Here is a 114,003-nt window from a genome sequence, read left to right as displayed (position 1 = left end):
CTCTATTAGAGAGGATTCTAGGTAAAGGTCTATACTTGAATCAAAGTAATAAATATACAGCGACATTATAGTGACTGCAAATATTACTTTAACTAGCATTTTATAAAAAGTAATATGAAACCTAAATATTGACTGCTTGATTAAGAAAAAATATAGAATTGCAGCATTAATTAGCGCTGAGATTGATGTAGCCGCTGCTAAGCCAATGTGATCAAAGTACTGAACTAATATTAAATTTAGAACTATGTTTGAAACCATTGCAACTACGCCAGCTTTAACAGGAGTTTTGGTGTCTCCTCTTGATAGAAAAATTGGCGCAAAGATTTTTATTGCAATGAACGCCATTAAGCCAGAGCCATATGCCTGAAGACTTAAAGATGTTTTTTTAGCAGATAAGGCATCAAATGCATCATATTGAAAAAGCGTAATTATTAGTTCTTCTGCAAGCAGAACTAAACCAGCACAAGCAGGAAGTCCTAATAAAATTGCATATAAAAGAGCATTATCAATTGTGTTTATAAAGTTTTTAGTGTCATTTTTTGCATGATAGTTACTCAGTTTTGCCAGTGCAACAGTAGCTAAAGCAATACCAATTAAAGCTAGAGGAAGCTCTAGTAACCTATCTGAATAATATAGCCATGAGACACTTCCAGCTATAAGGGTTGATGCAATCATTGTGTCAACTAATAAATTAATTTGAGATACTGATACGCCAAACAAGGCTGGAAGCATTCTCTTTCTAAGTATTGAAAGTGCCTTATGATGACCAAACTGTAATTTAGGTAGTCGTTTTATTTTTCTTAAAAATGGAATTTGAAAGCCAAGCTGTATAATTCCTCCAATGAGGACGCCCCAGGCTAGCGCCATAATTGGCGTGGACAAGTATTTAGATAAAAATACAGCGCTAAGGATTAATGAAACATTTAGTAATACTGGAGTAAACGCTGGAATTATAAAATTATCATAAGTATTAAGGATAGATCCAGATAAGGCAGTAAGAGATATTAAAAGCAAATAAGGAAAAGTAATTCGCAGCATATCAGAGGCTAAATTAAACTGAGTTGCATCAGCTTTAAAGTAGAACCCCCATGCAAATAAAAGTATTATTAATGGTGCTATTACTATTGCAATAAGGGTAATAATCATAAGTATGCTGAGTAATTTAGTAGCAATATGATTAATTACTAATTGAATCTCTTCATCAGATTGATTGGCTTTTGACTCTGCCAAAATTGGCAAAAAGGCTTGTGAAAAAGCTCCTTCGGCAAATAGACGCCTAAAAAAGTTAGGTATTCTAAAGGCTACTAAGAATGCATCAGTTAGTTCATTAGCTCCAAAGAGCCTTGCAATAATAAAATCTCGAACTAGCCCTAAGATTCTTGAAATAAAGGTCATTGCAGCGACAATGCTGCTGGACTTTATGAAAGACTTAGACATAACAGAAAATACTATCTATTCATCAACTGGGCCGCGCATGATGCCCACTCTTGAGTTTCGTATACATTCTACAAATTGCATAACTTCGTGACTATCAGACTCTGATGCTTCAAGCTCACTTAGTGCATGGTCAAGAAGTCTGCCTTGAGAATCACGATAAACGACCTTAAAGGCACGTTTTATAGATGAAATTGAGCTTGCACTAAAACCTCTTCTCTTCATTCCAACAGAGTTAATGCTTCTTATTTTTGGATGGATACCAGCTGCAACCATGTAGTCAGGGATATCTTTATTAATTTGACTACCCATTCCAGCGTAAGAATGCCTTCCAATGCCACAAAATTGTTTAACTAAAACAAAGCCACCAAGTATGGCCCAGTCTGAAATTCTAACATGACCAGCTAGTGAGGCGTTATTAGACATAATGATATGATCACCGAGCTGACAGTCATGTGCAATATGAACGTACGACATGAGCATATTATTTGAGCCAATTCTTGTTAAAGAGTTCTCTTTTTCAGTGCCTCTGTTAATTGTGCAAAACTCTCTAATCATATTATCATCTCCTATTACTAGGTTGCTTTCTTGCCCATCTTGATAAGTAATATCTTGAGGATCACCACCAATAGAAGCAAAAGAGTAAATATGATTATTTTTACCAATTTTTGTAGGGCCAGCAATTACAGCATGAGAATCTATTACTGTGCCAGCGCCTATTTCAACGTTAGCACCGATAACGGCGTAAGCTGAGATTATTGCGCTTTTATGAATTTTAGCGCTTTCATGAATAATGGCAGAAGGATCAATAGACATAATTATTATTCAGCCGATTTTTGAGTACATAAAATTTCAGCAGAAGTAACTAATTTACCCTCAACTGAGGCCTTGCAGCTGAATTTCCATATGCCGCGTTTAACAGTAATAATTTCAGCATAAATTTCTAGTTGATCACCGGGCTCAACTATCCTTTTAAAGCGAACTTTATCAACACCTACTAACATGTAAATTTGACCAGTTTGCGGCTTTCCAACCTCAGATTTAAAAGCTAATATTCCAGTTGCTTGTGCCAAAGCCTCAATTATTAGGACTCCAGGCATAATAGGCTGGTCGGGAAAGTGACCAGTAAAATGTGGCTCATTAAAAGTAACATTTTTTATAGCTGTAAGACTTTTTCCCACTTCAAGGTTAGTTACCCGATCAATAAGTAAGAAAGGGTAGCGGTGAGGTAGAAAATTTTTAACCTCATTAATATTCATTTTCATAGGGTTATTTAATATTTTTTAATTTAATTTTTAGTAGAGTAGCAATTTTATCAAGTTTTGTGAGCCATACTCCTGCCTTTTTCCACTCTGAATGAAGCATAAGAGGAACAAAGCCAGTATAAATTCCTGGTTTTGTAATATTTCTATTGACTGTGCTTGTCGCGTTAACTACAACATCATCAGTAATTGTTAGGTGATCAACAATGCCTACCATGCCGCCAATCATGCATCTTTTCCCAATAATGGTAGTTCCGGCAATGCCAGTTTTTGCTGCAATAGCAGTATCACTTCCAATAATTACGTTATGAGCTATGTGAACAAGATTGTCAATTTTTACTCCATTATGAACTTCTGTATTATCGATAGAGCCTCTGTCAATAGTTGTGTTAGCCCCAATAGAGACATCATCGCCAATAATCACATCTCCAAGATGGGCAATTGCATGCCACTGGTTGTTTTGATCTTTTGCATTTCCAAAGCCTTCAGAGCCGATAACTGCGCCAGATGAAATTACACATTTTTTACCAATTTCACATCCTTTGTGGATTGTTACGTTTGATTCAATTAGTGAATTCATACCAATAGTGACATCATCTTCGATTACACAATTTGCTCCAATAGAAGTATTTTCACCAATAGTTACATTTTTACCAATAATACAACCTGGAGCAAAATGAACTTTACTGTAGGAGTTTATTAATTGAGAGGCTGTTTGAAAATGGTTAATGTTTTGATGGTTCTTAAATTCATGCGTTAATAACGCATAAGCTAAAGAAACATTTTTAACTAATAAAGCATTAGTAGGGCAATGCTCAATAAGCTTTTTATCAACAATTACAGCGCCGGCATTAGAGTTAATTAGAGATTTTTTATATTTCTGACTTACTGCATGTGAAATTTGATCTGAAGTAGCATTGTTTAAAGTATTCATTCCTATAATTTCTTTAGAAGATTCCCCATAAACTTTAGCATCTATTAGTTTAGAAATTTCTTCAAGAGTAAGCATCATAATGAATTATTTTGAATTCTTTGAATCACTTTATTGGTAATATTAACTTCATCACTTACAAAGGCGGCATTTTCATAAAGAATTAGATCATAGCTTTCAGAAATCGCCAGGTCATTAATTGTGTTGTTGATTAGCAGTTCAATTTTTTGCAGTAATTCGATTTTTTTAGTATTCATCGTTTCTTGCCAATACTCTGTTTCTTTTTTAAAACTTTCTTCAAGTAAAGTTAGTTTAGATAATTCTATTTGAAGATTTTCTTTTTTTTCACTCTTATTTATAGCGTTAACTTTCTCTCTAAGAAGTTCAATGTGTTTTGATAAATCTAGTAATTCTTGTTTTTTTGGCTCAAACTCTTTAGATATTTGGTCTATACTTTGTTGATATTGAGGTAAGTTATTAACAATTTTCTGCGTATCAATATAGCCAATCTTAACTGTGTCAGTCCATGCAGAAAAAGACAGTAATACTAAACAAGATATAGCTAAAATCCTCATGAAGATTTTAGAAACCAGTCCCTATAGATAGCCCAAAGTCTTCAGTAATATCGCCAGTTTTTTTCAAAACGGGAGTTGATATAAATGCTCCAATTGATCCAATTGGGCTTAGATAAGCAAATCCAAATCCAGCTGACATTCTTATATCACCAAGTTTAATATTTGAGCTTTTTTCATAGATATTTCCAGTATCTATAAACACACTCATTCTCATTTTGTCATTATCTTCAAAGAAAAAAGCAGGCGTTATAATGTTTGCACTTCCAAGTATTGAAATTTCACCACCTTTTGCTTTTCCATTTGGATAAAGAGGACCAAGCGTTTTATTTCCAAAGCCTCTAATGGATCCTGCTCCCCCTCCAAAATGGCGCTTATAGAAAGGTAAATGTTTACCACTATAGCCCTTTGAAAGGTTCAAATTACCAGTAAGTTTTAAAGTTGCTGTGGTATTAATGGGAGCATAGCTCGTATGATCTGCACTTATGTTGAAGTATTTGTAGTCCCCAAGAGGAAGAGATACCCCAAGATTTAACGAGTTATTAACGCCTTCTGTTGGGTACATATAATTATTTAGTGTATTTTCACTCCAACTAACATTTGCCTTAAATTCATCATTACTTTTTGAAGCACATTGGCTTGACTCATAACCAACTCCTGCGAAAAGTGTACTGCATTTGATATCATTTTTTGAGTATTCTAGGTTGGCATTAATTCTAGTATCATCACTAAGAGGAAGGCCGTATCCAAAAGTAACACCAGTTGAATCAATCTCATAGGAGTTTGCCGCTACATCATCATTATCAATTTCACTTTTGAATGCGCCAATACTTACACTATGACCTTCATCATTAAAATTTGGATTCATAAAATAAAAACTAACCTTGTTAAATGATTTTGCAATCTTGAGGTCGGCATTAAGAGTATTTCCAGATCCAAATATATTTTTTTCTTGAATTCCAGCACCAAAAGAAACGCCATAATTATTACTATGACTCATTGAAAAGCTTACTGAACCAGTTTGAGTTTCTTCTACATTAAAGTTAATATCAATCTTATCACTCATGCCTTCAACTTCAGAAGTTGAAATCTGAACATCTGAAAAGTAGCCAAGTCGCCTTAAGTTAAGTAAAGATTTCTTAAGTATGCTTCTCGAATATAAGCTACCTTCTGAGATTCCAATTTCCCTTCTAATGACTTCATCTTGAGTACGATTATTTCCAGTAATAGTTATTCTATTTAGGTATGTTTTTTTGTTTAAAGAGATCTCAAAATTAATATCAACAGAGTCCAAAAAATCTGATGTGATAGGATTAATTTCTACAAAAGCGTAACCTTGGTCAGCATATAGGTCTGTAAGTGACTGAATATCAGTGATAATGAGGTTTCGGTTAAAGATATCACCTTTTGACATAGAAACAGTATTATTAAGTTTGCTTAAACTTATGTTGCCAAGCTCTCCTTCAAACGAAACATCTCCTAGCTTATACTGAATGCCCTCAGATACTTCAATATTAATAGAAAGTTTCTCTTTATTTTCGTTAAGATCAGACTGAACATCAAGAACCTTAAAATCTAAATAGCCCGTATCAAAATATGTTTGTATCATCATCTCAATTCCGTTTCTTAGTTTAGACTCGGTGTAATCATCTTTATTTGTAAAATAGTTTATTAGAACCATATCGGGCTCACCTATCTTAAATAATTTCAACAGTTCCTTTTCAGAAATCTTATCTGAGCCAGAGATAACAAATGAATCTATAGTAGCTTGATTTCCTTGAGATACGATAAGCTCAATTCCAGCTCTATTCTGGGTATCTATTTCAATATTTTGAATAATTTTTGAGTTGAAATATCCAGCTTGAGAGTATTTAGATTCAAGAAGTAATAAAAAATCTTCTAGCTTTTTTTCTGTAAAGATATTTCCTGTTGAAAGTTGGTTTTCAGCAATCTGTTCATTTAGTATTTCAGAAGTAAAGTGTATTTTTTCACCTCTAAGCCAGTTAGAAAAGGCTGATCTTGAGTCTAATTCAATTTCTAGATACTTTATTATTGGATTTTCTTTTAACGTAATGTCAAGTGATTTTTCATTTTTAACAATACTGATGTTTTCAAATAGCCCAGTTTTAAACAGAGATTCAATGATTTGATCACTGACATAAGGTGAAAAGTCTTGACCAGTCTCAAAAGGCATTAAGGACAATAAAATACTTTCAGAGGTATTATTAAGCCCAATAAAATTAATTTTATTAATTGGATTGGCGAAGGCTTGTGTTGTAAAAAATAATAAAAGGAGAGCTGATAACTGAATGAATTTATTTTTCATTTTTTTTACCTAAATTAATTAATTTTTTATTTATATTAATTAAAATAAAAAATATAAATAATCTTTAGAGCAATTTTAACAAAATTACCAATCATATTGTCAAAGTAAAGCTAAAAATTATATTGTTAGCATTTATAGGCTAAATTTGAACTTCATGGTAATTGTTGCTGTTATTTTTATTTTCAACTCGGTTGAGGTAATCCAGCCAAAATTCATCTTTTTTGCTTCCAAGGTTATACAAATTACTCCAAGAATATATTCCAGTAGTATGGCCATCACTGAAATGAATTGCTATTGCATAATTTCCCATAGGAACAAGTGTTTGAATAGAAACATCTTGCTTATCAAGCTGAAGAGTTTCTTGCCCAGGTCCGTGGCCCTGAACCTCTGCTGATGGAGAGTAAACTCTAAGATATTCACTTGTCATGGTGTAATCAGTTCCATCAAACCTTATAGTAAGAACCTTTTTATCCTTGCTAAGAGTTATATTTGTAGGTGTATTCATTATTATTATTAGTTTTTTAATTAACTATAGATTTTAGCATAGCAGTATCTAAATAAATCATGATACAAAAGGTTAAAATATGAATCATGATATATTTTACAAAAATGCATGGCCTGGGAAATGACTTCGCAATAATTGATAATATCGAAGGTGATATTAGTTTTTCAACTGAAGAAATTCGAAAATTATCTGATCGTCGTTTTGGGATTGGCTTTGACCAATTGCTTATGGTTGAGAGTTCTTCATCAAAAGATGCTGATTTTCGTTATGTAATATTTAATGCCGATGGTTCTGAAGTTAACCAATGTGGAAATGGTGCTAGGTGTTTTGCTCTTTATATTCAAAAGAAAAATTTATCTTATAAAAACCCACTTTCTGTAGAAACTAATAATGGCATTATGGTTTTAACAGTCAACAGTGATGACTCTGTTCGGGTTGAGATGGGTGAGCCAAATTTTCTTCCATCCATAATTCCTCTTGATGTCAATGAAGAGAGTTCTGAATATATGGTTGAGGGTTTTAAAGTTGGTTCTTTATCGATTGGAAATCCTCATGCCATTTTGATTTTGGATGACATATCTGATATAGATCCTACTGCATTAAAAATTCAATCTTCTAATGACTTTCCTGAAGGTGTCAATGTTGGGTTTATGAAGGTATTAAGTAAAGATGAGGTTCAGTTAAGAGTTGTTGAGAGGGGCGCTGGTGAAACACTTGCTTGCGGCTCAGGTGCTTGTGCAGCTGTGATTCATGGTATTAGGCTTGGCCTGCTTAATTCAAAGGTAAAAGTGCGCTTAAATGGAGGCAATGCAATGGTTGAGTATGGCGGACAAAAAGTTTACCTTACTGGTCCTGGAGAGTTTGTTTATGAAGGCTCAATTAACCTTAGAAGCGCGCCATCTTAGCTAATTTCTAGTGAATTTTGTGAAATATAATTGTGATTCTCTAAGTCATAAGCTGTAAGTCTATCACCCCATACGCAACCATGATCTAGAGGGTAAATATTTTTAGAGTCAACATCTTTAAGTGATGACCAGTGCCCAAAAAATATTTTTTCATCAGCCATTAGTCGGTTTGAATGCAAAAACCAGGCTTCAAAGTTTTTTGGATTTTGATCAACATTTAACTTATGCTCAAATTCAAGCTCACCATCTTCTTTGCAAAAACGCATTCTCATTAAGGCATTTATTGTGTAACGAGAGCCTTCTTCATTAGAAAGGTTACTAGTCCATTTGTTTGGATAGTTGCCATACATTTTGGATAAAAATTTACTGACATTTTTTGACTTAAGGTTCTTATGAACTACCTCTGCATTTTTGATTACATCCAACTTGCTCCATTGTGGTGGGATTCCTGCATGAACAAAGAGTGCATTATTATGCTCAATTACAAGTGGCCTGGTAAGGAGATAGTCAAGTAAAACAGTTTTATCATTAGCTGATAATATGTCTAAGAATGTATCATTTTTGTTAGGCTGGCGCTCAGTTAATGCACAAACCAGTAGATGAAAATCATGGTTACCAAGAACCATGTCCATGTTATCTTGATTTGATTGAATAAAGCGGAGCGTTTCAAGTGAGTTATTGCCTCGATTAACAACGTCACCCAGGAAGAACAATCGATCTCTATCAGTGTTGAAATTAATTTTATTTAATAGCCCTTTAAGGCTTTTAAAACAGCCCTGAACGTCACCAATGGCATAATCCATAAGTATTGCCTAATGAAGGGTGTAAGGTTCGCTTAATGTAAACTCTGGAATGACTGCATCAAACCTTTGTCCTTGATCACTAATCATCCCATAAGAACCTTTCATGGTTCCCGTTTCAGTGCTAATTACTGCACCAGAGCTGTACTTAAAGCTTTCACCAGGAGAAAGGTGGGGTTGTTGTCCAATTACGCCTTCTCCAATAACCTCCTCAGTCTCCCCAGATTCATCTTGTATTAGCCAGCGTCTTGTTCTTAGTTGAGCCCCAGTCTCTCCATTATTCGTAATGGTAATTGTGTAAGCATAAGCATATTGACTATTCACAAGATTTGATTGCTCTGGTAAGTAGGTTACTTCTACATTTACTTCAATTTTGTTTTTCATAGTCATTCATTAAGGTTACAAAGTTTTCAGTGCTAAGCATTTCAGCTCTTTGAGATAAGTCAATTTCAGTTTGCGATTGATTTAATACAGATTTTAAACAGTTTTTTAGTGTTTTTCTTCGCTGGGAGAAGGCAAGTTTTACTATTTCCTCTAAAGGTTTTGAGTTTTTAACTAGCGGCTGCTCTTTCGTTTTCAGATAAAGTATAGCAGATTCAATTTTTGGCTGAGGTTCGAAAGATTCTTTTGGAACAACAAACATTAACTCAACCTCATAAAAAGCTTGCATCATAACGCTAAGACGTCCATAAGTCTTATTTCCTGGAGGTGCAACTATTCTATCAACAACCTCTTTTTGAAGCATAAAAGTCATATCAACAATTTGATTTCTATAGCCAAGAAGATGAAATAATAAAGGGGAAGAGATATTATATGGAAGATTTCCAATTACCCTAATTTTATTAGGAATTTGGCTGAAATCAAATGTTAGTGCATCTGACTGATATATGATTAGTTTTTCTTGTCCCTCTAATTCAAGCATAGAAACTAAATCTCGATCAATTTCAATAACACTTAAATGATCTAAATATTCAAGTAAAGGAAAGGTAATCGCTCCTTTTCCCGGGCCAATTTCTACAATACTATCATCATTTTTTGGGGATATTGTTGAAATAATTTGGTTGATAATTTGATGATCAACTAAAAAGTTCTGTCCAAATCTTTTTCTAGGCTGGTGACGCATTGTTAGTTAAAGTTTTGAAGTAGGATAGGGCTGTATTAAAGCTACCTAGACTAATATTACCAGTGCCTGCTAAATCTAAAGCTGTGCCGTGATCAACAGAAGTGCGAATGAAGGGAAGGCCTAAGGTTATATTGGCTGCATTTTTAAAACCTTTTGCTTTCAATACAGGCAAACCTTGATCATGATACATTGCTAAAACAACATCAATATTTTTTAATGAGTCTGGCGTAAAGGCAGTATCTGCTGGAACTGGTCCAATAAGATTGATACCACTCTTCTTGAGTGAATTTAAAGCAGGAATGATTGTTATTAGCTCTTCATCCCCAAGATATCCATTTTCACCTGCATGTGGATTAAGACCGCACACAAGAATTGACGGATCTTTGACTCCTAGGTACTTAAAATCATTATGAATTATGGTAATGACTTTTATAAGAGATTCTTTTGTAATATTTTTAGATACGTCTTTTAAGGCAAGATGAGTAGTAGCAAGGGCAACTTTAAGTTGATCTGTTGCAAGAAGCATTACAGTTTTAGGGGTTTGAGTTAAATCAGCAAGATATTCAGTATGACCAATAAACTCAATTCCTGATTGATTAATGACAGCCTTATTGATAGGGCCAGTCAACATACCACCACAATTCTTATTAACACAATCATTAGTTGCAAGCCTAATCAAAGATAGTACGTAATCTGAATTATCAGGGTTTAACTTTCCTGGCTCAACTCTTGACTTTGTTTTTATAGGATAAATACTTAGCTCGTTTGCTTTTCTTGTCTTATGCTCCTTTAAGGAGATAGGTAAATTAAGAAGTTTTGCTCGATTGATTAATACATCAGGGTCGCCATAAACCAGGAGATCTTCATGCCTTTCTTGTTGGGCGTATATGAGGGCTATGTCAGGACCAATTCCAGAGGGCTCGCCAGAAGTAAATGCAATAGACATAATTAAGCTAGTTTAATTTAGCTGAAGTAAATACAGTAAGAGTTGCTACAGAGCCAGATAGAATCATTCCCCATAGAATATCTGCGACCACTAGTTTGAGACTAAAGATATTCATAGTTGCATAAACGGTAAGGTCATAAGTTCCATAAGTTACTAGCCCATAAAAAGCACCAATCATAAAAACATTTAAAAGTGTATTACTAAGATTGGGATTAATAACAAAGAAAATTAAGCCTAATAAGAAAATTATATAAAACATGATTGCAGGAGCAACTTTAAGCTCCATAAGAGATGCAACCTCTTGTTTGTACATTGGCGTTGCAATAAAATATATCCAGAACACATCAATGATGCAGAAAAATACTAGAGCTATAAAGAATGTTTTAATCATAATATTATTATACTTTTTATCAAATTAAATAGTTATAAAAATCAAACAATGAGTGCTTAAATTTACAAGTTTTTATGAAACAAGCTCACCTTTTGCTTGAAGGTCTGCGTGGTAAGAGGACCTAACCATAGGGCCGCTTGCAACTTGATTAAAGCCAAGGTCATCTGCTATTTTTTTATATTTTTGAAACTGTTCAGGCGTAATGTATTCCTCAACTGCAAGGTGGTGCTTGCTTGGCTGCAGATATTGACCTAACGTTAACATATCAACATCATGAGACCTGAGGTCCTTTAGAACGTCAATCACTTGCCTTTCAGTTTCACCTACACCAAGCATAAGGCCTGATTTTGTTTTAACAGAAGGGTGTTTTTCTTTAAAGCTTTTAAGGAGGTCTAATGACTGTTCATAGTCTGAGCCAGGACGGACTTTGGGATAAAGGCTGGGCACCGTTTCCAAGTTATGATTAAAAACATCAGGCGGACAGTCTTTGAAAATATCCAGAGCTTTTTCAACCCTTCCTCTAAAATCAGGCGTTAAAATTTCAATTTTTACTTGAGGAGTTTTACTTCTAATAGCATCTATACACTCTTTGAAGTGGCCAGCACCTCCATCCCTTAAGTCGTCTCGATCAACCGAGGTAATAACAACATACTTTAGTGACATTTTAGAAATAGTATCAGCTAAATGAAGCGGCTCATTTGTATCTAAAGTTTTTGGCCTTCCATGGGCAACATCGCAAAAAGGGCATCTTCTAGTACATATTTGACCCATAATCATAAATGTAGCGGTGCCATGGTTAAAGCATTCACTAAGGTTGGGGCATTGAGCCTCCTCGCAAACTGTAAATAACTCTTGACTCCTTAATGTTTTTTTAAGTTCATTAACTTTTTTAGAGCCCGAGTGCCTAATTCTTATCCAGCTTGGTTTTTTTAATGGCTTTCTCTCAGAATCAGGCTTAATCTTAAGCCTACTAATTTTAGATTCACCTTTGAGTGCTTTAATTTCAAGTTCTTGAGACATAGTTCTTTAAATAATTAGATAAGTTTAGCTTGATGTCATAAATATTGAGTGCATTATCCGTTAGATTGGACATTTGGGTAACATTTAAATCACTATAACCGCAAGGGTTAATTAGCTCATAAGGCGCGAGATCCATATCAATATTTAGGCTTAAGCCGTGATAAGTTCTACCTTGTTTAACTTTGAGGCCTAGTGCTGCAATTTTTGAGCCGTCAACATAAACTCCAGGAGCCCCTGAAACTTTATGAGCTTCAATGGAATAATCAGCCAATAGGTCTATTATCGATTGTTCAATAAGAGAGACCATTTTTTTAATTCCAATTCCTAGTCTCTTGATGTCAATTAGGCAGTAAATTATTAATTGACCTGGTCCATGATAGGTTATTTGACCGCCTCTATCAGACTGCACTACTGGTATCTCAGTTTCTTTGAGAAGATGCTCTGGCTTTCCAGACAATCCTTGAGTGAATACGCTGTAATGCTCTAGTAGCCATAATTCATCGGGAGTTTCGATATTCCTAGATTCGGTAAAAGATTTCATTTCATCCCATGTTTGGGTGTAATCTGTAAAACCTTTGTCGCGTATTTCTAACATCAGATTTTATAAAAGATAGGAAACTAAAGGGGAGGCTTGTAATTCATGATTGATTGCATCAAGTTGCTTTCTACTTGTTGCAATAATCCTCACAGTTATTGAAACATATTTACCCTTAGAACTTTTTTTGGTAGTAATTTGATTATCATGAAGCTGTCCGATATGGCTTTCAACTATAGCGCAAATAGTTTGCTTTAGGTCAGGCTGATTTAACCCAAAAATCTTAATAGGGTAGTCACAGGGGAATTTAAAAATATCATCATTATTTTTACTCACAAATGAAATTTTACCCATTAAAGTTACTCGTACTTAATTGTTAAGAATAAAATATAATTCTAATATTAAAAATAACAAGAGGCTTGAAATGATAGATGACTTAAATCCCAAAGAATTTCAAAATTATCTAAGTAATAATGAGACTGTTCTTATTGATGTTAGAGAAAAATGGGAGTTGGATTTGTGCAAAATTGAGGGAGCAATTCATTGTCCCATGAGTACTATTGCTGAGTCATTTTCTGATCTTAATCCTGATGACACTATTGCAGTTTATTGTCATCATGGAATGAGATCAATGCAGGTTGCAAACTTTCTGATTTCGAAAGACTTTCAATCTTTAGTTAATCTTCAAGGTGGAATTGATGCATGGTCCAGAGAAATTGACCCTTCAGTTGATAGATACTAGGGACTTATTCCAAGCTATTAGTAATTAACTATCTATAATTTATTTATTCCTTAATACAGCAAAAAATTATGAATCAAATTGAACAAATGTTTACCCTTCAAAAGCAATTAAATGATGAGACAAATGGTGAGATATGGTTAACTGGGGTCACTCGAGAGAATAGAGAAATTTCCTGGTATCGAGGGATTTATATGGAGGTAGCAGAGGCAATTGACTCTTTCAATTGGAAGCACTGGAAAAATATTGAGGACCAGCCAGACTGGGATAATATTAGAGTTGAGTTAGTTGATATTTGGCATTTTGTAATGTCCGAGTCTATACGTATTGGTGATCAAGAATACGCAAATAAATTTTTAATGCTTGAGCCTAAGGGCAGTTTTGATGTTGATATTTTGGTTGACTCTTTAGAGGAAATATTGAGCTTATCTGTCGCCTCAAGTATTCAGTTAGAGACTAACAATATCCGTAAGATCACCGACTTATTTTTTACAATAATTTCCCATTTAGATATTGATATTGAGAATTTATACAAGCGTTATGTTGTTAAAAATCAACTGAATACTTTTAGGCAGCAAAATGGCTATAAAGATGGCTCATATATAAAAAATTGGGATGGTGTCGAAGATAATGTTGTTGCATTTCAAATTATGGATTCAAATCCATCAATTACGCCGTCTGATCTTTATAAAAAGTTAGATTCAAAATATTCTTTAATCAAATCAATATGAAAACTAATTTATCTTCAGTGAGGCTTACTGAATTCAGTCATGGCGCTGGTTGTGGCTGTAAAATTTCACCTAAGCTTCTAAAAGAAATTATAGGTACAAATATTAGTAGTTTTGTAGATCCAGGCTTATTGGTAGGAAATGAGTCGAGTGATGATGCTGCAGTCTTTGACTTAGGTGATGGTAGAGCGCTTATTAGTACTACAGATTTTTTTATGCCAATTGTAGATGATCCTTTTGACTTTGGTATGATTGCTGGAAGCAATGCTTTGAGTGACGTCTATGCAATGGGTGGTAGGCCACTAATGGCAATAGCAATATTTGGCTGGCCCATTAATAAACTCTCTGCAGATATTGGCGCAAGGGTCATAGAAGGTGGTCGTGAAATCTGTAGCCGCGCAGGGATTACATTGGCAGGTGGTCATAGTATTGACTCCCCAGAACCAATATTTGGCCTCTCTGTTTCTGGAATTGTTGATATTGATAAGCTTAAAAAAAATACAAGTGCACAAGCTGGCGATACTATTTTTTTAACAAAACCTCTAGGAATTGGAGTTTTATCAACGGCGCAAAAAAAGAAAGTAGTAAACTCAGATGATCACATTATGGCTGTAAAGCAAATGTGCGCACTAAATGATATTGGCTCTAAAGTAGCTAAAATTTCAGGTGTTAATGCAGTGACTGATGTTACTGGTTTTGGTTTAGCAGGGCATTTGCTAGAGGTTTGTAGAGGTAGTAACGTTTCTGCAGAAATATATTTTGATAAATTACCATTATTACCAAATATTTTAAAATATATTGAGGGGGGATGCGTTCCAGGAGGCACTGAGAGAAATTTTGATAGTTATGGTGAATCTATTTGTAAACTCTCTGATTTGGAGAAATCAATTATTTGTGACCCACAAACCAGTGGAGGTCTATTGATTACTGTTTCAAAAGAGGCCATGTTAGAATTTAATAAGCTACTAACTTCTAACAATATGAATCTTAATCCAATAGGAAAAATTATTAAAACTAGTGATAATTCTGAATCTATTTTCTTAAGATGAGCAGCTTCGAAGAAATTAATAATTTTTCGCAAATTTTTAAAGACAATAAGCCCTTGCTCGATATCAGAGCCCCCATTGAGTTTGCGAATGGATCTTTTCCAGGCGCTTTAAATCTTCCTCTGATGACTAATGAAGAAAGACATCAAATTGGTATTTGCTATACAGATAAAGGCCAAGAGTCTGCAATTAAACTTGGACATGAGCTTGTTAATGGGTCATTAAAAGAGCAAAGAATAGGCAATTGGCTCGATTTTGCTAATAAACATCCAACTAGTGCACTTTTTTGTTTTAGAGGGGGATTGCGCTCAAAAATTGCTCAAGAGTGGATTTATGAACAATCAGGAATTTCATTTCCTCGAATAAAAGGAGGATATAAAGCGATCAGGTCATTTCTTACTGATGAGATGAGTCGAATTATAAATGAAAAGAAGCTCTTAGTTTTAGGAGGCCAAACAGGTTGTGGCAAAACATTGTTATTAAATGAGCTTAATAACAGTATAGATCTTGAAGGATTTGCGAATCATAGAGGCTCTGCTTTTGGTAATGACGTAACTCCGCAGCCCAGACAAATTGACTTTGAAAACCAGCTAACTGTAGAGTTAATTAAGAAGGAAATTTATAATATATTTTTAATAGAAGATGAGGGTAATAATATTGGCATGATACACATGCCAGACGCTATAAAAATTAAAGCACGCCAGTCTGATATTATTATCTTAAATGCTAGCCTTGAACAGAGATTAAGTATTAGTTTAAAATCTTATGTTATTGATATGGCTCAAAAATTTATAGCTTTACATGGTGATTTTGGTTTTGAGCTGTATTCAAATTATTGGCTAAATTCTCTCTCCAAAATTCAAAAAAGATTAGGTGGAGATAGATATAAAATTCTTTTGAAACAATTAAATTTAGCGCTAATCAATCATCAAAAAAATGAAGATTTAAATGACTATTTACCTCTTATTGAGTCGCTTTTAGTTGATTACTATGACCCAATGTATAACTATCAAATTGAACAGAAAAAACAAAGAATCATTTTTCGAGGCAATTATGAAGAAGTCACTAGTTATCTTAAAGAAAGTTAAGATTTAGAGGTAATTTTTATATCAGTTATTGGTCTTGATCGACATGCAAGGATTTCTCCTGGGGATAATGGAACAAGGCAGTCTTTATGAATGACATCACCTTTCACAAGTCTTAATATGCAGCTTCCACAGTGACCTTGTCTGCAATTAAAATTTATTAAAACGTTGTTAGTTTCAAGCTCAGTTAATATTGATTCATCACCATATACATAGAGTGACTCTGTTTTTCCATTTATATTATCAACATCAATTTTAAACATTTAATGGGCAACATTTAGAGCTTAAAATCATCAAAATCTTGATCTTCTGCATCAATTGTGTTATCAATAGCACTAACCAAATATGAGGTAATTTCAGTTTCTTGAGGAGCAACTTGAACATTGTCTGAATCTAACCAATGATTGAGCCATGGAAGGGGGTTCGTTGTTTGCTCAAAGATAGGCTGCATATTTAATGCTGCCATACGATTATTAGTAATATATTCAAGATATTGTTTAAGGATTTCGGCATTAAGACCAATCATTGAGCCATCACGAAATAAATATTCTGCCCACTCTTTTTCTTGATTTGCGCCATCTTTAAACATCTCAATGACTTCTGCTTCGCACTCAATAGCAATTGCCTGCATATCTGGATCATCTTTACCATCACGCATTAAATTTAACATATGCTGAGTTCCGGTAAGATGAAGCGCTTCATCGCGTGCAATTAGTTTAATAATTTTTGCATTACCCTCCATTACCTTTCTTTCTGCAAAAGCAAAAGAACACGCAAAACTTACATAAAAACGAATCGCTTCTAAAATATTAACTGACATAATAGTTAAATAAACTAGGCGTTTGAGTGAGTATAAGCTGATATTAATTGACTCACCATTAATTAGGTGCTCACCCTCACCATGAAGCAAGTAAGCTTGAGTGTGCTTAATTAACTTGTCATAGTACTTAGAGACACTGGTCGCTCTCTGGATAATTTCGTCTGTCTTCATTATTTCATCAAAAACAATACCAGGTTCATTCATAATTGCTCTAATAATATGAGTATAAGAGCGAGAATGAATCGTTTCAGAGAATGCCCAGGTTTCAATCCAATTCTCTAGCTCGGGCAGTGAAACAATTGGCAAGAAGGCTATATTAGGTGAGCGTCCTTGAACCGAATCTAGCAAGATTTGGTACTGAAGATTGGAAATAAAAATGTGTTTTTCATTGGGCAATAACTTACTAAAGTCAATTTTATCCTTTGAAACATCTATTTCTTCGGGACGCCAAAAGAAAGAAAGTTGTTTTTCAGTTAGTTTTTCAAATATTTCAAATTTTTGTTGATCAAATCGGGCGACATTAACAGAATCCCCAAAGAACATTGGCTCTTTTAAGGTGTCATTTATTTCTTGATTAAAAATACTATAAGACATAATTATATTTTAGAGTTTGCAAACACCATCTTCACAATCATCATCTCCCTGTTTAGTGTTATTTTGGTCATCACCAGAGCCGTCTCTAGTCGTATGATAATAAAGCGTTTTAATTCCATACTTATAAGCTTTAAGTAAGTCCATTAAAAATAACTTCATAGGAACTCTACTTCCTTCGAATTGAGAAGGGTCATAATGAGTATTTGTCGAGATTGATTGATCCACGAATTTTTGCATAATCGCGCATAACTGAAGATAACCTTCGTTATCCTTTATATCCCAAAGAAGCTCATATTTTTTATGAAGTTTTTCATATTCAGGAACAACTTGTTTTAATATTCCATCTTTTGATTGTTTTACTGATATAAAGCCTCTAGGAGGCTCAATTCCATTCGTTGAATTCGAGATTTGAGATGAACTTTCACAAGGCATTAATGCTGTTAAAGTTGAGTTTCTTAGGCCTTTAGATTTAATATTTTTTCTAAGTGTATCCCAATCTAACTCTAGCTTTGTGGAGCAAAATGCATCAATATCTTTTTTGTAACTATCAATGGGCATTATGCCTTTTGCGTATTGAGTTTCAGAAAAAAGAGGGCAGGGACTAAGTTCTTCTGCAAGCTTATTTGAAGCTTTTAAAGAGTAGTATTGAAGTGCTTCAAAGGTCTTATGAATTAAGTCATTTCCTGAACCATCTGAATATTTGGCATCATTTTTAGCCAAGTAATATGCTAAGTTTGTTACTCCAATACCAAGTGTACGTCGATTGTTACTAGCAATCTCAGCTGATTTGAGAGGATAGTCCTGATAATCTAGTAATGAATCTAAAGAGCGGACAATAATTTCAGTAATGTCTTCAAGTTCATCAAGGCTATCTAACGCGCCTAGATTAACTGCAGAAAGAGTACAAAGAGCAACCTCACCTTTTTCATCTTGGACTGAAAACAGTGGTTTCGTTGGAAGTGTGATCTCCATACAAAGATTCGATTGTCTGATTGGAGCATACTCTGGGTTAAAAGCACCATGAGTATTACAATGATCAACATTTTGAAGGTAAATGCGACCAGTATTTGCCCTTTCTTTCATGAACATTGCAAATAAGTCACGCGCTTTAATGGTCTCCTTTCGGATTGAGTCATCACTCTCGTATTTCTCATACAGTTTTTTAAATTTTTTCTGATCAGCAAAAAAAGAGTCATATAAACCAGGAACATCATTTGGTGAGAATAGTGTGATATCAGAGTCTTTTAAAAAGCGCTCATACATTAATCCATTAAATTGAACACCATAATCAAGATGCCTAATTCTGTTTTCATCGGTACCAGTGTTATTTTTAAGCACTAATAAGCTTTCAACTTCAAGGTGCCATAGTGGATAAAATAACGTTGCGGCACCACCTCTAACGCCACCTTGGGAACAGGATTTAACAGCAGTATGGAAGTGTTTAAAGAAAGGTATACATCCAGTATGAGTTGCCTCCCCACCTCTAATTGGGCTTCCAATAGCTCTAATTTTTCCAGCATTTATTCCAATTCCAGCACGCTGCGAAACGTACTTAACAATTGCACCAGATGCAGCACTAATTGAGTCTAAATCATCATCAGTTTCAATTAAAACGCAAGATGAAAATTGACGCGTTGGAGTTCTAACACCAGCCATAATCGGCGTAGGAAGGGAAATTTTAAAGTTAGATGAGGCATCATAAAAGCGCTTTACAATATCAATTCTTGCTTTACCTTTATACTCTTGGAATAAGCACATTCCAACGAGCATGTATAACATTTGCGGTGATTCATGAATATCACCAGTCACTCGATTTTGAACTAAATATTTACCTTCTAATTGCTTAACAGCAGCATAAGAAAACTTCATATCACGCCAGTGATCAATATAATTATTAAACTCTTCAAATTCAGATGCGTTATATTTATCGAGAATATCTTTATCGTATATGCCTAATTTAGTCAGTTTTGTTACATGATCAATTAGAGAGGGAGGCGTAAAAGATTTGTAAGCCTTTTTTCTCAAATGAAAAATTGCTAATCGGGCAGCTAAATATTGATAATCAGGAACATCAATAGAGATTAAGTCTGCTGCAGATTTAATAATTGTTTCATGGATATCTTCAGTGCGGATACCATCAAAAAAAGCTAATTGAGCATTAATTTCAACTTGTGAAACAGAAATATTATCAAGGTCTTGAGATGCCCAATGAACAACACGGTGGATTTTTTCAAGGTCAATTGACTCTTTTGAGCCATCTCTTTTAGTAACTAATATTTCTTGATCGACTGCATTGTCTTTTACAGCCTGTATTTCTTGACTCAAACCCTACTCCTAAAAGATGTACTACATTTAGTGCTTACGGAGATAAATATACACTAAATATAGAATATAAATAATATAGATATAAGATTATTAAATGGATTTAGGAAAAAAAAGGGTTAAGTAATTGAAAGAAATGGAGAAATTCCACTATAAAATAATAAAAAAAATAAATATTAGGATTTAAATCTTGATACAAAAATTCCAGAGATAATTAGAACTAACGCCAATAAATTACTTAAAAGAATATCTTCACCAAGTAGCAATGCTCCAAGGAAAAAAGCAACAACAGGGATTAAATAATTAATATTAGAAAGAAATGTTGCACCAGCAGAGTTGATAATAATAAAATAAACGAGAGCTGCAAGACCAGTGGGTAGAATTCCAAGAAGAATAAGACTGGCACCACTCAATAATGGAACACCAGAGAAATCAATAAAAAATACGCCTGGCCATATGAAAAATGAAAGTGTGCTAGCAATTAATAATACACATGCACTAGATATAATAGGGTCATAAGAGGGAAGCCGAGAAGCAATTATAGTATTAACTCCATAAGCACATGCAGCAGATAATACTAGTAAGATTCCAATCAACGTATTAGAGCCATCTCTAAGTGAAGGACTTAATATAAATAACACACCAGAAATCCCAATAATAAATCCAAATGCCTTATATCTATTTAGTTTATCGTTAGGTAGAAAGAAATGCGCAAGAACAAGTGTAACTAACGGCATAATAGCCATCAACAATCCAGCCATCCCCGAAGTAATTGTTACTTGTCCCTTAGCAATTAGAAGGTAAGGCAAAATATTACCAATTACAGCATAAACAATAAAATGAAGCCAAGGCGTAATAGATCTAGGAAATTTCTTTCCATAAAAGAAGGCAACTAACATCATAGTAATCGCACCAATAAATAATCTATAGCCAACGACTTGCTCAGGAGAAAAAAATAATAATGAGCGATCAATTAAAAGAAATGATGATCCCCACATTAGCACGAGTAATCCTAAAAGCGAATAATTTCTTTTGTTTAAAGACATATCGAAGAAAAAGGGACCAAGAAAAAATGTGAAAAAAAACCTGAAATAGCAGGGGGACTAAGACTGTTATTATCCACAGTAACTCTATTTAGGGTAATTGATGTTTAATATTAGTTATATATTAGTTATTTAACATAATATAAATTATACGAAGTTAAATGGAACTTAAGTTAGGAAAAATGACTAAATAATGGCAAATATTAAATTAAACATATAAAAATCAAAGAGTTATATAATGGACTCGAAATTTGCCTATATACCGCATATCTATCACTTATGCAGTAAGTTATCTAGAAAAACAGTGAAAGTCTAAAATATAGAAGATATGGGAGTAGGGGTTAAAAATATAGCAAATTAATTAACTAGGCTACTCAAAAGGTTAAAATCTATTATTCCTTTGTTCTTTTTTTAACAAACTTACCTGTAAGTCTGTATTTTTGACTAGGACTTTTAGGACTATCTGGAATTGTTAGCTCTAGGAAGTTTTGATCAAGAAGTGGATTAATGATTGCTGTTTTAAATTTTGATTTATTTGATCTCTTTAATATTTTCATCAAGTCTAATGCACTGCTTTCTATTTTACATTTTTTTAGAATTTGCAGATGGTCCCTACTTAGTCCCTTCTTAGTCCCTTTAGTCTCATTATTGCTTTCAGAGCTATATAAAAAAGATAATTGCTCAACCTCCTCACCAATTTTTTTACTTCTCTTTATGTCCTTAGTCCAGTCTACAGATTGTGTAATTTCTGGAGTCTCGGGCAATTGTTCTTTTTTTAGGAAACCAAACATTTATCAATTAGTAATTTATTTAATTAATAGTCTTCTTAGTCGAATTATATAACTAGAAGGTTACGTGTATGTTGCTTTATTCTTAATTAGGGCTCATTAAATCTGTTAACTGGCCTTTTAAATCCTAATATTAATGAGTTAGTATTTGATCTAAAAATAGCTGTAATCTATCAGATTCTGCATGGTTAAAAAAGTTCTCAGGATCGTTTTCTTCGACTATTTGACCATCATCCATAAAAATAATTCTATTTGCAACTTTGCGTGCAAAGCCCATTTCATGAGTCACACAGATCATAGTAATGCCCTCTTTAGCTAGTTCAACCATTACGTCTAAGACTTCAGAGATCATCTCAGGATCTAGAGCCGATGTTGGCTCATCAAATAGCATTATTTTTGGCGAAGTGCATAAGGATCTTGCAATAGCAACACGCTGTTGCTGTCCACCACTAAGTTGATTTGGATACTTTTCAGCTTGGTCCCTTATCCCTACTCTATCAAGTAATTTAAGCGCTTTATCTCTCGCTTCTTGCTTTGTTTCATTGTGGACCCATATTGGTGCAAGTGTTAGGTTATCTACGATTGTTAAGTGTGGGAATAGATTGAAGTGCTGAAATACCATTGCCACTTCACTTCTAATTTTTCTAATTTTTTGCGCATCATCAGTAAGCTCAGTTCCTGAGACCAGGATGCTTCCTTCTTGAAATTTTTCAAGAAAGTTCACACATCTTATTAGTGTTGACTTTCCACTGCCTGATGGGCCACATACTACTATTATTTCACCTTCTTTTACATTTAAATCAATATTTTTTAGTGCATGGAAGTCACCATACCACTTATTTAATTTTGATATTTCTATTATATTTGCTTTTTCAGTGTTCATCTTTATTGACCTTTTTAATTTGTATTTTCAGTATTGAAGCGTAGCTCTAGTTTTCTTGAATAGCGAGACATGGTATATAGTATAGCCCACATAACAATTGTAACGAAGACAAAGCCTTCAGTTTCCCTTCCAAGCCAATAAGGATCATTACTTGTTAGGTTAACCATTGCTAACATATCAAAAAGCCCTATTATAAGAACTAACGTCGTATCCTTAAATAGTGATATTGAAGATCCTACTATATTAGGAATAGAAATTTTTAGTGCTTGTGGCAAGATAATTAATACATTTTTTTGGAAGTAACTTAGTCCAATCGCATCAGCCGCTTCATACTGCCCTCTTGGGATTGCTTGCAGCCCACCTCTGACAACCTCTGCAAAATATGCAGCTTGGAATAGCGCAATGCCTATAAGTGCCCTTAAGAGCTTGTCAAAATAATTTCCTGATTCTAAGAATAGTGGGAGTACAAATGAGGCCATGAAGAGGATTGTGATTAAAGGAACTGCTCTTATAAACTCAATAAATAGCGTGGAAAATAACTTAATTACTTTAAGGTTTGACTGCCTTCCAAGTGCAAGTAGAACGCCTATTGGAAATGAAACAATAATACCAACTGATGCAATAATAAGAGTTAGCAAGAGTCCACCCCATTGGTCAGTTGAAACTGGCATCAGAATCCCAAAGCCACCTGCAATTAACACATAAGAAACTAGTGGGTATAGAATAATTAGTGATAACGTAACTCTATTCTTATGTTTATAGTGCTTTACCAATGGCACGATAACAAAAAGAAGCGCTGTTAATCCAAATACAATATTAGGCCTCCATGTCTCTGTGCGAGGATAGAAGCCATAGGTGTACATATATAGTTTTTCATAGATATAAGGCCAGCATGCACCTTCACGACCACAGTTCTGATTTGTTGCCATGGCTTCACTAAACTTGATATCAAAACCAAAAAGATTTACAGTGCCAAAGCTAAAGCTCGCATTAAATATCATCCAATCCAGTAAGGGAGGAATCATGATATATAGCAAATAGAGTGAGGCAAGTGTAAGGGCACTATTAATCCAAGATGAGAAAAGGTTAGTCCTAAGCCATAAAACTGCCCCAATTTGAGAAATTGGTGGCTTCCTGGTTGATTGTTGATCAAATACCGACATAATTATCTTCCTTGTATTTCCATTCTTTTATTGACATAATTAAGCAATAAAGAAATAAACAGTGAGATTACTAGATAAACCAACATCGCCATAGCTAAAATTTCAACTGCTTGACCAACCTGGTTTAGGACGGTGCCTCCAAATGTACTCATTAATTCTGGATAGCCAATTACTGTGGCTAATGAAGAGTTCTTTGTTAAATTTAGGTATTGATTGATGGTGGGTGGAATTGCCACTCTTAATGCTTGCGGCAAAACAATCAGCTTAAGAGACTGAACTGGCGATAAGCCTATTGCAGCAGCAGCTTCTTTTTGGCCTTTGTCAACTGCCTCGATTCCGGATCTTATTGCTTCAGCAATATAAGTTGCAGTGTAGACACTCAATGCAAAAGTTAATGCTAAAAATTCTGGAACAACAGCCATGCCTCCTTTCAGATTAAATTTCCCAAGAACTGCATAATCAAATTGAAGTGGTGAGCCAACTAAAAAATAAACCATTACTGGTAAGCCAACTATTAAACCAAGTGAATACATCCAGGTGCTGGTATGTATTCCTGTAAGCTCATGTTTCTTCTTAAAAAATTTCTTAATAAAATAAGCAGCAATGATTCCAATAATGAATGCTATGGCAACAAATATAAAACCATCCTCAGCAATTGGTTTTGGAAGGTATAAGCCTCGCTGGTTTAGGAAGGCAATATCAAAAAATGCCAAGCTTTGTTTAGGGTGAGGAAAAACATTAATAAATAGGTTGTACCAAAAAAGAATTTGTAGCAGAATGGGTATATTTCTAAAGAGCTCAATATAGCCCCCCGCAAGTTTTGCAATTAGATAGTTATTAGAAAGCCTTGCAATACCAATTAACAGCCCAATTAGTGTAGATAGAATTATGCCAATAAAGGCAACAACTAGGGTATTTACAAGTCCTACATAAAAAACAGTTAAATTTGAAGATTCTGGAGTGTAGTCAACTACAATATTGCCAAGGAAAGGCAAGATATCAAAGCCCGCCCTATTATTAAGAAAAGAAAATCCTGTTTGTATTCCCCTTGCTTCAATATTATCAAAGAGATTTCCTATTGCCGTATAAAAGAGTCCTACTACTAAAACAAATGTAATTACCTGGAAGAAAAAAGCTCTTACCTCATTGTTATAAAGTAAATCACGGAAGTTTGATTCTCTATGTTTAGATTTACCAAGGGAGTCGAGAATAAGTTTTTTCATATATAGCAATAAATATTAATTGAGAAATTTTACTAAAAAACGAGCTTTGAATTAAGAAAAAAAGTAAAAAAAAACCAGCCTGCTAAAGTATAGCAGGCTGGCTTAAGTTCTATCTAGATAATTGCTTATCTAAATGGAGGTGAGTAAAGGATACCACCTTGTGACCATAGTGCATTAACACCACGAGCAATACCAATTGGAGTATTTACACCAATGTTGCGCTCAAAGCTTTCAGAGTAGTTACCTACTTGCTTAATGATCTGGTAAGTCCAGTCTGAAGTCAAACCAACGTACTCATGAGTGCTTCCAGAACGACCCATTAAGCGCTCGCGCTCAGGGTTGTTAGAAACCATATCAACAGTAGCACTAGTAACACCAATCTCTTCAGCAGTGATCATAGCATTAAGAGACCATCTTACGATGTTAAACCACTGGTCGTCACCTTGACGAACAACAGGGCCTAAAGGCTCTTTAGAAATGATTTCTGGAAGTACAACGTGCTCAGAAGGATCGTTCGCACCAGCACGCATTGAATATAATCCAGATGCGTCAGTTGTTAGAACGTCACAACGACCAGCGTCATAGTTACTTAGAGTTTGAGCATTCGTGTCTGAAACAACAGAGTTGTAATCGATACCGTTTGCTTTACCCCAGTCAGCTAAGTTTAATTCAGTAGTTGTACCTGCTTGAATACAAATCGCAGCTCCACCTAATTCCATAGCACTAGAAACACCTAGAGAAGACTTAACCATAAAGCCTTGTCCATCATAGTAGTTAACACCGGCAAAGTTAAGACCTAGTGAAGCGTCACGAGTAATTGTCCAAGTAGTGTTTCTAGACAACATATCGATCTCACCAGACTGAAGCGCAGTGAATCTTTCTTTAGCAGTTAGTGGTACAAATTTAACTTTAGTTGCGTCGCCAAGCGTTGCAGCAGCAACAGCACGACAAACATCAACGTCAACACCTGTCCAAGTACCTGAAGAGTCAGCTGAAGAGAATCCCGCAAGACCTTTAGATACGCCACAAGAAACGTGGCCTTTAGCTTGAACGTCGCTTAATGTAGAAGCTTGTACACCAAGTGCACCAACAACTAACAACGAAGCAGCAGTCAATTTTAGTAATTGTTTCATATATATCTCCTTAATGAGTTTCAAAGTATAACAATCCATCACAATTGCGTGAGGATTAAAGAATTTTATCACTACTAAGCAACACAATGCTAGTTATTTTTAAAATCAATTTACGTCTCTAAGGCTAATGATATAGGGATATTTCAAAAATTTTTATTCAATAATATATAGAAATACTATTAAAAAATTAGTGAATTTAATTCAACTTTTATAGACCATCTTAAGGTTTATTCTTTAATGAAATTGATTCTGAGCCAATAATTGTAACGTTAAAGTAGTAATTTTATAATTTTTAATTTCTGTATATAAAACAGTAGCTTAAGTACTTTTTAGTTAATAAATACATTTGTTTTTAATACTTTTATTTATGAACTATAGTTATTTTATAACTGTAGTGGTATAAAATAACTAATATATACTTTAACTAACGAATCATAGTGAATAAAAAAACAACTGAATACCTTGCTCTAGTGCGTGAGAAAACTGGTTTTTCTGATTATAAAATTGCTAAGGAGTATGATATAAATCAATCTAACCTTAGTAAATATAGCTCTGGTAAGGCCGCTCTTAGTGAGACGCACGCCTGGTTATTTGCTAATATCCTTGAATTAGATCCATCTGAAGTGGTTGCAAATACCAAGTATGAACATGCAATAAATACTGGAAATAATTTGAAGGCCATATTTTGGCAGGAACAGCTTAATAAGATATTTTCTGAATCGGAGTCAATAAAAATCCAAATTGCTCAATTTAACCCTATTGTTGGAGATATTAAGGTTAACGCCTTAAGAATGTTAGATTTGATTAATGAGGCTCATGAAATTGGAGCGCATTTAATTGTTTTTCCAGAATTAGCAATTACTGGCTACCCCCCGGAAGATCTTTTATTTAGAGAGGGTTTTATTAATCAAGTTAACGAAGAAATTAATAGTTTATGCAATCTAGTGCCTTCAGCTATAACTATTCTATTTGGTGCGCCAAGCCAATCAAATGAGTCTCTTTTTAATAGTGCTTTTTGCATTCAAAACAATCGAGTAATTCATGTTTACAATAAGCAAGAATTACCAAACTATGGCGTTTTTGATGAAAAGCGCTACTTTGCTTCTGGTGAAGAGTCATTTATATTTGAATGTCAGCAAACTAAAGTTGGCGTTTTAATTTGTGAAGATCAATGGATTGACGGTCCAATTGATAGGCTATGTCAATCTAATGTTGATGTAGTGGTGTCTCTTAATGCATCACCCTTTCAATTAAATAAACAAAATGAGCGTATAGATATTTGCAAACGTTATGCGCTGAAGTTTGATCTTTCATTTATCTACGTGAACATGGTTGGAGGACAAGATGAAGTTGTTTTTGATGGTAACTCTTTTGTCATAAGTAATCTTGGAGAGCTTACTCTTCAGCTACCAGCATTTAAAGAGATGTCGTTACTTCATAATAGTACTAATTATTTGCCTTCAGTTTTAAGTGAGGAGGAGTCAATATATTCTGCACTTGTTTTAGCAACGAGGGATTATATTCATAAAAACTCCTTTGGAGGAGCTTTAATTGGCCTGTCTGGTGGTATTGATTCAGCTTTAACTCTTGCAGTTGCAGCTGACGCTATTGGTCCTGAGAATGTTCATGCAGTAATGATGCCCTACCAATTTACTTCTGATATGAGTCTTGAGGACTCTGAACTTCAGGCGCAAGCTCAGGGAGTGCAGTTCTCAAATATTGATATTCACTCGATGGTTGATTCTTTTAATTTTTCTCTTAATGATTTTTTTGAAAATACTTCTCCAGGCTCAACTGAAGAAAACATTCAATCTCGTGTTCGAGGCACGCTTCTAATGGCGCTTTCAAACAAATATCATAAAATTGTTCTTGCAACGGGCAATAAATCAGAGATGGCAGTTGGCTATGCGACCTTATATGGTGATATGTGCGGCGGCTTTGCTCCACTTAAAGATATTCCCAAAACAATGGTATATAAGCTTTCTAGATATAGGAATACAATTTCTCCAGTTATTCCTGAACGTGTTATAACAAGACCACCTTCTGCTGAGCTTGCGCCTAATCAAGTTGATCAAGATACACTGCCCTCTTATGATGTTTTAGACGACATTTTAAAGAGATTTGTTGAATTAAAGCATTCTGTAGCTCAAATTACTGAGCAAGGCCATAGTCTTGAGGTTGTTAATAAGGTTACTTCTATGATCCTTAGAAACGAATACAAGAGGCGTCAATCTGCTCCTGGGCCTAAGATAAGTGGCAATGCATTTGGTAAAGAAAGAAGATATCCAATGACATCAAAGTTTAAGCCTTAATTTTCTAATTCTCAAAAACCTTTAAAAGTCCTGCTGCCTTGTGTCTTGTTTCAGCTAATTCTTTTTCAGGTATTGAGTCATATACTATTCCAGCACCTGCCCTAAAACTTAAAGCATCTCCTTCGTGGATGAAGCTACGAATAAGGATGTTGAAATCCATCTTGCCGTTTTGGCTTATATACCCAACTGATCCCGTATAGGCCTCTCTTGGCATCTGCTCTAGTTCATTAATAATCTCCATGCAGCGCACCTTTGGACACCCTGTAATAGTTCCTCCTGGAAATAAAGCTCTAACAATGCCTTTAATGCCAACATTATCACGAAGTTTTCCTTTTATATTAGAGACAATATGATGAACAAATGGATAGGTCTCTAGAGTCATTATTTCGTTAACAAAAACGCTGCCATACTCACATACCCTTCCCATGTCATTTCTCTCTAAATCAAGAAGCATTACATGCTCTGCAATTTCTTTAGGGTGATTTATTAGGTTATCTTTTTGAGTTTTATCTAAATCACCCTTACCCCTGGGATGGGTTCCTGCAATAGGCCTTGTCTCAAGAGTTTTGTCATTAACACTAAAAAGCCTTTCTGGAGAAGAGGAAATTATGCTGAAATTTTCATATTGAATGAGAGCGGAAAAAGGCGCTGGATTAGCTTTTTTTAGGGCATTATAGATTACTGCTGAATCTATAGTTTCTATTAGTTGATATTGCCATTTTCTTGACAGGTTGACCTGAAAGACATCGCCTGCAACAATATAATCTAAGCTACTTTTAACGCCATCAATAAATTTATTTTCAACCTCTTCAGATTGGCTACCTTTGATTCTTTGTGTTGGAATCTTATCTAAGAGCTTAATATCAGATAATATTGAATTAATGCGGGATTGATTATTATCTTGATCAATAATGAAAGTTTTGTCTAGTTTGTGATCTACAATTATTGCTGTTGGCACATGAACTGCATAAGCTATTGGTAGTTTTGATTTATGTAATTTAGAAGTCAAAGTTGGCTCAATTTGACCTATCAGCTCATACGAAAGATAAACAAACCAACCACCAATAAAGGGGAGGTCAGAATCTAACATAGTTGATTTACTTTTATCTTGAAGTTTTTTTAAAAAATCAAAGTCAGAAAAGTTCTTAAGAACAATATTCTCACCAGGAAAGGCAAATAATATTGAGTATCTATTGTTTTCGTTGTGATTAACGCTTTCAAGTAAGAAAGGATAACGTTCTTTATTGAGATAACAAAAAGAAGTTAAATCAACTTTTTGTATTTCTAGTATTTCCACTAACTTATAGGTCTAAAAGTAATTGGTTTGCTTTGTTTATCAAAGAGTGGTCCGGATATTGCTTAATCATATCTAATAACAATAGCTTAGCTTCATTGACTTCATTTAGCTTAATTAAGACCCTTGTTAATTCAAACATAGAGTCAGCATATTTTTGGTGCCCTTTATTATTAGATTGATAATCTAATAATGAATCTTTGGCTTTTAAATATTTTTCACGTTCAAAATAAGCTCTTGCAAGCCACAACTTTGAATCTTTTATACTTGATGAATTAGGAGAGCTTTTTGCAAAACTTATGAATAGAGTAATTGCTTTCTCATAATTCCCAAGAAGAAATTCATTTTTCCCATCTGAATAAAGCTTTTCAGCGCTGTTAGACTGAATTTTTTTTGTTGATTTTTTTTCTTGTTTAGTATTAGAGAGATTTAATTCAATGATTTGACGAAGTTCTGCAATCTTGGCAGAGCTGATTCTTTGTTCTTCTTTAATCAGTTCAATCTCATCTTTTAATGAAAGGATTTCATTGTTTAGGGATTTAACTTCTTTGTTGATTTTTAAGATTGCAAGGTCTAAATCAAGGCCTTCGTTAGCATAAACCCCATGCTGAAATAACATAGGGTTTATGAAAAGTATAAATAGAAGAATATTCTTTTTCATCAAGTGACAAAAACTATTTACTTAAAAAAGATTTGAGAAAACTTTACCTCTAGTAGTAAGAGAATTCTACTCTTCGGTTCTCTTCCCACGCCATTTCATTGCTTCCAACTAGAATTGGAGACTCTTCACCATAGCTTACAACTAAAATTCTGTCATCAAGGTTGTAAAGGCTTAAGACCTCTTTTACACTTAAGGCACGATTTTCACCAAGTGCTAGGTTATATTCACGGGTTCCTCGCTCATCTGCATGACCTTCTAATCTCAGGCTTAGTGAAGGATTGTCTTGCATAAAGTTAGCATGCTCAATAATCTTTCTTGTAGATACTTCATCTATCTCAGTATCGTCATAATCAAAATAAAGAATAAAAGAGTCACTAGAATTTTTGAAATTTTCAATAATTGCTAACATTGCTGCTGCATCATCCATTAACGCCTGAATAAGCTCATCTCTATTAGCTAAATTTCCATCTGCATCAAGTACAATCAAGTCACTTAGACCCTTAGAATTGATCATTTCGATAAGTGCATCATCAGACAGTGATTCAAGTTCTGCGGTCTTTCCGTCAAGTAAGTCTCCACTTTCAACAATAGCATTTATGATTTGATCTCTATTTTGAAGATTACCATCTGCATCAAGAACTATAAGATCTCCCAATCCCTTCTCTTTAGCAATTGCAATTAATTCATCATTAGATAATTGCTCAAGTTCATCAATTGTAAATCCACCATCTTCATCCATAGCAACTAGGGTTGCATCACCTCCAAGATCTGCTTGCTCAGTTGCAGCATCACTTGGGTTAATTAAATCAAGAAACTTATCACCCAGTTCAGAAATACTATTAGCACCACAAGAACTTAAAAAGATAACACTTGATAAAAGAAGAATTTTTTTTGACATTTTTTTTCCTTAGTTTGAATAATTTGACCAAGTAGGTTCCCTTACTTCGCCGGTTTTTTGCATTAATTCAACAATTTGGTTGTTGTGTAGTGAAATTATAGACAAAATTCCCTTGTTGTCTCTATTAGTTGAAAAAATAATCATTCCGCCGTTTGGAGAAAAGTAAGGAGATTCATCTGATTTGTTTCGAGTCATTACAGTTAAATCTCTAGATTTGATATCTAATAGGGCGACCCTGTAGTCTTTATCAACTCTGTGAATGAGTGCCAAATCTTTGCCATCAGGTGAAAAAACTGGTTTTGCATTGTATCGACCTTCAAAAGTAGCTCGGGATATTTTGCCAGAGTTAAGGTCTTTTATATAAACTTGAACTTGCCCTGTTCTATTTGAAGTAAACGCAATGCTATTGCCATCTGGTGAAAAGCTAGCTTCTGTATCAATTGATATGTTTTTAGTTAGCCTCTTAAGGTTCTTTGATTTAAAGTTATATAAATATATATCTTTATTACCTTGTTTCGAGATTGTTAGCGCAATACTATCGCCGCTTGGATGGAATGTAGGTGAAGATGCAATTCCATCAAATTTTGGCAATTTAATTGGAATTGTTTTTAAAAAAGGAGTCATAACAAAAACTTCAGATCTATTATTTTTAAAAGAAACATAAGCAAGTTTTTGCTGATCTTTTGACCAGGCTGGAGATAAAATCGGATTTGATTGTCTTACAATTGTTTGAGGATTTTCTCCATCAGAATCGGATATTTGAAGCCTGTATGTTCGACCACCACTATTATTATCAGTCACAGTAACATATGATAGCCTAGTGTTAAAAGAGCCTTTTTGTCCAAGAAGGACATAATAAATTTTATCACTTAGGAAATGAGCCATTCTTCTAAAGCCAGAGTTACTAACAGTAATCTTTTTTTGATACAAGCTTTTTTCAGAAAAGACATCATAAATATAAATATATATGTTGTAAACCTTTGGGCTTATTTGCTCAACTTTTCCAAAAACAACAGCATCTTTTTTACGTTCTTTCCAAAAGTTAAAATCAATTTGATTTGTTACCAATGCGTCAGTACTTAAGGCACTAAATTGGCCTGATCTATTTAAATTATCTCTAATAATTTTAGCGATGTCTACATTTTCTTTTGAATCGCCAATTATTTCAAAAGGAGCGATAACTATAGGAAAAGCAGCTTCTTTAGATTTTAAAATATTTACTTCTAAAAGTGCATTAGCTGAAAATGATAATATTAGATTAAACAATAAAATAAATTTTAAATATTTCACTCTTTCTCCTCAATCCAATTCATTTGAATAGCTTCAAGAACCCTTTCACCACACTTACTTTGTCCTTCTTCAAAGTCCTCAAGATCCATAACAAGCTGACGTAAATCAACAAAATTAATAGTTTTAGGGTCAGTATCAGGAGAGGCTTCTTCCAGTGAAATAGCTATTTCGAGTGAGTCAGTCCAGCAAAGCATTATTTAATAGTATTAATAATTAATAAAGATGTAATTTTAATCAATTCAATTGTCCACTTTGTACATTTTAATAAATATTAAACTCTTTCAGCAGAGACAAGATGTGGGAGTTTGTTAAGTTGCTCTAATACGTCATTAAGTTGTATGATGTTTTTAATTATAACAACAATGTGAAATAGCCTTGTAGAGTGTTGGCTTTCTTGCTGTTCAATATTTTCAATATTAACACCTAAGTTTGCTATGGTGTTTGCAATAGCTGCCAAACGACCACTTCTGTTTTCAACTACAGCACTGATTGCAACTTCAAAGACTTCATCTTCATCCGAGTTCCATTCAATTTCCATCCATTGTGCATTTTTTTCTTTAATATGCTCTAGATTTGAACATATTGAGCGGTGCATAACAAGGCCTTTTTGTGTTGTTAAAACGCCTGTAACATCATCTCCAGGGATGGGGTAGCAACAATGAGCAAAGTTTATTGCCATTCCTTTTGTTTTATTTATAGAAATTGTATTAATTGTTTCGTTGTTAATATCCTGGAGGAGTTTATTAATAACTACAGCTACAAATATTTCAGACAATCCTACTTTTATATATAAGTCTTGAAAATCAAAACAATTGAGCTCCTTTAGGCATTTATCCCACTTATCTTTTGGTACATCATTAATTTTAATTTTTTGATAATTAAGCGCATCAGAAATCAAAAGTTTTCCAAGTTTTGCTAATTCAGTTTTTGAGTTATCTTTAAGATTTGCTTTTATTGCAGTTTTGGCTTTTGAAGTTACAACAAAATCTAGCCAGCTTGGCTTAGGCTTAACAAACCGACTAGTGATTATTTCCACTGTTTGACCAGATTTAAGCTTGGTTGAAAGTTCGGCTTCCATTCCATTAATAGTAGCTTTTTGAGATCTTTTTCCAATGTTAGTATGAACAGCGTATGCAAAATCAAGTACTGTTGCTCTAATAGGCAGCTGAATTATCTTGCCAGCTGGAGTAAACACAAATACCTCATCAAAAAATAAATCGGCTTTTGTATTCTCTAGGAAGTCAGCTGAAGTGTCAGTATTTTGCTGAATATCTAGTAAAGATCCAATCCAGTTTCGAGCTAATTTATCAGTTGGCTTGCCAGTGTTTTTATAGTGCCAGTGAGCGGCAATCCCATACTCAGATATGAATTCCATTTCTTGAGACCTGATTTGAACTTCAATGAACATTTTCCTAGGGCCAAGCACAACTGTATGAATTGACTGATACCCGTTTGGTTTTGGAGCGGAAATATAATCCTTAAATTTAAGCGGAATAGGTTTATAAAGACTATGTATATGGCCTAATGCCTGATAACAAGTATTTGTATTTTCAACAACAATTCTAAAGGCATGCATATCAAGAACCTCTGAGAATTTTCTTGATTTAAATTTCATTTTATTGTAAACACTAGATGGTTGTTTTTGACGCCCTTCTATAGTTGCATTTATGCCTTCAAACTTTAGCCTATTTTCAATTTCGGTTTTAATTAGATTTATTGTTTTCTTTTGATTTCCATACTGCTTACTGATCTTATTTTTAATTATTAAGTGCTTTCTTGGATGCAGTGTCTTAAAGCATAAATCATCAAGCTCTACCCTTATGCTATGGAGTCCAAGTCGCCTTGCAATTGGAGCGTGAAGTTCAAAAGTTTCTTTTGCTTTTTGTATTTTTTTTTCGTCACTCATTGAATCTAAAGTGCGCATATTATGAAGTCTGTCAGCTAATTTAATAACCATAACTCGCATATCTTTAGACATAGCCAATATTAGTTTTTGAAAGTTTTCAGCTTGTTTTTGTGAGCTTGAAGTGAATTCTAAGCTAGTCAGCTTTGATACTCCTTCAACAATATGAGCTACTTGCTCTCCAAATTGAGCCTGGACATCTTCTTTAGTTACTGAAGTATCTTCGATACAGTCATGGAGAATTGCGGCAACAACACAAAAATAATCAAGTTTTAGATCGGCAAGTATTAAAGCAACAGAAAGTGGGTGGTGAATATAAGGCTCACCTGACTTTCTAAATTGACCAGAATGTGCTTTATTAGCCATCTTATAAGCAAGCTTTACTAGCTCAATCTCCGAATGAGGTAAGTAACTATTTAAAACTAAGCACAAGTCATCAATTTTAGTATGCTTTTGAAAAAGAGTTGTTGCCATCAATATAGAAATAAAATAAGGTTAGTATAATTATAAGCAGGTTACTATTAACTAGAAGTTCTTTATGTAAACGTTTCCATTCAAAAACGCACATAAGTATAATTTACTGATTAAAAGTAAATATCAAGCTCATACAATGACTAAATCCTTAATTCTTATACTTACATCTTTCATTTTTTTGGCTGGATGTTCCCCTTTTGGGGGAGATAAAGAATCAAGGAGATTAGTCGCAAATGGCCTCACACCTAAGACTTTGTATGAGAAGGCGGAAGATATGGTTGATGCTGGCTCTTTAGATCAAGCTATTGATCAATATCAAATTATTCTTTCATCATATCCAGGCTCAAAATATGCTATTCAAGCTAGGCTTGATATTGCATTCAATCTATATAAGCGTAAAAAATACACAAGAGCTATAGTTGAATTAAATAAATTCATTGAAAAATATCCTGACCTCCCTTCTACCCCTTATGCTTACTACTTAAAAGGTGTTGTTGCAGAAGATAAATCTAGCTCAATTTTAGATAATTTTGTTACGGATAGTGCCCAGAGAGATGTTGACAGTATTCGTGAAGCTTATTCTTACTTTGTTGATTTAATTGATACCTTTCCTAACTCTAAATACGCAAATGATGCGGGTAAAAAGCTAGCTAAACTTATGAACACTCTTGCAAGGCATGAGCTTTATGTTGCCATATACTATACCAAAATTGGCTCACACATTGCTGCAATAAATCGCTCAAAATTTATTATTGAGAATTATCCAAATAGCTCTTCTATTCCTGATGGTCTTGATCTAATGGCATACAATTATGACCAAATAAATGCTACGAAGCTCGCAAGTGATATAAGAATAGTTTTATCTTCTAGTTATCCTAATTACTCTAAAAACTATTCAATTGATTAGCGTCAAAATATAATATCTTTAGTTATGAACTCAACTGAAAGGCTATTTGCTTTAAAAGTTTCGCTAATTATGTCCGTTCGAATGCTCGGTTTATTCATGCTTTTTCCTGTCATGAGTGTTTATGCAGGTGATTATGATAGTTCGACCCCTTTCTTGATTGGTATGGCAATTGGGATTTATGGTCTTACTCAAGCTCTACTTCAAATACCTTTTGGCTATCTTTCTGATCGATTTGGAAGAAAACCTATCCTGATTGTAGGGCTTTTAATTTTTTTGATAGGAAGTGTTGTTGCAGCAAATGCTTCTAATATTATATTTGTAGTTATTGGGAGGGCTTTACAAGGCGGCGGCGCAATATCAGCTGTCTTAATGGCGTTTTTAGCTGACTCTATATCTGAAGATAATCGAGCAAAGGCTAATGCCTTTGTTGGCTTTCAAATTGGTGTGGCATTCATGCTTTCATTAATTATTGGGCCAATGATAACCTCAAGGATTGGGCTTTCAGGGTTGTTTTGGGTTATAGGCCTACTCTCAATTATTGCTATGTTAATAGTATTGTCTCTTGAGCACTCCAAGCCAATCAATTATTATCGGCTATCTTTTGGCGCCTTTAGAGAAACTTTAAGTAGAGAGTTAATTGCTTTAGATTTTAGTGTATTTTCATTGCATTTGATTTTAGCAAGTGGTTTTATAGTAATGCCACTTCTTATTATGGAAAACCAAATAGTCAGCATGATTGATAACTGGCAGCTTTACCTTCCAGCAGTATTACTATCATTTATTGGAATGATTCCTCTTATAATTATTTCAGAGAAATTTAAAAAAACAAAGTACATATTGTTGCTTAGTATTTTTCTGCTAATTATTAGTCAAATTATTTTTTATATTTCAAACTTAAATTTCTCAGTTTTCCTCATTACTTTAACCATCTTCTTTGTCGCCTTTAATACTGTTGAAGCAATTTTACCTTCTTTATTATCTAAAACTGCGAGCGCCTCTAAGAGGGGTCTTGCTATGGGTATTTTTTCAACATCACAGTTTTTAGGGACGTTTATTGGCGGTGCAATTGGTGGTTTGATTTATGACATTTTCGATTTAAATAGTGTATTCTTATTCACCATATTTATAGCAATTATCTGGTGGTTTATGGTTCTTTTTTCACCACTTAAAACTAAAACTTAACAGGAGTAAATATTAGTATGGCCGGAATAAATAAAGTAATATTGGTTGGTAATCTAGGTGCAAAACCTGAAATTAAATACGCTTCAAATGGAAACGCAATAAGTAATTTATCAGTTGCAACTAGTGAGTCTTGGACTGATAAAAATACTGGCCAAAAACAAGAAAGAACTGAATGGCATCGTGTTAGTTTGTTTGGAAAAGTTGCTGAAATAGCTGGCCAGTATTTAGATAAAGGCTCTAAGGTTTATGTTGAGGGCAAATTGCAAACTAGAAAATGGCAAGATCAAAGTGGACAGGACCGCTATACGACTGAAGTTGTAATAAGTGGATTTAGTGGAACCTTACAGATGCTTGATCGCCGTGATGACTCCAACTCTCCAATGCAATCACAGCCTCAATCAACGCCGCAGCCTGCTCAAAATGCTCAACAAACACCAAGTATTACTCCGGTTGCTCAAGATGAATTTGAGGATGATATTCCTTTCTAGAGTCGTCCTAAGTTTTTTTAACTTAGTTTCTCAGAGTCTAGTTTTTCAAGGACTACAAAAGCGACTGCATTTTGACTTTCATCTGATATGCTTAGGTGCCCTTGCTTAATTCCTTTTTCTAATAAATATAGCCTTAGCTTTTCACTAGGTAAAAAATAAGGCTTTCCATTTTCATTGTTTCGAATAGTTAGATCTTGAAAGCTAACTACCCTTCCAATTCCTGTGCCTAAAGCCTTTGAAAAAGCCTCTTTTGCAGCAAAACGCTTTGCAAGAAAGGCAGCACTATCGGCTTTATTTGCAAATAAAGCCTGTTCATGTTCAGTTAATACTCTCTTCATAAAGCCATCACGATTTTTTAATATAATTGCCTGGATTCTTTCTATGTCAACTATGTCAGTTCCAATTCCATAAATCATATAGCTCTCGCTTCTAATAATAAAGCTTTCATTTCAGATGTTGCATTAGCAAGTCCAACAAATAGTGCTCTTGAAATAATTGAGTGGCCAATATTTAGCTCAACAATTGATTCAATTTTAGCTACAGCAGTAGTATTCAAAAGTGTTAAGCCATGCCCTGCATTAACTTGAATTCCAAGACTTAAAGCATATTCGCAAGCATCAGATATTCTTTTAAGCTCTAATTCAGACTCGACTTTAGAGGCTGCATCTGCATAGTGACCTGTATGAATCTCAATTATTGGTACGCCGCATTCAGCAGCGGCATCTATTTGTCTTTTGTCTGCATCAATGAAAAGGGATGTTTTAATATTATTTGAACTAAGTTGAGAGCAAACCTCTTTCATTCTAACTATTTGTGAAGCAACATCTAGACCACCTTCCGTTGTCAGCTCCTGTCTCTTTTCGGGAACGAGGCAGCAGTCTTCAGGCAAAACATTAGAGGCAATTTTGAGCATTTCATCAGTTGCTGCCATCTCTAAATTCATTTTAGTTTTTAACCTGGACTTTAACTCAATAACATCATTGTCTTGAATATGGCGCCTATCTTCTCTAAGATGAAGCGTAATGCTATCCGCGCCAGAATTTTCACAGATAAGCGCTGCATCAATCAAGCTGGGGTATTTTGTGCCTCTGGCCTGTCTTAATGTAGCTATATGGTCTATATTAACGCCAAGAAAAATACTCATAATTACGCCTAATTAACAAAAAATAACTCTTTACTTTTAAGTGGTTTATCACCTAAAAGAGGTTTTAATCTCTTTCGATTCAATTTTTTTAAAGTGTTCAACCCTTCTGAATTTGGAGTTACTTGATTAGGATTGACAATATTCAATAGAATTTCACCCAAAATTTTACCTTCAGTTTGTGCAATAAAACCCTGATCTTCAATAAAATCATATAGGCCATTGATTTTGATTGGGTTGCCCTCAATATCATCATTAAAGTCAAGCCCATAACCTAATTCTTGCAACAACTGATTTTCAAATATGCGAAGTGAGTATTCTTTTTCAGAGCTAGACTTTTGATCCATTTTTTTGATGAAATTCCAGTAAGCACTAAAAACCTCACTGTATTCATCCCCTTCAGGTAGAAGCCTAATAAGAAGCTCATTGACATAGATTGCTAATATCAGATCATCACCAAGTAGTCTTCGTGGTTCATCAGAAATTTCCCACTGGGAAAGGCTTTTTAGGTCACTCTTTCCCTTAAATGAAATACTTAAGCATTGAAACATTTGAAGTGATGTTTTGCTGCTTCTAGCACCTCTGGCTATTAAGCGCACTCTGCCATGGTTTTTAGTAAAGAAATCGAGTAATAGAGAGCTTCCTTGGTACATTCTTCTGTGAATCAAAAATGCTGGAGAATTCTCGATCCTAGTCATAACCTAGAGATGCTAAGGCTCTTTTATCATCTGACCAGCCTTGTCTAACCTTAACCCACAGCTCTAAGAATACTTTCGCCTCTAAAAAACCCTCAATTGTTATACGTGAATCTTGCCCAATTTTTTTCAACATTTCACCTTTATGACCTATTACAATACTTTTTTGAGAGGCCTTATCAACAAAGATGCGCGCAGCAATTCTATACATTTTGCCATCAAGCTCAAACTTCTCAATTTCTACTGTAATGTCATATGGAAGCTCATTCGATAAGTTTCTCATAAGTTTCTCACGAATGAACTCGGATACAACAAATTTTTGAGAGCGATCTGTTATGTAATCATCATCATAAATAGGATCTTGCTCAGGCAAATATTTAAGAATCAAGCTTCTAAGTTGCTTCGTGTGGGACCGGTCAAATGCAGACAAAGGAAAGACCTCATTAGCTTGAAACTTTTCACCGAGCATTTCAAGGTAAGGAAGTATCTTATCCACTGAGCTTGATTTATCAATCTTATTCACGCAGATTATAACGGGTATATCAACCTTACTTAGGTGCTCTAACACTCGAGCATCCTCTTTTGTCCATTTAAATATTTCAACAAGCCAAATTATCATATCCACATCAGCAAAGCTTGAACTAGCAGCTTTATTCATATATGAATTAATTGCTTTATTGTTTCCAATATGTATACCAGGAGTATCTACAAAAACAATCTGATAGTTTTCCTGAGTGTCAATAGCGTTAATTCGATGCCTAGTTGTTTGAGGACGGTGTGATGTGATTGAAAGCTTTTGCCCAATTAATTCATTAACTAGGGTTGATTTACCAACATTTGGTCGCCCTACTACTGCAATGAAGCCTGATTGAAAATTCATTTATTTAAGATACCTTTTAAAATTGATTCAGCACAGGCCTGTTCTGCTCTTTTAATACTTTTTGCACTCTCTTCAACGCCAAGACTATATTCCTTAATAGAGCAGTTGACGTAAAAAATAGCGTTATGATCTTTGCCTTCTGTTTTAGTAAGCTCGTAAACTGGCAAAGCGTAGCCTTTTTTTTGCAATAGCTCTTGAAGTTGAGTTTTAAAATCTTTCAATGAATCTTCTGGTCCCGATTCATTTAATAGGTCATTGTAAAGTTTTAAAATTATTCCACTAACTGTTGCGTAATCAGAATCTAGGAATACAGCCCCTAAAATAGCTTCAAATGCGTCCGCCTGGATAGATTCCCGTCGAAATCCGCCACTTTTTAGCTCTCCTTGACCCAATAACAAGCTTTCAGAAATATTGAGTGTTTTGGCAAGCTTAGCTAAAGTCTGGCCTCTAACAAGGCTAGATCGAAGCCTTGATAGCTGTCCTTCATCAATTAACGGAAAGCGTTGATAAATCTCAAGAGAGATTACGCACCCTAAGACGCTGTCACCCAGAAACTCCAATCTTTCATTATTTTTTTTACTAACACTTCGATGAGTTAAGGCTTGCTTAAGGAGATTAATGTCTTTAAATTGATAAGAAATATTTTTTTGTAATTTTTGCATATGCTAGATTGCAACTGGAGCTTTAATTGGATCATCATGTTCATATTCAGAGAGTTCAAAATCTTCATATTTATAGTCAAAAATACTTTCTGGCTTTCTATGAATTAAGATCTTTGGAAGTTTTTTTGGAGTTCGCTTTAGCTGAGTTTTTACCTGCTCAAAATGATTTGAATAAACGTGGCAGTCTCCACCACTCCATACAAAGTCTCCAACTTCAAGATCACACTGCTGAGCTACTATATGAGTAAGTAATGCATAAGAGGCAATGTTGAAAGGGACTCCTAGAAATATGTCAGCACTTCGTTGGTAAAGCTGACATGATAGCTTTCCATTCGCTACATAAAACTGAAACAACGCATGGCATGGGGCAAGCGCCATTTTGTCTAACTCTCCAACATTCCAACTTGAAACAATAATTCGCCTTGAGTCTGAAGAGTTTTTAATGAGATTAATTGCCTCTTTGATTTGATCAATTTCTTTACCTTTAGAGTTTTTCCATTTTCGCCATTGAGCGCCATATACTGGACCTAAGTCGCCATTTTCATCTGCCCATTCATTCCAAATATTGACTTTATTTTCTTTTAGATATTTGATATTTGTATCACCTTTTAAAAACCATAAAAGCTCATGAATGACTGAAGGAACATGCACTCTCTTAGTGGTAACAATTGGAAATCCATGATTTAAATTAAATCGCATTTGATGACCAAAAATACTTTTAGTTCCAGTACCAGTCCTGTCAGTTTTGTCAGCGCCAGTATCTCTTACAAGTCTTAAAAAATCTAGATATTGTTTCATGTGCTACCTTTTACATAATAGGATTTATAAAATATATACAGGCCAATGAGAATCATTGGGAGGCTCAACGCTTGGCCCATTGTTAGCCACTCAAAAGCTAAGTAACCAAGGTGCGAGTCAGGCACTCTTATAAATTCAATTATAAATCTAAAGGTGCCATAAAAAATCAAAAATAAAGCTGAAGTGGATCTAATAGGTGGATTTTTTTTGCTAAAAAACCATAATATGACAAACAAGACTACTCCCTCTAGCAATGCTTCATATAATTGAGTTGGATATCTTTGAGCCCAAACGCCGCTTTGGTCGGGCGCGTAAACCCCCCATGAGCTCTCTGTTATTTTCCCCCAAAGCTCTCCATTAATGTAGTTTCCTATCCTTCCAAAAGCAAGCCCTAGTGGGATAAGTGGCGCAATAAAATCGGTCGTTTGAAAAAAAGAAAACTTTGATTTTCTGTTAAATAAAATCATTGCAATCAGAACGCCTAAGAAGCCGCCATGAAAAGACATTCCACCATTTTGAAAATTAAAAAATGTTAACGGGTTTGCTATAAAAACCGAGAAGTTATAGAAAAGTAAATAACCAAAGCGCCCTCCCAATACAACACCTATAGCGCCATAAAAAATTAAATCATCAACATGCCGTACATTCCATTCAGAGTGTGATTTAACTCGAGATTTTGCAAGTAAATAGGCCACTAAAAATGCCAAAAGGTACATGACCCCATACCAGTAAATTTGCACAATTCCTAAGTCTAAAATTACTGGGTCAATTACAAGGTATTTCACAGATTAAATGAGTGCATAAAGGTAGCGTTTAAGTTAGTTTAATTTAAGAATTGTAAGCATATTTCATTATGTATTGAATTATAGGCAATGTTGCCGTTTTAGTGTATCAAACTGGGTAGTGATAAGCCAAATAACTAGTTAACAAAATTAATCAATCCTTGGTCTTTCTTTTGATAAAGCGGGTGCGCAGGCTGACCTGATTTATTTATGTTTAGACACATTGGTTTATTAATAATTTCTAACACCTCCTTATCTCTATTCAGGAAATAACCATCATTACCCCATGCTACAACTGTTAACTCGCTCTTTCGATAGTTTTTTAAAATATGTATATTGTTATCTTTCCCTATAGGTAACTTGACTTTTTTGAGTTCCATTGGATAAGTCGACATATAAGCAAACAAATTAACCATGATTAAGCCGCCATATCCCCAATCTTTAGCAAAATTAATACATCTTGTTAATGTAGGGTCGTCAATTGTTTCATCTGCAATAGAAGGGTTTAATCCAATGAACAAAACATAACCATCTGCTGAATTCCAAGACCTTGTTAGAGAGTATCGGTATTTTCGGCAGTTTGAGAATACTGCGCTTTTCTTTATAGTGCTCATTTATATAAGTTTATCTATAAAATAATTTTAATGTTCAAGAAGAGAGTTGAGCAAAGCTTTATTTTTTTAACTCAAGTTTATTTTTATGATTAATAATTTTCCAAGAATTAAACTTGGCCATTTTCCTACCCCTATAGAATCTTTACAAAATATTACTAAAGAGCTTGGCGGTCCTGAAATATTTATCAAAAGAGATGACTGCACGGGGCTAGCAACCGGAGGAAATAAAACAAGAAAACTTGAATTTATAATGCCTGATGCTGTAAAAAACAAGGCAGATCTTGTTGTCACTGTTGGTGCGATTCAGTCCAATCATGCAAGACAGACCGCTGCTGCATGCGCAATACTTGGAATTAAGTGTCTTATTGTATTGGAACAGAGACTTGCTAACGCTCCTGAGTCTTATATGAATTCAGGAAACATTTTCTTAAATAAAATTTTTGGTGCTGAGATGATTTTGTGCCCTATTAATAAAAATGTTGAAGAGTTTGCAGGTGAAATAATGGATGATAGAAAGAAGCAAGGTGTCAACCCTTACTTTATTCCAGTTGGCGGAAGCAATCACTTAGGGGAGCTTGGGTATATTGAATGTATGCGAGAGATTATTGAACAAGATAGTGAAAAGCTGTTTACTCATATTATTTTAGCAACTGGAAGTGGTGGTACTCACGCTGGCCTAATTGCTGGGAAGGCTCATTATCAAAGTGATATTGAAATTATAGGAATAAGTATTAAGGATAAAAAACTTGATCAAGAGGATAAGGTTTTTAGGTTAGCTAAAAACTCTTGTGACTTCATCCAGTGTAAATCTTTAGATCGCAAAAACGTTATAGTTGAAGATGGTTATGTTGGCGAGGGTTATGCCATCCCTACTGAAGGTATGAAAAAAGCTTTAAAACTAATGGCAAGAAAAGAGGCTATATTGCTTGACCCTGTATACTCTGGAAAAGCATTCGATGGTCTTATTGATTTAGTTAAAAAAGGGTACTTTAAAGATTCAGATAAAATTTTATTTATTCACACTGGTGGTTCAGCAGCGATTCCAGCCTATGAATGGGCATTTTAGAATAAACTACTTAGTCCCTTTTCTTTCCTTGTATAACCCTATCAAGTATTAGAGCACAAAATAAGATTGCAATTCCAGCCAGTATTCCTTGACCGACATTAGCATATTGTAGGGCCTCTAGAACATCTTGTCCTAAGCCTTTTGCGCCAATTAAAGATGCAACTACAACCATTGCTAAGCTCAACATTACGGTCTGATTTACACCAGCAAGAATAGTTGGCATTGCAAGAGGTAAGTCAACCTTAGTCAATAAATACCATTTAGAGCCGCCATAAGCAATTGCCGCCTCCCTTATAGTTTCAGGCACACCTTTTAATCCTAATACAGTGAGCCTTACCACAGGAGTTCCTCCAAAAATCATGGTAATAATAACTGCTGAAACTTTTCCAGTTCCAAAAAATGCGATAACTGGAATCATAAATACAAATGCAGGCATTGTCTGCATGAAATCCATAATTGGCCTAATAAAGGCATAAAACCTAGGTCTAGTGGCGCAATATATACCTAGTGGAATTCCAATAGATATGCTCAGAATCGCAGCAGTTCCTAACAATGCCAACGTTGTCATGGCCTTTATCCAAAAACCTAGAAAACCCATGTATGCTAAGAATGCTAGAGAATATACAGCCGCTCTTGGTCCAGCAGAGAGGCCAGTCATTAATACTATTGCACTAATAACTACAATCCAAGGAGTTGTTACAAAAAGCATCTCTAGGGCATCTAGGACTGACCTTATTCCAAAAGTAATCGCAGTAAAAAGAACGTCGCCTTTAATTACAGCATAATCAAAGGCCCTTTCTACCCCATCTATTGAGGCAAGCCTTATGTCAGGATGCGTTGGAAAATCTGCAAACAAGGCAACAAGATTCGGAAAACTATAGTGTATTGTTGAAAAAATAATGATTACCAAGACAAATGAAATACTTAATAGAAAGTTTTTAAATTCCATTCCCGGGCTTATTTGTTTGTTAGAGAGCCACTCAGAAAACTTTTTTTCTAAAATAGAGTTGGCCAGTACGCCTTGCAATACCCTTATTAAAATAAACAGAAAAATACCACTAATGGCAATTGCAACTCCAGACGCTTCAATGCTTTGAGCCTCCTGTAAATACCCTCCAATTGAGTCTTCAAGTGACTTAATTGTTCTTCTGAACATTTCAACTTTATCTGAATTGCTATCAATAGCAGCCTGGAGTTGCTTCTCTCGAAAATCAATTGTTGATTGAACTTTTGCAATTTTGCTATAGGCTTCGGCGCTAATATTGCCAAAAAACCCTCTGACAATTTGAACAATTGCAAATGTTTCGATCAGTAAAAATGCTAAAGACCAGTTCCATATGTTTCTGACCCCAAACCATGCGGAGCCAAATAAAAATGCAAATAGATTAAAGGATACAACAAATCTTGAGCTGTTATTAATACGGCCAAACTCATGAACATAGTATTCAGAATTAGTTTTTACGAAAACTGGAATTTGATCAGTGTTTGCGTAATCATCATTAGGTATTAGGTTGTCTTTAGTCATCCTGGCCCTCGACAATAGATACCAGTAAGTCTTTTTGAGATACCACGCCAACATCCTGGCCATTTTTGTTACTGATAACGATTGGCTTATCACTAGCAACAGAGCTCTCAATTAGACTGCTTAAATCGTCATTCTCTGTCATTCTTATGGCATCTTTTGGTATTGCACCATAATTTTTACTAAACTCATCAATTGGCTTCATTATCGATTTTGCTTTAACAACTTCAAGTCTTGAAATTCCTTTTACAAAGTCTGCAACATAGCCATCCTCTGGGTTCATAACTATCTCTTCTGGGGTGCCAATTTGAATAACTTTACCATCTCTCATGATAGCAATACGGTGACCAACTTTAACAGCTTCATCTAAATCATGAGTAATAAAGACGGTTGTTTTTTTTAATTTCTTAGATAATTTTATAAATTCTTTTTGAAGTTGCCTTCTAATCAAAGGGTCTAATGCGCTGAAAGGCTCATCCATCAATAGTATTTCAGGATCAGCAGCTAAAGCCCTTGCAAGACCGACTCTTTGCTGCATTCCACCAGACAGTTCATGAGCATATTTATTACCCCAGCCAGTTAACTCGACTGTATTCAGGATTTCATTTGCTTTCCCATACCTCTTATTTTTATTAACCCCTCTTATTTCTAGTGGCATAGCAATGTTGTCAATCACAGAGCGGTGCGGCATCAGTGCAAAGTTTTGAAAGACCATACCTATTTTTTTATTTCTAAAATCTTGTAATTCTTTTCTTTCTAGGGCCATCACGTCTTGGCCATCTATTAGTATTTTGCCTATTGTTGGCTCTAGAAGCCTATTAATATGTCTTACAAGGGTTGACTTTCCACTTCCAGATAGGCCCATTACGCAAAATATTTCACCAGGCTTAATGTCAAATGAAACATCTGAAACGCCAATTACTGAATTGTAATTTTCTAATGCGTCTTGCTTTGAAATATGATCTTCAGTGATTGCTTTTAATGCCTCTGGAGAGGTATTTCCAAATATCTTAGAGATATTTTGAATTTGAATAAAGCTTCCAGAGTTTTCTTGCGACATAGTATTTACATTAATTGAAAAAAAACCGGCGCATATAAAACGCCGGCTTTATAACGAACTTGTTAGATTATAAACCTAACCATCCATCAACAGTACCTTCGTTCTGAGACATCCAATCTCTTGCTACTTCTGCCGCATCTCTCTTATTAACAGAAATTTCATAGGCAAGCCATGATACGTCATCAGACGTTAACTGGAAGTTATTGAAAAATTCAACAATTGCTGGAGACTTGCCTTCAAGTGAAGTGCCCCAACCGATTTGAATATTTTTCATTGCATCTTTAGAGGCTACATATGACTTTTTATACCAATCAGCGTCACTCTTTGGTTGAATCATTTTGTACGCAGCAGGATCATGAGTAGGCTCAGTCAACATTACAACTGGCGCCATTCCCCATATAGCGTGTGGCTTATAGCAATAGAATGCATAGCCCTCGCCTTTTTTGATCGAATCTAAAACTCTTGCATTTTTTACAGCTTCAGCAGCTCTAATAGGCTCAATACCAAGATCTAGTAGTCCATAATCTCTTACTTTAACCTCATTTACGTTTGCAGAGGCCCAGCCATCAGCGCCAATCCAAAATTCACCTTTACCATTGCCATCACTATCCATTGCAGCAATAACCTCAGGCCTTCCAAGATCGAAGATAGACGTTATGCTCATCTCTTCAGCAAACGCTTGAGATACGCAGTAACCTTGATTTCCTTCATAACTCAAAGAGCTTAACTTAAGAGTTCCTTTTGGAACTAGTTCATTAGTGTAAGCCTGTTGGTTTGGTAGCCAGACATCAGGGTGAACTTCAATCTCACCTTTACTTCTGTCAATTGCTCCATAGATAGCAGTATTGTTTCCAGGAACTAGCTCAACTTCACCACCCATTTTGTCTGTGATTACCGCAGACAGTAGGTTTGCAATTGCAGTAGCTCCAGTCCAACCTGGATCGCCAATATTTACTTTTTCCGCATAAGTTGCCATAGACGCAGAAAGCGCAACAACGGCAGCAATAGCTGTTTTATTTACTAACTTCATGTATTTCTCCTTTTAATGAAATTTACTTTTTTCTCTATTACTAAAGTATTCGTACTAGAAAAAAATCGAGTATACATCAATTAATATATATGTTTCAAGTGTTAATTTAAGTTAAGAGTAAAATAAAGTTCTATATGAACTTTAAAAAATGGCTACCCTAAAGCTAGAATATGCCATACCTTTAAACTAGAAAATCCTTGATTGATTGATTGATTAGTGAAGGTTTTTCCATATGCGAGTTATGGGCACATCCTTCAATAATTTTGATAAGAGAATTTGAAATCCCCTTATTTAGAATTTCTTGCTGGTTCCAGTCATAGGAGCGATCATTTTTAGCCCATAGAATTAGAGTGGGTGATTTAATTTGATCAAGTTGCGCCCTTCCGTCCCAGCAATCCCATGCATCAAGGCTTGCAAGTGCAGCTTGGGTTGTCGCTTTTGAACCTTCATCCAAGCATAATTTATATCCATCTCCCTCAAGGTGGTCCATAAACCATGTCTTTGCAATATTTTTTCGAGTTTTTTCAAGGCCAAATTTAATAATTTTAGCTCTTGATTGACCAATAGTTTCAAACCTGCTTGGCAAGACTCCTATTGATCCGGTACCAAAACATATTAACTTATTAACGCGCTCTGGAAATAACGCAGCCATTTCTTGAACAATCATCCCTCCCATTGAATGACCAAGCAAATTAAAGGTATCAATTTTTAAATAATCTAAGAGCTCAAACACTTGAAGTGCATTCTCTCTAATAGTTGAAGGAGCGTTCATTTTAGAGCTCTCACCATAACCAGCAAGTGAAGGCATAATCAATTCAAAGTTATCCTTTAAATCTTCCTGAAATTTCCACATATCTTGGCCACCCAAATAGCCGTGGACAAGTACCAAAGGAAAGCCCTTCCCAATTCTTTTGTAGGATAAGTGTTTCATAGCAATAAATGATAAAGTATTAACTGCATTACAATTAAATTAGTGATGTAATATTTCCATCACCCACAACAAAGTCATATTTATCAAAATCTCTTTTATCAGCCCATTCCATTGCCTCATGTTCATTAAGACTAATAACGCCATCTTTTATTGAGCAAAGGAAGTAATGCAGAACAATATTTATCTCGCTGTCCTTATATCTTTCTTTTGCAATCTTTTCATAAACATTAATGTTTATATTTAATTCCTCGTATATCTCTCTAGTAAGAGCTTCTTGAAGTGTTTCATTTGCCTCAACTTTACCACCAGGAAATTCCCATTTAAGGCCCATATATTTATCTTTACCCCTTTGAGCAATCAAATAATGATTATCTTTCTTTATTATTGCAGCAACAACGTCTCCAGGCTTTATAGAATTATCTGCCATACTCCACCTTTAAAGCAGCCATACATATCAAGTTTACCCTCACTGCATAATTTAAATAATTCTTCTTTCGTATATTCGCTTTCTAAAGATTGAAGCTCTTGATAACTTGAGGGTAGGAAAGTGTTGATACAACTATACAAACCAAGATAGGTATTAGGTGCTTTTTTTAAAAGAATCTTTTTCACAAAAAGTTCTCTAAAATTTAAATATTATTGATTGATGCAATAGAATACCAATAAAAAGATTTTATGTAAGATTAAGGTTATTAGAATCTTTTTTACTTATAATTCAAGAATAATAAAAATTAAGGAGAAATATTATTAAAAAAATATTATTTATAATGTTGTTAGCTTTTTCTACTATAGCTTCTACTGAGGAGGGAAGGTACTCTATGCTGAAAGATGAACTAGGTGTTTATATTTTAGATGGTGAAACTGGCAAAGTTAAACATTGCAGAAGTGTCCCAATAGCTAATGCAAGTGCGACTGGTGGCGAGCTAGTTACAGCCTGTACACCTTGGAGTGGAGAATATATCCTAAAACAATAAAATAAAATTTATTAAATTATTTATGGACTATTTAATTTATAACACAGAGGTTAAGGATGGATATTTTTTTGACTGAGATTCAAATATTTGAACTTACTGGCTTTACTAAAACTCAATTAGATGAAATGATTAAAGTGGGTGATTTTCCAAAACCTGTAAAAACTGAAAGAAATAATATATGGCTCGAAAGAGATGTTTTGCAATGGGCTAATGCCCGAAATCTTCATATAAGTGGATAAGGAAACAGCGCTTCATTAATTAGTTCCAGCCTTGTTGCCAATATTTACTCTCTATTAAATCTTTCCAGTTAATGAGTTCTGTTCGATTAGATATTACTGCTTCTATTAAGCAATGAGTTACGTTATCGTTTTCATCAAACTCTAATTTTGTAATGATAAAGTGTCTCTCTTTATTGCATGGTGTAACTGCCGTCCATTTACTGTTAAGTAATTTTTTAGAAATTATTTTATTCATTAACTAGCAAATTTTGTAGTGAAAAGCACTACCGCCAAGAACATACTCATTAAAGGAAGGAGAAGTAGGATTTGAGTCGCAAATTGTAAAATAGTTGTTCTTACCGCTTGAGTTTCAAAAGATCTATAACTTAGAAACAAGATAAAAAAATAAAAGATAGACGGAATTAGGGCAGAAGATCTAAGTTCTTCATAGCCAGCATTAGTTTCAAGTCTGTTGAGAAGTATTCCTGCAAGGATATATGTGCCTACTATTCCGACCCAAAAAAGCTTTGTTGCTATAAATTTTATTGTGGGCTTTTCTATATTCTCTATTTTCATAAATAATCTTCTGAGTCCAGATAATTGCTTTAATGGTTTACACGATTCATCCAAATACTAACAGCTTTTATATTATATATTCAGAGTCAACAAGTTTCAGTTGATAATTTAATCCGGTGACTGAGGGCTTATTAACTCGTAGTCGTTATAAATAGCCTCCAATATTTAATTTACAAAGCTACTTATAATAGAAACCATTGCGTACATAAAGCTGAGCATAAATGCCATACATCCAGTTGTCCATAAGACTAGTTTAGTTTCCATAGATTGTCTCCATAAATTTAATAGTAATTTTCAAAACGAGGCTATTCTAATAACAAAATATAAAGATAAGATGAAGATTAGAAGTTGTTTAGATAAAGAGTTTGAAATAGAGGATTTTACGTGGAATGAGACTTATAAAAAGCTTTGAGAGATGATGTGCTCGAGGTGATTCAGAAACCGACATTCGGCTTCGAGTAATAATTTTTAAATCACCCTTTTAAAGTAAGCAGAAAAATTACTGGCTTAGTATAGCAAGGTAATCTTTGTTAACGATATCACTATTTCTAAAAAGAATAGAGCATTTATGTGACTTGTCTTTTCTTAATTCACAGCATTCTAAGGCGTTTTGAACTGCAAAAACCCTAGCAGCATTTGTTTGATACATGCAAAAACCACTAAAATCAGCACTTTTTATATCGTTTTCAGGGTAGGCAAATGCTATTACTCTGTTATAGTTGGCACGATAAAATTTTCCATACCAAACATGCCACGGAATAGCAAAGCCTCGGTCGTGATCTGGGGGTATTGGGGCATCATAGTTAATTAAACTAAATGTATTAAAGAGTGTTCTTAGACTATCCTTATCAACGGTCTTAGAGTAATCTGAAAGAGCGCTGGAAGAATAAAGTATATGTGTCAAAAAAAATAATAGGAACGCAATTTTTTTCATATGCCTAATCTGTTAATTGTGATTTAGATTATTATTATAAGTTAATTTAATTAAGGAATATGGTTTTTCAACATCGTGCGCTCGAGGTTATTCGAATTTCTAATAGTATTAGAAACTAGCCCTAACAAAAAAGCCCATTTTTGCATCACCATATTTGTGTGTAGTAAAAGCTGCCCCTAAAGCAATATTCTTTTCAATATGCTTTGAAGCCTCAACTTCAATTTGGTGATCAGTAGGCATATTTTTGCCTGTAACTCTATTATATTTGGCTGCCCACTCTATATCAAAATTAGAAATAGTTCTAACCCCCACGCTAAAATTAGTAAGTTTTTTTGACTTACTAATATTATTCCAAAGGGGATCTCCTTCATCAACGAAAAATTCTCTTACACTCTCTAATTTTGATGTGTTCTTGCCAAACGATAAAGAAGAAGTGAGCTGAGTATAGGTTAAAAGTATATTTCCAAAATTTTGCGGATGCAAGTCATAGTTTTTACCTAAACCGACTGAAAATTCACTCGATCTATATTTCCAATCTCTTATCCAACGATTTTGATGCCCAACACCATCAGTCCAATCACCTTTTTCACGCTCATAACTTCCAATTACTGAGAAGTTATTCCCAATGTCAATGGAGCCTTCTACATCAATTACACTTTCTGCATAGTTTTTATTAGTTGCGCTTGATATTGCATCTGAGTCATTATTCCCATTAACACCTGTCCAAGGTGACGCATTCTTAGCAATTTCACCACGTAACTCACTGTAAAGAGGGGAGAAGCCATTCATGCCATAGCCAAATTTAAGGTAATTATCATTAAACCCCTCAGATAGTGCATTTGAAGAAAACAAAAGGGATAGGGTTATTGGTAGAGAAGCTAAATATCTATTCATTATTAAATTTAAAGTTGTTAATGTAGTTTAATTATATGACAAAAAAAAATTTAGTAAACAGTAAAGAGAAATATATAAAGCAATATAATTTTTAATTGTCTAGTTTAATTAGTGTTTTAGGTGATTCGAAAACTCAAACTCCCCTCGATATAGCTATCTTGTAGCACTACTTCTCATAATTTTCATATATTTTTAATTTTAAAAAATATATGATTTTTATTAATAATTAAAAAGAATATATAAGAAGTTAAACTTAGTAATAAGAAAACTGAAAAGGCTGTTTTAAATCCTATTATTTCAGTATAGCCAAAACTTTTAACTAAATCAATTACAAGACCAATAAACCACTGCATTATAAAAGCCCCTAAAAAAATTAATAAATTAAATGATGTAAGTGCTTTGCCTGCTAAGTGACTTTGAAAAGATAAACCTACAGCTGGCTGAACTACAGATAAAAAGATTGAACTGAGGATGAATAATGTAATATAGAATGCACCTGCTTTTGATCCTAAAATTATAATAAATAACATAACCAAAAAACTAATTGGCAAGCCAACTGTTAATATTCTTAATGCACTAAAACCAAGATTTGTAATCCTAGGTAAAAAATAACCCCATAAAAAAAATGAAACAAGCATTGTAATATTTATCCAAAATAATCCTGTAGCACTTTCAAGTGGAGTATAGCCTGCAACTCTAATCATCCAGGGTCCTGCCCATAAAGTTTGGATCGCCATTAACCCTCCATAATTAAATAAACCCATCGGAATAACACTTATAAAGAATTTATTTTTCCACACATCTGCTAATGAGCCTGACTTTAGTGGGTTTTCCAAAGATTCATCCTTTTGATGATTCCACTTTGGAATAAAAGCTAATATTAAAATTATACTAATTAATATCAATGCTGCAGTTCCACCGAATATCCATCTCCAACCAAAAGTAGGTAACAAAAGTTGAACAGGTAGTGTTGACGATAGAAATCCTAACGAAGCTATCATTAACATCCAAGAATTTGCTCTTTGCTGTTGGTTTTCTGCAAACCAAATTCTATAACCGGTTAATGGCGCCATTAAACAAGCGCCAGCTCCAACCCCAATTAATATTCTGGAAACTAGCAAACCTGAAAAGCTTTGAGCAAGCGCAAAAGATACTGTTCCAATAAATGCAATTAATAGAAATGACGATACAATTTTTTTTGGTCCAAACTTATCTAACAAATATCCAAGGGGAATTTGTATAGATGCAAAACCTAAAAAATAACCTCCAGCAAGTAGCCCTAAATCTGCCGCCATTAAATCAAATTCTAGAGTTAAAACTGGGGAAAGAGTAGCTGTAATTGCTCTTAACATGCAAGATAAAAAATAGCCAAAAGCAAAAGCAAAAAAAACAGTAATAGCCTGTTTTCTTGGAAGAATATGATTATCCATTAAGATAATCAAAATCCATAAATAAAAATAAGAGTATTTTTTTCATAACAACAATTGTAATTTATTCTGAATCTAAATTCTACCCATCACTCGATTAATAGGGTTAATTTGGATTAGGGCAAAGTCCTAAAGACCTTATGATATAAGAGTGAGAGATGGTGCGCTCGAGGCGATTCGAACGCCCGACATTCGGCTTCGGAGGCCGACACTCTATCCAGCTGAGCTACGAGCGCAATTAGTAACTGATAATTTTAGTCGAGTCGTTACGTTTAGAAGTAAAAATTATATGAATTTGCAATGTTTTATTTAAAACTACATGGTTTCTTCATTTAAACTTTATAAAACACAAGTACAATTCTTTTTAAATTAATTTACTAACTCACTTTTAATACTAACTAAATTTATTATGATAAACGCAAAGGCTTTAATTAAATCAACTGTTCTTTCTGCTTTTCTCTTTTTTGGAGCTACAAGTGGACCTTTAGCCGAGGAAGAAGACTACTCCCCTCTTGACTCCCCATCTTTCTTTGAGGGTTTAAATACCTTTACTACTGTTTTCTCTCAAATCAAGCTAATGTATGTTGATGATATTGATGATGAAACTTTGTTTAATAATGCGATAAGAGGCTTAGTTGAGGGCCTGGATCCACACTCTAGTTTTCTTGAGCCACGTGGCCAGTCTGACTTAAGTGAAAGTACAAGGGGCGCGTTTGGTGGCCTTGGTATCGTTATTGGTACGAAGGGTGAGTATATAGAGGTTGTATCCCCAATTGATGACACACCTGCATACAGAGCAGGCCTCAAGGCTGGAGACATTATTTTACAAATTGGTGATCAAAACGTAAGCCAAATTAACCTTGCAGAAGGAGTTAAGCTAATGAGAGGCGCTCCAGGAACCACCATTAAACTAACAATTGGAAGGCCTGATATTGCTCCTTTTGTAGTTGAAATAACGCGTGAAATTATCACGATCACCTCGGCAAAAGGACTCTTACTGGATGAAGGTATTGGCTACCTAAGAATTGCTCAATTTCAAAGACCAACTGCTGCGCTAGTGAAAACTATTGTTGCAGATTTAGTAGAAAAGAATGAAGGTGAGCTTGATTCTTTAATTATTGATTTAAGGAATAATCCAGGTGGGCTTTTGGATTCTTCGATTGATATATCTAATCTGTTCATTGATGAGCCTGGTATTGTGGTTTATACCGAAGGCAGAACTTCATACTCTAATAGTTCATTCCCAACAAAGCCTGGTGATATTCTTAACGGTGCACCTATTGTTGTATTAATGAATAGAGGGTCTGCTTCTGCTTCTGAGATTGTTGCAGGCGCACTTCAGGACCATAAGAGAGCTTTGATTATGGGTGAAGAGTCTTTTGGTAAAGGTTCTGTCCAGTCCGTGCTTAATTTACAAGATGGCTTTGGATTAAAGCTTACAACTGCGAGATACTTTACGCCTTCGGGTAGGTCTATTCAGGGAAAAGGAATAACGCCTGATATTGAACTTGAAAACATCTCTCTTAAAAAAGATGAAGATGAAGATTCCATAGACCTTAGCCAGCAAGAAAAAGATCTTAAGAATTCTCTCTCTGCTGAAGAGGTTGAAGCTCCAGTTTCACCTTCTGATCTTTCTACTGAAGAAATCATTGAGTCACAAGATAATATCAGTGATTTAAGGGATGAAGAGTACGTTGACCTTCTAAAAGAAGACTACTTTGTTCACGAGGCAATGAATGTCTTAAAGGCGCTAAAAATATATAAGAAATAACCACTAATTGCCTTTCATAATAAAACTTATGGAGGGCTATTTTTTGAAGGTTTACTTGCTTGAAAAGTCCAGAATTTCTTTAAAGCTTAAATAATCTGTAGTATTTTTTCCATAGTAAGCTTTTTTTTTAATCAAAGCCACCAATTCGACTAAACTGCATTGTATTAAAATTCCAATCCCAATGCATCCATATTCCAATAGCCCTTCCAATTATATAATCTTCTGGAACAAAGCCCCAAAATCTAGAATCGCTACTATGAGACCTGTTATCGCCCATTACAAAGTAATGACCCTGAGGAATTGTAATTTCCACCAGTTCTTTTGAATGTCCCTTTGGGTTAAGAAGTATGTCATGACCAGCAGAGTCAAATACTTCGCGGATTAGCCTGTAGTTATTCATTGATTTTCCTGAATCCACACCAACATAAGGGCCTATTTTTTTAACTTCAACTGACTTTCCATTAACTATTAACTGATCTTTTTTATAAGAAATTACATCACCTGGAAGAGCAACAATACGCTTAATAAAGTCTACCCCAGAGTAACCAGGCGTTTTTTCATAATTTGGGTACCTAAATACAATTATATCTCCCCTATTAGGGCTTGAAAACTCCACAAGCTTTGTGTTTGTTATTGGCAGTCTAAGTCCATAATCAAACTTATTTACTATAATAAAATCACCCGTTAAAAGTGTCGGCATCATTGAGTTTGAGGGCACACGAAAAGGCTCAAATATAAAGCCTCTAAACACCAAAACCAGCAACAATACTGGAAACATCTCTATTGACCACTGAACAACTTTTGGTCTGTGACTATACTTTTCAGATTTTGAAAATTTTAGAAATACTAAAAAATAGAGAAAACTGCCAATTTTTGATGTTTTTTCAGAAGTCTCAGTATTGATTTGGTTATTTTTCTTAGATAGGAGAAGGTCTGTTAAAACTATAACAATTGCAAGCGCCATTGCCACGAAAAGCCAAGATAGTACGTCCCATGCAAAGAACGGTTCTGCATTATTAATAGTCATAGATTAGTGTATTTTTCAAAAAGCGTATTATAACAAGGTGTTGGATGACATACTTAAATTACTACTAAGCATTAAACCTAACTAGTTTCAGAAATATTCATGCCAATTGAGTTCGCTAACTCTACAAAGTTTGGGAATGACGTCTTGACGTTGTCAACCCCATCAATATTTATTTCAAAATTAGACCTAACAGATGCAACAGCAAATGACATGGAGATGCGGTGATCATGATGAGATTTGATTGGTGCTAATTGCTCTTTAAATTCGCCACCAACAATTTTAATGCCATCATCAAGAACTTCATTCTCAATACCTAATGATGAAAGCCCATCAGCCATTACTTGAATGCGATCAGATTCTTTAACTCTTAGCTCTTTGGCGCCCGTTAAGACAGTTTCTCCATTGGCGCAGCTTGCTGCAATAAATATAGCTGGGAACTCATCAATTGCCAAAGGGACTAAGCGTTCTGGTATGTTAATTCCTTTAAGTTTTGATGAACAAACTCTTATGTCTGCAATTAGCTCACCAGCCTCCAATCGCTCGTTGATAAGCTCAATATTGGCGCCCATTAACCGAAGAATATCAATCACTCCTGTTCTGGTTGGATTGACATTCACAGCCAATAAAGTAATGTCTGCCTCTTTTGCGATACTAGCTGCTACCATGAAAAAAGCAGAGGACGATATGTCACTAGGAACTTCAATGTTACAAGCCTTTAGGCTCCCTCCCCCAAGTATAGAGACTTCACCAGGTGATGTATTAACCTTGTAACCAAAGCCTCTAAGCATTCTTTCAGTATGGTCTCTTGATATACCATTTTCAATAACATGAGTTTCACCATCTGCATAAAGGCCTGCTAATAGTAGGCATGATTTAATCTGCGCTGAGGCAACGGGTAGTGTGTACTTTAGAGAGGATAATTTTTTACCACCTTTAATTGTCAGAGGGGGCTTTGAATCAGGACCGGAAATGTCTGCACCCATTCTAGATAGTGGCTCGATAACTCTAGCCATTGGCCTCTTAGAGAGCGATTCATCACCACAAAGCTCAGAATCAAAGTTTTGAGCGCTCAGAAGGCCAGACATTAAGCGAATAGACGTCCCAGAATTTCCTAAATTCAATGGTTTTTTAGGCTCTTTTAGTCCGTGCATTCCAACACCATTAATAATTACATTTGACCCTTGTCTATCAATTTGGACGCCCATTTCCTTAAAGGAGTTTAAAGTTGCCAGGCTGTCTTCTCCCTGAAGAAATCCCGACACCTTAGTTATTCCAGTTGCAATCGATCCAAGCATTATAGATCTGTGAGATATTGATTTATCACCAGGAACTTTAATAGAGCCTTTTAGTGGTCTACATTGTGAGGTTACAAAGCTTGCCATCGGTTAAATTACCCTACCCATGAATCACGGGTTTTTTTAGCACTAGTAAACAACAAATCTAATTCATCACTATTTTCATTTTCAATCGCATCAACAAGGGAGTTCAATGTTTTTTGGTAGCCCTTGATATGGCTAATAATTTGATCTTTGTTTTGAATACAAATATCTCTCCACATAACAGCATCACCCGAGGCTATCCTAGAGAAGTCTTTAAAACCACCTGCAGCGTATACTGATGCGCTTGGATTTTTACTAATTAGATAATTAACAAGAGAGAAAGCAAGCATATGCGGTAAATGTGAGGTCATTCCAAGCAGCTCATCGTGAGATTCAGGACTCATAAAATCAACATCTGCACCAGCACCCTCCCACATCTTCTGAATGAGACTTATTGAATCTGGGCTGCTAGCCTCAAGAGGCGTAATAATAACCTTTCTATTATTAAATAAATTGGCTTCACTTGCTTCAAAGCCACTTTTTTCCTTACCTGCAATTGGGTGTGCTGGAATAAAGTAATTTGAATAATCCCCTAACGTCTGGCTCACTATTAAGGCAATATTAGTTTTAGTACTACCAACATCAGAAATTACTATTTTACTAGTTAGAAAAGGTTTTATTTCACTTAGAATCTCTTTAAAAGAGCCTACAGGAGTAGCGATAATTACAATATCTGAATCATTTATCGCATCTTTTAAGTTGGTTGAAAATTGGTCAATAACGTTTGCTTTTTGAGCTTTTTCTAAGCGATTTAAGTCTCTCCCAAAGCCAAAGACTACTTTTGCTAAATTATTCTCTTTTATCGCTTTCGCTAAAGAGCCTCCAATTAAGCCCACTCCAATTATTGTAATTTTATTAATCATAAAACTTTTTTTAATGCACTAAGCAGGTGATCGTTTTCATTTGAGGTTCCAATTGAAATTCTTAAATACCCTTTCATTTCAACTGGGCGCACAATAACGCCTTCTTTAAGTAGGTCATTGTAGATATTCATGGCATTATTAAATTCAACAGCGATAAAGTTAGCATGAGACGGAATGTAGTTAAGTTTTAAAGAGTCAAATCCACTCGTTAGCTGTTCATAACCATTAGTGTTTATTTCTACTGAGTCATTTAAATGTTTATCATCTGAAAGCGCTGCAATAGCGGCAACCTGAGCAGTATAGTTAACATTAAACGGCTCTCTTACGCGATTTATGAAATCTGCAATTAAAGGGCTGCATACAGAGTAACCAACCCTAAGTCCAGCTAAGCCATAAGCCTTAGAAAAGGAGCGCGTAATGATTAAGTTATCAAATTCCTTAAGCCAGTCAATTGCAAGATCATCAACATTTAAGTACTCAAAATAGGCCTGATCTAATACCACTGGGACATTATTAGGGACCTTTTGTAAGAAGGCATAAAGCTCATCATCACTTAAAAGAGTGCCCGTAGGGTTATTCGGATTTGCAACGAAAATAAGTTTTGTATTCTCACTTATTAAACTTAACATTGAATTTAAGTCATGGCCATAATTCTTAGCTGGAGAAACTTTTGCAGTAGCTCCCAAGGCCTGAGTGACCAGAGGGTAAACCACAAAAGCATACTGAGAGAAAATCACCTCATCAGTTTTTTTAGATACAAATACTCTTGCAATAAGCTCTAACAGCTCATTTGAACCATTACCTAGTGAAATCATGTCTGGCATTACTGAAAGCTTTTCAGCGATAGCTTTTTTTAGCTCAAAGCAGTTACCATCAGGATAGCGATTAATGCTTGATAAAGAGTTAAAAACCGCTTCTTTTACTGCTGCGCTAACGCCTAATGGGTTTTCATTAGAAGCAAGCTTTGTAATATTTTTAAGTCCTAATTCTCGAGCAAGCTCATCTATAGGCTTTCCACCTTGGTATGGACTCAACCCAAGGATTGACTCACAGGCATTCATAAAACTGCTACAGGATAAGAGCCTAAAATATCTAATTTAGAGACGCGTGATTTGACTTCTTGAATAGCTTTTTCAACATTTTTTTCGCTCTGATGCCCTTCTATGTCAATGAAGAACAAATATTCCCACTTTACTCCAGGTATTGGATGTCTCGCTAGTTGAAGCATATTAATATTATTGGCTTTGAATGGCTCCAATAAGTCAAATAAAGCGCCTGACTCATGCTTGGTGACAACTAGGAGTGAAGTTTTATCGTTAACGCCAGCTGGAACTTCATCTTTACCAATAATGATAAAGCGAGTAACGTTACCAGCATTATCCTCTATATTTTTAGCAACCCTTTCAAGGCCATAAATATTAAGGGCAACCTTAGATGCAATTGCCGCCGCATTAGGCTCATCCTTTACCATTCTTGCGCCCAATGCATTTGAGGCAACAGGCCTTAACTCAGTATGAGGATAGTGATTAGAGAGCCATCGATGACATTGATCAAGGGCCTGCTGATGGGCGTAAATAATTTTAATTTCTTGAGACTGGTCTTGCATCATTAAGTGATGAGCAACTGCAATTTCTACTTCACCACAAATATTTAAATCATGACTATAGAGCATATCAAGAGACGTACCAATAACTCCATTTGAAGAGTTTTCTATTGGCACAACCCCATACTGCGCATTATCTGTCTCAACTTGATGAAAAATCTCATCAACCGTTCCACAGTCAAGCGGTGAGACGCCATGACCAAAATGCTTTAGTGCTGCTTCTTGAGTAAACGTTCCCTCAGGACCTAAAAAGGCTATCTTCAGGGGCTGCTCAAGCGCCAAGCAGGCCGACATAATCTCTCTAAAAATAAGGGCAATATCCTTATCTTTAAGAAGGCTTTTGTTTCTTTGGATTACCTTACTTAATACCTCTGCCTCACGCTCAGGCCTATAAAAAGCTGTTTGCGCATTCGACTCCAGCTTTACAAGTGCAACCTTAGCAGCTAAGTCCGCACGCTGAGATATTAGAAGCTGAATCTTTTGATCCAGATCATCGATATCATTTCTTAAATTTTCAAGTGAATCGCTTTTCATAATACAAGTTAAAAGATATTCTTTTGGGGATATTTTACCTAAGACTATTAAGACTTCAAAGTATTGTTTTTATTAAGTAATAAGATAATAAGATAATACAAAAAAAGTTATTGCAGTTTTATAAAAAGTCGATATAATTCACAAATAATTTGCAATATGGAAGTTGGTTCAAATCCAACACTGCCCTCGCAACGGTAATTCTGATAAAGATAAGTCCGATACATAGCAAGTTTAGTTTTACTAAAAGCTACGATGGGTGGTGAGTTAATGTATTGCATGTCTTGTAATTCTTTTCTCTAAATCCCTCTTTTTATTTATAAATAAGGGGTCATTATGTTTACTAAAAATCTAATTTTTGCTGCATCTTTGTCAGCAATTCTATTCTCTAATGCAGCAAATGCTGTTATAGGTCCAATTAAAATCTCTCTTAATACTGAATATAGAACTTCAAGCCCAGTTATTGGATCTATTGCAACGACAATTAAGCTAGATAAAGCAGCAATTAAAAGAACTGGTGCTAAAACTTTTACTGAGCTTCTTCAGTATATTCCCTCGATCTCCTATGAGGGTGGACAGGGATCTATTAATGCAGTTCGTTTAAGAGGAAATGAAGCAAAACATACTTTACTTTTACTAGATGGCATGAAAGTGACGATTTCTGGTGGTCAAGCTAACCTTGATGTTATTCCTGTTGACCAGATAGAGCGCATCGAAATAAGTAAGGGACCTTTCTCATCACTATATGGTCCTGGCGCAATTGGCGGTGTAATTCATGTATTTACTGATAAGGATGCAGATTCAATTACCAGTAATAAAATTGATATTTCATACGGCTCCAAAGGTACTAGTAAGATTAATCTAAATTCTTATTTCAAGAACGAAAAGAGTTATTTAGATATTGCACTTACAGACTTTCATACGGATGGTGTTGATGCTACGGGAGATGGAGATTTAGATCCAATTGATAGGAAAACATTAGGCTTAAATCTTGGAACTGAGCTTACTGATTCAACTGATATAAGTGTAAATATTCTAAGGACAAAAGCAGAAATCTTTTATGATAATCCTGGTTATGCTGTGAAGCCAGACAATAATCTGAGTCAAGTTGGTTTGGGTATAACTCAAAAAGTTAGTGAAAGATTTAAGATTAATTTAGACATTATGAATCAGAGGACTCAAAGGCAAGGTAATAAGTATAGATTAAACACCATGTCAATTATCAATGAGCTTGACTTTGATAATAGCAAGCTATCTATTGGGCTTATGAATTCAGTAGACAAGGACGTAGGAAATACTAGGCAAATTAAACATACTGATATTTTTTCTCAGTGGCAGGGTTTGATAATTGATAATGAAATCTCAATTGGCGCAAGAATTGTGGATCATGATAAGTTTAAAACCCACACTACTTATAATTTAAATTGGGGGAGAGATTTAAGCTCGACTTTGAGAGTTAATGGCTCTTACGGAACTGCATCTAACTTACCTAACCACTATTACCAAAATTTAAATATTGTTGCTGGAAGAACAGCCCTAAAGCGTGAGCTTTCAAAAAATCTAGAGCTTGGATTAACCGGTGACTATGAATGGGGTAATGTTGAGTTAAAGGTTTATAAAAGCAAACTTACTGATGCCCATAGTTATGTCAATGAAGCCACACCTTACTACATAAACAGTGGGACTGTTAATATACGAGGAGTTGAGTTGTCACTTGGAACTGATTTATTAGGTTGGGATCTTGATACAAGTATTGATTACAATAAAGCTATAGCAGCTTCAACAGGTTTGCAAAAAGGTAGGAGACCTAATCGCTCGATTTCATTAAACCTTTCTAAGACTTCTGGAAAATGGAAGAGAAACATTAATTGGATAGCTAAGTCTCGTGCATGGGATAACGATGCTAACAATATTGGTTGGGGCCAGAATTCTGCAGAACTCGGTGGTTACGGATTACTTAATTTGAGTACTAGCTACAGTTTTACAGATGACTTAACTGTTTACCTTAATAGAAATAACGCCTTAGATAAGAACTATGAAATGGCAAAAGGTTATAAGACTCTTGGTAAAACATCAACTCTAGGCTTAACTTACAATTTTTAAGATTCTAGTTGTCCAGTATATAATTCCATATACTGGACAACTATTATATTGCCGCATTAGGTAAAAACTAATTATGGAAAATTCATATAAGAAGCGCATGCAGCGCAAGAAAGAGCATATTGATTCCAGAATTGAAGAGGCTAATATAGATAAAGGGATTGTGGTGCTTCTTACCGGGAACGGTAAAGGCAAGTCATCTTCTGCTATGGGTATGATTTGTAGAGCACTTGGTTATGAAATGAAGGTAGCTCTCGTGCGTTTTTTAAAGGGTGAACAGCAGACTGGAGAAGATCTCTTTCTTGAAAGTAACCCCAATGTTGTATCAGCACATATGGAGAGTGGTTTTACCTGGAATACTCAAGATCAAGAATTAGATAAAAAAAGAGCAGGCGAGACATGGCTTGAGGCTGAGAAGTTTCTTACTGATCCAGAAATCAATCTTGTGGTTCTTGACGAAATTACTTATATGATTAATTACAACTATCTCGATGAAAAGTCAATCCTTAAGGCTCTTAGTAATAGGCCAGAGGGTCAGCACGTTGTTATTACGGGAAGAGCTGCCAGTGAGGGCATTATTGAGGCCTCAGACACTGTCAGTGAAGTTAAAGATGTAAAACACGCTTTTAGAGCAAATATTAGAGCTCAAAAAGGTATAGACCTATAAAAGACTAGCTGTTCTCTAGTAAGTACTGGATTGCTTGGTATAGATACCCTACTGTTACAACCTTCATTCCTTTTATCGGCTTTTTAGGTGCATTACCTTTTGGAATGATTGCAACTTCAAAACCTTGCTTTTGAGCTTCTGATAATCTTTCCATTGAGTTATAGACTGGGCGCACCTCTCCAGTAAGCCCAACCTCTCCAAAAGCAATCCATTTACTCGGAATCACCTTATCTCTTAAACTTGAAACGATTGCAAGCATTACAACTAAATCCGACGCAGTTTCACTTACTTTAATCCCGCCTACGACATTTATAAAAACATCTTGATCAAATGTTGCAATTCCAGAGTGCTTATGAAGAATTGCCAGTTGCAGTGATAATCTATTTTGATCAAGCCCTACGCTGACTCTTTTTGGAGTTCCATTAGCTTGGTCCACGAGTGCCTGTATCTCAACCAATAAAGGTCTTGTAGCCTCTCTTGTAACCATTACCATTGAGCCTGAAGAAGGATTTTCTTGATTCGATAGAAATATTGAAGATGGGTTGCTGACTTGCTGAAGTCCCTTCTCACCCATTGCAAAGACGCTGATTTCATTAACGGCGCCAAAGCGATTCTTTACTGCTCTGATTATTCTATAGCGGCCGCCAGCATCCCCCTCAAAATATAAAACAGCATCAACCATGTGCTCTAAGATTCTTGGGCCTGCAAGCGCACCACCCTTTGTAACATGACCAATCATCAAAAGTATTGTGTTAGTTTGTTTGGCGTATTGAGTAAGCTGGGCTGCACAATCACGAACTTGCGTGACAGAGCCTGGCGCAGAATTTGAAAGGTCAGTAACCATGGTTTGAATGGAATCAATAACAATAACCTTGGGTCTTGTGTCTTTTGAGATTTTTATTATTTTCTCTAGATGGGTTTCACCTATAAAGAGTATATCTTCCTTAATTCCTAGTCTAATAGCCCTATCACTCACCTGCTCAGCTGACTCTTCACCGCTGACATAAAGGGTTGTATTTGAGGCATTAATCGCAGCTATTGCCTGCAAAATCAAAGTTGATTTGCCAATACCAGGATCACCACCAATTAGAACTACAGAACCATCAACCAAGCCACCGCCGAGCGTGCGATCAAGTTCACTGAGGCCTGTTGAGAGACGATGATTATTTTGTGATTTGATTTCAGATAGGTTTTGAACCTTAGATGCTGGAAGATCTTTAAGGCTTTCAGGTTTAGAAGAAGTTGCTTGAGATATTACTACCTCTTCAAGTGTGTTCCATTCTTTACAATCTAGGCATTGACCTGCCCATTGATGATGCGAGGAGCCACATTCTCTGCAAACAAACTCAATTTTAGTTTTTGCCATCCTAGAATTATTTATTCATTAATTTATCAATTTCACTTTTAAAAGCTTCAATGTCTTGGAATTGACGATAAACCGAAGCAAATCTTATATATGCAACTTCATCGAGAGCCCTCAGTTCTTCCATTACCCACTCTCCAAGCATTGAAGAAGGAACCTCTCTGTCATTTTGAGCCATCAGTTTTCGCTGAATTTTTTGAATTGCAGTTTCAATTTTTGAAATTTCAACGGGCCGTTTTTCGAGAGCTTTAAGCAATCCAGAGCGAAGCTTATCTTCGCTAAATGATTGCCTGGATTCATCACTTTTAATGAGTCTTGGTAAATTTAAATCAACTATTTCACGAGTAGAGTGTCTTTCACCACAAGCGATGCATTCCCTTCTTCTGCGGACTTGAGAGCCATCATCAAGTAATCTAGTATCTAGGACCTTGGTGTCATCAGATTGACAAAAAGGACATCTCATAGCGGTTACTTATAAACTGGAAATCTAGAACAAAGCTCTCCAACCTTTGCTCTTACTTCATCGATAACAGATTGATTTTCTAAATCATCACAAATGTCACAAATCCAGTTGGTAATGTCTTTGCACTCAGATTCACCAAAACCTCTTGTTGTTCCTGCAGGAGTTCCAACCCGTATTCCGCTGGTAACAAAAGGTGACTGGGGATCATTTGGAACGGAGTTCATATTTACTGTAATGTGGGCCTCACCTAGAGCATTATTAACTGCTTTTCCTGTTAGCCCTTGCTCAATAAAACTTACTAAGAAAACATGATTATCGGTGCCGCCTGAAACAACGTCATAGCCTCTTTCAAGGAAAACGCTTGCCATGGCTCTAGCATTAATAACGACTTGTTTTTGATACGCTTTAAAGTCATCACTCATAGCCTCTTTAAAGGCAATCGCTTTAGCTGCAATGATATGCATTAAAGGCCCGCCCTGTATGCCTGGGAATATAGCAGAGTTGAGTTTTTTTTCAATTTCTGGATTTGCTCTAGCAACAATTAAGCCACCACGAGGACCTCTCAAAGTTTTATGTGTCGTTGTAGTGCACACATCAGCAAATTCAATAGGAGAAGGATAGTCACCCGTTGCTACTAAACCTGCAACATGAGCCATATCAACAAGAAGGTAAGCTCCTACCATGTCAGCGATTTCTCTAAAGCGAGCCCAATCAACAATCCTTGAGTATGCTGAAAAGCCAGCAATTACCATTTTTGGTTTATGCTCTAACGCTAAACGCTCAACTTGGTCGTAATCAATCTCACCAGTAGACTCATCTAGGCCATATTGAATAGCATTAAAATTTTTACCTGAAAAAGAAGGCGCAGCGCCATGCGTTAAGTGACCACCATGCGCTAGACTCATTCCCAATATAGTGTCGCCTGGAACTAAAAGTGCTTGAAAGACTGCAGCATTTGCAGTTGAGCCAGAATGTGGCTGCACATTTGCATAGGCAGCTCCAAACAATTCTTTTGCTCTACTTATAGCTAATGTTTCAGCAACATCGACGTGCTCACAGCCGCCATAATATCGCTTACCAGGATAACCCTCAGCATATTTATTGGTCATTTGACAGCCCTGTGCAAACATGACATTCGGCGAAGTATAGTTTTCAGATGCGATTAATTCAATGTGCGCTTCCTGTCTTGCATTTTCAGCATTTATTGCATTTGCAATCTCAGGATCAACATCATTTAATGTTAGGTTTTTATCAAACATAATAGCTCCATAAAAGGAATCTTAAAACGTTAATTTTAACCACTTTATTTAGTAATATCTAAACTAAATTATTCTTTTTTTTTAAAAGATTATAGTATGTTTTGAATACAGTTTTATTATTTGAAATTAAGTTCAATTCTTGAGTAAATCATTGATATTTCTCAGTGGTAAAATTACCTTTTATATTTATTTTTTTAAACAATGAATGTGTTAGTTTTAGGTGCCGGAATTATTGGCACAACTTCAGCTTATTTCCTTGCTAAGCAGGGACATAATGTAACTGTTGTCGACAGGCAAAAGAGTGTGGCTATGGAAACAAGTCATGCTAATGCAGGTCAGCTATCGTATGCATTTTCATCCCCTTGGGCAACACCAAGCTTACCACTGAGTTTGATTAAGTGGACTCTTGGCGGAACATCCCCATTGGTTGTTAATCCAAACGTTAGTCTTGAAACGATTAAGTTTATGTATCGGACGTATAAAAATTGCAACTCTAATAGCTATGAAATTAATAAAAGCCGTATGCTTAGAATTGCAAACTATTCTCAAAAAACTTTAATCGATTTAGAGAGTGAGTTTGATATTAATTATGAGCACAGAAAACAAGGATCACTTCAGTTATTTTGGAGTCCTAAGGATCTTGAAAAAGCAAAAAAAGATATGGCAATCCTAAAGAAATTTAAGATTCAATATGAAGTGCTTGATGCACAAGGCTGCGTAGAGGCTGAGCCTGGACTTCAATATATTAGAAATAAACTTTATGGTGGCCTTCGATTCATCAATGATTACACAGGAAATTGTTATTTATTTACCAGTGAATTGTATAAAAAATGTCTAGAGATGGGCGTTAAATTTGAATTTAATACTCATATTGAATCTATTCATATTAATGACAATAAAGTTTCTGCAGTTAAAACAAATCACGGTGAATTAACCGCAGATAATTATGCAGTTTCGCTTGGCAGTCACTCACCTAAAATTCTCTCCAGTGTGGGCATTGATATTCCTGTTTATCCAGTTAAAGGGTACTCCATTACCCTTCCAGTATTAAATGATCTAGATGCTCCTCAGTCAACGATAATGGATGATAAGAATAAAGTTGGTATTACTAGACTGGGAAATACTATAAGAGTTGCTGGAATTGCGCATTTGACAGACTATAATTCAAGTCTCAGGGAAAAGTCACTTCATTCTTTAAAAAAAGGCCTCAATAATCTTTTCCCTCATGCGGCAAAAGAAACTAATGATATTAACTTTTGGACAGGCTTTAGGCCTAGCACTCCTGATTCAACTCCTATCATTGGCACAACACCTTACTCAAATTTATATTTAAATACTGGGCATGGAACTCTAGGATGGACAATGTCTCTAGGCTCTGGCAAACTATTAGCAAGCATAGTTTCGGGCAATGAACCTGAAATATCATTAGAAGGAATTGACATGAGTCGCTACAAGTACTCTAATAAGACGAGTTTAAATTATGGCTAGAAAGTGCACTGCAGTAATTAATCTTAGCGCAATTAAACAAAACTATCTTTACGCTAAATCCTTATCTGTTAACTCCTATGCAATTGCAGTTGTTAAGGCTAATGCCTATGGTCATGGCGCTGTTAAGGTTGCAAAATATCTAGAAGATTGTGCTGATTTTTTTGGCGTTGCGTGCATTGAAGAAGCTATTGAATTAAGGGCTTCTGGATTAAGTAAAACCCCAGTCTTGCTGATGGAAGGTATTTTTGAGTTATCAGAGCTTACCTTGGCAATTAAAAATAACTTAACAATAACAATATGCAGCCCACTTCAACTTGAGTGGATTCTTAAGACCACAATAAATAAAAAGATTGATGTTTTTATTAAGCATGACTCTGGAATGGGAAGGCTTGGCTTTCAAGATGCTCAATTTAAGGAGGCTATTAGATCTTTAGAAGAAAGTAATAACATTAATAAGATAACCCTGATGACACATTTTTCTAGTGCTGACAACCTAGAGAGTAAGTCGACTCCAGGGCAAGTTATTGATTTTGAAAATGCTAGTGGTAAACATAATTATTCATTATCTTTAGCTAACTCTGCTGCTATTTTGGCTTGGGAGTCAACTCATAAAGATTTCACGCGCCCAGGTATTATGCTTTATGGCTCCTCTCCATTTAAAGATACATTACATCAAAAAAAATTAGCTCCTGTAATGACTCTATCTTCTTCATTGATCTCTGTAAAAAGCTTTAAAGCAGGCCAATCAATTGGCTATGGCGAGCGCTTTATTTGCAAGAAAGATACACCAATAGGCGTTGTGGCTATTGGGTATGCAGATGGCTATCCCCGAAGCGCTAAAGACGGAACCCCTGTGTTCATTAATGGCTTGAGATGCTCGGTAGCAGGAAGAGTTTCGATGGACATGATGACCATTGATTTAAGTAATGCTTTAAATCCTCAAGTTGGCGACCGAGTTGAGCTCTTTGGTGAAAATATTCCTGTAGATGAGCTTGCAGAATGCTGCAATACCATTTCTTATGAAATATTTAGTAAAATTACCAATAGAGTTTATAAAACTTACGTCCAATAATTTTTCAATACTAATATAATGCATTTAATTCATTATTGTATTTCTTAAAAAACCATGCTTTCACTTAACCAAATTAACGCATTTAATAAAGATGGATATGTAGTTATAGAAGATTTTATTAATCAAGAGCAAAGAGAGCTTTTAATGAAGCGCGCTGAAAAACTTATTGATGATTTTCAGCCACCCTCTTCACATTCAGTTTTTACAACTGATGAACAGGAAAGAACGAGTGATGAATATTTCTTAAGCTCTGGAGATCAAATTCGATTTTTTTTTGAAGAAAAGGCAATCGATGGCAATGGAAACTTTACCGTTCCCAAACAAAAATCTATTAATAAGATAGGCCATGCACAGCATGAATTAGACCCTGTCTATAAAAAAGTAATCAATGAGCTTAATTTGCCAGAAATTGGCCTACAGCTTGGAATCAAAAAACCTAGAAAGCTACAATCCATGCACATCTTTAAGCAGCCTAGTATTGGTGGGGAGGTTGGACTTCACCAAGATTCAACATTCTTATACACAAGCCCAATGAGCTGTATCGGTTTTTGGGTAGCCCTTGAGGATGCAAATAAAGAAAATGGCTGTTTACAAGCAATTACTGGAGGACACTCAATTCCACTTAAAAAACGTTTTAAATTGTCTTCTGGTGGAGGTACTGAGTTTGAAATTTTAGATGATAGTCCTTTTCCTGATAACGAGTTAGACATGCTTGAGGTTAAGGCTGGTACTCTAATTATCTTACATGGTCAGCTTCCTCATTATAGTGCTGCAAATACATCAGAACGATCTCGACAAGCGTTTAGCCTGCATTTAGTGGATCAAGATTGCCACTATGCAAAAGATAACTGGCTACAGTCTGAATTTTAAATTTAACGTCTAGATAAAACTTATGAATGATAGAAAAACAATTGATGTTCACAATGTTGAATTTATGCCATTTGATCGTTACGGCTCTCCCGTTCCAAAAATGAGTTGGCATATCATCAGCTATGACCAAGTATCAGGGCAAGGAAGCTATGTCTTAAAGATGGACCCAGGCGCACAAACTGTCCCGCATACGCATATGGGCTTTGAGGAGTTCTTCATAGTGGAAGGTGAGCTAATTGACTCAGACGGAACAGTCTTTAATAAAGGTGAATTTGTTTCTTTTAAGCCTGGAAGTCAGCACTCTTCTTATTCTGAAAAAGGCGCCTTAATTATTGTTTTTCAAAGAGGTTTAAATATACCTTTGAAGGAGAAGTAAATGCCAGTTGAAATTAGGAAAACGCTATTACACGTTGAAAAAACTCTTATTGAAGGTAACAAAAAAGCAGACAAACTGCTTACTTTAATAGCAGCGATTGCTGTTATAAAAAATCCTTGGGTTGACCTGCAAAATGCCGGTAAATTTACACAAGACCTCAAGCCAGGAATTCTAGATGTTGCGCCAGAGCTTGGTGAAATATTAACCGCCATAATTATTAAGGAAGCTGGCTCAGGAGATAAGGTAGAGGGATATGGTAAATCAGCCGTAGTAGGACTTAAGGGTGAAATTGAGCATGCTTCTGCCATTATCCATACACTTCGATTTGGCAATTACTATCGTGAAGCTGTTGGAGCTCAATCTTACTTGTCATTTTGCAATACAAGGGGCGGTGCAAATGCGCCAATCATGATTCCTTTAATGGATAAAAATGATGCCGGACGGCGCTCTCATTACTTGACAATTCAGCTCGCTATACCTGACGCTCCGGCAGATGATGAGCTGGTCATCGCGCTAGGCGCTTCAATCGGCGGTAGACCGCATCATAGAATAGGCGACCGATATCAAGATTTGAAAGACTTAGGTCATGACGTAGACAACCCTGCAAACGTATAGGCAAGAATTTATTAGCTTTCTGAATCTGATTGAGATTCTATAGCTTCCTCTGCAATCACTTCCATTGCAACCATACTTGGTCTTTGCGCCATAACTTGGAAGTCTGATTGATCCGACTCGTCAACATCTTCATTAATAAACATCATAACAAACACTGTTACCCCAATTACCAAGTGAACTAGGCTTAAGTACAATAAGAAGCCAATGCTATCAAATAAATTCAGGAAATAACTCATGGTGAAAGGTCCTAATGCTGCAAAGACACTAAAAACAAAAACAATTGTTCCACTAGCACTGACCATTTGACTTGGCTTTAAGCGGTCATTAGTTTGAGCAACACCAAGTGAATAGAGTGGTAATGTGCTTGCACCAATCAATCCATTTAAAACTAAGAAAGTAGTTTTAGAAAAATCAAACATTACAAGAAGTACACAAACCCCTATAACTATTGAGCAGCAAAGTAGAATTACCTTTCTTCGATCAATTTTGTCAGATAACCAGCCAAGTGGCCACTGTGATAAGGCGCCAAAACCAATAAATAGAGTCATAAAAAGTGCGGTCTCTGAAATACTTAAACCCGACTGAATTGCGTAAATTGTTCCAACACCAAAGAAGCCTGCAGAAGCGAGCCCAGAGATACCAATCGTTGCAACCCCTGAAGGCGATGCTTTCCATAATGCCTTAAAACCTAAGGGTTCCTGCATCTCAACTTCAGGAGCCTTTATTTCAGTTAACAGGATTGGGATTAGGGAGATTGAAAGCAAGATAGAGGCAAGCAGAAATAAATTGACACCTGCAGGGCTATCAATCACAAATAAGCCTTGACCCATTGCAAGGCCGCCCCAAACGACCATCATGTGAATTGAAAATAGTTGCCCACGATTTTCATTAGAAGAAATTGAGTTTAGCCATCCCTCAACAATTATCATGATTCCAGCAACACAAAAACCTGACAAAAACCGAGCAACAAACCAGACGGGTGGCTCAATAAATAATAACTGTATTAGAATTGCAGTTGAGGCGATTGAAGCAAAAGCGGCATAAGTTCGAATTTGGCCAGTCTTTTTTATTTGACCAGGAGATATCAAAGAGCTTGCAAAAGCACCCAAAAAATAACCCGACATTACTAGGCCGGTTGTAAGAACAGAAAAACCTTCATAATCTGCCCTCCAGCTACTTAAAGTCCCCTGTAAGCCATTTCCTAAGCTAATAAATAATATTCCTAGGAATAATGGCCATATAGCGCGCATAACGATAGTCAGCATAACAATTTCAATTCCATTAGGAGATAAAAAAATCATTGATAAAAAAGAAATAGTTTATCATGACACTTTTTTATAAAAAAATGGATTTTAATGTATTTTTGCAGAGTGTTTTCACAATTATGGTAAAAAGTTTAAATGATTGATATCTCTGAAAAAATATGGACTATCTATATTCTTGAATGCGGCGACAAAACACTCTATTGCGGAATTACAAATAATATAGAAAATCGTCTTAAACAGCACAATGGTGAAATTAAAGGTGGCGCTAAATACACCAGATCAAGACAGCCATTAGAACTAGTCTATCAAGAGAGTGCTATATCAAGAAGTGAGGCTTTAAAGAGAGAAATTGTAATTAAAAAAATGACAAGGAAAACTAAAACAGCTTTAATTCATTTAAATAAATGAAACTAAAGTTATTCTTGCAATATAGACAGATCGTTTAAGACCATTTGTGAGTGCGTTTTAGGATCTACTGATAAGTAAATTTTAGATAGTAACCCTTCAGGATTAATAATAAAGGTATTTCGCTTTGCGCTCTTAAAGCCTATAAAGCTATTAAGAGAGTCATACGATTTTGCAACTATGCCCTCTTCATCTGAGAGCAGGGAAAAAGGTAAATTATTTTTGTCAGAAAAGCGTTTGTGAGATTCGACACTATCAAGGCTTACACCAAATACAACAGACTTACTTGCAATAATCCTTTTAACCGCATCTCTAAAGTCACATGCCTGAGTGGTGCAGCCAGGCGTGTCATCTTTAGGATAAAAATAGAGAATTACCCATTTACCCTTATAGTCCGTCAATTGATGGCTTTGACTATTCTGATCATCAAGAATAAAGTTTGGCGCTTTATCGCCTAATTCCAATGACGCATAAGACGTGGAATAAAATGCTAATAAAAGAGACACAAGAAAGACTTTTTTGATAGATTTTATGGACATTATGAAATAGCCTTTGAGTTTAGGTTGATTTTAATTAAAAAAAATAGATTTATTTATTTTTCTTAGAGTTACTTATAGCGCTTTGATACCATTTCATTGCTTTTAAAAATTGTTTTTCATTGATATTATTTCTCTTACAATAAGATTTAGCAATATTTGCTAAGGATGGCTTTAAAGATAGTTGCTTCTGCATTTGATTCATAGTTAATCCAAGAAAAATGCTTTAGTTGACCGATAAGGAGAGACCTGTCAACTAAAGCGGGTACCTCTTATGCCAAACGGAGAGAGAATGACAAAAGTTATGAGGTTCTTTAAAAAACTTAAAATTCGTAAATATTGCCTTTAGCTATTAGAGACTTGCATAATGCTTATGTATAATCCATTTACAAATGAAGAGATTATTAGCATTATGTTTAGTTGCAATTTAAAGGGGTTGTAATTGCAACGGCTCTAATAAACTAAAAACAATATGCATATAATAATCACTGAGTCAAACTTTCAAATGTTTAATAAATGGAGTTTTGATGAAGACTTTATGAAGTTTCTTTCAATTTTTTTGTTTTAAACTACAATAACTTTTTTATTAGAAATTATTATCTTAAATGCAAACCATCTTAATAGTTGAGGACGATAAAACAATTGCTGAGAGTATTGCTTTTATCCTCGAGCAAGACTCTTTTAATTGTAAGTGGTTTGACAATGGTCAAGACGCACTTGAGTATTTAAACAATAACGAAGTTGACCTAATTCTTCTTGACGTTGGTTTACCTGATATGAGTGGGTTTGACGTCCTTAGAAAGGTCCGTGAAAAATACAGCTTACCTGTTATTATTATTTCAGCAAGGGATGATGAGTCGGATCAGGTTCTCGGTCTTGAAGGTCTTGGAGCTAACGCTTACGTAACTAAACCATTAAGCCCAAGACTCGTTGTTGCTCATGTTCGCGCCCAGCTAAGAACTGGAAAAGCAAGCACTACTTCTGGAAGCTCAAAGTTTGGTATTAATCATGCTATGCAAAGAGTGGTTTTTAATGAGATTGAGCTAACGCTTACTCCTGCAGAATTTAAAATTTTATCTCACCTTGTTAAAAACCCGAACAGAGTTCACTCCAGAGAGTTTTTAATGAGCATTATTTGGGACAGGCCCCATGGCTCTGACATTAAAACTATTAATACTCATATTAAGTCTATTCGCAAGAGGCTTCATGAGGTTGACGAAAACAGCGATTTTATTGAAACCCATAGAGGAATTGGATATAGCCTAATTGAATGAGACACTTTAAGCTCAACATTGGTACCAAACTCTTTCTTCTCTACTTCATTATAAGTTCAACTTTACTTTGGGTATTTGCGCACAGAACCGCCCTTGAATCAGCAAAATCAGTCATGGTTGAGGTTTCAAGTCTAATGAGCAGAGTAGCCTCTCAAAACAACAAGGACGGTGAAATTGATTTAGAAACCTTTGAAAGTTTGATTGTCAACTATTTACGCTCTCAAAGAAACACAATAGATCCCAACAGTAATCAAAAACTTGAAAACCTTGCAATCTATGTTACTGACAAGGATGGCCTCCTTGTATTAGATTCTAGAGGACTTATACTCGGCAAGGACATGAGAGCTCATAATGAAGTTGATTCAGCCCTAAGTGGCGGTCAAGACATCACCAGAGTTGCTGTCGAGAATGTTCCTGGGCCCAAAAAAGCTAGAGGAGTTGTCGTTGAATACCTATACCAGTCAAGGTTTCTTAACGCTTCAAATCCAATTTATGGAAACAACGGTGAAATCTTAGGTGCGGTAGTTGTTGTAGCACCATTAATGGATTTATTAGATCAAAACTATCTCTTACAATTTATCTTTTATATTTTTCTAATTTCATTAATTTTTGGTGCGTTAGGTAGTTACAGGATCTCCAGAAATATCAGGCGCATAGAAAAATATACCACTAGTCTTTTTAGTGGCGAAGATGTGGCTGCTCCTGATCTTAATAATCAATTCAATAAACTTGCAAAAACTATTGAAAATGCACGCGCCGAGGTTGAGCTTAAGGACGATGTTGAGCAGTATATTGATACCCTTGCGCACGAATTAAGAACGCCTATAACAGGAATTCAGCTTACTGCTGAAAACTTACTCACTCCAATGAGTGACGAGCAAAGAAAAAGGTTCATTGAAAACATACTGGATTCAAATAAGCATATGGATCTTCTGGTTAATAGGTTGCTCGATCTATCAAGAATTGAAAGACGGGAAACGCTTAAGGCCATTGAGCCACTGAACATTTTGCAGATCGTTAATAACGTTTTAAAGGCGCCTAGCCGCTCAAAAAATATTTCAGATAAAGATTTAAATATAGTTCTTGAGATCAACAATAAATCTCTAATTAAGGCTGAAAAAATATTACTAGAGCAAGCTATTGGAAATATTGTAAATAACGCTTTAGACTTTAGTCCAAAATCAGGAACAATTACCATTAAGGCCTCTGAAACTAATGCTGCAATTTCAATTATTGTTCTTGATGATGGGCCAGGAATACCTCCCCACGTTCTCAGCAAGTTGTTTACCCGGTTTTTCTCTGTCTCTAGACCAGATACAGGGGTTCGAGGAAACGGCTTAGGACTTCGATTTGTTCGAAAGATAATGCAGCTTCATGGAGGCGAGGTAACCCTTCAAAACCGCTTTATTCAGCAAGGAGCTGAAGCAAAACTGAGGTTTCCTACTTATATTAAGTAGCCTAGCTTAAAGGCTTAAGCTTTCTGCTTGGTTTTTTACTCCAAAATACGCGTTTTTTTGCCTTATTTGGTTTTTCTCTCTCATCTCTTTGGCCGTCACTATTTTTAGCAGCACTGCCCTGAGAATCATTTTTGTTTCTACTTCTATTACGATTTCTATTTCTATTTCTTCCTTGGGGCTTTTGATCGTTTAGTTTCTTTGGTTTTTTGGACCTTACTGGAAGCAGTTCGCGCGACTTTGGAAGATCATGCTTTGGCACAAAATCATCAATTAACTCGCGTTCTAGTTCTTTTTGGATGAGGCGCTCAATATCAAATAATTGTTTGGCTTCGTCTGCACTGACCAAAGAAATTGCTTCGCCGCCTCTTCCCGCCCTTCCAGTTCGGCCAATTCTATGAACATAGTCCTCTGGGACACTCGGTAAGTCAAAATTAATCACGTGCGGGAGTTGGTCAATATCAATTCCGCGCGCTGCAATATCAGTAGCCACAAGGACTCTCACTTTTCCAGCTTTAAAGTCAGCTAATGCACGAGTTCTTGCGCCCTGACTTTTATTTCCATGAATTGCAGTTGCACTGATATTTTTCTTTTCTAAGTTAGTAGCAATTCTATTAGCGCCATGCTTGGTTCTACTAAATACGAGAACTTGTTGCCACTCTCCCTTGTTAATTAAATGGGTTAAAAGTGCAGTTTTGCTAGACTTGTCTACTGGACATATCCAGTGCTTTATTGCCTCAACTGTAGAGTTCCTGGGCGTAACTGAAATCTCAGCTGGTTCATGGACAAGACCCTTTGCAAGCCTGCGGATGTCCTCAGAAAAAGTTGCTGAAAACATTAATGTTTGACGTTTTTTTGGTAACAATTTAATAATTCTTTTAATGTCATGAATAAACCCCATATCAAGCATACGATCAGCTTCATCCAAAACCAATATCTCTAATTCATTAAAATTGACAGCATTTTGAGAATGAAGGTCGAGTAGCCTTCCAGGAGTAGCAACTAATATGTCAACCCCTTTACGAAGCTTTTGCATCTGAGGGCCAATGCCAACGCCCCCAAAAACTACTGTTGAGCTCAACGGCAAGTTCTGGCCATAAGTTTTAACACTTTCAAGGATTTGTGCAGCAAGCTCTCGGGTTGGCGTTAATATAAGAGTGCGAGTGTGATTTGATGATGGTCTTTTACCATCTGAAAGGATTTGTAATATTGGTAGCGTAAAACCTGCAGTCTTTCCTGTACCAGTTTGAGCAGCAGCCATTAAGTCTTTTCCCTCTAAAACAATGGGGATAGATTTTTCCTGAATTGGCGTAGCTTCAGAGTAGCCTTGCGCTTTAATAGCATCAAGAAGTTGTGGTAATAGTCCTAGCGTTGAAAAACTCATCTGGTAGCATCAAAAAAAATATGGGTGTATTTTACGGGCTTAGTTGAGTCATAACTTGTAATCTCAAATATGAATGGAAATGGTGAGCAAAAAAGAAGACTATGTTTTACATTGAACCTTATGCTATTTAGTTATAATAAAATTGTATTTTCTTGCTCTAGACAAAGGTAATTTATATGGTATTATTCGCGAGTTTTGTAACGAAATTTAATCAACTATGAAAATAATTATTCCTATCAAGCGAGTCCTTGATCCCTATACGCAAGCTCGAGTTAACAAGCAAACTGAGCAAGTTGATCTTACCAATGCAAAGATGGCTATGAATCCTTTTTGTGAGATTGCAGTTGAAGAGGCCTTAACTCTAAAAGAAAGTGGCGCTGCAACCGAAACTATTGCGGTTAGTATTGGTACCGATAAAACTGTAGATACTCTTAGAACAGCTCTTGCAATGGGCATTGATCGTGCAATCTTTATTAAAACTGAATCTGAACTTGATTTACAGCCGTTACATGTTGGTAAAATTTTGGCTAATATTATTAAGCGCGAAGAAGCCGAACTCATCATAATGGGTAAGCAAGCAGTTGATAATGATAATAACCAAACGGGTCAAATCCTATCAGGCCTTTTGGACTATTCTTTGGGTACTTTTATATCGCAATTCGATCTTAGCTCAGATGCCAGTAGTGTTGAAGTTAGTCGTGAAATAGATTCAGGAATTGAAACTAGAAAGCTTAACCTTCCAGCAATTGTAACGGTAGACTTAAGGCTTAATGAGCCTAGATATGCTTCACTCCCCAATATTATGAAGGCCAGATCCAAGCCCCTGGAGACAATTGAGCTAGATAGCCTTGGAATTGATACATCCCCGCGCATTAAAGTTATCAGTGTTGTGGAGTCAGGAACTAAAGATAGGGCCTCCAAGCAGATCAGTTCTGCTGAAGAGTTATTTTCAGAATTAAATCAAATGGGAGTTCTGTAATGTCAGCACTTATATTAATTGAACTCAACGGATCAGGAGTAAATGCATGTAGCAGAGCGGCTATTACTGCAGCCTCAAAGCTTTCAGATAGCATTGACGCACTGGTTCTAACGAACGACGCGTCAAACTCAGCATCTGTATCTAAGTTAGCTGGAATCAACTCAGTCAAAATGATTGTTGATGATGCGCTTGAGAATGCCAATGTAGAGGTAGCGAGCAAGCTAATTGCAGACGCAATGAGCGGCTATAAATACCTCGTTTCAGGCTCTTCAACTTACAGTAAAAATATTTTACCGCGCATTGGTGCTCTTCTAGATGTTCAGCCAATATCAGACGTCTGTGAAATTAAGTCAAACAATACATTTGTAAGGCCCTTATACGCTGGAAACATTATGGCAACAGTAGAGTCTTCAGATGATACAATTATCATGACAGTTAGAGCAACTGCGTTTGAACATTCAGGCGACGGAGGTTCTGCTGAAGTTGAAGTATTGTCATCAACAATACCCGAGTCAAACTCAACCTTTATTTCACTCCAAGAATCTCAATCTGAGCGCCCTGAGTTAACAACAGCAGCAAGAATTGTCTCTGGTGGTCGTGGACTTGGATCCAAAGAGAATTTTGCTCTGATTGAGCAATTAGCAGATAAACTTGATGCAGCAGTTGGCGCTTCAAGAGCTGCCGTGGATGCAGGCTTTATCTCTAACGATTATCAAGTTGGTCAAACTGGAAAAGTAGTTGCGCCTCAGCTATACTTAGCTGTAGGAATATCTGGCGCAATTCAACATCTTGCCGGCATGAAGGACTCACAGGTCATTGTTGTTATTAATAATGATCCTGATGCACCTATGTCAAGAATGGCAGATTTGGTATGGCAGACAGATCTATTTGGCGCTTTAAAAGAATTAAACGAATATCAAGTCTAGGAAGCTAGTTAATGGAAAGAGAGTCAATTGAATATGATGTAGTTGTTGTTGGCGGAGGTCCATCTGGACTAGCATCTGCTTGCAAACTCAAACAACTCAATCCTAATCTTTCGGTATGCCTACTTGAAAAAGGCGCCGAAATCGGCTCACACATTCTTTCTGGAGCAGTATTCGAGCCTAAAACCCTCTTTGATTTATTTCCTGAAGATGCCAAGGACTGCCCAACACTTAAGACCCCTGTAGCCAAAGACGATCTATACTGGCTTACTAACAATAACAAAAGTGTAAAAATACCTTCTTGGTTAATGCCAAAAAGCCTTCACAACAAAGGAAATTACATAATATCACTTGGTGAGTTATGTCAATGGATCTCTGAGAAAGCAATGGAGCTTGGCGTTGATATCTTTCCAGGCTTTCCTGCCCAAAAATACCTTACTGATGAAAGTGGAAGAGTTATTGGTATTGCAACGGGTGATATGGGAATTGACAAAGAGGGAAATCAAAAAGGTACCTATACTCCTGGAATGGACATACTTGCTAAGCAGACAATTTTTGCAGAAGGCGCAAGAGGCCACCTAGGTAAGAAGTTGATAAAAGAGTTTAATCTTGATAAGGGAAGAACTCCTCAACATTTTGCTATAGGCTTCAAAGAAGTATGGGAAGTTGATAATGATAAGCATAGTCCCGGTGATGTTGTACATAGCATGGGATGGCCTCTTAAAGGTGGAACGTCTGGTGGTGGATTCCTCTATCACTTTGACGACAACAGGATCGCCGTTGGCTTAATTGTTGATCTCAATTATAGTAATCCAAGTCATAGCCCTTTTCAAGAATTCCAGCAATTTAAACAGCATCCATCCATTAAGCAATATCTTGCATCTGGTAAGCGAGTTTCTTATGGTGCACGAGCAATCACCAAAGGCGGCATTAACTCCCTTGTAAAAATGGAGTTTGATGGAGGCATGATTGTTGGCTGTGATGCTGGAACTTTGAACCCAAGTAAGATTAAAGGTAGTCACTGTGCACTCCAATCTGGAATATTAGCCGCTGAGTATATTAATAAAGTGCTTTTAGAAGAAAACTGTGATTTTGATGACCTATTTAAAAGCAGTGCCCTTTACAAAGAGCTCTATGAATCTAGAAACTTTAGTGCCGCTATGCACAAATTTGGTTTTTATCTTGGCGCAGCTTATAACTTTATTGAATCAAATATTTTTCGAAACAAACTTCCGTTCACTATTAAAGACGAGAATAGGGATTGCGATTCATTAACCCTTAGCAAGTCTTCGCCTATAAAAAAATATCCGGCTCCAGATAACGTTTTGAGTTTTGATATTACCTCCTCTTTATTCTTGTCTGGAACGAATCATGAGGAAGATCAGCCAGTTCATTTAAAGCTTACAGATGCGTCAATCCCCTTAGCTCACAATAAAAAACTCTATGATGAGCCAGCTCAGAGGTATTGCCCCGCGGGAGTCTACGAAATAATTGAAAAAGATGGTGAAGATTATTTCCAAATCAATGCGCAAAACTGTCTTCACTGCAAGACCTGCGACATTAAAGACCCTTCACAAAATATTAACTGGGTGCCTCCTGAAGGTGGTGGTGGACCCAATTATATTGGGATGTAAGTCTAACTACATTGATTTGCAGTAATTACCACAGTATTAACAATCTCATCAACGCTACAACCCCTAGATAAGTCATTAACTGGTTTTGCCAGCCCCTGAAGAATTGGGCCAATTGCTTTGGCTCCTGAAAATCTCTGAACCAGCTTATAGCCAATGTTTGCAGCATCAAGGTTTGGAAAAATTAAGATGTTTGCAGGTGGTGTAAATGAAGCCTCAGGATATTTAATTTTTAAGACCTCGTTATCTAGAGCAGCGTCAAGCTGAATGTTGCCTATTATTTGAGCACCTGCAAGCCTAGACTTTAGAATATTGGTTGCATCTCTTACTTTATCAACCTCCGAGTGATTGGCACTTTGATTTGTTGAAAATGAAAGCATAGCCAGCTTAGGCTCTTCCTCTAAAAACAATTTTGCCGTTTCATAGGCGCTTTGGGCTATTTCTACAAGCTCTTGAGAGTTGGGATTAATATTCATTGCGCAATCTGAAAAAATCATATTTTCACCATACATTTTGTGATTCTGATCAAACGCCATCAGAAATAAACTCGATACTAGTTTACTGCCTTTAGAAACGCCAATAATTCGAAGCGCATTACTAAGAACCTCTTGGCTTGGAGTTATAGCGCCCATGACAAGGCCATCAACATCGCCTCTATGAAGGGCAATCATTGCAAATACAGTTGGGTTTAATATCATTTCAAGAGCACTCTCTAAAGTAACACCCTTGTGCTTTCTTATTTCAAACAAGGTTTGGGCGTACTTGGTCTTCAAATCTTTGTTTTCACGATTAATTGTCTCTATACCCAGAGATTGTTCTGAATCTATGTCAAAAAGAACAATTTGAGCAATTTTTTGACTCGTCAGAATGTGAGCCGCCTCTATGACTCGAGAATCACTAGATTCGGGTAATAAGATACGTGGAAATTTCGCTTTAGCCTTGTTGGATAGATCTTCTAATAACGCCATTATTCTGTCTTAATAAAGTTCATCATAGTTTACCCGAAAATTTTTTAATTCTAAATAGACTGACATCTTCATGCGCACACTTAACACATATATATGAGTATACTTAGAGCATACAGTTTAGAATAAAAGCTACATGGATCAAAAGCTTTACCAAAACGTTATAGATTATATAAACGCCAAAATAACAAGTGAAGAGCTTATGGTTGGCGATTTTATTCCATCAGAATCTCAACTATCAAAACAATTAAATGTTAGTGTTGGAACTGTTAGAAAGGCAATTGATAAACTAGAGAATAGCAATACTTTGCGTCGTTACCATGGAAAAGGAACTTGCGTACAGTCCAAGTTAGTTGCTAATAAAAATGATTACAAGAAAGAGCGTACAGATCTTGCAGCAGCTTTTCGCTGGGCTGCAAGGCTAAATATGCATGAAGCCGTTGCAAATCATTTTAGTTTAGCAGTTTCAGATGATGGCTCTAAATTTCTTTTAAACCCAATTGGAATGCACTTCTCACAGATCTGTGCAAGCGACCTTATTCTTGTTGATTCAAATGATGAATCTACAATGTCTAAGTCTAATGCTCCAGACCCAACTGCTTGGGCAATTCACGGCGCTTTGCATAGAAATAATCCTCAAGCAAGGTGTATTCTTCATGTCCATCCTAAGTACGCAACAATTTTATCCTGCTTAGAGGATAAAACTATGAAGCCGATTGATCAAAATACAATGCGCTTTTATGAAAAAGTATCAATAGATTATGAATATAGGGGTATGGGTCTTGGCGAAGAAGCAGAGAGATTAAGTACCATATTAGGTGATAACTCGGTAATGTTAATGGGTAACCATGGCGTTCTAACTGCTGCAAAAACAGTTGCCAAAGCATTTGATGACCTTTTTTATTTTGAGAGGTCCTGTGAAACGCTCATTGGCGCTTACCAAACAGGCAAAGCATTGCACCAAGTATCACACGAGATTGCCACAAAAACTGCCGCACAATGGCAAAAATATGACGCATCAGATATGCATTTTGATGCTTTAAAAAGAATTTTAGATAAGGAAGAGGCAGACTATAAAAATTAGATTTGCTCAGTAGTATTATTTTTTTTTGATAAGGAGCTCCAATGTCAAGTAACAGTATCTCATTAGACGTCGATTACGTCAAAGCGCAATTCCCAGCTTTTAGTGACCCTAAAAGTTCGAAATGGTCATTCTTTGAAAATGCGGGAGGAAGCTACGTTCCAACAAACGTTATAGAGCACTTAAACCATTTTATGACATCTACCAAAGTACAGCCCTATGCTGAATTTGATACATCTGCTATTGCAGGTGACAATATGGACCAGGCCACCAAGCTTTTTGCCGAGATGATCAATGCAAAAACTGATGAAATAATTATAGGCGGTTCAACGACAATGAATATGTATGTCCTTTCTAACGCAATGAGAAGCCTCCTTAAGCCAGGTGATGAGGTCATCGTTACAAACCAAGACCATGAGGCAAACGTTGGCGCATGGCGAAGACTAGCAGAGCATGGAATGATTATTAAAGAATGGCAAATCAATCCAGAAACAGCTGAACTTAACATTGATGATTTAAAAGCCCTATTATCAGAGAAAACTAGAATAGTAGCTGTTACCCATTGCTCTAACATTGTTGGCTCGATAAATGATCTTAAGTCGATTGCAAAATTGGTTCATGAGTATGATGCTTATATTGTTGGTGATGGCGTATCTTATGCGCCGCATGGCTTTCCAGATGTAAAGGACTTAGATGTCGATTTTTATGCATTTAGTCTCTACAAGACGTTTGGCCCACACCTTGGCCTTCTTTATGGAAAAAAAGACATTCTAAATAAGCTACCTAATCAAAATCACGAATTTCTTGAAGGAGATGTTCCATACACACTTAATCCAGGTGGGCCAAACCATGAAGAATTGTCTTGTTTAATAGGCGTTTATGAGTACTTCAACAACTTATATGAACATCACTTCCCTGGCCAAGATGCTTCAACTAGAGGAAAAATTGAAGCTGTTAATGAACTAATTGCTAAGCATGAGATGGAAATAGCAAACCCGTTGCTGGATTATATTAACACTCGAGATGACATCAATCTTATAGGAAAAACCAAAATAAGTAACAAAGACAGAGCACCTACAATTGCCTTCACTATGAATAATAAATCCTCCAAAGAATTAAGTAGCAATCTGGTTCAGCAAGGCATAGCTACTCGAAACGATAACTTTTATGCATGGCGCTGTTTAAAGGCACTTGGAATTGATACGGATGATGGCGTTGTTAGGACGAGTATGGTTCACTACAACACTCATGAGGATGTTAGCAACCTGATCAACGCTTTAAAAACCATTTAAAGAAAGCTATTCCATTGACCCCTAGTAGTAATAATACTAGTGGTTTTATTTGTTAGTAATTTAGAACACTCATCTCTATGAAAAGTTTACTTACTCCAAAAGAAATTAAACAATTTAAGCGAGATGGTGCCGCCTTAATAAAAGGTAAATTTGATAAACAATGGATAGACAAGCTAAGAAGAGGTATTGATGAAGATATCAAAAACCCCAGCCCAAGGTTTGAAAGACATACCAAAGATATAAATGCACCTGGTTACTTTGAAGATTTCTGGACCTGGGATCTTTATAAGGACTTTAAAGACTTCGTTTTTAACTCACCAACAGCAAAAATAGCATCCGAGCTCTTGGAAGCTAAAAAAATAAACTTAGTAATGGACAACTGGTTTTTTAGAGAGGCGGGATCAAAGTCTGGCGCTCCATTTCATCATGACATATCCTACTTTGATTTTGAGGGCTCAATGTGTGTTCTTTGGCTTCCACTAGAGCCTGTATCAAAGGAAGAGGGGATTGCTTGGGTTAAAGGCTCCCATCTTTGGGATAAGCTGTTCATTAGAACGCGATTTAACGAAGGACATCTGGTTGATGGAGAGGCTGGCACTGTCAATGGCAAAACTTATGATATTACGCCAGATATTCTTAATAATAAAGATGATTATGAATTTCTTCAGTGGGATCTTGAGCTGGGAGATTGTATCTATTTTGATATGCGAACGCTGCATGGAAGCTTAAATCAAGTAACGCCAAAAAAGGATATTCATCGATATACGTTAAGAATGGCTAAAGAAGGCTCTATGATTGAATATCGAGGTGATTGGGCCCAAGAAGAAAGAGCAATGATGGAGGCAAATGGGTATCAAAATGGTGATGATTTAGATGGCAAAATGTTTCCAACTTTACATGAAGAGATATAATTATGCATCACTTAGGATTAACATTAGCTTAAAAGCTTACTGTTAAATAACAACTCTCCTATAAAGCGCCCAGGCATTAGCGTAAAAAATCCTGCAATTATTAAGCCACCAACATAAAGATAAATCATTAAATAACGATGTTTTTTTGTTTCACCTTTTTTTATTGCAATATAGGCTGCTGGACAGGTATAGATCGTCAATATACATAATAAATGTATAAGCCCAAAATGATTTAAAAGCAATCTTGGACCAGCAAATGCCGGAATAAATAGGGCAATAGATGCGGTTGTAAGCATCAATAGTAAGTAGATTTTTCCAAGAAATTTATGCTGAGTAGAGCCTTTTCGCCTAATCATCATATAGGTTCCAATTGCAAATGCAGGCAGAATTGTTGCTAGATGCGCATACACAAGTGTGTAATAATTTAAAGGGTACTCAATCATTATTAAACCACCAAAAAGAGGCTAATAGCTTTAGAATGCTATTAAATTGCGCAGCTCATATCATTACCACAGCACATTGGTGATTTGATTTTTCCGTGACCATTTGGACACTCAGAGATTTGAACTTCACCGCCATCATCAAGCTTAAGTAAGCCATCAACAAGTGGCTCATCACATTTAGCACAGGTTGCATTAACGCCCATCCCACAATTACTACATTCATAAGTCGCCATAATTTTCTCCGATTTAATTAATTAATATAGTAACAGAATTACATCAAATTATTCTTAATTTATCAAGCAAAAATTTTATTATTTTTATCTAAAAGGTATATTATTGTAAGCTCTATGAAAAAACTACTAACAACCTTACTCTTATCTCTCTTATTTATATGCTCTGCATATGCTGGAGGGGATGATAGAGATCAAGTATTGCCTTTAAACTCTCTGAATGAGGTGACAGATGAAAGTCCAAAATTTCTTCAAGAAGATGAGTTTGTTGAGGCGCAGATTGATGAAAATATAGAAGAAGTTATAGAAGCAGAGACCAGTAAGAAAGAGCCTGCGCTAAGCACTCAAACTATTGACGAGAGTGTACCAATGAATAAAACCGTAGCTTCTATTGAAAAGTACTTTATGTCAGACCAAGGAATCCTTGTGCTATTGATACTTTTTTTTGTAGCAATAATTCTATTGTTTAATTTTTTCGTAAGAGAAAAAGAGTAACTAATCCTTCTTAGAAAAATGCACTGCAATTTTTGCCGCTAAGTCTGCATTATTTTTAATCAACTTGATGTTGGCATCTAGGCTCTTACCTTTTGTAATTTCATTAACTTTTGATAATAAATAAGGCGTTATTTTTTTGCCTGTAATACCTTCATTATCAGCCTCAATAATAGCTAGATTTATTGCCTCATTCATAGCGCTTGATTCAAGTTCAAATGCAACTGGAATAGGGTTTGTGACTAATACACCCCCATCAATAGAGAGATCCCATTTGGTTTTAAGTATGCTTGCAATATCAGTTGCTGCATCAATTCTGTAGTCGACATTAAACCCAGATTTTGTGGAGTAAAAAGCTGGCATCTCAGAAGTTTTATAGCCAATAACAGGAACGCCCTTGGTTTCAAGATACTCAAGAGTTAGCCCAATATCAAGTATAGACTTTACCCCGGCGCAAACAACACACACGTTTGTTCTTGAGAGCTCATCAAGGTCTGCAGAGATATCAAGTGTTGTTTCAGCGCCTCTATGAACCCCTCCTATTCCACCTGTTGCAAATACTGCTATATTTGCAAGTTTTGCAATAATCATTGTTGACGCAACGGTTGTTGAGCCAGATAATTGCTGTGAAACAGCAACAGCAAGATCCCTCCTAGAGATTTTTTTAATCTCGTCATTCGTTGCTAAAAATTCAATTTCTTTTTCAGTAAGGCCTATTTTTAAGCGCCCTTTAATAATTGCAATCGTTGCTGCAACGGCATTATTTGATCGAACAGTCTCTTCAACCATCAACGCAGTCTCTATGTTTTTAGGGTACGGCATCCCGTGAGAGATAATAGTAGACTCGAGCGCAACAATTGGCAAGTTATTTTTTAGTGCATTTTCAACGTCTGGGTGAAAATCTAAATAATCATTCAGCTTCATTGCTCTGTTCCTTTAATAATAGCGCTACATTTTCTAGTGATAACTGATCACTGATAGTATTTTTACTTTTTAATGCAATCAACGCAGCAGCAGATGCATATTTTACTGCTTCTTTAATGCCATTTAAATTTAAAAAACCATAAACCATTCCTGCCACAAATGCGTCTCCCGCTCCATTTGCACTGACTACATCTATCTTTTTTTGATTAAACATCCCATAATCTTTTCCGTCATAATAAAAGACGCCTTCATCACCCAGAGTAATAAAGATTTGTTTGCAACCCTTTTCAAACATGTTCTTTGCAGCGCTATGCATAGAGCTTTGATCTGTAATTTTAATGCCAGTAATTAGCTCAGACTCTAACCTGTTCGGCTTAACGGTATGAAATTTACCAATAAGGTGCGTTATCTTTGATGCCTTTGCGATCGATACTGTATCTAAAAATAAGGGAATATGGTTAAATTCTTCTGTTATGTACTCAATGACATTAACTGGGATGTTTGTATCAATTACAATCAAAGAGCTTTGATTTAAGGCATCTTTGTGGCTTCTAATGTCATCAATTGACATCTCATTAATGATTCTCATGTCTGAGATTGAAACCAGCATGTCGTTATTATCATCCAGCACCGACAGGTATTGACTGGTTGGCAATGTGGGATGCCTATTTATGTATGAAGTATCGACATTCGCTTTTTGAGTGGATTCAATTAAAAAATTTCCCAGAGCGTCAGATCCGACATATGAAAATATTTTTGTTGGTATGTTGAGCCTAGACATGTTCTCAGCAATATTTCTTCCAACGCCTCCTGAAGACATTGATATTTCACCTGGATTTGAATCCTTTAATAAAAGCGGGTTATCACTAGACCCCTGAAGATCAATATTGGCCCCACCAATTACAAAGACATACTGCTTTTGTTTGGATGTCATGTTTTCAATAGACTATTTTTTATCTTTTTAATCCAGTTAATTAAGTCTAAGTTTAAAGAATAAAGGCAAGGAAGAAGTATCAAAGTAACAAAAGTACCAAATAGTAAGCCGTACCCTAGCGCCATTACCATTGGTTGTAAGAATGCGTCTTTACCTCCAAAGCCATAGATAAGCGGTAAGACACCTGCGAGCGTTGTAAGGGTCGTTAATATTACTGCCCTTAGTCGGTCTTTAGCGCCCATCGCAATCCACTGGATTGACGTACTATCTTTGTCTTGACTTTGCTTAATGAAATTAAGGTGGCTGATCATTACTAAAGAATCATTTACTACAACTCCCACTAGCGCTAAGACCCCCAATAAAACAAAAAAACTGAATGGTTCAGAGTGAAAGAAGAAAGCCCACACTACGCCAATCAAAGCAAAAGGAATACTAAGAATAACTAACAGCGGCTGAGAGTATGAATTAAAAAGAAGCGCTATTAGCATAAATATACCAAAGACAGCAAACCCAAGTGCCAAAGTAAAATCACTTAAAGCTTCTTTTGCTTCAAATGAGCTGCCCCCTTCTATTGCACGAACTTCAGGAAAATTATTAATCAAATCTAGCTCATCAAGTGCTCTTTTTGAGACAGATTGAGCGGTGGTTACTGAGTCTTCAACTGCCGCACTTACCTTAACAACTCGCTCACCATTCAAGTGCTTGTAGTTTGGATCGCCTGGAGTCTCTACAACACTTGCAAATTGTGACATTGGAATCATCCTTCCCTGGTTATTCCTGATAGAGGTTTCCGTAATATAGTCATCAGAATAATTACTATCACCAAGATACATTTTAACGCTTAGCTTGGTGTTATTAAAATCTACATCAGAAACGTCCATCCCAGAGTATATGGTCCTTAAGTGACTGTATACCTGCTGGTATTGAATTCCTAAGCTTGCCATTGACTCATAATCCAACAAAACCTCAATTCGATTTTTACTCAAATCGTCATCACGATCAATGTCGCTGACTCCGTCGTAGCTACTAAGTATTTTTTCAAGTTGGTCAACAGCAGCCTGACGCTGAACATCATTACTTCCAATTAGACTTAACTCAATATCTAACGCTCCGCCTGGGCCGCCTCTATTTGTTCTAAAGTTAATCCTTGAAACCCCTTCAATATCCTTGGTTTCTTCTTTAAGGATCTCAATAATTTCTTTAGCAGAGATTGCGCGATCATTCGCTGGCGTCAAGGTAATAGCAATCGATGCTCGATTAGAGGCTCTTGAACCAATTGTGCTCGTAAAAAAGTCTAAGTTTGAACCCACCTTATCAATAATAATATTATCAATTTTAATGATGGACTGCTCAGTTGTTTCAACGGGAGTCCCAAGTGGCGTTTGAATGCGCATATTTATCGAGTTTGTGCCGCTTGATGGCCACTGAATATATGTAATTTCCTTCATGCCAACATAAGCACTGAATGCAAGAAGCGCAATAAAAAGACTTAAAACTATAAAGCGCCACCTAAGGATTATAACTAGCACTTTTTCAAACCATCTTTCGACAGGCTTAAACCATGTTTTTTGTTTGCTGACTTTACTGCCAGACATGTGCGCAGGCAGAGCGATACTCACTTCAAGAAATGAGAATGTTAAAGCGCAGATAACAGTAATGGGTAATATATATATAAATTTACCGGTCGTTCCACTCATTATTAGAACGGTTGATATTGCAAGGATTGTAGTTAATATAGTGGTAACAACAGGCATGATTACCCTTTTAAAGCCATCAACAATATTTTGATAGACATCACCCCCCTTTTCTTTATAGTGATGAATACTTTCAGCTATGATAATGCTGTCATCAACAACTAAGCCTAAGACTAAAACCATTCCAATTAATGAAATTAAGTTAATTGTTTCGCCGACAAAGCCAAGAAAAGCAACCGTCCCTAAAAGAGTCACAGGGATACTTATAGCAACCCAGAATGCAGTCTTAAAAGATAAAAATAAGCCTAAAACAACCATAATTAAGGCTAGCCCTACTAAGGCATTGTTAGTTACAATATTTAATCGGTTAGATACTGGCTTTGATCTGTCATCGGTAACAATTAAATTGATATTTGAAGGATATGATTCTTTAAGTACATCCAAAGTCTCTCGTACTTTTTCAATGGTTCTAATAACGTCTGCTTTTTCTGTTTTTGTAACCTTGAGGACGAAGCCCTTAGTCCCATTAATTCGAGTAATTGTATTAAAACCAATTTCACCTTCATCAATTGAGGCAATGTCCTTTAATAGAATTGTTGGCCCATCATAGCTGGACTTTACAACAACGTCCTCTAAAGACTCTTTGTCTTGATATTCAGAGATAATAACGATATTTTTTTGATTTCTTCCTTGATTATTATCACCAATAGCAGAGCGTATATTTTGATCAGCGATGGCGCTCCTTACCTGATCAAAAGAGAGTTGGTATTGTAAAAGCTTTTCTGGATTAACTCTGATTTGTACCTCTCTTTCAGAGTCTCCACCAATATTAATGTTCGCAATACCATCAATTAAAGAAAGATTTTTCTCAATATTATTAGCAATGGCTTTAGCAGTCTCGACATTGATGTCATCTCCACCGATTACTATTGTAAGGATTGGCCACTCAGTACTTGTCCTGTCAACTACTAATGGGTCATTAGCATCTTCTGGCAAGTCTTCAATTTCATTGACCACCTCAGAAATACTAGCCTTCACCTCTTGGATATCATCAACATCCTCATCAATTTCAATATTTATACGAGATGTCCCTTCAGATGAAGTAGATGTCAGCTCTTTGATTCCATAAATTCCCTTTATTTTGCTCTCAATTACGTTAGTAATATTCTTCTCAACATCTCTTGGAGATGCGCTTGGGTAAGAAGTATTTATTGAGAGCCGATCAAATTCAATAACCGGGTAAGTATCACGCTGAATTTTTTGGAGGGTCATAAAGCCTAATACGACAATTGACAACGTAAATAATAGTGCGAGTTTTTTTTGACGTACAAGGAAATTTAAAAACGAATCCATAATTTTCTCTTACTTTAGCTTCAACCAAAATATTATATAGATGGTACGTAAAGAAATAGTGAAGACTTGGTGAACTTATAATCCGTTTTTTTTATACATTTTTTAGTGAATAAAATCAATAATTTATGACTTGATGCTTTAAAATTTGATAGCTATTAATTAACTAAAATTAAGCATAAATGAAAAGCATGTTTGTAATTCTAGGAAACCAACTCTTTGAGCCCAAATTACTTCAAGAGCTGGGCTGTAATGAGGTCTTTATGGCAGAAGACTTTGATCTTTGCAGCTATGAAAAACATCACAAACTCAAGCTTTACTTGTTTCTATGTGCAATGCGAGAGTACAAAGAAGAGCTAGAATCTTTGGGCATCTCTGTTGGATACTTTGCCTTAAATGATCGAATTGAAAATCAATCTTATCTAGAGTGTCTTGTTGATTACGTTTTGGATAATGAAATAGAACAGGTAAATGTATTTGAAATTGAAGACAAGGCCTTTGAAACTAAATTATTTAAAGGCTTAACTAAGAGCAATGTTAAGTTTAAAGTTCACCAATCACCAATGTTTATGTTTTCTAGGGAAGAGCTTTATTCACTAATGAAGGATAAAAAAGCCCTTAGAATGGGGAATTTCTATCAGCACGCAAGGAAAAAATTCAACATTTTGATGGATGAAGACAACAAGCCTTTGGGCGGTAAATGGTCCTTTGATGCAGAAAATCGAAAAAAAATTCCTGCTAATACTTTGATTCCTGATCTGCCAAATAATAAGCAATCGTTACACCATAATGAAGTTTGTAGCCTCATTATGCAGCATTTTAATGACCACCCTGGAAGCCTTGACAATCCATGGTTTCCTGTTAATCGACGTGATGCTGAGAGTCAATTTGAAGATTTTTTAAAGCAGAGAATGACTAATTTTGGTATTTATGAAGACGCAATGCTAGAAGGCAAAAACTTTTTGTTTCATAGCTGCATCAGCGCCTCAATGAATATAGGGCTTTTGTCTCCTCAAAAAGTTATTCAAACCCTACTAGATAGCGCTGATACTTATCAAATCCCCATGAACTCATTGGAAGGCTTTGTAAGGCAAGTCTTAGGTTGGCGTGAGTTTATCAGAGGCGTATATCAAACAAAAGGTGACTATCAATCAAATAAAAACTATTGGGGACATACGGGCAAGTTAACTTCAAGCTGGTACGAAGGCTCAACTGGAATAGCGCCTTTAGATGATTCTATCATTACTGCAATACAAGATGGATACAACCATCACATACCTAGACTTATGGTCATAAGCAACCTGATGAATCTTTGCGAAATTGATCCCAAAGAAATATACAGGTGGTTTATGGAAATGTATATTGACTCTTCCGAGTGGGTTATGGTTCCAAATGTGTTCGGAATGGCAACCTATTCTGATGGCGGCCTAATGTCAACCAAGCCTTACACCTGTGGCTCAAATTACCTACTTAAAATGAGTAACTACAAAAAAGGTGAATGGTGCAATGCAGTTGACGGACTTTACTGGAGGTTCATTCAAAAAAATAGAAAGTTCTATGAATCCAATCCTAGATTATCTCTTCAACCCAAACTATTAGACAGAATGTCACAAGAAAGAAAAGAGCTTATCTTTGGCGAGGCAGAAAAATTTATTAAGGCCCATACTCGATGAAATTAGAGAAGATTTGTAAAACTTGCAATAAGCCCTTCACCTGGAGAAAAAAATGGCGTAAAGACTGGGAAAACGTTCTCTATTGCAGTGAAAGGTGTCGAAGGAATAAGTTGTAGTAAATTCGGTCTATTAATAAAAAGCTAAAAAAAAGCCCTCAATGAAGAGGGCTTTTTATGAACTTTTGTAAAGTTATGCTTACTTCTTCTTGCTGCCAGCTGCGCTTGATTGCACTGCAACATTCCAAATAATTAAACCAAATAAGATTTTGTTAACAAAATCTGCAAGGTTGTAAACAATGTTTAAAGTTCCAGCATCTACACTTCCCATCATATATCCGAAGACATATCCAAGAGGATAAATAGCCCAGCCTACTAAAACAATAATTCTAAGAGCATTGAATGCAGACTTTACGCTTGCATTTGCCTCAGCTGCTTTACTAGCCTCACCACCGAAGATTTCCCAGATGATGATTGCCCAACCTATCATGCCCACGACAAACCCGACAGAAGCGGATACTAGATGCGCCTCACCTGCGAATCCACCAATTAGCATTACCATAGTTCCAGCTAATAATCTCCAGAAAGAATTAGTTGACACTGAAGCGCCGACTGCTTTCAAGATGATGAAAAATTCAATCATTAATAATGGGACAGTAATTAACCAATCAATATATCTGTATACAATTGGAGAATCAGGAGCCCCTGCGATAACCGAAGCTACCCAGTAGTCTCTCATATAATAGTAGTGAATTGCAGCAACCAACGTTACCAATCCTGCAACTGTCATTGACAGTCTCCACTCTTTATTTACTGCCATACCTTCATAAAAGAAAAATACTGTAGCAGCAACCATCGCCACAGACACTATCCAGAATGAAACGCCAACAAAATCGCCAGCTTGTAAAAATAAACTCATATCGTCCATAAGAACTCCCTAAATATATTAAATTAACAACAATAATAACTAATCATTAGCTATTGACGAAAAATATACCTTAAAAACAATATTAAATACCCATTAATTTACAATATTTTTTTTTAAACGCTTTTGCAATAGTTCATTTTGACACATTACTTAAATTGCATAAAAAATAAGGATAGATAAAAAAGGCCCAATTAAGGGCCTTTTTTGGTTACTTTATTTGCGTAATTCGATTATCAGTGAAACCTGAGTAACCTGGATTTGCCTTAATGTAATCGACAACAACGTCAGCTAGATCTGGACCGAAGTCATAGATATCAGTTGCAGACCTGAACATTTTATAACCATCACCACCAGCACGAATAAAGTTATTAGAAACCATACCGTATGTACCGTATAGATTGAGTGCACTAAAAGACCCATTACTCTCTTGGATTTCAATTGAAGTCACCCTTTCATTAGCAGGTTTTGACGCATCGAATGAGAAGCGCATTCCTGAAACCTGAGGGAATCGACCTGAGCCATCCTCAACCTGGCTCACACCATTTTCAATCGCTGCAAGTAACTGCTTACCAGTAACCTTGAAGGTTGACATTGTGTTTTGAAATGGAAGGATAGTCATTATCTCACCAAGTGTAACCTGCCCAGCATCAAGAGAGGCTCGAATGCCTCCTGAGTTTGCAAGAGCAATCGAATAACCTTTTTCCATTCCTGCCGCTCTCATTGCGTCCGTTATCATATTACCCATATCACATTCCTGAACTCGGCAAACAGCTCTATCGCCATTTAAAGAGCTAGAAACGTTTCCAACTAGAGTTTCTTTAAGATCTGTTATTGGCTTCTCTAATTCATCTAAGCGAGCAACTATTTGACTATTCTCATTGACAGAGCCGTCAATCGTAATTGGCTCACCTGTTGCAGAGATAACCTCACCTTCATCATCAAAGACAACTGAGAGCTCACCTAAGTATTTACCATAGGCATAAGCTTGTACAATTTGAGTGCCATTAACAACGGTTGGATAAGGTCCTTTTGCTCTATCGCTAATGTTTGATAGATAAGCATTATCATGGCCGCCAACAATCACGTCAATACCTGTTGTATTGGCTGCAATTTCTTTATCAATTTCGTATGAAGAATGTGACATAAGTATGATTATGCCAACTCCAGCTGCTGTCAAAGAATCGACCTCGGCTTGCGCAGCAGTAATAGCATCCGTGAATATAATATTATCACCAGGACTCGAAATATCAACAACGTCCTCTGTAACAAGGCCTATAAGTCCAATTTTATGACCACTTCTCTCTATGACCGTTGATTTTTGTAGCTTGCCCTTAAGTTCTGGCTCCATATCAACATTTGCATTTGCCATAAGCACTGGAAAGTTAACCGCATCCATAAACGCTCTTAAGGTTTCAGGGCCATCATCAAACTCATGGTTTCCAACAGTCATTCCATCGTAACCAAGTTTATTCATCATTTCTGCTGCAACCTTACCTTTATAAAGGTTATAGAAAAGAGTTCCTTGGAACTGATCACCACCGTCTAAAAGTACGGTATTTTCATGCCTTGAGCGTGCATCCTCAATTGCTGTAATTAGACGAGCGGAGCCGCCAAAACATTTTCCTTCAGCATTATTCTCAGCAGAGCAATTATTATCGTACTTACTAATAGGCCTAAAACGAGCATGAAAATCATTTGTATGAAGTATTGTTAAGTTTAGAACCTTGTGACTTGCAGCTATTGATGATTGGCTAAAGAAGCCTAATGTAACAACAAAGCTCAAAAGCACACCTGGAATTATTTTTTGCAAACCTATTGAATGCATTTTGTATAAGTGTTTCAAAATTACTCTCCCCTGTAATTAAAAAAATAGTTGAGGTTATATTGTAATCCTATTTAATATATTATTTATCAAAATATTTATTATGGGTAGACTCATGCTCCAATGTAATTCAAAATAACAATGTATTATTTAAAAGTCAATTAAAGCAATTAACGATGAAAAACAGTGAGAAAATTGAAAATAAACTACTAAAAAATCTTAAGCTATGCACGTTACCACTGCCGCATAGAAGGAGCCTCCCTTTTGAATTCTATTGGCAGAATTCTATTTTTACACAAGAAAAAAATCGTATTTTTACAGATCAATGGCTAGGGTTAGGTCGGGCAGATAGATTGATGCTTCCGGGTGAATATGAAGCATTAGAGTTATGCGGTCAAGCACTTTTATTGATTCGTGATCAAGATAAAGCTTTACGGTTATATGCAAATACCTGTAGGCATCGCGGCGCTAAGTTGTTAGAGGGTAACGGACAATGCCAAGCAATTAGTTGTCCTTTTCATGGCTGGACATATTCACAAGATGGAGTCCTAATTCACGCCAAAGAGATGGATAAAAATCCAAATTTTGATTTCGCAGAGCACTCACTGATTGAGTATGACCTAAAAGAAGTAGAAGGTTTTTTGTTTGCTTTTATTGGTAGTGAGTCAACAAGTTTAGAGAAGCAGTTAGGCGATTTTGCAAAGCTTCATAAGCCTTGGGCATTGAACGATCTTGTAACGACACGGCGTCAAGCCTTTGAAGTGCAGTGCAATTGGAAGGCATTTTTAGATGTTTTTAATGAATACTACCACCTGAACAACGTGCACCCAACCAGCATCGATAATCTCTATTGGAAGCCTGAAGAGTCAGACATTACATTGGATGACTATGCGAGTCAGTTTGGACTTACCTCTGGAACTGGCGCCCTTCTTGAGGCTCAACAGCTCAGCGCTTTACCAAAAATGACGAGTTTAACAGAGCCATGGAGCCTTGGAGCTCGGTATAGCTGGATTTTTCCAAATATGACTTTTGCAGCAAGCCAAGAGGCGATCTGGGTTTATGAAGCCACTCCAATTAGTTCAGAGCGCTGCCAAATACGTCAAAGCATTTGTTTTCCAAAAAGTACAACGGAGCTCCCTGATTTTAATGAAAAATCTCAAGCCTATTATCAGCGCCTTGATGACGCCATGAGTGAGGACATTATTGCTCTAGAGAATCAACATAAAGGGCTTCGAAATTCACCATCACTGCAAGGGCAATTTTCTCCTCTAATGGAAGAAAACGTTGCCTCATTCTGTAACTGGTACGCTACTAAGATGCTTTAAAATTTAGCACTTATCTAACCTTTTTATACTATGACAGCAAATATACAAACTGCAATGGCTAATAAAGAGTGGCTGATGCTTATTGTTTTATCCGTTTTTTGGGGCGGCTCATTTTTCTTTGTTGAAATTGCCTTACAAGACTTTTCAGCTTTAACTATAGTAGCCTTGAGAGTATCGATTGCAACAATACTGTTGTGGACAATCGTGTTTTATACAAAACTCCATGTACCCATTTCACTTAAGTTGTGGCTATCATTTTTAATAATGGGAATACTCAATAACGCCATTCCCTTCTCATTAATTACCTGGGGTCAGACTCAGATTGATGCGGGCCTTGCATCTATCTTTAATTCAGCTGTGCCCTTCTTTGCTGTAATTATGGCAGGACTTTTTCTGCCAGATGAAAAAGTAAGCTCAAGGAAGGTTATAGGCGTGGTGATTGGTTTTATTGGGGTGTCGGTAATGATTGGCTTTCCTGAAAAAATAGAGACTGGAAAAACGCTCGCACAGCTCGCTATTCTTTTAGCTGGAATTGCGTATTCTTTTGCAGGAACATTTGGTAGGCGCTTCAAAAAGATGGGAGTTAACCCAATCGTCATAGCGGCCGGTCAAACAGCCGCATCATCCCTTGTTATGATACCAATTGCGCTCGGCATGGACGGAATTCCAGATGTGAGCGCAGCATCTTTCGAGTCAATATTTTCTGTGTTTGCTCTTGCAGTAATATCAACCGCCCTTGCCTATGTACTGTATTTCAAAATTCTTGGTTCAGCTGGGGCAATCAATTTATCTTTGGTAAGCTTTCTGGTTCCAATCTCTGCAATTTTACTTGGAGTCCTAGTGCTCAATGAAAGCCTAGAGATAATACACTTTGTAGGTATGAGCCTTATTGGGTTTGGTTTGATTACAATCGATGGCCGCATGTGGACACTAATCAAAGCAAAGTTTGCCTAAGTCAAGTCATGTTAGAGAGGTTTATTTAACTTCTGAGTCACCTTCTATAGCGTTATCTTCTTTCATTAGGATTGGCCTTCCATCTGGCGTGCTTAAGGGAATAATTTTTCCGTTGTATCGAGCACAAAGCGTTGGACTGTTTTGCTTTTTATTTCCCAAATTCACCTCTAAATCCACCAAAACCAATTCAGCATCTAAAACCTCTAAAACCTTCATTTTCTCTCCTTTATTAGATGAAGTCCGTTGACACAGCGAGAACTGCAATACCAAGTAACGCGACAGTTTGCAAGACCATAAGTGCGATTGATTTTCCGCCTAGCTCCATCATCGACTTAAGGGATGTGGAAACGCCAAGCCCTGCAATAGCAAACACTAAAAACCATTGCGAGACATCGGCAAGAAACCCCGTTAGGATTTCAGGTATGAATCCGATGCTATTTACAATCAGGCATAAGGCAAAGCCAAGAGCAAACCATGGGAATGCTTTAGGGCTAATAGTTCCAAGCTCATCATCACCCTTTAATAAAAGCGCAATAATGATAACGATGAACGGTAGCATTGAAATTCTCAGAAGCTTAATAAAGGTCGCTACATCACCAGTCTCATTAGAAACGGCATAGCCAGCACCCACTACCTGCGCAACATCATGGATGGTTGCCCCAATAAGGATTCCAATCTCAACGTCACTAAAGCCCCCTACTGAAAACAAAATAGGATAGGCAATCATCGCAAAGGTTGAGAGCGCTGTTACGCATACAACGACAAATAAAGTATCACGATGCCTATCTTTCCAATTAGGGAGGACCGAGGCAACAGCAAGCGCTGCAGCTGCGCCGCAAATTGAGACAGCGCACGCGGTTAAAAGTCCAAAAAGATAACGCCTACCCATCAACTTCGCGATGAACCAACTAATTGCAATCGATGAAAGCACAAGAATTGGAACAAGTAAAAGTACATTCGTGCCAAGACCTAAAATTTGATCAAGCGTAACTCTGAAGCCTAATAACGCAACACCAAAGCGAAGAATTTTTTTACTTGAGAACTCTATGCCTGGAGCGCAGCGCTCATCGGTTGCTAGAAAGTTAAAGGCAATACCAATTAGGAGTGCAAAGAGCATCACTGGGGCTTTGTAGTGAAGGCTTAGAAATCCTGCTGCTGCAGCTATTGTCCCAACAACAATTAGGCCAGGGAAAAGCCCATTAAGTCGATCTTGTAATTTAATAATCAAGGAATTCATTTAGAAAGGTATTTAAGGTAATTGCTACGGCGAGTTATTTTAAATCAATATAGATCTAAAGTGGCGGTATGGTTTTTTAATTAATCACCCTGCAAATAAATATTAACTCTCTTCTTTTAAAGCCTTATCCAATCTACCTAGTGAACCCGGATTCCAGTCAGAATTATGAGTGTCTGACTCTTCAGACCTTGCATTGGTAGCCATTATTGCTTTTTCTTGCAATGATAATTTCTTTTGCTTCTTGGTTTTTAGTTCTTCATTCTGTTTTTTCATAGTTCTATCCGCTAGTTGAAGTAAAGCCATTACTCATCAATTGTACTCTTTTTGATGTTTGTTGTATTTCATGTTTTTATTCTTAATAGAATGTGTTCAAATTAACACAGAGTTATATTTTTAGTTTCTATTATTTGGATGAAGTCAAATGGCCTACGTAGTAACCGATGGATGTATCAAATGTAAGCACCTAGATTGTGTTGAGGTGTGCCCAGTAGATTGTTTCTACGAAGGTGAAAACACACTAGTTATTAATCCAGATGAGTGCATTGATTGTGATGTCTGCGTCCCAGAGTGTCCAGTTGAAGCTATATTGCCTGATACTGATCCTGTTGGCGTTAAATGGTTAGAGTTCAATAGAAAATACAGCACTGATATGAATTGGCCAGTTATAACTGAAAATAGTGGTCCAGACCCTGAGCATGAAAAATATCACCCAGATAATTTTCCAGATGGAAAGATGCATTTATTTTCTGAAAAGCCCGGGAAAGGTGATTAAATATGTTGGGGCAAGACAAATCTTTGCTCTATTTTGTATTTATCGGGTAGATTAAACCATAATATTTTTAAGTTTATTGCTCTAATAGCTTACATTGTTTTCATCTAAAATCCTTTTAGTAATATGTATAAGAAGTCCTATCACATAGAATTTTTTGATAATAAGAGCATTTCAAGAACGGTTAAATAAAAGGTTGAAAGTTATGAAAATTGGAGCTCTTAAAGAAACCTCTTCAGGTGAACAGCGTGTTGCCTTAACTCCAGATAGTGCAATTAAGCTAAAAAAGCTTGGTCATGAGTGCCTGGTAGAAACGGGTGCTGGTATTACAGCTGGCTTTATTGATAAACAATATGAAGATGTCGGTGTTGAGATCTGCAAATCTGGTGAAGCGCTTATAAAGGCAAGTGATGTAATTGTTAAGGTTCAGCCCCCAAGTGAATCTGAAATCAAAAGACTTTCATCCTCCAAGACACTAATCTCTTTTTTCTATCCAAGCGCCAATGAAGTGTTAATGGAAATGGCTAAAGCTAAAGAGGCTAGAGTTATTGCTATGGATATGGTGCCGCGCATTAGTCGCGCCCAAAAAATGGATGCATTATCTTCTATGGCCAATATTTCCGGCTATCGCGCAGTGATTGAGGCGGGTAACAACTTTGGCCGCTTTTTTACTGGACAGATGACAGCAGCCGGTAAAGTACCCCCAGCAAAGGTCTTAGTAGTTGGCGCCGGTGTTGCTGGACTCGCAGCAATTGGCACCTCTACCTCTCTTGGTGCTATCACCTATGCATTTGACGTTCGCCCAGAAGTTGCCGAGCAGGTAGAGTCTATGGGCGCTGAATTTGTTTTCTTAGATTTTGCAGATGAACAGAACAATAGCACCTCAACTGGAGGTTACGCTGCTGTATCTTCGCCTGAATTTACTAACGCTCAATTAGTCAAGTTCCAAGAGATTGCGCCTGATATGGATATTGTGATTACTACCGCTTTGATTCCTAATCGAGAAGCGCCTGAGCTTTGGACTAAGGATATGGTTGCCAGTATGAAACCTGGCTCAGTGATAGTGGATCTGGCTGCTGAAAAGGGTGGAAATTGCAAGCTTACTGTTATAGATGAGCGCATTGTTACAGATAATGGCGTAATTATTATTGGTTATACAGATTTTCCAAGCCGGATGGCCGCTCAGGCGAGTACTCTTTATGCCAGTAATATTCGCCACATGATTGATGACTTGACTCCCAACAAAGATGGAGTGATAGTTCATGATATGGAGGATGACGTTATCCGCGGCGCAACGGTCGTTCACAATGGAGAGATTACTTTTCCTCCTCCACCTCCAAAAGTACAGGCTATTGCCGCTATTCAAAAAGCAAGGGTTCCAGATAAAACCCCTGAAGAGGTTCGAGCTGATGAGGTTGTAGCCTTTAAAAAACAGACTAAAAACCAAGTTATATTACTTTTTGTTGGAGGCGCATTGTTATTCTTAGTTGGAAGCTATGCACCAGCAAGTTTTATGCAGCACTTTATTGTTTTTATCTTATCTGTTTTTGTTGGTTTTCAAGTGATTTGGAATGTTAGCCACTCTCTTCATACGCCATTGATGGCTGTGACCAATGCGATTTCATCAATCATAATATTGGGAGCAATACTTCAGATAAACTCATCCAGCTCTATAGTCATGGTTCTTGCTGCGATATCAGTGTTTTTTGCGGGCATTAATATATTTGGTGGCTTCCTTGTAACGAGGCGCATGCTTGCCATGTTCCAGAAATCTTAATGAGGCTGGCGTCATGGAAATAGGCTTTACTTCTGCTGTTTACGTTCTTGCAGCAGTGTTATTTATTCTATCACTTGGCGGGCTGTCTGGTCAGGAAAGCGCAAAGCGCGCGGTCTGGTATGGTATTACTGGAATGGCCTTAGCTGTATCTGCCACCCTACTAGGTCCTGGATTAGGGCATTGGTGGCTCTCACTGGCTCTGATTGCAGCGGGTGGCTTGATAGGTTACCTTTTAGCGTCAAAAGTGGGAATGACTGAAATGCCAGAGTTAGTTGCTGGTATGCATGCTTTAGTTGGACTTGCCGCGGTATTTGTGGGCTTTAACACTCATTTTGAGCTGGTTAATATTGCCTCTATGGATGATACTGTCAAGAAAATGCTTGAAGGGTTTTCAGGGCTACTTGCTAAAAAGTCAGTTGTAGAGATCAACATTCTTCGTGTTGAGACAGCTTTGGGTATCTGGATTGGTGCTGTTACTTTTACAGGCTCAGTGATTGCTTATAGCAAGTTAGCAGGCAGAGTAACTTCAGAAGCTATCAAGCTTCCTGGGGGTCACTTTCTTAATGCAACTGCAGCTATTGTGTCAGTATTGTCTGTAGCTTGGTATTTAAATTCTGGTGAGTTATTGTCGATGATCATTCTGATGGTCATGGCTTTATTTATCGGTTATCACCTTATCATGGGTATTGGTGGTGCAGACATGCCGGTAGTGGTATCGATGCTGAATTCATATTCAGGTTGGGCTGCTGCTGCGATTGGATTTAGTCTTGGTAATGACCTTTTGATTGTTGTTGGAGCTTTAGTAGGATCATCAGGCGCTATTTTATCCTACATCATGTGTAAAGCTATGAATCGGTCCTTTGTGAGCGTAATCCTTGGTGGCTTTGGTGGTTCATCTGGCCCTCAAATGGAGATTAATGGAGAGCAGGTCGCTATTGATGTAGACGGTGTTGCCTCTGTATTAAATGAAGCTGAAAGTATTATAATAATCCCAGGTTACGGTATGGCTGTTGCCCAAGCTCAACAATCAGTGTCTGAATTAGCGCGTAAGTTAATAGCTCAGGGAAAAAATGTTCGCTTTGCAATCCATCCAGTAGCTGGTCGCTTGCCAGGTCATATGAATGTTCTTCTAGCAGAGGCACGGGTACCTTATGACATCGTTATGGAGATGGAGGAGATTAATGATGACTTCCCAGATACCGATGTGGCTATTGTAATTGGATCTAATGATATTGTGAATCCAGCTGCTCAAGAAGACCCAAACAGCCCAATTGCAGGCATGCCTGTATTAGAATGCTGGAAGGCTAAACAAGTATTTGTCTCCAAACGGGGTCAGGGAACAGGATATTCTGGCATCGAAAATCCATTATTCTTTAAGGAGAATGCAAGAATGTTCTACGGGGATGCAAAAGAATCTATTGATAAACTCTTACCACTTATAGACTAATTAAATAAGAACTATTTATAATCTAGAATTTGAGAATCAACTAAACGTCTATAGCCCCTTTCTATAAAATGATATATCAATTATTGATATAAATTCTACTCACTAATATTTTTTTAAACAACTAAGGATTGTATTGTGAAAGCATTAGTTAAAAGCCACTCAGAGAAAGGGATTTGGCTTGAAGACGTTCCCATGCCAGAGGTAAGCAGTAACGATGTGCTCGTCAAAGTTCAGAAAACTGCAATTTGTGGTACTGACATACATATTTATAATTGGGATGCATGGGCAAAAAAAACCATATCTGTGCCAATGACAACAGGCCATGAATTTGCTGGAGTTATAGCTGAGTTAGGTGAAAGTGTTGTTGGATTAAAGGTTGGTGATCTGGTTTCTGCTGAGGGTCATATAGTTTGCAATCGATGCCGTAACTGCCTAGGTGGACGCAAACACCTGTGTCCTAATACTGTTGGGATTGGAGTTAATCGAAACGGATCTTTTGCAGAGTATGTATCGGTTCCAGCAGAAAATGTATTTAAACCAAGTGTCAAAATTTCAGCGGACTTACTAGCCTGTTTCGACCCTTATGGGAATGCAGTTCATACCGCGCTTTCATTTGATATGGTGGGAGAGGATATTTTAATAACTGGCGCAGGTCCAATTGGAATTATGGCTGCAATGGTTGCTGCTCACAGTGGCGCTCGTAATATAGTAATTACTGATTTAAATGAATACCGCCTTAATTTAGTTAAAAAAATCTTACCGAAAGTAATCACTGTTAATGTTGAAAAAAATCAAATCACGAAAGAATTAATGGAAAGTTTAGGTATTTTTGAAGGCTTTGATGTTGGCTTTGAAATGTCAGGCTCCCCTCAGGCGTTTGGGGAGATGCTTAATAAAATGATTAATGGCGGCAAGGTAGCAATGCTAGCCATCATGCCTTCGGGTTCTGGTATTGATTGGGACTTGGTTGTATTCAAAGGGCTACATATAAAAGGTATTTATGGTCGTGAGATTTTTGAGACTTGGTATAAAGGTTCTATGATGGTACAAAGTGGGCTCCCACTTGAAAAAATTATTACCCACCATTACCACTACACTGACTTCCAGAAGGGTTTTGATGTAATGTGTTCAGGCCAATCTGGCAAAGTCATCCTCAATTGGGAAGATTAATTTAAGGAATTTTAATGAGTTTTAAAAGTGCAAAAGCGAGCTTAGAAAAAGATTTAAATGCCATTAAAGAGGCAAGTTTATGGAAAACTGAACGTGTCATTGCATCTGATCAAAAAAACCAAATTACACTTGAAGGTGGCACTGAAGTGATCAACATGTGCGCGAACAATTATCTTGGTTTAGCAAACCATTCTGAGGTAATTCAAGCAGCTAAAGATAGTTTTAGTGACTGGGGTTTTGGCTTGTCATCTGTCCGCTTTATTTGCGGTACTCAGAGCATCCATAAAAAACTTGAACACAAGGTTAGTGAATTTCTTGGCATGGAAGATACGATTCTCTACGCAGCTTGTTTTGATGCCAATACAGGACTCTTTGAAACAATTTTGTCTAAGGACGATGCGGTTATATCTGATGAACTCAACCATGCTTCAATCATTGATGGTGTTCGTCTTTGTAAGGCCGCTCGATTTCGTTATAAGCACAATGATATGACTGATCTTGAGGCAAAACTAATTGAAGCTAAAGAGAGTGGAGCTAGACGTATTCTAATTACAACTGACGGTGTTTTTTCGATGGATGGCACTATTGCGCAGCTCGATAAAATATGTGATTTGGCTGATAAGTATGATGCTATGGTCCATCATGATGACTGTCATGCGACTGGCTTTATAGGAAAGACAGGCCGTGGAGTTCATGAATATTGTGATGTGATGGACCGTGTTGATATTATTACTGGAACCTTTGGCAAAGCGCTTGGTGGTGGCTCAGGTGGTTTCACCTCAGGTCGTCAAGAAATCATTGACATGTTGAGGCAAGGCTCCAGACCCTATTTATTTTCAAATACTGTTGCGCCTTCTATATGTGCAGCCTCGATAAAAGTATTAGAGATGCTTTCAAACTCTACAGAACTAAGAGATCATCTAGAAAAGAATACGAATTACTTTCGTCAAGGTATGCAAGAGGCAGGCTTTAATGTAGATGATGGCGTTCATCCAATTGTTCCAGTCATGTTAGGTGATGCTAAATTAGCACAAAAGATGTCAGTCAAACTTCTAGAAAAGGGGATTTATGCAATTGGTTTTTTCTTTCCTGTAGTGCCAAAAGGCAAAGCAAGAATCAGAGTACAAATATCAGCGGGACATACTAAAGGTGATTTAGATAAAGCAATTGAAGCTTTTTCCTCTACTTATAAGGATTTATCAAATTAAAGAAAAATAATTAATCGGTACTGAACTCGACTAACTATTAATAATAGTTGCTCTCTCAGATCAAACGATGTTTGGACTTTAGTCTCAGTTAACATATAATCCTATTATGAAAAAACTACCCCTACTTCTGCTTTCACTATTCTTTCTTAATTCCCCTGCAGTTCTTGCAGTCCATTTTGCAAATTTCGAAGTTGTAGATATAAGCCTTGGGGACAGCCTGCTAGAATTTATGAGTGAAGATGAAATACTTGATGGGATTGAGAAATACAAAGATTTAAATAGATATTCTTATCTCAATGAACCAAATAAATTCTTGGAAATCATAGTACCGAGAGAGAAAAATATATATGACAAAGCCTCAGTTTTTATTAAGAACACTATACCAAACAACTATACGATATATGCTATCAGAGGTTACAAGGATTACATAGAGGACTTTGATGCCTGCATTAAACAAAGAGATACAATTGCAAAAATCATAACCGGTATGTTTACAGATTTAAAAACTGCTAAATCAATAGAAGAAAATAACCAAGGCATTAATGATTATTTCACTCTTAATGATTTAAACGCAACTATTGATATTTATTGTCAAGACCTTAAAGAAACTTATAGACTTAAAAATGGTTTTACTGAAGGTCTTGTTTTCGCTATTCATAATGAAGAGTTTCGCGAATGGCGACTAAATTACAAGTAAATCAGCGATGGTGACAGAGTAAGTATGGTGGAGGGAGAGGGATTCACTTAAACGCCTACAGCCTTTCTATATAAAGATATATCAATTATTGGTATAAATTCTACTCACTAATCTACTCACAAATAAATTATTTTTTTAATAATTTAATACTAATTAAATATACCTATCATCCTTCGCATATATACAGACTTTGAAGGGTACGGGGGGAGGCTCATTGATATCGGCTAACTATTATTAATACCTCCCTCACACATCAAACGAAATTTGGACTTTAATTTAAGTTAACATATAATCATATTTTTTTAGGAGAGACTAATATGGCTCGATCAAAACATGTGGATTTAAATGTTCTAAGCTTCTCAATCTATGCGATTGCCATTATCACATCAGGTGCTTATCTGGGTAACTTAATCAATATGGGGGTGGTACATGCGGCTTTCTGGTTAACCTTAGAGCCAGTTGCATTCATGAATGACTTCGCAGGTAAATTTGATTTGCTTTTGATGACTCTGCCATTAACGTTTTTACCTAGCTTACTTGCAATAATTGTTGCTATCTGGATCACACGGAAAACTATACTCGCTCGAAATTATTGGCTTTGTGCGCTTGTTCTAACTTTGATCGGGCTTGGCCTATCTGCTGTCTACTTTATACCAATGAATAATGGGTTTGTTGCGCAATCATTTACACCAGAAGAGGCTCGTGTAAATCTTGAATTCTGGTACAACTTACATTGGGTCCGAGTTGCGCTATCTGCTGTGTCTTGCCTGTTTACGCTCTTGGCATTCAAAGCTACGGTAAATGCTCACCACCAAATAATCCAAAGTTAGAATTGGTAATGGCAATTCAAAACCTTATGTAAGGTTTGAGATGTAATGGTCGAATGAGGTCAATGAACTTAGTTACACATTAATAATCCCTCCCTCACAGATGAAACTAAATTTGGACTTTAGTCCAAGTTTAGATATAATACTAGTATGAAAAAAATCTTTCTTTTTGTGCTTCTATCTCTAGGTTTAACTACTATGTCCTTTGCTGATACAGATGATTATTGGCAAGATTTAGACTTTAATATCAATAAATTAAATGAACTTAATCAGTGTATGAGTTGCAATTTACGTTCCACGAATTTTAATGGCTTAGACTTTACTGGAGCTAACCTTACTGGGGCAAACTTTATAGAGGCTAATCTTACCGGTACAAATTTCTATGGAGCAAACTTTGAAGGTTCAAGTCTATATGGTTCAAACCTTGAAGGCGCTAATCTTGAGGACGCTTCATTTTTTGCAGCTAACCTTTATGGTGTAATACTTAAAGATGCTCTGCTTATAGGAGCTGACCTTAGGCAAGCAGATTTAAGTAAAGCTGACCTAACATTAGCTAATCTTACTGGAGCAAATCTAACAGGTGCTAACCTGAAGGGCGCTATTCTTGACGATGCATTTTTTTGCAATACCCAAACTCCTTGGGGCATAGATAACTCTTCGTGTCAGTGAAATAAATACTACCCTTCACACATCAAACGAAGTTTGGACTTTAGTTTAAGTTGATATACAATCCATAGTATGAAGAAACTACTCCTATACCTCACTCTTTTTCTTGGAGTTTTGTCAGTACAAGCCGCGCCTGAATATGGAACAGCAATAGTATCCAAAGTAATCAGTGTCTATGATGGCGACACCTTTAGAGTTGATATAGATTCGCTCCCTCCTATAGTTGGCAAAAACATACCCATTAGGCTTAACAGGGTCGATACTCCAGAGATACGAGGAAAGTGCAAATATGAGAAAGATTTAGCCATTAAAGCACGCGATTTTGTAAGAAATAAACTAGCTAATGCCAAAGAGATTAAGCTGAATAACCTTCAGAGAGGTAAATACTTCAGGGTAGTTGCTAATGTGATGGTTGATGGCGTGAACTTAGAACAGGAGTTACTTGATAATGAATTAGCTTATAAGTACACTGGTGGGAAGAAGTCAAGCTGGTGTAATTAATATGAAAAAACTATTATTAACTTTAAAAAAATTTATTGACAACATTAGAAGTACAATTAAATCCTTTGAGAGATTGAGTTTCGGGAATGGCGACTAAATTACAAGTGAAATATTACCAATGATGGAGTAACTATGGCGAAGTATTTAGTTGTCTTAGAGTTGAGTTATCTAGGACAGGTTATTGAAGAAGCAGAAGTACCTATGGTTGTTGACGCTCTAGACCTAGAAGAAGTATTCCATACCCTTCAAGAAGATATGGAAATTCAATTTGAACTAGAAGATTTTGCAAATCAGAATTATGGGGAACTTGAGTTTGATGCCTGGAAACCCACACAGATTCACCAATTTACCTTGACGGAAGATGGCTTTATAGATGAAGATAAAGACCCTATTGTTGTTTGGGAAAGAGGAGATGGCGAAGTAAAATTCAATGGATAAATTCACCTAATCTTTTTCTAATTAACTTCTAAACTTCACTTATCTAATACCTCCATTACTTAGAATAGTGGTTATGAAAAAGAAACTAATCGCAATTGTTGTTGGCGTCTCACTCGGAATACTAATCTCCTTAACAGCTAATGCTGAAGATGATAGTTATCTCATCGATGACAGTCTTGCAATGGCGAGGCAAGGTGAATTTGTAAGGGCATCAAACCTAATAGTTGATTTAGCTAATAAGGGCAATGCTGAAGCACAGTTCGTCCTTTCAATGTACTTCAGAGACCCTAACGCTCTAAACATTCCAGAACTCGGTGAAATGTGGTTATTAAGGGCTGCTGAAAATAACAATGCTGATGCTCAATATGATTTAGGTTGGCGACTTGCTGCTGGTTGGAAGGATGACTCAGTAGAAGATATTGTGGAAATGATATATTGGTTCGAAAGAGCAACCTTTAATGGAAGCGATGATTCTTATGCTAATTTAGCGACACTCTATGAAAATGAACATAGAGATGTATTGGTGGAGATGGAGGTTGCCGCTAACAATGGAAATGCTATGGCTCAGTTTAACCTTGGATGGATTAATGCAAGAGGGTTATATAGTTCACAAGGATTAATGCAAGATATAGATGTTGCTAAAGATTGGTTTGAAAAGTCTGCAAAGCTAGGATTCAAAGATGCAATTGAAGTACTCGAGATGAACTTCTAAATAATGGCATAATAACTACTGTTTTTGTATGGCTTGTGTCTATAGCAGATGCAATTGTTTACGGAGTCATTTACTTTTTTCTAATGATAATAATTTTAGAGGTAATAGAACATAATGAAAAATAAGTTGCAGGTGACTTTACGCTCGATGAAAAGCATAAACGCAAGGCTACATTGGACTACAACAGTTACAGAAAAACTAATGCTTGGTGGCATAGGTGTATTAACTGTTGTAGCCGCTGCCAACGAAGTATGGGGTATGTGGTTACTACAAAATATTGAACTAGCAGACTTATTTTTGCTATTCATTTATACAGAAATTGTAGGTATGGTTGGTGCTTATTATATTAGTAATAGAATTCCAGTAACACTACCAATTATTATTGCAATGACGGCATTGTGTAGATTGATTATATTACACAGTAAAGATGCTGACCCTTGGGTATTAATAGCAGAAGCAGGTGCTATCGTTTTATTAGCAGGAGCAGCCTATGTTATGAGTGCTAAAGAAAAACTAAGTTTAGATAAGAAGAAACAAATGGAGAAACAAAAGGAGTTATAGTGGGATATTTACACTCTCGGATTCTTAGTAAGACGTACTAAGAAGATTGTTTGGTGGAGGATGTGAGATTCGAACTCACGAATCGTTTAACCGATTACACACTTTCCAAGCGTGCGCATTAAGCCGCTCTGCCAATCCTCCAAAACTTTTGGTATTTTATACTTTAGACGACTCGATCATTGCCTCTAATTGCTCATCTTCAATACGAGTCATGAGCGGTTTAAATTTATTGATGTGATGACTGGTCAGTGGGTTCTTAATGTCTTCCCAGTTCAGTGAGTCGATATTAAGGAACTCCTCTGAACTCTTAGCCATCTCTGGAAGCACGGGCTTAAGATACGTCATCAAAATTCTAAACAGGTTAATCGCTAGAGACGTTACCTCGTGAACCTCTTGAGCCTTACCCTCTTCTTTTGCAAGTTGCCAAGGCTTCTTCTCATCAATGTACTGATTCGCCTTGTCCGCAAGCTTCATAATTGAGCGCATAGCATGACCAAAGTTCCTAGCCTCATAATGTGCTGCAATTTCTGGGCCAGCGGCTACAAACTCATTGTAGAGCTCCTGCTCGATGCATGCAGCGGACAGCTCTTTGTCATACTTCTTAACAATGAACGAAGCGCTTCTTGAGGCAATGTTTACGACCTTGCCCACAATGTCAGAATTCACGCGCTGCTTAAAGTCTTCAAGGTTTAAATCAATGTCATCAATCTTGGCAGATAACTTATAGGCATAGTAATAACGGAGACATTCTGGATTAAGGGTCTCTAAGTAAGTCCTTGCCTTAATAAAGGTTCCGCGCGATTTACTCATCTTCTGACCGTTGACCGATAAGAAGCCATGAGCAAAGATTGCGTTCGGCGTTCTAAAGTTTGAGCCCATTAATGTGGCCGGCCAAAACAGTGCATGAAAGTAAACAATATCCTTACCAATGAAGTGATAAAGCTCAGTGTCAGAGCCTTTAGCAAAGAAGTCATCAAACTCAAGTTCACTGTTGTCACATAGCTTTTTAAAACTCGCCATGTAGCCAATAGGCGCATCAAGCCAGACATAGAAGTACTTGTCCTCAGTTCCTGGAATTTGAAAGCCAAAGTAAGGCTTGTCCCTAGAAATATCCCACTGCTGAAGTCCTTGCTCAAACCATTCTGCTAATTTATTGCTGACTTCGTCTTGAAGGTGTCCAGCGTTTGTCCACTCCTTTAATTGCTGTTCGAACTGAGGAAGGTCAAAGAAGTAGTGCTCAGACTCTTTTTCAATTGGGACAGCGCCAGAAACAACAGACCTAGCATTTTTAAGCTCTGTTGTTGAATAAGTTGCGCCACATACCTCACAGTTATCACCGTACTGATCCTCAGAACCGCACTTAGGGCATTCACCTTTAATAAAACGGTCTGGTAGAAACATTTCTTTTTCAGGGTCATAGGCCTGAGATATAACACGGGTCTTAATAAAGCCTGAATCTTTAAGGCGAGAATAGATCAGCTCTGAGTAATGACGATTCTCCTCAGAGTGCGTCGAGTGGAACTGACTAAAATCAACATTGAAGTCACTAAAGTCTGCCTGGTGGCGCTCACTAACGCCTGTAATTAACTCTTCGGGATCAATCCCCATCTCATCTGCCTTGAGCATAATCGGAGTTCCGTGGGCATCGTCCGCGCACACATAATGACACTCATTACCCTGCATTTTTTGAAACCGAACCCAGATATCTGTCTGAATGTATTCAAGCAAGTGCCCTAAATGAATCTCACCGTTAGCATAAGGCAGAGCTGAAGTAACAAGTATTCTTCGTTTGGTCATAATTTGTTATCAATAATCCCAATATTATTAAGGATTCCTTAGATAGTTGTACGATAAAATAGCGCTATTTTACCGACTGAGGTCACCAAATTGACAAATTTAACCGAAGACTCAATACAAAAAATTCTTAGCACTGTTATCGATGTTCATACAGGCTTAGACCTTGTTTCATCTGAGAACGTTAAAAATATCTCTATTGACGATGAGATAGTGAACGTCGAATTACTGCTTAAATATCCTGCGATTAACTACCACGAAGACCTTAAAGGCTCAGTCGAAGAAGCGCTCTCAAAGGAAGGCGTTAATTACTCAAACATTTCTATCAAGTCAAAAATAGCCGCTTACGCGGTTCAAGGCGGAGTGCCTGCGCTGCCAGGCGTTAAAAATATTATTGCTGTTGCCTCAGGCAAGGGCGGCGTTGGAAAGTCAACGACTGCTGTTAACATTGCGCTCTCTCTTCAGTCCGAAGGTGCTAACGTTGCGCTCCTCGATGCGGACATTTATGGCCCCTCTCAGCCGCGCATGCTAGGCGTTAAAGATCTTAGGCCCGAAGAGTCTAAAGAAGGTAATATGAAGCCAGTTCTAGCGCATGGCATTCAGGCAATGTCTATCGGATTTTTAGTGGAAGAAGCCTCTCCTATGGTATGGCGCGGCCCGATGGTAACTCAGGCCTTAGAGCAACTTTTAAAGAACACAGAATGGGAAGATGTGGACTACATGATTGTCGACCTTCCACCAGGAACGGGTGACACTCAGCTAACGTTATCTCAAAAAATTCCTGTCAGCGGAGCGGTCATTGTTACCACGCCTCAAGACATTGCGCTTATTGACGCTCAAAAAGGTTTAGCGATGTTCGAAAAAGTAAACATTCCAATACTAGGTATCGTTGAAAACATGTCGATTCATATTTGCTCAAACTGTAATCATGCTGAAGAGATTTTTGGTAATGGCGGCGGTGAGCGAATGGCCGCTAACTCTAACACGAAGTTTCTTGGAGCGCTGCCACTTAAACTTGAAATCAGAACTGATGTTGACGAAGGCACGCCTAGCGTTGCTAAAGATCCAGAGAGTAAAGTCTCAATGATGTATCAGGAAATTGCCAGGAATGTTGCTGCAACATTGTCGCTTCAAAGCGAGTCAATTGGGGCTTTTCCAAAGATTACAATTGAGTAAGAGATTATAAATTAACTGACCTCTTTCTTTATTGGGAGAGGTTAGTGACAGGCCTTATTAAACTTCTTTAGGCGCCAGTAATTATAAGGCCAAGGCGCTAAAAATCCGACCAAAAGCATTAAAGGGATCGCAAAATAATTTAAGCCCAAGACGCCGCCTGTAAAAACTAGGTCTGTAAACATCATCGCGACTTCCATCATCAGCATTGAAATAAAAGACATCCCGAGCGCCGTTTTTAAGGCGTTCGCAAAATCAAAATTTGACCTGATAAGAATGATCGTCTCCAAGATGACACTTGTTATTAGGCCATTAATAAGAGGCAGCGCTGCAAATAAGTACCAAACAGTACTATAAAGAACAAGGTCACTCGTGACGCCAGAATAGCTGAAATAAGCCAACGTTGCAAATTCACCAGTAGCGCAACCAATGAGGCACCACTTTGTATTATTAGCGCTTTTTGACCACGTATGCTTACAAGCCCAAAAACCGTCATTAATTTTATCTAAAAACATAAGTACTCTCTTTTTTAAAGTTTAGTGATTTTCTGACACCTGATTAATCGTGTACCTTGGAATTTCAATAACTAAGTCTTCCTCTAGAACAATAGCCTGACAAGATAGTCTTGAATCAGGATCAAGCCCCCAGGCTTTATCAAGCAGGTCATCTTCGATTTCATCAGACTCTTCGATTGAGTCAAAACCCTCTCGAACGTATATATGACATGTTGTGCAGGCGTTAGACATTTCACAGGCATGCTCAATTTCAATGCCATTGTCAAGCA

General features: G+C 36.3%; 122 protein-coding genes, 2 tRNA genes, 1 pseudogene and 1 riboswitch (2 of these 126 running past the window's edge). Of the genes and pseudogenes, 48 read left to right on the top strand and 77 right to left on the bottom strand.

From position 1 onward, the window contains the following. The 7 genes from murJ to AC5YGD_RS05165 form a co-directional block, all read right to left on the bottom strand. Positions 1 to 1,437, bottom strand: the 5' portion of a protein-coding gene (gene murJ, locus AC5YGD_RS05195) for a murein biosynthesis integral membrane protein MurJ (protein WP_496140951.1). Its footprint begins 93 nt before the window's first position; the window shows 1,437 of its 1,530 coding nt (coding positions 1-1,437); it begins with the start codon at positions 1,435 to 1,437; its stop codon lies off the left edge, out of view. 15 nt (positions 1,438 to 1,452) lie between these two features. Next, positions 1,453 to 2,250, bottom strand: a complete 798-nt coding sequence (gene lpxA, locus AC5YGD_RS05190) for an acyl-ACP--UDP-N-acetylglucosamine O-acyltransferase (protein ID WP_416686152.1) — start codon at positions 2,248 to 2,250, stop codon at positions 1,453 to 1,455. A 5-nt stretch (positions 2,251 to 2,255) separates the two neighbouring features. Continuing rightward, positions 2,256 to 2,699 carry a 3-hydroxyacyl-ACP dehydratase FabZ gene (fabZ, locus tag AC5YGD_RS05185; RefSeq protein WP_496140949.1) on the bottom strand — a complete coding sequence of 148 codons (444 nt, stop codon included), beginning with the start codon at positions 2,697 to 2,699 and terminating at the stop codon, positions 2,256 to 2,258. Positions 2,700 to 2,703: 4 nt separating this feature from the next. Then, positions 2,704 to 3,708, bottom strand: coding sequence for a UDP-3-O-(3-hydroxymyristoyl)glucosamine N-acyltransferase (lpxD, locus tag AC5YGD_RS05180; RefSeq protein WP_496140948.1), 1,005 nt, complete (start codon positions 3,706 to 3,708; stop codon positions 2,704 to 2,706). Beyond that, positions 3,705 to 4,202: an OmpH family outer membrane protein gene (locus AC5YGD_RS05175; RefSeq protein WP_496140947.1), complete on the bottom strand. Its 498-nt coding sequence runs from the start codon at positions 4,200 to 4,202 to the stop codon at positions 3,705 to 3,707. Before AC5YGD_RS05175 ends, lpxD begins: the two co-directional genes overlap by 4 nt. A 7-nt stretch (positions 4,203 to 4,209) precedes the next feature. Next, complete coding sequence (bamA, locus tag AC5YGD_RS05170; protein ID WP_496140946.1) at positions 4,210 to 6,525, bottom strand: outer membrane protein assembly factor BamA; 2,316 nt, start codon at positions 6,523 to 6,525, stop codon at positions 4,210 to 4,212. Between the two features lie 139 nt (positions 6,526 to 6,664). Continuing rightward, on the bottom strand, positions 6,665 to 7,030 hold the full coding sequence (locus AC5YGD_RS05165) for a gamma-butyrobetaine hydroxylase-like domain-containing protein (RefSeq protein ID WP_496140945.1): 366 nt from the start codon (positions 7,028 to 7,030) through the stop codon (positions 6,665 to 6,667). 86 nt (positions 7,031 to 7,116) lie between these two features. Here AC5YGD_RS05165 and dapF point away from each other — a divergent pair, with 86 nt between their 5' ends. Further along, positions 7,117 to 7,935: a diaminopimelate epimerase gene (gene dapF / locus AC5YGD_RS05160; protein WP_496140943.1), complete on the top strand. Its 819-nt coding sequence runs from the start codon at positions 7,117 to 7,119 to the stop codon at positions 7,933 to 7,935. Here the strand turns inward: dapF and AC5YGD_RS05155 are convergent. The 8 genes from AC5YGD_RS05155 to AC5YGD_RS05120 all read right to left on the bottom strand — a co-directional run bounded on the left by AC5YGD_RS05155 (position 7,932) and on the right by AC5YGD_RS05120 (position 13,104). Then, positions 7,932 to 8,738 carry a symmetrical bis(5'-nucleosyl)-tetraphosphatase gene (locus AC5YGD_RS05155; RefSeq protein WP_496140942.1) on the bottom strand — a complete coding sequence of 269 codons (807 nt, stop codon included), beginning with the start codon at positions 8,736 to 8,738 and terminating at the stop codon, positions 7,932 to 7,934. The genes dapF and AC5YGD_RS05155 overlap by 4 nt on opposite strands. Positions 8,739 to 8,747: 9 nt before the next feature. Then, the gene (apaG, locus tag AC5YGD_RS05150) at positions 8,748 to 9,125 is read right to left on the bottom strand and encodes a Co2+/Mg2+ efflux facilitator ApaG/CorD (RefSeq protein ID WP_496140941.1); all 378 of its coding nucleotides are present in this window, start codon (positions 9,123 to 9,125) and stop codon (positions 8,748 to 8,750) included. Next, on the bottom strand, positions 9,103 to 9,858 hold the full coding sequence (rsmA, locus tag AC5YGD_RS05145) for a 16S rRNA (adenine(1518)-N(6)/adenine(1519)-N(6))-dimethyltransferase RsmA (protein ID WP_496140940.1): 756 nt from the start codon (positions 9,856 to 9,858) through the stop codon (positions 9,103 to 9,105). Before rsmA ends, apaG begins: the two co-directional genes overlap by 23 nt. Beyond that, complete coding sequence (gene pdxA / locus AC5YGD_RS05140) at positions 9,842 to 10,804, bottom strand: 4-hydroxythreonine-4-phosphate dehydrogenase PdxA (RefSeq protein WP_496140939.1); 963 nt, start codon at positions 10,802 to 10,804, stop codon at positions 9,842 to 9,844. The genes rsmA and pdxA overlap by 17 nt, the downstream gene beginning before the upstream one ends. A gap of 7 nt (positions 10,805 to 10,811) precedes the next feature. Continuing rightward, positions 10,812 to 11,195, bottom strand: coding sequence for a DUF2177 family protein (locus AC5YGD_RS05135; protein ID WP_496140938.1), 384 nt, complete (start codon positions 11,193 to 11,195; stop codon positions 10,812 to 10,814). Positions 11,196 to 11,267: 72 nt separating this feature from the next. Further along, a complete protein-coding gene (gene lipA / locus AC5YGD_RS05130) occupies positions 11,268 to 12,215 on the bottom strand; it encodes a lipoyl synthase (protein ID WP_496140937.1) in 948 nt (315 codons plus the stop codon). Beyond that, positions 12,199 to 12,810, bottom strand: a complete 612-nt coding sequence (gene lipB, locus AC5YGD_RS05125) for a lipoyl(octanoyl) transferase LipB (RefSeq protein ID WP_496140936.1) — start codon at positions 12,808 to 12,810, stop codon at positions 12,199 to 12,201. The genes lipA and lipB overlap by 17 nt, the downstream gene beginning before the upstream one ends. A gap of 6 nt (positions 12,811 to 12,816) precedes the next feature. Next, complete coding sequence (locus AC5YGD_RS05120) at positions 12,817 to 13,104, bottom strand: YbeD family protein (protein ID WP_416686139.1); 288 nt, start codon at positions 13,102 to 13,104, stop codon at positions 12,817 to 12,819. 70 nt (positions 13,105 to 13,174) lie between these two features. Between AC5YGD_RS05120 and AC5YGD_RS05115 the strand changes: the two genes are divergently transcribed. The 4 genes from AC5YGD_RS05115 (at position 13,175) to mnmH (ending at position 16,351) form a co-directional block, all read left to right on the top strand. After that, the gene (locus tag AC5YGD_RS05115; RefSeq protein WP_496140935.1) at positions 13,175 to 13,492 is read left to right on the top strand and encodes a rhodanese-like domain-containing protein; all 318 of its coding nucleotides are present in this window, start codon (positions 13,175 to 13,177) and stop codon (positions 13,490 to 13,492) included. Between the two features lie 68 nt (positions 13,493 to 13,560). After that, positions 13,561 to 14,220: a dUTP diphosphatase gene (locus AC5YGD_RS05110; RefSeq protein ID WP_496140934.1), complete on the top strand. Its 660-nt coding sequence runs from the start codon at positions 13,561 to 13,563 to the stop codon at positions 14,218 to 14,220. Then, positions 14,217 to 15,266 carry a selenide, water dikinase SelD gene (gene selD / locus AC5YGD_RS05105; protein ID WP_496140933.1) on the top strand — a complete coding sequence of 350 codons (1,050 nt, stop codon included), beginning with the start codon at positions 14,217 to 14,219 and terminating at the stop codon, positions 15,264 to 15,266. Before AC5YGD_RS05110 ends, selD begins: the two co-directional genes overlap by 4 nt. Continuing rightward, the gene (gene mnmH / locus AC5YGD_RS05100; RefSeq protein WP_496140932.1) at positions 15,263 to 16,351 is read left to right on the top strand and encodes a tRNA 2-selenouridine(34) synthase MnmH; all 1,089 of its coding nucleotides are present in this window, start codon (positions 15,263 to 15,265) and stop codon (positions 16,349 to 16,351) included. Before selD ends, mnmH begins: the two co-directional genes overlap by 4 nt. Here mnmH and AC5YGD_RS05095 read toward each other — a convergent pair. The 9 genes from AC5YGD_RS05095 to AC5YGD_RS05055 all read right to left on the bottom strand — a co-directional run bounded on the left by AC5YGD_RS05095 (position 16,348) and on the right by AC5YGD_RS05055 (position 26,317). Next, positions 16,348 to 16,611, bottom strand: coding sequence for a 2Fe-2S iron-sulfur cluster-binding protein (locus tag AC5YGD_RS05095; protein ID WP_416650766.1), 264 nt, complete (start codon positions 16,609 to 16,611; stop codon positions 16,348 to 16,350). The genes mnmH and AC5YGD_RS05095 overlap by 4 nt on opposite strands. Before the next feature lie 14 nt (positions 16,612 to 16,625). Further along, positions 16,626 to 17,762, bottom strand: a complete 1,137-nt coding sequence (nrdB, locus tag AC5YGD_RS05090; RefSeq protein WP_496140931.1) for a class Ia ribonucleoside-diphosphate reductase subunit beta — start codon at positions 17,760 to 17,762, stop codon at positions 16,626 to 16,628. A 9-nt stretch (positions 17,763 to 17,771) separates the two neighbouring features. Next, positions 17,772 to 20,087, bottom strand: coding sequence for a class 1a ribonucleoside-diphosphate reductase subunit alpha (gene nrdA, locus AC5YGD_RS05085; RefSeq protein WP_496140930.1), 2,316 nt, complete (start codon positions 20,085 to 20,087; stop codon positions 17,772 to 17,774). 173 nt (positions 20,088 to 20,260) lie between these two features. Next, positions 20,261 to 21,130 (bottom strand): EamA family transporter, encoded by an 870-nt coding sequence (locus tag AC5YGD_RS05080; protein WP_496142357.1) that lies wholly within the window; start codon positions 21,128 to 21,130, stop codon positions 20,261 to 20,263. A gap of 389 nt (positions 21,131 to 21,519) precedes the next feature. Next, complete coding sequence (locus tag AC5YGD_RS05075; protein WP_496140929.1) at positions 21,520 to 21,918, bottom strand: Fic family protein; 399 nt, start codon at positions 21,916 to 21,918, stop codon at positions 21,520 to 21,522. Positions 21,919 to 22,048: 130 nt separating this feature from the next. Next, positions 22,049 to 22,798 (bottom strand): ATP-binding cassette domain-containing protein, encoded by a 750-nt coding sequence (locus tag AC5YGD_RS05070; RefSeq protein ID WP_496140928.1) that lies wholly within the window; start codon positions 22,796 to 22,798, stop codon positions 22,049 to 22,051. A gap of 14 nt (positions 22,799 to 22,812) precedes the next feature. After that, the gene (locus AC5YGD_RS05065) at positions 22,813 to 23,961 is read right to left on the bottom strand and encodes an amino acid ABC transporter permease (protein WP_271558605.1); all 1,149 of its coding nucleotides are present in this window, start codon (positions 23,959 to 23,961) and stop codon (positions 22,813 to 22,815) included. A 2-nt stretch (positions 23,962 to 23,963) separates the two neighbouring features. Further along, positions 23,964 to 25,184, bottom strand: coding sequence for an ABC transporter permease subunit (locus tag AC5YGD_RS05060; protein WP_496140927.1), 1,221 nt, complete (start codon positions 25,182 to 25,184; stop codon positions 23,964 to 23,966). A gap of 125 nt (positions 25,185 to 25,309) precedes the next feature. Continuing rightward, positions 25,310 to 26,317 carry an amino acid ABC transporter substrate-binding protein gene (locus AC5YGD_RS05055; protein WP_271558607.1) on the bottom strand — a complete coding sequence of 336 codons (1,008 nt, stop codon included), beginning with the start codon at positions 26,315 to 26,317 and terminating at the stop codon, positions 25,310 to 25,312. 707 nt (positions 26,318 to 27,024) lie between these two features. Here AC5YGD_RS05055 and AC5YGD_RS05050 point away from each other — a divergent pair. Continuing rightward, the gene (locus AC5YGD_RS05050) at positions 27,025 to 28,629 is read left to right on the top strand and encodes an NAD+ synthase (protein ID WP_496142355.1); all 1,605 of its coding nucleotides are present in this window, start codon (positions 27,025 to 27,027) and stop codon (positions 28,627 to 28,629) included. A 4-nt stretch (positions 28,630 to 28,633) separates the two neighbouring features. Here AC5YGD_RS05050 and AC5YGD_RS05045 read toward each other — a convergent pair whose 3' ends face one another. From AC5YGD_RS05045 to AC5YGD_RS05020, 6 genes are all read right to left on the bottom strand, one after another. Then, positions 28,634 to 29,926, bottom strand: coding sequence for an aminodeoxychorismate synthase component I (locus AC5YGD_RS05045; RefSeq protein WP_496140926.1), 1,293 nt, complete (start codon positions 29,924 to 29,926; stop codon positions 28,634 to 28,636). A gap of 4 nt (positions 29,927 to 29,930) precedes the next feature. Beyond that, positions 29,931 to 30,584, bottom strand: a complete 654-nt coding sequence (locus AC5YGD_RS05040) for a tetratricopeptide repeat protein (protein ID WP_496140925.1) — start codon at positions 30,582 to 30,584, stop codon at positions 29,931 to 29,933. Positions 30,585 to 30,633: 49 nt separating this feature from the next. Then, positions 30,634 to 31,482 (bottom strand): OmpA family protein, encoded by an 849-nt coding sequence (locus AC5YGD_RS05035; protein ID WP_416686126.1) that lies wholly within the window; start codon positions 31,480 to 31,482, stop codon positions 30,634 to 30,636. 9 nt (positions 31,483 to 31,491) lie between these two features. Further along, positions 31,492 to 32,772, bottom strand: a complete 1,281-nt coding sequence (gene tolB, locus AC5YGD_RS05030) for a Tol-Pal system beta propeller repeat protein TolB (protein WP_496140924.1) — start codon at positions 32,770 to 32,772, stop codon at positions 31,492 to 31,494. Next, complete coding sequence (iscX, locus tag AC5YGD_RS05025) at positions 32,769 to 32,966, bottom strand: Fe-S cluster assembly protein IscX (protein WP_271558612.1); 198 nt, start codon at positions 32,964 to 32,966, stop codon at positions 32,769 to 32,771. The genes tolB and iscX overlap by 4 nt, the downstream gene beginning before the upstream one ends. A gap of 77 nt (positions 32,967 to 33,043) precedes the next feature. Further along, positions 33,044 to 35,149: a RelA/SpoT family protein gene (locus tag AC5YGD_RS05020; protein WP_496140923.1), complete on the bottom strand. Its 2,106-nt coding sequence runs from the start codon at positions 35,147 to 35,149 to the stop codon at positions 33,044 to 33,046. Positions 35,150 to 35,285: 136 nt separating this feature from the next. On the opposite strand from AC5YGD_RS05020, the gene AC5YGD_RS05015 reads away from it, so the two are divergent. Genes AC5YGD_RS05015 through ssb form a run of 3 tightly spaced genes read left to right on the top strand, consistent with a single transcriptional unit; the run spans position 35,286 to position 37,726 of the window. Next, positions 35,286 to 36,056 carry an outer membrane protein assembly factor BamD gene (locus AC5YGD_RS05015; RefSeq protein ID WP_271558614.1) on the top strand — a complete coding sequence of 257 codons (771 nt, stop codon included), beginning with the start codon at positions 35,286 to 35,288 and terminating at the stop codon, positions 36,054 to 36,056. 24 nt (positions 36,057 to 36,080) lie between these two features. Next, complete coding sequence (locus tag AC5YGD_RS05010) at positions 36,081 to 37,238, top strand: MFS transporter (protein ID WP_496140922.1); 1,158 nt, start codon at positions 36,081 to 36,083, stop codon at positions 37,236 to 37,238. Between the two features lie 17 nt (positions 37,239 to 37,255). Further along, on the top strand, positions 37,256 to 37,726 hold the full coding sequence (gene ssb, locus AC5YGD_RS05005; RefSeq protein WP_496140921.1) for a single-stranded DNA-binding protein: 471 nt from the start codon (positions 37,256 to 37,258) through the stop codon (positions 37,724 to 37,726). Between the two features lie 17 nt (positions 37,727 to 37,743). On the opposite strand, the gene acpS is transcribed toward ssb, so the two are convergent. From acpS to AC5YGD_RS04965, 8 genes are all read right to left on the bottom strand, one after another. Next, positions 37,744 to 38,142 (bottom strand): holo-ACP synthase, encoded by a 399-nt coding sequence (gene acpS, locus AC5YGD_RS05000; RefSeq protein ID WP_271558617.1) that lies wholly within the window; start codon positions 38,140 to 38,142, stop codon positions 37,744 to 37,746. Then, positions 38,139 to 38,870, bottom strand: coding sequence for a pyridoxine 5'-phosphate synthase (gene pdxJ, locus AC5YGD_RS04995; protein WP_496140920.1), 732 nt, complete (start codon positions 38,868 to 38,870; stop codon positions 38,139 to 38,141). Before pdxJ ends, acpS begins: the two co-directional genes overlap by 4 nt. Before the next feature lie 8 nt (positions 38,871 to 38,878). Beyond that, on the bottom strand, positions 38,879 to 39,565 hold the full coding sequence (recO, locus tag AC5YGD_RS04990) for a DNA repair protein RecO (protein ID WP_271542032.1): 687 nt from the start codon (positions 39,563 to 39,565) through the stop codon (positions 38,879 to 38,881). Further along, the gene (gene era, locus AC5YGD_RS04985) at positions 39,558 to 40,442 is read right to left on the bottom strand and encodes a GTPase Era (protein WP_496140919.1); all 885 of its coding nucleotides are present in this window, start codon (positions 40,440 to 40,442) and stop codon (positions 39,558 to 39,560) included. The genes recO and era overlap by 8 nt, the downstream gene beginning before the upstream one ends. Beyond that, entirely contained in the window at positions 40,439 to 41,104 is a 666-nt protein-coding gene (gene rnc, locus AC5YGD_RS04980; RefSeq protein ID WP_271542030.1) for a ribonuclease III, read from the bottom strand. The genes era and rnc overlap by 4 nt, the downstream gene beginning before the upstream one ends. A gap of 3 nt (positions 41,105 to 41,107) precedes the next feature. Continuing rightward, the gene (gene thyA / locus AC5YGD_RS04975; protein ID WP_271558620.1) at positions 41,108 to 41,902 is read right to left on the bottom strand and encodes a thymidylate synthase; all 795 of its coding nucleotides are present in this window, start codon (positions 41,900 to 41,902) and stop codon (positions 41,108 to 41,110) included. Beyond that, a complete protein-coding gene (gene lgt / locus AC5YGD_RS04970) occupies positions 41,899 to 42,687 on the bottom strand; it encodes a prolipoprotein diacylglyceryl transferase (protein WP_496140918.1) in 789 nt (262 codons plus the stop codon). Before lgt ends, thyA begins: the two co-directional genes overlap by 4 nt. Positions 42,688 to 42,821: 134 nt before the next feature. Further along, positions 42,822 to 43,289, bottom strand: a complete 468-nt coding sequence (locus AC5YGD_RS04965) for a DUF1643 domain-containing protein (RefSeq protein WP_496142354.1) — start codon at positions 43,287 to 43,289, stop codon at positions 42,822 to 42,824. 94 nt (positions 43,290 to 43,383) lie between these two features. Between AC5YGD_RS04965 and AC5YGD_RS04960 the strand changes: the two genes are divergently transcribed. After that, positions 43,384 to 44,364 carry a D-cysteine desulfhydrase family protein gene (locus tag AC5YGD_RS04960; protein WP_496140917.1) on the top strand — a complete coding sequence of 327 codons (981 nt, stop codon included), beginning with the start codon at positions 43,384 to 43,386 and terminating at the stop codon, positions 44,362 to 44,364. Positions 44,365 to 44,374: 10 nt separating this feature from the next. Here AC5YGD_RS04960 and AC5YGD_RS04955 read toward each other — a convergent pair whose 3' ends face one another. The 6 genes from AC5YGD_RS04955 to AC5YGD_RS04930 all read right to left on the bottom strand — a co-directional run bounded on the left by AC5YGD_RS04955 (position 44,375) and on the right by AC5YGD_RS04930 (position 49,519). Continuing rightward, complete coding sequence (locus AC5YGD_RS04955) at positions 44,375 to 45,889, bottom strand: ABC transporter permease (RefSeq protein WP_271542019.1); 1,515 nt, start codon at positions 45,887 to 45,889, stop codon at positions 44,375 to 44,377. Then, positions 45,882 to 46,946, bottom strand: a complete 1,065-nt coding sequence (locus AC5YGD_RS04950; protein WP_496140916.1) for a betaine/proline/choline family ABC transporter ATP-binding protein — start codon at positions 46,944 to 46,946, stop codon at positions 45,882 to 45,884. The genes AC5YGD_RS04955 and AC5YGD_RS04950 overlap by 8 nt, the downstream gene beginning before the upstream one ends. Positions 46,947 to 47,013: 67 nt before the next feature. Then, positions 47,014 to 47,976, bottom strand: a complete 963-nt coding sequence (locus tag AC5YGD_RS04945) for an ABC transporter substrate-binding protein (protein ID WP_271542022.1) — start codon at positions 47,974 to 47,976, stop codon at positions 47,014 to 47,016. A gap of 181 nt (positions 47,977 to 48,157) precedes the next feature. Continuing rightward, entirely contained in the window at positions 48,158 to 48,907 is a 750-nt protein-coding gene (locus tag AC5YGD_RS04940; RefSeq protein ID WP_496140915.1) for an alpha/beta fold hydrolase, read from the bottom strand. Between the two features lie 34 nt (positions 48,908 to 48,941). Beyond that, the gene (locus AC5YGD_RS04935) at positions 48,942 to 49,334 is read right to left on the bottom strand and encodes an NUDIX domain-containing protein (protein ID WP_496140914.1); all 393 of its coding nucleotides are present in this window, start codon (positions 49,332 to 49,334) and stop codon (positions 48,942 to 48,944) included. Further along, positions 49,316 to 49,519 carry a hypothetical protein gene (locus tag AC5YGD_RS04930; RefSeq protein ID WP_496140912.1) on the bottom strand — a complete coding sequence of 68 codons (204 nt, stop codon included), beginning with the start codon at positions 49,517 to 49,519 and terminating at the stop codon, positions 49,316 to 49,318. The genes AC5YGD_RS04935 and AC5YGD_RS04930 overlap by 19 nt, the downstream gene beginning before the upstream one ends. 155 nt (positions 49,520 to 49,674) lie before the next feature. Between AC5YGD_RS04930 and AC5YGD_RS04925 the strand changes: the two genes are divergently transcribed. Then, positions 49,675 to 49,881, top strand: a complete 207-nt coding sequence (locus AC5YGD_RS04925; protein WP_502319129.1) for a hypothetical protein — start codon at positions 49,675 to 49,677, stop codon at positions 49,879 to 49,881. 56 nt (positions 49,882 to 49,937) lie between these two features. Further along, positions 49,938 to 50,120: an AlpA family phage regulatory protein gene (locus tag AC5YGD_RS04920; RefSeq protein ID WP_496140910.1), complete on the top strand. Its 183-nt coding sequence runs from the start codon at positions 49,938 to 49,940 to the stop codon at positions 50,118 to 50,120. A 19-nt stretch (positions 50,121 to 50,139) separates the two neighbouring features. Here AC5YGD_RS04920 and AC5YGD_RS04915 read toward each other — a convergent pair whose 3' ends face one another. The 6 genes from AC5YGD_RS04915 to AC5YGD_RS04890 all read right to left on the bottom strand — a co-directional run bounded on the left by AC5YGD_RS04915 (position 50,140) and on the right by AC5YGD_RS04890 (position 54,166). Then, positions 50,140 to 50,355, bottom strand: coding sequence for a TIGR02450 family Trp-rich protein (locus AC5YGD_RS04915; protein WP_496140909.1), 216 nt, complete (start codon positions 50,353 to 50,355; stop codon positions 50,140 to 50,142). Then, positions 50,355 to 50,675 carry a hypothetical protein gene (locus AC5YGD_RS04910; protein ID WP_496140908.1) on the bottom strand — a complete coding sequence of 107 codons (321 nt, stop codon included), beginning with the start codon at positions 50,673 to 50,675 and terminating at the stop codon, positions 50,355 to 50,357. The genes AC5YGD_RS04915 and AC5YGD_RS04910 overlap by 1 nt, the downstream gene beginning before the upstream one ends. Before the next feature lie 499 nt (positions 50,676 to 51,174). Next, a complete protein-coding gene (locus AC5YGD_RS04905) occupies positions 51,175 to 51,609 on the bottom strand; it encodes a hypothetical protein (RefSeq protein ID WP_496140907.1) in 435 nt (144 codons plus the stop codon). A gap of 108 nt (positions 51,610 to 51,717) precedes the next feature. Next, positions 51,718 to 52,503 (bottom strand): hypothetical protein, encoded by a 786-nt coding sequence (locus tag AC5YGD_RS04900; protein WP_496140906.1) that lies wholly within the window; start codon positions 52,501 to 52,503, stop codon positions 51,718 to 51,720. Between the two features lie 182 nt (positions 52,504 to 52,685). Beyond that, positions 52,686 to 53,933 (bottom strand): MFS transporter, encoded by a 1,248-nt coding sequence (locus AC5YGD_RS04895; protein ID WP_496140905.1) that lies wholly within the window; start codon positions 53,931 to 53,933, stop codon positions 52,686 to 52,688. Between the two features lie 156 nt (positions 53,934 to 54,089). Beyond that, positions 54,090 to 54,166: transfer RNA gene (locus tag AC5YGD_RS04890), tRNA-Arg, on the bottom strand. Between the two features lie 173 nt (positions 54,167 to 54,339). Here AC5YGD_RS04890 and AC5YGD_RS04885 point away from each other — a divergent pair. Further along, the gene (locus tag AC5YGD_RS04885; protein WP_496140904.1) at positions 54,340 to 55,701 is read left to right on the top strand and encodes a S41 family peptidase; all 1,362 of its coding nucleotides are present in this window, start codon (positions 54,340 to 54,342) and stop codon (positions 55,699 to 55,701) included. A gap of 127 nt (positions 55,702 to 55,828) precedes the next feature. Here AC5YGD_RS04885 and lepB read toward each other — a convergent pair whose 3' ends face one another. The 5 genes from lepB to pheA form a co-directional block, all read right to left on the bottom strand. Further along, positions 55,829 to 56,728 carry a signal peptidase I gene (gene lepB, locus AC5YGD_RS04880; RefSeq protein ID WP_496140903.1) on the bottom strand — a complete coding sequence of 300 codons (900 nt, stop codon included), beginning with the start codon at positions 56,726 to 56,728 and terminating at the stop codon, positions 55,829 to 55,831. Between the two features lie 77 nt (positions 56,729 to 56,805). Further along, a complete protein-coding gene (gene aroA / locus AC5YGD_RS04875; protein WP_496140902.1) occupies positions 56,806 to 58,110 on the bottom strand; it encodes a 3-phosphoshikimate 1-carboxyvinyltransferase in 1,305 nt (434 codons plus the stop codon). Positions 58,111 to 58,118: 8 nt separating this feature from the next. Next, positions 58,119 to 58,970: a prephenate dehydrogenase/arogenate dehydrogenase family protein gene (locus AC5YGD_RS04870; protein ID WP_496140900.1), complete on the bottom strand. Its 852-nt coding sequence runs from the start codon at positions 58,968 to 58,970 to the stop codon at positions 58,119 to 58,121. Then, positions 58,967 to 60,031: a histidinol-phosphate transaminase gene (gene hisC / locus AC5YGD_RS04865; RefSeq protein ID WP_496140899.1), complete on the bottom strand. Its 1,065-nt coding sequence runs from the start codon at positions 60,029 to 60,031 to the stop codon at positions 58,967 to 58,969. Before hisC ends, AC5YGD_RS04870 begins: the two co-directional genes overlap by 4 nt. Beyond that, positions 60,028 to 61,107: a prephenate dehydratase gene (gene pheA, locus AC5YGD_RS04860; RefSeq protein WP_496140898.1), complete on the bottom strand. Its 1,080-nt coding sequence runs from the start codon at positions 61,105 to 61,107 to the stop codon at positions 60,028 to 60,030. The genes hisC and pheA overlap by 4 nt, the downstream gene beginning before the upstream one ends. Before the next feature lie 115 nt (positions 61,108 to 61,222). Further along, positions 61,223 to 61,348, top strand: a riboswitch (cobalamin riboswitch). A gap of 92 nt (positions 61,349 to 61,440) precedes the next feature. Here pheA and AC5YGD_RS04855 point away from each other — a divergent pair. Together AC5YGD_RS04855 and cobO are read left to right on the top strand one after the other, a co-directional pair. Then, a complete protein-coding gene (locus AC5YGD_RS04855) occupies positions 61,441 to 63,207 on the top strand; it encodes a TonB-dependent receptor domain-containing protein (RefSeq protein WP_496140897.1) in 1,767 nt (588 codons plus the stop codon). A 70-nt stretch (positions 63,208 to 63,277) separates the two neighbouring features. Next, complete coding sequence (cobO, locus tag AC5YGD_RS04850; RefSeq protein WP_496142353.1) at positions 63,278 to 63,871, top strand: cob(I)yrinic acid a,c-diamide adenosyltransferase; 594 nt, start codon at positions 63,278 to 63,280, stop codon at positions 63,869 to 63,871. 4 nt (positions 63,872 to 63,875) lie between these two features. Here cobO and radA read toward each other — a convergent pair whose 3' ends face one another. From radA to glyA, 3 genes are read right to left on the bottom strand one after another with little or no spacing between them, the layout of a single operon-like run. Next, complete coding sequence (radA, locus tag AC5YGD_RS04845) at positions 63,876 to 65,237, bottom strand: DNA repair protein RadA (protein WP_496140896.1); 1,362 nt, start codon at positions 65,235 to 65,237, stop codon at positions 63,876 to 63,878. Between the two features lie 7 nt (positions 65,238 to 65,244). Continuing rightward, positions 65,245 to 65,697, bottom strand: a complete 453-nt coding sequence (gene nrdR / locus AC5YGD_RS04840) for a transcriptional regulator NrdR (RefSeq protein ID WP_496140895.1) — start codon at positions 65,695 to 65,697, stop codon at positions 65,245 to 65,247. Between the two features lie 5 nt (positions 65,698 to 65,702). Then, on the bottom strand, positions 65,703 to 66,956 hold the full coding sequence (glyA, locus tag AC5YGD_RS04835) for a serine hydroxymethyltransferase (RefSeq protein ID WP_271537794.1): 1,254 nt from the start codon (positions 66,954 to 66,956) through the stop codon (positions 65,703 to 65,705). A gap of 201 nt (positions 66,957 to 67,157) precedes the next feature. On the opposite strand from glyA, the gene AC5YGD_RS04830 reads away from it, so the two are divergent. Genes AC5YGD_RS04830 through AC5YGD_RS04810 form a run of 5 tightly spaced genes read left to right on the top strand, consistent with a single transcriptional unit; the run spans position 67,158 to position 71,377 of the window. Continuing rightward, a complete protein-coding gene (locus AC5YGD_RS04830; protein ID WP_496140894.1) occupies positions 67,158 to 68,444 on the top strand; it encodes a D-amino acid dehydrogenase in 1,287 nt (428 codons plus the stop codon). Continuing rightward, positions 68,437 to 69,516, top strand: coding sequence for an alanine racemase (alr, locus tag AC5YGD_RS04825; protein WP_496140893.1), 1,080 nt, complete (start codon positions 68,437 to 68,439; stop codon positions 69,514 to 69,516). Before AC5YGD_RS04830 ends, alr begins: the two co-directional genes overlap by 8 nt. A 54-nt stretch (positions 69,517 to 69,570) precedes the next feature. After that, entirely contained in the window at positions 69,571 to 70,386 is an 816-nt protein-coding gene (locus tag AC5YGD_RS04820) for a phytanoyl-CoA dioxygenase family protein (protein WP_496140892.1), read from the top strand. 22 nt (positions 70,387 to 70,408) lie between these two features. Continuing rightward, complete coding sequence (locus AC5YGD_RS04815; RefSeq protein WP_496140891.1) at positions 70,409 to 70,762, top strand: cupin domain-containing protein; 354 nt, start codon at positions 70,409 to 70,411, stop codon at positions 70,760 to 70,762. Further along, on the top strand, positions 70,763 to 71,377 hold the full coding sequence (locus AC5YGD_RS04810; RefSeq protein WP_496140890.1) for an amino acid synthesis family protein: 615 nt from the start codon (positions 70,763 to 70,765) through the stop codon (positions 71,375 to 71,377). An 11-nt stretch (positions 71,378 to 71,388) separates the two neighbouring features. On the opposite strand, the gene AC5YGD_RS04805 is transcribed toward AC5YGD_RS04810, so the two are convergent. Beyond that, a complete protein-coding gene (locus AC5YGD_RS04805; protein ID WP_496140889.1) occupies positions 71,389 to 72,678 on the bottom strand; it encodes an MFS transporter in 1,290 nt (429 codons plus the stop codon). A 99-nt stretch (positions 72,679 to 72,777) separates the two neighbouring features. Between AC5YGD_RS04805 and AC5YGD_RS04800 the strand changes: the two genes are divergently transcribed. Continuing rightward, positions 72,778 to 73,050: a GIY-YIG nuclease family protein gene (locus AC5YGD_RS04800; RefSeq protein ID WP_496140888.1), complete on the top strand. Its 273-nt coding sequence runs from the start codon at positions 72,778 to 72,780 to the stop codon at positions 73,048 to 73,050. A gap of 8 nt (positions 73,051 to 73,058) precedes the next feature. Here the strand turns inward: AC5YGD_RS04800 and AC5YGD_RS04795 are convergent, their stop codons facing one another. Both AC5YGD_RS04795 and AC5YGD_RS04790 read right to left on the bottom strand, forming a co-directional pair. Next, a complete protein-coding gene (locus AC5YGD_RS04795) occupies positions 73,059 to 73,586 on the bottom strand; it encodes a redoxin domain-containing protein (RefSeq protein WP_496140887.1) in 528 nt (175 codons plus the stop codon). Between the two features lie 49 nt (positions 73,587 to 73,635). Further along, on the bottom strand, positions 73,636 to 73,788 hold the full coding sequence (locus AC5YGD_RS04790; protein ID WP_271541460.1) for a hypothetical protein: 153 nt from the start codon (positions 73,786 to 73,788) through the stop codon (positions 73,636 to 73,638). A 400-nt stretch (positions 73,789 to 74,188) separates the two neighbouring features. On the opposite strand from AC5YGD_RS04790, the gene AC5YGD_RS04785 reads away from it, so the two are divergent. Next, positions 74,189 to 74,857, top strand: a complete 669-nt coding sequence (locus tag AC5YGD_RS04785) for a response regulator (RefSeq protein WP_496140886.1) — start codon at positions 74,189 to 74,191, stop codon at positions 74,855 to 74,857. Further along, a complete protein-coding gene (locus AC5YGD_RS04780; protein ID WP_496140885.1) occupies positions 74,854 to 76,314 on the top strand; it encodes an ATP-binding protein in 1,461 nt (486 codons plus the stop codon). The genes AC5YGD_RS04785 and AC5YGD_RS04780 overlap by 4 nt, the downstream gene beginning before the upstream one ends. A 1-nt stretch (position 76,315) precedes the next feature. Here AC5YGD_RS04780 and AC5YGD_RS04775 read toward each other — a convergent pair whose 3' ends face one another. Beyond that, entirely contained in the window at positions 76,316 to 77,695 is a 1,380-nt protein-coding gene (locus AC5YGD_RS04775) for a DEAD/DEAH box helicase (protein ID WP_496140884.1), read from the bottom strand. Between the two features lie 217 nt (positions 77,696 to 77,912). Here AC5YGD_RS04775 and AC5YGD_RS04770 point away from each other — a divergent pair, with 217 nt between their 5' ends. Genes AC5YGD_RS04770 through AC5YGD_RS04760 form a run of 3 tightly spaced genes read left to right on the top strand, consistent with a single transcriptional unit; the run spans position 77,913 to position 81,231 of the window. Next, positions 77,913 to 78,674 carry an electron transfer flavoprotein subunit beta/FixA family protein gene (locus AC5YGD_RS04770; protein WP_496140883.1) on the top strand — a complete coding sequence of 254 codons (762 nt, stop codon included), beginning with the start codon at positions 77,913 to 77,915 and terminating at the stop codon, positions 78,672 to 78,674. Then, positions 78,674 to 79,600: an FAD-binding protein gene (locus tag AC5YGD_RS04765; protein ID WP_496140882.1), complete on the top strand. Its 927-nt coding sequence runs from the start codon at positions 78,674 to 78,676 to the stop codon at positions 79,598 to 79,600. Before AC5YGD_RS04770 ends, AC5YGD_RS04765 begins: the two co-directional genes overlap by 1 nt. Before the next feature lie 11 nt (positions 79,601 to 79,611). After that, positions 79,612 to 81,231, top strand: coding sequence for a 4Fe-4S dicluster domain-containing protein (locus AC5YGD_RS04760; protein WP_496140881.1), 1,620 nt, complete (start codon positions 79,612 to 79,614; stop codon positions 81,229 to 81,231). A gap of 2 nt (positions 81,232 to 81,233) precedes the next feature. On the opposite strand, the gene pta is transcribed toward AC5YGD_RS04760, so the two are convergent. Beyond that, entirely contained in the window at positions 81,234 to 82,196 is a 963-nt protein-coding gene (gene pta, locus AC5YGD_RS04755) for a phosphate acetyltransferase (protein WP_496140880.1), read from the bottom strand. A 133-nt stretch (positions 82,197 to 82,329) separates the two neighbouring features. On the opposite strand from pta, the pseudogene AC5YGD_RS04750 reads away from it, so the two are divergent. The 4 genes and pseudogenes from AC5YGD_RS04750 to AC5YGD_RS04735 all read left to right on the top strand — a co-directional run. Beyond that, positions 82,330 to 82,521 (top strand): annotated as a pseudogene (locus AC5YGD_RS04750) (GntR family transcriptional regulator); the annotation flags it as partial. Further along, entirely contained in the window at positions 82,501 to 83,277 is a 777-nt protein-coding gene (locus AC5YGD_RS04745; protein WP_496142352.1) for a class II aldolase/adducin family protein, read from the top strand. The pseudogene AC5YGD_RS04750 and the gene AC5YGD_RS04745, both read left to right, overlap by 21 nt. 41 nt (positions 83,278 to 83,318) lie before the next feature. Further along, entirely contained in the window at positions 83,319 to 84,566 is a 1,248-nt protein-coding gene (locus tag AC5YGD_RS04740) for an aminotransferase class V-fold PLP-dependent enzyme (protein ID WP_496140879.1), read from the top strand. Between the two features lie 77 nt (positions 84,567 to 84,643). Then, entirely contained in the window at positions 84,644 to 85,477 is an 834-nt protein-coding gene (locus AC5YGD_RS04735; RefSeq protein ID WP_496140878.1) for a phytanoyl-CoA dioxygenase family protein, read from the top strand. A gap of 23 nt (positions 85,478 to 85,500) precedes the next feature. On the opposite strand, the gene AC5YGD_RS04730 is transcribed toward AC5YGD_RS04735, so the two are convergent. Continuing rightward, the gene (locus AC5YGD_RS04730; RefSeq protein WP_496140877.1) at positions 85,501 to 85,920 is read right to left on the bottom strand and encodes a DUF2306 domain-containing protein; all 420 of its coding nucleotides are present in this window, start codon (positions 85,918 to 85,920) and stop codon (positions 85,501 to 85,503) included. A 41-nt stretch (positions 85,921 to 85,961) separates the two neighbouring features. Next, on the bottom strand, positions 85,962 to 86,153 hold the full coding sequence (locus AC5YGD_RS04725) for a hypothetical protein (protein ID WP_416677006.1): 192 nt from the start codon (positions 86,151 to 86,153) through the stop codon (positions 85,962 to 85,964). A 114-nt stretch (positions 86,154 to 86,267) separates the two neighbouring features. Between AC5YGD_RS04725 and AC5YGD_RS04720 the strand changes: the two genes are divergently transcribed. After that, entirely contained in the window at positions 86,268 to 86,645 is a 378-nt protein-coding gene (locus AC5YGD_RS04720) for a hypothetical protein (protein ID WP_496140876.1), read from the top strand. On the opposite strand, the gene AC5YGD_RS04715 is transcribed toward AC5YGD_RS04720, so the two are convergent. Genes AC5YGD_RS04715 through AC5YGD_RS04705 form a run of 3 tightly spaced genes read right to left on the bottom strand, consistent with a single transcriptional unit; the run spans position 86,646 to position 91,547 of the window. Further along, positions 86,646 to 87,566: a pseudouridine-5'-phosphate glycosidase gene (locus AC5YGD_RS04715; RefSeq protein WP_496140875.1), complete on the bottom strand. Its 921-nt coding sequence runs from the start codon at positions 87,564 to 87,566 to the stop codon at positions 86,646 to 86,648. It lies immediately after the preceding gene. Further along, positions 87,553 to 88,500 carry a PfkB family carbohydrate kinase gene (locus AC5YGD_RS04710; protein ID WP_496140874.1) on the bottom strand — a complete coding sequence of 316 codons (948 nt, stop codon included), beginning with the start codon at positions 88,498 to 88,500 and terminating at the stop codon, positions 87,553 to 87,555. Before AC5YGD_RS04710 ends, AC5YGD_RS04715 begins: the two co-directional genes overlap by 14 nt. Then, entirely contained in the window at positions 88,497 to 91,547 is a 3,051-nt protein-coding gene (locus tag AC5YGD_RS04705; RefSeq protein ID WP_496140873.1) for an efflux RND transporter permease subunit, read from the bottom strand. The genes AC5YGD_RS04710 and AC5YGD_RS04705 overlap by 4 nt, the downstream gene beginning before the upstream one ends. Positions 91,548 to 91,726: 179 nt before the next feature. Here AC5YGD_RS04705 and AC5YGD_RS04700 point away from each other — a divergent pair, with 179 nt between their 5' ends. Then, positions 91,727 to 93,217, top strand: a complete 1,491-nt coding sequence (locus tag AC5YGD_RS04700; protein WP_496140872.1) for a cryptochrome/photolyase family protein — start codon at positions 91,727 to 91,729, stop codon at positions 93,215 to 93,217. Next, positions 93,214 to 93,333, top strand: a complete 120-nt coding sequence (locus tag AC5YGD_RS04695) for a DUF2256 domain-containing protein (protein ID WP_416677000.1) — start codon at positions 93,214 to 93,216, stop codon at positions 93,331 to 93,333. Before AC5YGD_RS04700 ends, AC5YGD_RS04695 begins: the two co-directional genes overlap by 4 nt. 79 nt (positions 93,334 to 93,412) lie before the next feature. On the opposite strand, the gene AC5YGD_RS04690 is transcribed toward AC5YGD_RS04695, so the two are convergent. Beyond that, complete coding sequence (locus tag AC5YGD_RS04690; RefSeq protein WP_416679552.1) at positions 93,413 to 94,132, bottom strand: bacteriorhodopsin; 720 nt, start codon at positions 94,130 to 94,132, stop codon at positions 93,413 to 93,415. 217 nt (positions 94,133 to 94,349) lie between these two features. Beyond that, positions 94,350 to 95,966 (bottom strand): 5'-nucleotidase C-terminal domain-containing protein, encoded by a 1,617-nt coding sequence (locus tag AC5YGD_RS04685; protein ID WP_496142351.1) that lies wholly within the window; start codon positions 95,964 to 95,966, stop codon positions 94,350 to 94,352. Positions 95,967 to 96,139: 173 nt separating this feature from the next. Between AC5YGD_RS04685 and AC5YGD_RS04680 the strand changes: the two genes are divergently transcribed. Then, the gene (locus tag AC5YGD_RS04680) at positions 96,140 to 97,288 is read left to right on the top strand and encodes an SRPBCC family protein (protein WP_496140871.1); all 1,149 of its coding nucleotides are present in this window, start codon (positions 96,140 to 96,142) and stop codon (positions 97,286 to 97,288) included. A gap of 30 nt (positions 97,289 to 97,318) precedes the next feature. Next, a complete protein-coding gene (locus tag AC5YGD_RS04675) occupies positions 97,319 to 98,242 on the top strand; it encodes an EamA family transporter (RefSeq protein WP_496140870.1) in 924 nt (307 codons plus the stop codon). 21 nt (positions 98,243 to 98,263) lie between these two features. Here the strand turns inward: AC5YGD_RS04675 and AC5YGD_RS04670 are convergent, their stop codons facing one another. From AC5YGD_RS04670 to AC5YGD_RS04660, 3 genes are all read right to left on the bottom strand, one after another. Beyond that, complete coding sequence (locus AC5YGD_RS04670; protein WP_271558546.1) at positions 98,264 to 98,458, bottom strand: hypothetical protein; 195 nt, start codon at positions 98,456 to 98,458, stop codon at positions 98,264 to 98,266. Between the two features lie 13 nt (positions 98,459 to 98,471). Beyond that, entirely contained in the window at positions 98,472 to 99,479 is a 1,008-nt protein-coding gene (locus tag AC5YGD_RS04665) for a putative sulfate exporter family transporter (protein WP_496140869.1), read from the bottom strand. A 102-nt stretch (positions 99,480 to 99,581) separates the two neighbouring features. Continuing rightward, a complete protein-coding gene (locus AC5YGD_RS04660) occupies positions 99,582 to 99,752 on the bottom strand; it encodes a hypothetical protein (protein ID WP_496140868.1) in 171 nt (56 codons plus the stop codon). A 148-nt stretch (positions 99,753 to 99,900) separates the two neighbouring features. On the opposite strand from AC5YGD_RS04660, the gene fdxA reads away from it, so the two are divergent. The 12 genes from fdxA to AC5YGD_RS04600 all read left to right on the top strand — a co-directional run bounded on the left by fdxA (position 99,901) and on the right by AC5YGD_RS04600 (position 110,252). Further along, on the top strand, positions 99,901 to 100,251 hold the full coding sequence (fdxA, locus tag AC5YGD_RS04655) for a ferredoxin FdxA (protein WP_271541719.1): 351 nt from the start codon (positions 99,901 to 99,903) through the stop codon (positions 100,249 to 100,251). 202 nt (positions 100,252 to 100,453) lie between these two features. Further along, complete coding sequence (locus AC5YGD_RS04650; RefSeq protein ID WP_496140867.1) at positions 100,454 to 102,025, top strand: Re/Si-specific NAD(P)(+) transhydrogenase subunit alpha; 1,572 nt, start codon at positions 100,454 to 100,456, stop codon at positions 102,023 to 102,025. A gap of 13 nt (positions 102,026 to 102,038) precedes the next feature. Further along, positions 102,039 to 103,472 carry an NAD(P)(+) transhydrogenase (Re/Si-specific) subunit beta gene (locus AC5YGD_RS04645; protein WP_496140866.1) on the top strand — a complete coding sequence of 478 codons (1,434 nt, stop codon included), beginning with the start codon at positions 102,039 to 102,041 and terminating at the stop codon, positions 103,470 to 103,472. Positions 103,473 to 103,607: 135 nt separating this feature from the next. Then, a complete protein-coding gene (gene tdh, locus AC5YGD_RS04640) occupies positions 103,608 to 104,642 on the top strand; it encodes an L-threonine 3-dehydrogenase (protein ID WP_496140865.1) in 1,035 nt (344 codons plus the stop codon). A gap of 14 nt (positions 104,643 to 104,656) precedes the next feature. After that, a complete protein-coding gene (kbl, locus tag AC5YGD_RS04635) occupies positions 104,657 to 105,850 on the top strand; it encodes a glycine C-acetyltransferase (protein WP_496140864.1) in 1,194 nt (397 codons plus the stop codon). Between the two features lie 106 nt (positions 105,851 to 105,956). Next, positions 105,957 to 106,547 (top strand): hypothetical protein, encoded by a 591-nt coding sequence (locus AC5YGD_RS04630; protein ID WP_416688376.1) that lies wholly within the window; start codon positions 105,957 to 105,959, stop codon positions 106,545 to 106,547. A gap of 317 nt (positions 106,548 to 106,864) precedes the next feature. Then, the gene (locus tag AC5YGD_RS04625; RefSeq protein WP_496140863.1) at positions 106,865 to 107,377 is read left to right on the top strand and encodes a hypothetical protein; all 513 of its coding nucleotides are present in this window, start codon (positions 106,865 to 106,867) and stop codon (positions 107,375 to 107,377) included. Between the two features lie 147 nt (positions 107,378 to 107,524). Next, positions 107,525 to 108,043: a pentapeptide repeat-containing protein gene (locus AC5YGD_RS04620; RefSeq protein ID WP_496140862.1), complete on the top strand. Its 519-nt coding sequence runs from the start codon at positions 107,525 to 107,527 to the stop codon at positions 108,041 to 108,043. Between the two features lie 69 nt (positions 108,044 to 108,112). After that, the gene (locus AC5YGD_RS04615) at positions 108,113 to 108,541 is read left to right on the top strand and encodes a thermonuclease family protein (RefSeq protein WP_496140861.1); all 429 of its coding nucleotides are present in this window, start codon (positions 108,113 to 108,115) and stop codon (positions 108,539 to 108,541) included. A gap of 132 nt (positions 108,542 to 108,673) precedes the next feature. Then, positions 108,674 to 108,979, top strand: a complete 306-nt coding sequence (locus AC5YGD_RS04610) for a hypothetical protein (RefSeq protein WP_496140860.1) — start codon at positions 108,674 to 108,676, stop codon at positions 108,977 to 108,979. Between the two features lie 73 nt (positions 108,980 to 109,052). After that, positions 109,053 to 109,691, top strand: a complete 639-nt coding sequence (locus AC5YGD_RS04605; protein ID WP_496140859.1) for a tetratricopeptide repeat protein — start codon at positions 109,053 to 109,055, stop codon at positions 109,689 to 109,691. 114 nt (positions 109,692 to 109,805) lie between these two features. After that, complete coding sequence (locus tag AC5YGD_RS04600) at positions 109,806 to 110,252, top strand: phosphate-starvation-inducible PsiE family protein (protein WP_496140858.1); 447 nt, start codon at positions 109,806 to 109,808, stop codon at positions 110,250 to 110,252. 51 nt (positions 110,253 to 110,303) lie between these two features. Here the strand turns inward: AC5YGD_RS04600 and AC5YGD_RS04595 are convergent. After that, positions 110,304 to 110,393, bottom strand: a tRNA-Ser gene (locus tag AC5YGD_RS04595). A gap of 15 nt (positions 110,394 to 110,408) precedes the next feature. Then, positions 110,409 to 112,049: a methionine--tRNA ligase gene (gene metG / locus AC5YGD_RS04590; protein ID WP_496142332.1), complete on the bottom strand. Its 1,641-nt coding sequence runs from the start codon at positions 112,047 to 112,049 to the stop codon at positions 110,409 to 110,411. Between the two features lie 90 nt (positions 112,050 to 112,139). Between metG and apbC the strand changes: the two genes are divergently transcribed. Continuing rightward, entirely contained in the window at positions 112,140 to 113,222 is a 1,083-nt protein-coding gene (apbC, locus tag AC5YGD_RS04585; protein WP_496142330.1) for an iron-sulfur cluster carrier protein ApbC, read from the top strand. A gap of 41 nt (positions 113,223 to 113,263) precedes the next feature. On the opposite strand, the gene AC5YGD_RS04580 is transcribed toward apbC, so the two are convergent. Next, positions 113,264 to 113,734, bottom strand: coding sequence for a DUF4396 domain-containing protein (locus AC5YGD_RS04580; RefSeq protein ID WP_496142329.1), 471 nt, complete (start codon positions 113,732 to 113,734; stop codon positions 113,264 to 113,266). A 21-nt stretch (positions 113,735 to 113,755) separates the two neighbouring features. Then, positions 113,756 to 114,003 carry the 3' portion of an ISC system 2Fe-2S type ferredoxin gene (fdx, locus tag AC5YGD_RS04575; protein WP_271558565.1) on the bottom strand. 91 nt of this gene lie beyond the right edge of the window, so the window shows 248 of its 339 coding nt (coding positions 92-339); its start codon lies off the right edge, out of view — the gene reads right to left on this strand; the stop codon is at positions 113,756 to 113,758.

Source organism: Candidatus Pseudothioglobus sp. uisw_070 (assembly GCF_059512545.2).
The sequence above is the reverse complement of the archived record's forward strand: the minus strand, read 5'-3'. Positions and strand labels throughout refer to the sequence as shown.

Coding starts and splice junctions, on each gene's coding strand:
- pheA (WP_496140898.1), bottom strand. CDS start 61,107: ATGAAAAGCGATTCACTTGAAAATTTAAGAAATGATATCGATGATCTG.
- apaG (WP_496140941.1), bottom strand. CDS start 9,125: ATGACTATGAAAAACAAAATTGAAGTAAATGTAGAAGTAACCTACTTA.
- radA (WP_496140896.1), bottom strand. CDS start 65,237: ATGGCAAAAACTAAAATTGAGTTTGTTTGCAGAGAATGTGGCTCCTCG.
- AC5YGD_RS04780 (WP_496140885.1), top strand. CDS start 74,854: ATGAGACACTTTAAGCTCAACATTGGTACCAAACTCTTTCTTCTCTAC.
- AC5YGD_RS04935 (WP_496140914.1), bottom strand. CDS start 49,334: ATGGCAGATAATTCTATAAAGCCTGGAGACGTTGTTGCTGCAATAATA.
- nrdR (WP_496140895.1), bottom strand. CDS start 65,697: ATGAGATGTCCTTTTTGTCAATCTGATGACACCAAGGTCCTAGATACT.
- AC5YGD_RS04685 (WP_496142351.1), bottom strand. CDS start 95,966: ATGCATTCAATAGGTTTGCAAAAAATAATTCCAGGTGTGCTTTTGAGC.
- AC5YGD_RS04710 (WP_496140874.1), bottom strand. CDS start 88,500: ATGACATCCAAACAAAAGCAGTATGTCTTTGTAATTGGTGGGGCCAAT.
- AC5YGD_RS05115 (WP_496140935.1), top strand. CDS start 13,175: ATGATAGATGACTTAAATCCCAAAGAATTTCAAAATTATCTAAGTAAT.
- AC5YGD_RS04800 (WP_496140888.1), top strand. CDS start 72,778: ATGATTGATATCTCTGAAAAAATATGGACTATCTATATTCTTGAATGC.
- AC5YGD_RS04660 (WP_496140868.1), bottom strand. CDS start 99,752: ATGAAAAAACAGAATGAAGAACTAAAAACCAAGAAGCAAAAGAAATTA.
- AC5YGD_RS04905 (WP_496140907.1), bottom strand. CDS start 51,609: ATGAAAAAAATTGCGTTCCTATTATTTTTTTTGACACATATACTTTAT.
- AC5YGD_RS05010 (WP_496140922.1), top strand. CDS start 36,081: ATGAACTCAACTGAAAGGCTATTTGCTTTAAAAGTTTCGCTAATTATG.
- alr (WP_496140893.1), top strand. CDS start 68,437: ATGGCTAGAAAGTGCACTGCAGTAATTAATCTTAGCGCAATTAAACAA.
- lipA (WP_496140937.1), bottom strand. CDS start 12,215: ATGTCTCAAGAACTTGAAATTAAAGCACTCAAAGGTGAATCTAAAATT.
- nrdB (WP_496140931.1), bottom strand. CDS start 17,762: ATGTCTTATAGTATTTTTAATCAAGAAATAAATGACACCTTAAAAGAG.
- aroA (WP_496140902.1), bottom strand. CDS start 58,110: ATGGCAAGCTTTGTAACCTCACAATGTAGACCACTAAAAGGCTCTATT.
- mnmH (WP_496140932.1), top strand. CDS start 15,263: ATGAGCAGCTTCGAAGAAATTAATAATTTTTCGCAAATTTTTAAAGAC.
- AC5YGD_RS04885 (WP_496140904.1), top strand. CDS start 54,340: ATGATAAACGCAAAGGCTTTAATTAAATCAACTGTTCTTTCTGCTTTT.
- AC5YGD_RS04960 (WP_496140917.1), top strand. CDS start 43,384: ATGATTAATAATTTTCCAAGAATTAAACTTGGCCATTTTCCTACCCCT.
- AC5YGD_RS04770 (WP_496140883.1), top strand. CDS start 77,913: ATGAAAATAATTATTCCTATCAAGCGAGTCCTTGATCCCTATACGCAA.
- AC5YGD_RS04915 (WP_496140909.1), bottom strand. CDS start 50,355: ATGAATAAAATAATTTCTAAAAAATTACTTAACAGTAAATGGACGGCA.
- AC5YGD_RS04920 (WP_496140910.1), top strand. CDS start 49,938: ATGGATATTTTTTTGACTGAGATTCAAATATTTGAACTTACTGGCTTT.
- AC5YGD_RS04910 (WP_496140908.1), bottom strand. CDS start 50,675: ATGAAAATAGAGAATATAGAAAAGCCCACAATAAAATTTATAGCAACA.
- fdxA (WP_271541719.1), top strand. CDS start 99,901: ATGGCCTACGTAGTAACCGATGGATGTATCAAATGTAAGCACCTAGAT.
- AC5YGD_RS04625 (WP_496140863.1), top strand. CDS start 106,865: ATGGCTCGATCAAAACATGTGGATTTAAATGTTCTAAGCTTCTCAATC.
- AC5YGD_RS04665 (WP_496140869.1), bottom strand. CDS start 99,479: ATGAATTCCTTGATTATTAAATTACAAGATCGACTTAATGGGCTTTTC.
- AC5YGD_RS04645 (WP_496140866.1), top strand. CDS start 102,039: ATGGAAATAGGCTTTACTTCTGCTGTTTACGTTCTTGCAGCAGTGTTA.
- AC5YGD_RS04950 (WP_496140916.1), bottom strand. CDS start 46,946: ATGTCGCAAGAAAACTCTGGAAGCTTTATTCAAATTCAAAATATCTCT.
- AC5YGD_RS04855 (WP_496140897.1), top strand. CDS start 61,441: ATGTTTACTAAAAATCTAATTTTTGCTGCATCTTTGTCAGCAATTCTA.
- AC5YGD_RS04870 (WP_496140900.1), bottom strand. CDS start 58,970: ATGATTAATAAAATTACAATAATTGGAGTGGGCTTAATTGGAGGCTCT.
- AC5YGD_RS04810 (WP_496140890.1), top strand. CDS start 70,763: ATGCCAGTTGAAATTAGGAAAACGCTATTACACGTTGAAAAAACTCTT.
- pdxJ (WP_496140920.1), bottom strand. CDS start 38,870: ATGAGTATTTTTCTTGGCGTTAATATAGACCATATAGCTACATTAAGA.
- AC5YGD_RS04620 (WP_496140862.1), top strand. CDS start 107,525: ATGAAAAAAATCTTTCTTTTTGTGCTTCTATCTCTAGGTTTAACTACT.
- glyA (WP_271537794.1), bottom strand. CDS start 66,956: ATGTTTGATAAAAACCTAACATTAAATGATGTTGATCCTGAGATTGCA.
- AC5YGD_RS04760 (WP_496140881.1), top strand. CDS start 79,612: ATGGAAAGAGAGTCAATTGAATATGATGTAGTTGTTGTTGGCGGAGGT.
- AC5YGD_RS05175 (WP_496140947.1), bottom strand. CDS start 4,202: ATGAGGATTTTAGCTATATCTTGTTTAGTATTACTGTCTTTTTCTGCA.
- kbl (WP_496140864.1), top strand. CDS start 104,657: ATGAGTTTTAAAAGTGCAAAAGCGAGCTTAGAAAAAGATTTAAATGCC.
- AC5YGD_RS04580 (WP_496142329.1), bottom strand. CDS start 113,734: ATGTTTTTAGATAAAATTAATGACGGTTTTTGGGCTTGTAAGCATACG.
- AC5YGD_RS04895 (WP_496140905.1), bottom strand. CDS start 53,933: ATGGATAATCATATTCTTCCAAGAAAACAGGCTATTACTGTTTTTTTT.
- bamA (WP_496140946.1), bottom strand. CDS start 6,525: ATGAAAAATAAATTCATTCAGTTATCAGCTCTCCTTTTATTATTTTTT.
- lpxA (WP_416686152.1), bottom strand. CDS start 2,250: ATGTCTATTGATCCTTCTGCCATTATTCATGAAAGCGCTAAAATTCAT.
- AC5YGD_RS04945 (WP_271542022.1), bottom strand. CDS start 47,976: ATGAAGTTAGTAAATAAAACAGCTATTGCTGCCGTTGTTGCGCTTTCT.
- fabZ (WP_496140949.1), bottom strand. CDS start 2,699: ATGAAAATGAATATTAATGAGGTTAAAAATTTTCTACCTCACCGCTAC.
- AC5YGD_RS05060 (WP_496140927.1), bottom strand. CDS start 25,184: ATGAAAAAACTTATTCTCGACTCCCTTGGTAAATCTAAACATAGAGAA.
- recO (WP_271542032.1), bottom strand. CDS start 39,565: ATGACTAGGATCGAGAATTCTCCAGCATTTTTGATTCACAGAAGAATG.
- AC5YGD_RS04940 (WP_496140915.1), bottom strand. CDS start 48,907: ATGAAACACTTATCCTACAAAAGAATTGGGAAGGGCTTTCCTTTGGTA.
- AC5YGD_RS04765 (WP_496140882.1), top strand. CDS start 78,674: ATGTCAGCACTTATATTAATTGAACTCAACGGATCAGGAGTAAATGCA.
- AC5YGD_RS04790 (WP_271541460.1), bottom strand. CDS start 73,788: ATGAATCAAATGCAGAAGCAACTATCTTTAAAGCCATCCTTAGCAAAT.
- AC5YGD_RS04615 (WP_496140861.1), top strand. CDS start 108,113: ATGAAGAAACTACTCCTATACCTCACTCTTTTTCTTGGAGTTTTGTCA.
- lpxD (WP_496140948.1), bottom strand. CDS start 3,708: ATGATGCTTACTCTTGAAGAAATTTCTAAACTAATAGATGCTAAAGTT.
- AC5YGD_RS04725 (WP_416677006.1), bottom strand. CDS start 86,153: ATGGCGACTTATGAATGTAGTAATTGTGGGATGGGCGTTAATGCAACC.
- AC5YGD_RS05095 (WP_416650766.1), bottom strand. CDS start 16,611: ATGTTTAAAATTGATGTTGATAATATAAATGGAAAAACAGAGTCACTC.
- AC5YGD_RS04690 (WP_416679552.1), bottom strand. CDS start 94,132: ATGAGTTTATTTTTACAAGCTGGCGATTTTGTTGGCGTTTCATTCTGG.
- AC5YGD_RS05135 (WP_496140938.1), bottom strand. CDS start 11,195: ATGATTAAAACATTCTTTATAGCTCTAGTATTTTTCTGCATCATTGAT.
- AC5YGD_RS05120 (WP_416686139.1), bottom strand. CDS start 13,104: ATGGGTAAAATTTCATTTGTGAGTAAAAATAATGATGATATTTTTAAA.
- AC5YGD_RS04805 (WP_496140889.1), bottom strand. CDS start 72,678: ATGATTTTTTTATCTCCTAATGGAATTGAAATTGTTATGCTGACTATC.
- AC5YGD_RS05035 (WP_416686126.1), bottom strand. CDS start 31,482: ATGTCAAAAAAAATTCTTCTTTTATCAAGTGTTATCTTTTTAAGTTCT.
- rsmA (WP_496140940.1), bottom strand. CDS start 9,858: ATGCGTCACCAGCCTAGAAAAAGATTTGGACAGAACTTTTTAGTTGAT.
- iscX (WP_271558612.1), bottom strand. CDS start 32,966: ATGCTTTGCTGGACTGACTCACTCGAAATAGCTATTTCACTGGAAGAA.
- AC5YGD_RS04740 (WP_496140879.1), top strand. CDS start 83,319: ATGTCAAGTAACAGTATCTCATTAGACGTCGATTACGTCAAAGCGCAA.
- thyA (WP_271558620.1), bottom strand. CDS start 41,902: ATGAAACAATATCTAGATTTTTTAAGACTTGTAAGAGATACTGGCGCT.
- AC5YGD_RS04775 (WP_496140884.1), bottom strand. CDS start 77,695: ATGAGTTTTTCAACGCTAGGACTATTACCACAACTTCTTGATGCTATT.
- AC5YGD_RS04610 (WP_496140860.1), top strand. CDS start 108,674: ATGGCGAAGTATTTAGTTGTCTTAGAGTTGAGTTATCTAGGACAGGTT.
- pdxA (WP_496140939.1), bottom strand. CDS start 10,804: ATGTCTATTGCATTTACTTCTGGCGAGCCCTCTGGAATTGGTCCTGAC.
- AC5YGD_RS04720 (WP_496140876.1), top strand. CDS start 86,268: ATGAAAAAACTACTAACAACCTTACTCTTATCTCTCTTATTTATATGC.
- AC5YGD_RS05040 (WP_496140925.1), bottom strand. CDS start 30,584: ATGAAAAAGAATATTCTTCTATTTATACTTTTCATAAACCCTATGTTA.
- AC5YGD_RS04925 (WP_502319129.1), top strand. CDS start 49,675: ATGTTGTTAGCTTTTTCTACTATAGCTTCTACTGAGGAGGGAAGGTAC.
- AC5YGD_RS04700 (WP_496140872.1), top strand. CDS start 91,727: ATGAAAAGCATGTTTGTAATTCTAGGAAACCAACTCTTTGAGCCCAAA.
- lipB (WP_496140936.1), bottom strand. CDS start 12,810: ATGTTAGAAATACGCGACAAAGGTTTTACAGATTACACCCAAACATGG.
- AC5YGD_RS05020 (WP_496140923.1), bottom strand. CDS start 35,149: ATGGCAACAACTCTTTTTCAAAAGCATACTAAAATTGATGACTTGTGC.
- AC5YGD_RS04715 (WP_496140875.1), bottom strand. CDS start 87,566: ATGAAGCTGAATGATTATTTAGATTTTCACCCAGACGTTGAAAATGCA.
- AC5YGD_RS05075 (WP_496140929.1), bottom strand. CDS start 21,918: ATGTTTGGTTTCCTAAAAAAAGAACAATTGCCCGAGACTCCAGAAATT.
- AC5YGD_RS05110 (WP_496140934.1), top strand. CDS start 13,561: ATGAATCAAATTGAACAAATGTTTACCCTTCAAAAGCAATTAAATGAT.
- hisC (WP_496140899.1), bottom strand. CDS start 60,031: ATGAATGCCTGTGAGTCAATCCTTGGGTTGAGTCCATACCAAGGTGGA.
- acpS (WP_271558617.1), bottom strand. CDS start 38,142: ATGATTTATGGAATTGGAACTGACATAGTTGACATAGAAAGAATCCAG.
- lepB (WP_496140903.1), bottom strand. CDS start 56,728: ATGACTATTAATAATGCAGAACCGTTCTTTGCATGGGACGTACTATCT.
- AC5YGD_RS04815 (WP_496140891.1), top strand. CDS start 70,409: ATGAATGATAGAAAAACAATTGATGTTCACAATGTTGAATTTATGCCA.
- AC5YGD_RS04650 (WP_496140867.1), top strand. CDS start 100,454: ATGAAAATTGGAGCTCTTAAAGAAACCTCTTCAGGTGAACAGCGTGTT.
- AC5YGD_RS04705 (WP_496140873.1), bottom strand. CDS start 91,547: ATGGATTCGTTTTTAAATTTCCTTGTACGTCAAAAAAAACTCGCACTA.
- AC5YGD_RS05165 (WP_496140945.1), bottom strand. CDS start 7,030: ATGAATACACCTACAAATATAACTCTTAGCAAGGATAAAAAGGTTCTT.
- AC5YGD_RS04680 (WP_496140871.1), top strand. CDS start 96,140: ATGAAAAACAGTGAGAAAATTGAAAATAAACTACTAAAAAATCTTAAG.
- pta (WP_496140880.1), bottom strand. CDS start 82,196: ATGGCGTTATTAGAAGATCTATCCAACAAGGCTAAAGCGAAATTTCCA.
- AC5YGD_RS04955 (WP_271542019.1), bottom strand. CDS start 45,889: ATGACTAAAGACAACCTAATACCTAATGATGATTACGCAAACACTGAT.
- AC5YGD_RS05065 (WP_271558605.1), bottom strand. CDS start 23,961: ATGTCGGTATTTGATCAACAATCAACCAGGAAGCCACCAATTTCTCAA.
- AC5YGD_RS05080 (WP_496142357.1), bottom strand. CDS start 21,130: ATGTCTTTAAACAAAAGAAATTATTCGCTTTTAGGATTACTCGTGCTA.
- AC5YGD_RS05055 (WP_271558607.1), bottom strand. CDS start 26,317: ATGAAACAATTACTAAAATTGACTGCTGCTTCGTTGTTAGTTGTTGGT.
- AC5YGD_RS05155 (WP_496140942.1), bottom strand. CDS start 8,738: ATGGATTATGCCATTGGTGACGTTCAGGGCTGTTTTAAAAGCCTTAAA.
- AC5YGD_RS04600 (WP_496140858.1), top strand. CDS start 109,806: ATGAAAAATAAGTTGCAGGTGACTTTACGCTCGATGAAAAGCATAAAC.
- metG (WP_496142332.1), bottom strand. CDS start 112,049: ATGACCAAACGAAGAATACTTGTTACTTCAGCTCTGCCTTATGCTAAC.
- AC5YGD_RS05015 (WP_271558614.1), top strand. CDS start 35,286: ATGACTAAATCCTTAATTCTTATACTTACATCTTTCATTTTTTTGGCT.
- ssb (WP_496140921.1), top strand. CDS start 37,256: ATGGCCGGAATAAATAAAGTAATATTGGTTGGTAATCTAGGTGCAAAA.
- AC5YGD_RS04605 (WP_496140859.1), top strand. CDS start 109,053: ATGAAAAAGAAACTAATCGCAATTGTTGTTGGCGTCTCACTCGGAATA.
- AC5YGD_RS04830 (WP_496140894.1), top strand. CDS start 67,158: ATGAATGTGTTAGTTTTAGGTGCCGGAATTATTGGCACAACTTCAGCT.
- AC5YGD_RS04675 (WP_496140870.1), top strand. CDS start 97,319: ATGACAGCAAATATACAAACTGCAATGGCTAATAAAGAGTGGCTGATG.
- AC5YGD_RS04630 (WP_416688376.1), top strand. CDS start 105,957: ATGAAAAAACTACCCCTACTTCTGCTTTCACTATTCTTTCTTAATTCC.
- AC5YGD_RS04730 (WP_496140877.1), bottom strand. CDS start 85,920: ATGATTGAGTACCCTTTAAATTATTACACACTTGTGTATGCGCATCTA.
- era (WP_496140919.1), bottom strand. CDS start 40,442: ATGAATTTTCAATCAGGCTTCATTGCAGTAGTAGGGCGACCAAATGTT.
- AC5YGD_RS04820 (WP_496140892.1), top strand. CDS start 69,571: ATGCTTTCACTTAACCAAATTAACGCATTTAATAAAGATGGATATGTA.
- AC5YGD_RS05070 (WP_496140928.1), bottom strand. CDS start 22,798: ATGAACACTGAAAAAGCAAATATAATAGAAATATCAAAATTAAATAAG.
- AC5YGD_RS04670 (WP_271558546.1), bottom strand. CDS start 98,458: ATGAAGGTTTTAGAGGTTTTAGATGCTGAATTGGTTTTGGTGGATTTA.
- AC5YGD_RS04695 (WP_416677000.1), top strand. CDS start 93,214: ATGAAATTAGAGAAGATTTGTAAAACTTGCAATAAGCCCTTCACCTGG.
- AC5YGD_RS04795 (WP_496140887.1), bottom strand. CDS start 73,586: ATGTCCATAAAATCTATCAAAAAAGTCTTTCTTGTGTCTCTTTTATTA.
- AC5YGD_RS04735 (WP_496140878.1), top strand. CDS start 84,644: ATGAAAAGTTTACTTACTCCAAAAGAAATTAAACAATTTAAGCGAGAT.
- dapF (WP_496140943.1), top strand. CDS start 7,117: ATGATATATTTTACAAAAATGCATGGCCTGGGAAATGACTTCGCAATA.
- rnc (WP_271542030.1), bottom strand. CDS start 41,104: ATGCAAAAATTACAAAAAAATATTTCTTATCAATTTAAAGACATTAAT.
- AC5YGD_RS04900 (WP_496140906.1), bottom strand. CDS start 52,503: ATGAATAGATATTTAGCTTCTCTACCAATAACCCTATCCCTTTTGTTT.
- AC5YGD_RS04785 (WP_496140886.1), top strand. CDS start 74,189: ATGCAAACCATCTTAATAGTTGAGGACGATAAAACAATTGCTGAGAGT.
- selD (WP_496140933.1), top strand. CDS start 14,217: ATGAAAACTAATTTATCTTCAGTGAGGCTTACTGAATTCAGTCATGGC.